119 protein-coding genes (2 of these 119 running past the window's edge) are annotated in these 108,786 nt (G+C 66.8%); 67 read left to right on the top strand and 52 right to left on the bottom strand.

The genetic code is table 11. From position 1 onward, the window contains the following. Positions 1-2,280, top strand: partial view of a TonB-dependent receptor gene (locus KAK88_RS06600; RefSeq protein WP_242078364.1) — the 3' portion only. 54 nt of this gene lie to the left of the window's left edge; 2,280 of the gene's 2,334 nt are visible here — the last part of the coding sequence; the start codon falls outside the window, past its left edge; the stop codon is at positions 2,278-2,280. Positions 2,281-2,443: 163 nt separating this feature from the next. Then, complete coding sequence (locus KAK88_RS06595; RefSeq protein ID WP_242078363.1) at positions 2,444-3,133, top strand: response regulator; 690 nt, start codon at positions 2,444-2,446, stop codon at positions 3,131-3,133. Positions 3,134-3,139: 6 nt separating this feature from the next. Here the strand turns inward: KAK88_RS06595 and KAK88_RS06590 are convergent, their stop codons facing one another. The 3 genes from KAK88_RS06590 to KAK88_RS06580 all read right to left on the bottom strand — a co-directional run bounded on the left by KAK88_RS06590 (position 3,140) and on the right by KAK88_RS06580 (position 5,078). Beyond that, positions 3,140-3,490 (bottom strand): VOC family protein, encoded by a 351-nt coding sequence (locus tag KAK88_RS06590; protein ID WP_242078362.1) that lies wholly within the window; start codon positions 3,488-3,490, stop codon positions 3,140-3,142. Positions 3,491-3,551: 61 nt separating this feature from the next. Then, on the bottom strand, positions 3,552-4,253 hold the full coding sequence (locus KAK88_RS06585) for a helix-turn-helix transcriptional regulator (protein ID WP_242078361.1): 702 nt from the start codon (positions 4,251-4,253) through the stop codon (positions 3,552-3,554). Positions 4,254-4,589: 336 nt separating this feature from the next. Next, positions 4,590-5,078: a winged helix-turn-helix transcriptional regulator gene (locus KAK88_RS06580; RefSeq protein WP_045810245.1), complete on the bottom strand. Its 489-nt coding sequence runs from the start codon at positions 5,076-5,078 to the stop codon at positions 4,590-4,592. A 180-nt stretch (positions 5,079-5,258) separates the two neighbouring features. Here KAK88_RS06580 and KAK88_RS06575 point away from each other — a divergent pair, with 180 nt between their 5' ends. Together KAK88_RS06575 and KAK88_RS06570 are read left to right on the top strand one after the other, a co-directional pair. After that, on the top strand, positions 5,259-6,107 hold the full coding sequence (locus tag KAK88_RS06575) for a thioesterase family protein (RefSeq protein WP_242078360.1): 849 nt from the start codon (positions 5,259-5,261) through the stop codon (positions 6,105-6,107). Positions 6,108-6,163: 56 nt separating this feature from the next. After that, positions 6,164-6,442, top strand: coding sequence for a hypothetical protein (locus KAK88_RS06570; protein WP_242078359.1), 279 nt, complete (start codon positions 6,164-6,166; stop codon positions 6,440-6,442). A 1-nt stretch (position 6,443) separates the two neighbouring features. Here KAK88_RS06570 and KAK88_RS06565 read toward each other — a convergent pair whose 3' ends face one another. The 3 genes from KAK88_RS06565 to queC are packed head-to-tail and all read right to left on the bottom strand — an operon-like array spanning position 6,444 to position 8,163. Next, positions 6,444-6,812, bottom strand: a complete 369-nt coding sequence (locus KAK88_RS06565) for a 6-pyruvoyl trahydropterin synthase family protein (protein WP_112861642.1) — start codon at positions 6,810-6,812, stop codon at positions 6,444-6,446. Then, on the bottom strand, positions 6,812-7,447 hold the full coding sequence (gene queE, locus KAK88_RS06560) for a 7-carboxy-7-deazaguanine synthase (protein WP_242078358.1): 636 nt from the start codon (positions 7,445-7,447) through the stop codon (positions 6,812-6,814). Before queE ends, KAK88_RS06565 begins: the two co-directional genes overlap by 1 nt. Continuing rightward, positions 7,444-8,163 (bottom strand): 7-cyano-7-deazaguanine synthase QueC, encoded by a 720-nt coding sequence (gene queC, locus KAK88_RS06555; protein ID WP_242078357.1) that lies wholly within the window; start codon positions 8,161-8,163, stop codon positions 7,444-7,446. Before queC ends, queE begins: the two co-directional genes overlap by 4 nt. A gap of 192 nt (positions 8,164-8,355) precedes the next feature. Here queC and KAK88_RS06550 point away from each other — a divergent pair, with 192 nt between their 5' ends. After that, positions 8,356-9,966, top strand: coding sequence for a response regulator (locus KAK88_RS06550; protein ID WP_242078356.1), 1,611 nt, complete (start codon positions 8,356-8,358; stop codon positions 9,964-9,966). A gap of 3 nt (positions 9,967-9,969) precedes the next feature. Here KAK88_RS06550 and KAK88_RS06545 read toward each other — a convergent pair whose 3' ends face one another. Further along, positions 9,970-11,001 carry a ligase-associated DNA damage response exonuclease gene (locus KAK88_RS06545; RefSeq protein WP_242078355.1) on the bottom strand — a complete coding sequence of 344 codons (1,032 nt, stop codon included), beginning with the start codon at positions 10,999-11,001 and terminating at the stop codon, positions 9,970-9,972. 46 nt (positions 11,002-11,047) lie between these two features. Between KAK88_RS06545 and KAK88_RS06540 the strand changes: the two genes are divergently transcribed. From KAK88_RS06540 to KAK88_RS06520, 5 genes are all read left to right on the top strand, one after another. Continuing rightward, on the top strand, positions 11,048-11,548 hold the full coding sequence (locus KAK88_RS06540; RefSeq protein ID WP_242078354.1) for a PaaI family thioesterase: 501 nt from the start codon (positions 11,048-11,050) through the stop codon (positions 11,546-11,548). Further along, a complete protein-coding gene (locus KAK88_RS06535; RefSeq protein WP_242078353.1) occupies positions 11,545-11,940 on the top strand; it encodes a PaaI family thioesterase in 396 nt (131 codons plus the stop codon). Before KAK88_RS06540 ends, KAK88_RS06535 begins: the two co-directional genes overlap by 4 nt. Positions 11,941-12,116: 176 nt before the next feature. Then, positions 12,117-12,467, top strand: coding sequence for a hypothetical protein (locus KAK88_RS06530; RefSeq protein WP_242078352.1), 351 nt, complete (start codon positions 12,117-12,119; stop codon positions 12,465-12,467). Between the two features lie 91 nt (positions 12,468-12,558). Next, the gene (locus KAK88_RS06525; RefSeq protein WP_242078351.1) at positions 12,559-12,999 is read left to right on the top strand and encodes a hypothetical protein; all 441 of its coding nucleotides are present in this window, start codon (positions 12,559-12,561) and stop codon (positions 12,997-12,999) included. Between the two features lie 42 nt (positions 13,000-13,041). Continuing rightward, positions 13,042-13,677 carry a S24 family peptidase gene (locus KAK88_RS06520; protein WP_242078350.1) on the top strand — a complete coding sequence of 212 codons (636 nt, stop codon included), beginning with the start codon at positions 13,042-13,044 and terminating at the stop codon, positions 13,675-13,677. A 63-nt stretch (positions 13,678-13,740) separates the two neighbouring features. Here KAK88_RS06520 and KAK88_RS06515 read toward each other — a convergent pair whose 3' ends face one another. The 6 genes from KAK88_RS06515 to KAK88_RS06490 form a co-directional block, all read right to left on the bottom strand. After that, on the bottom strand, positions 13,741-14,214 hold the full coding sequence (locus KAK88_RS06515) for an SH3 domain-containing protein (protein ID WP_039246408.1): 474 nt from the start codon (positions 14,212-14,214) through the stop codon (positions 13,741-13,743). A 77-nt stretch (positions 14,215-14,291) separates the two neighbouring features. Beyond that, complete coding sequence (locus tag KAK88_RS06510) at positions 14,292-14,681, bottom strand: hypothetical protein (protein WP_242078349.1); 390 nt, start codon at positions 14,679-14,681, stop codon at positions 14,292-14,294. Between the two features lie 60 nt (positions 14,682-14,741). Continuing rightward, entirely contained in the window at positions 14,742-16,424 is a 1,683-nt protein-coding gene (locus KAK88_RS06505) for a lysine--tRNA ligase (protein WP_242078348.1), read from the bottom strand. 41 nt (positions 16,425-16,465) lie between these two features. Further along, entirely contained in the window at positions 16,466-16,810 is a 345-nt protein-coding gene (locus KAK88_RS06500) for a RidA family protein (RefSeq protein ID WP_242078347.1), read from the bottom strand. A 61-nt stretch (positions 16,811-16,871) separates the two neighbouring features. Further along, the gene (locus KAK88_RS06495) at positions 16,872-17,348 is read right to left on the bottom strand and encodes a hypothetical protein (RefSeq protein WP_242078346.1); all 477 of its coding nucleotides are present in this window, start codon (positions 17,346-17,348) and stop codon (positions 16,872-16,874) included. 41 nt (positions 17,349-17,389) lie between these two features. Next, a complete protein-coding gene (locus KAK88_RS06490) occupies positions 17,390-17,839 on the bottom strand; it encodes an Lrp/AsnC family transcriptional regulator (RefSeq protein ID WP_242078345.1) in 450 nt (149 codons plus the stop codon). 135 nt (positions 17,840-17,974) lie between these two features. Here KAK88_RS06490 and KAK88_RS06485 point away from each other — a divergent pair, with 135 nt between their 5' ends. Together KAK88_RS06485 and queA are read left to right on the top strand one after the other, a co-directional pair. Further along, on the top strand, positions 17,975-19,261 hold the full coding sequence (locus KAK88_RS06485; protein WP_242078344.1) for a D-amino acid dehydrogenase: 1,287 nt from the start codon (positions 17,975-17,977) through the stop codon (positions 19,259-19,261). Between the two features lie 343 nt (positions 19,262-19,604). Further along, the gene (queA, locus tag KAK88_RS06480) at positions 19,605-20,690 is read left to right on the top strand and encodes a tRNA preQ1(34) S-adenosylmethionine ribosyltransferase-isomerase QueA (RefSeq protein WP_242078343.1); all 1,086 of its coding nucleotides are present in this window, start codon (positions 19,605-19,607) and stop codon (positions 20,688-20,690) included. 7 nt (positions 20,691-20,697) lie between these two features. Here queA and pdxH read toward each other — a convergent pair whose 3' ends face one another. Next, entirely contained in the window at positions 20,698-21,372 is a 675-nt protein-coding gene (gene pdxH / locus KAK88_RS06475) for a pyridoxamine 5'-phosphate oxidase (RefSeq protein WP_242078567.1), read from the bottom strand. 110 nt (positions 21,373-21,482) lie between these two features. Here pdxH and KAK88_RS06470 point away from each other — a divergent pair, with 110 nt between their 5' ends. The 3 genes from KAK88_RS06470 to KAK88_RS06460 all read left to right on the top strand — a co-directional run bounded on the left by KAK88_RS06470 (position 21,483) and on the right by KAK88_RS06460 (position 23,893). After that, complete coding sequence (locus tag KAK88_RS06470) at positions 21,483-22,229, top strand: J domain-containing protein (protein WP_242078342.1); 747 nt, start codon at positions 21,483-21,485, stop codon at positions 22,227-22,229. Positions 22,230-22,238: 9 nt separating this feature from the next. Continuing rightward, positions 22,239-23,324, top strand: coding sequence for a chorismate synthase (aroC, locus tag KAK88_RS06465; protein ID WP_242078341.1), 1,086 nt, complete (start codon positions 22,239-22,241; stop codon positions 23,322-23,324). 227 nt (positions 23,325-23,551) lie between these two features. After that, positions 23,552-23,893 carry a VOC family protein gene (locus KAK88_RS06460; RefSeq protein ID WP_242078340.1) on the top strand — a complete coding sequence of 114 codons (342 nt, stop codon included), beginning with the start codon at positions 23,552-23,554 and terminating at the stop codon, positions 23,891-23,893. Positions 23,894-23,896: 3 nt separating this feature from the next. Here KAK88_RS06460 and KAK88_RS06455 read toward each other — a convergent pair whose 3' ends face one another. The 3 genes from KAK88_RS06455 to thiE all read right to left on the bottom strand — a co-directional run bounded on the left by KAK88_RS06455 (position 23,897) and on the right by thiE (position 27,136). Next, positions 23,897-24,685 carry a hypothetical protein gene (locus tag KAK88_RS06455; RefSeq protein WP_242078339.1) on the bottom strand — a complete coding sequence of 263 codons (789 nt, stop codon included), beginning with the start codon at positions 24,683-24,685 and terminating at the stop codon, positions 23,897-23,899. Positions 24,686-24,728: 43 nt separating this feature from the next. Next, positions 24,729-26,420: a sensor histidine kinase gene (locus KAK88_RS06450; protein ID WP_242078338.1), complete on the bottom strand. Its 1,692-nt coding sequence runs from the start codon at positions 26,418-26,420 to the stop codon at positions 24,729-24,731. A 62-nt stretch (positions 26,421-26,482) separates the two neighbouring features. Further along, on the bottom strand, positions 26,483-27,136 hold the full coding sequence (gene thiE, locus KAK88_RS06445) for a thiamine phosphate synthase (RefSeq protein ID WP_242078337.1): 654 nt from the start codon (positions 27,134-27,136) through the stop codon (positions 26,483-26,485). A 130-nt stretch (positions 27,137-27,266) separates the two neighbouring features. Between thiE and KAK88_RS06440 the strand changes: the two genes are divergently transcribed. The 6 genes from KAK88_RS06440 (at position 27,267) to KAK88_RS06415 (ending at position 31,374) form a co-directional block, all read left to right on the top strand. Beyond that, complete coding sequence (locus tag KAK88_RS06440) at positions 27,267-27,452, top strand: (2Fe-2S)-binding protein (RefSeq protein WP_017504559.1); 186 nt, start codon at positions 27,267-27,269, stop codon at positions 27,450-27,452. Positions 27,453-27,593: 141 nt separating this feature from the next. Further along, a complete protein-coding gene (gene bfr / locus KAK88_RS06435; protein ID WP_026108332.1) occupies positions 27,594-28,094 on the top strand; it encodes a bacterioferritin in 501 nt (166 codons plus the stop codon). Positions 28,095-28,163: 69 nt separating this feature from the next. Next, positions 28,164-28,724 (top strand): tryptophan-rich sensory protein, encoded by a 561-nt coding sequence (locus KAK88_RS06430; RefSeq protein ID WP_242078336.1) that lies wholly within the window; start codon positions 28,164-28,166, stop codon positions 28,722-28,724. Between the two features lie 103 nt (positions 28,725-28,827). After that, positions 28,828-29,394, top strand: coding sequence for an elongation factor P (efp, locus tag KAK88_RS06425; protein WP_017504556.1), 567 nt, complete (start codon positions 28,828-28,830; stop codon positions 29,392-29,394). 104 nt (positions 29,395-29,498) lie between these two features. Then, positions 29,499-30,302, top strand: coding sequence for an inositol monophosphatase family protein (locus KAK88_RS06420; RefSeq protein WP_199060509.1), 804 nt, complete (start codon positions 29,499-29,501; stop codon positions 30,300-30,302). Between the two features lie 40 nt (positions 30,303-30,342). Next, a complete protein-coding gene (locus KAK88_RS06415) occupies positions 30,343-31,374 on the top strand; it encodes a glycerophosphodiester phosphodiesterase (RefSeq protein ID WP_242078335.1) in 1,032 nt (343 codons plus the stop codon). Here the strand turns inward: KAK88_RS06415 and KAK88_RS06410 are convergent. After that, complete coding sequence (locus KAK88_RS06410) at positions 31,371-33,239, bottom strand: ABC transporter transmembrane domain-containing protein (protein ID WP_242078334.1); 1,869 nt, start codon at positions 33,237-33,239, stop codon at positions 31,371-31,373. The genes KAK88_RS06415 and KAK88_RS06410 overlap by 4 nt on opposite strands. A gap of 134 nt (positions 33,240-33,373) precedes the next feature. On the opposite strand from KAK88_RS06410, the gene rpmE reads away from it, so the two are divergent. Continuing rightward, positions 33,374-33,598, top strand: a complete 225-nt coding sequence (gene rpmE, locus KAK88_RS06405) for a 50S ribosomal protein L31 (protein WP_017506001.1) — start codon at positions 33,374-33,376, stop codon at positions 33,596-33,598. Between the two features lie 159 nt (positions 33,599-33,757). After that, positions 33,758-35,320, top strand: coding sequence for a L,D-transpeptidase family protein (locus tag KAK88_RS06400; protein WP_242078333.1), 1,563 nt, complete (start codon positions 33,758-33,760; stop codon positions 35,318-35,320). Between the two features lie 9 nt (positions 35,321-35,329). Here KAK88_RS06400 and KAK88_RS06395 read toward each other — a convergent pair whose 3' ends face one another. Next, positions 35,330-35,830, bottom strand: a complete 501-nt coding sequence (locus tag KAK88_RS06395; protein WP_039245668.1) for a DUF1465 family protein — start codon at positions 35,828-35,830, stop codon at positions 35,330-35,332. Positions 35,831-35,939: 109 nt separating this feature from the next. Continuing rightward, entirely contained in the window at positions 35,940-36,143 is a 204-nt protein-coding gene (locus tag KAK88_RS06390) for a DUF1192 domain-containing protein (RefSeq protein ID WP_055754990.1), read from the bottom strand. Positions 36,144-36,231: 88 nt separating this feature from the next. On the opposite strand from KAK88_RS06390, the gene KAK88_RS06385 reads away from it, so the two are divergent. Next, the gene (locus KAK88_RS06385) at positions 36,232-37,203 is read left to right on the top strand and encodes an NAD(P)H-quinone oxidoreductase (protein ID WP_242078332.1); all 972 of its coding nucleotides are present in this window, start codon (positions 36,232-36,234) and stop codon (positions 37,201-37,203) included. Here the strand turns inward: KAK88_RS06385 and KAK88_RS06380 are convergent. Continuing rightward, complete coding sequence (locus KAK88_RS06380; RefSeq protein WP_161638845.1) at positions 37,200-37,805, bottom strand: beta/gamma crystallin-related protein; 606 nt, start codon at positions 37,803-37,805, stop codon at positions 37,200-37,202. The genes KAK88_RS06385 and KAK88_RS06380 overlap by 4 nt on opposite strands. A gap of 220 nt (positions 37,806-38,025) precedes the next feature. Between KAK88_RS06380 and KAK88_RS06375 the strand changes: the two genes are divergently transcribed. Continuing rightward, positions 38,026-38,691, top strand: coding sequence for a DUF1013 domain-containing protein (locus tag KAK88_RS06375; protein WP_039245300.1), 666 nt, complete (start codon positions 38,026-38,028; stop codon positions 38,689-38,691). A 73-nt stretch (positions 38,692-38,764) separates the two neighbouring features. Here KAK88_RS06375 and KAK88_RS06370 read toward each other — a convergent pair whose 3' ends face one another. Beyond that, on the bottom strand, positions 38,765-38,938 hold the full coding sequence (locus tag KAK88_RS06370) for a YdcH family protein (protein ID WP_017505994.1): 174 nt from the start codon (positions 38,936-38,938) through the stop codon (positions 38,765-38,767). A gap of 116 nt (positions 38,939-39,054) precedes the next feature. Between KAK88_RS06370 and KAK88_RS06365 the strand changes: the two genes are divergently transcribed. The 7 genes from KAK88_RS06365 to KAK88_RS06335 all read left to right on the top strand — a co-directional run bounded on the left by KAK88_RS06365 (position 39,055) and on the right by KAK88_RS06335 (position 45,534). After that, on the top strand, positions 39,055-39,657 hold the full coding sequence (locus tag KAK88_RS06365) for a UbiX family flavin prenyltransferase (protein WP_242078331.1): 603 nt from the start codon (positions 39,055-39,057) through the stop codon (positions 39,655-39,657). After that, a complete protein-coding gene (locus tag KAK88_RS06360; RefSeq protein ID WP_242078330.1) occupies positions 39,654-40,118 on the top strand; it encodes a TIGR02444 family protein in 465 nt (154 codons plus the stop codon). The genes KAK88_RS06365 and KAK88_RS06360 overlap by 4 nt, the downstream gene beginning before the upstream one ends. A 50-nt stretch (positions 40,119-40,168) precedes the next feature. Next, positions 40,169-40,393, top strand: coding sequence for a YdcH family protein (locus KAK88_RS06355; RefSeq protein ID WP_017505991.1), 225 nt, complete (start codon positions 40,169-40,171; stop codon positions 40,391-40,393). A gap of 168 nt (positions 40,394-40,561) precedes the next feature. Further along, positions 40,562-41,203 carry a M23 family metallopeptidase gene (locus KAK88_RS06350; RefSeq protein WP_277928837.1) on the top strand — a complete coding sequence of 214 codons (642 nt, stop codon included), beginning with the start codon at positions 40,562-40,564 and terminating at the stop codon, positions 41,201-41,203. 67 nt (positions 41,204-41,270) lie between these two features. Next, complete coding sequence (locus KAK88_RS06345; RefSeq protein ID WP_242078329.1) at positions 41,271-43,157, top strand: CocE/NonD family hydrolase; 1,887 nt, start codon at positions 41,271-41,273, stop codon at positions 43,155-43,157. A 74-nt stretch (positions 43,158-43,231) separates the two neighbouring features. After that, positions 43,232-44,179 (top strand): ABC transporter ATP-binding protein, encoded by a 948-nt coding sequence (locus tag KAK88_RS06340; protein ID WP_242078328.1) that lies wholly within the window; start codon positions 43,232-43,234, stop codon positions 44,177-44,179. Further along, positions 44,176-45,534, top strand: coding sequence for an ABC transporter permease (locus KAK88_RS06335; RefSeq protein WP_242078327.1), 1,359 nt, complete (start codon positions 44,176-44,178; stop codon positions 45,532-45,534). The genes KAK88_RS06340 and KAK88_RS06335 overlap by 4 nt, the downstream gene beginning before the upstream one ends. A 167-nt stretch (positions 45,535-45,701) precedes the next feature. Here KAK88_RS06335 and rpsU read toward each other — a convergent pair whose 3' ends face one another. Then, entirely contained in the window at positions 45,702-45,944 is a 243-nt protein-coding gene (gene rpsU / locus KAK88_RS06330) for a 30S ribosomal protein S21 (protein WP_026108547.1), read from the bottom strand. A 188-nt stretch (positions 45,945-46,132) separates the two neighbouring features. Between rpsU and KAK88_RS06325 the strand changes: the two genes are divergently transcribed. Further along, the gene (locus tag KAK88_RS06325; protein WP_242078326.1) at positions 46,133-46,780 is read left to right on the top strand and encodes a COQ9 family protein; all 648 of its coding nucleotides are present in this window, start codon (positions 46,133-46,135) and stop codon (positions 46,778-46,780) included. Between the two features lie 248 nt (positions 46,781-47,028). On the opposite strand, the gene KAK88_RS06320 is transcribed toward KAK88_RS06325, so the two are convergent. Further along, on the bottom strand, positions 47,029-48,111 hold the full coding sequence (locus KAK88_RS06320; protein WP_242078325.1) for a 5-(carboxyamino)imidazole ribonucleotide synthase: 1,083 nt from the start codon (positions 48,109-48,111) through the stop codon (positions 47,029-47,031). Beyond that, positions 48,112-48,603 (bottom strand): 5-(carboxyamino)imidazole ribonucleotide mutase, encoded by a 492-nt coding sequence (gene purE / locus KAK88_RS06315; protein WP_242078324.1) that lies wholly within the window; start codon positions 48,601-48,603, stop codon positions 48,112-48,114. It abuts the gene before it with no gap. Between the two features lie 183 nt (positions 48,604-48,786). On the opposite strand from purE, the gene KAK88_RS06310 reads away from it, so the two are divergent. After that, positions 48,787-49,350: a GGDEF domain-containing protein gene (locus KAK88_RS06310; protein WP_242078323.1), complete on the top strand. Its 564-nt coding sequence runs from the start codon at positions 48,787-48,789 to the stop codon at positions 49,348-49,350. A gap of 22 nt (positions 49,351-49,372) precedes the next feature. On the opposite strand, the gene KAK88_RS06305 is transcribed toward KAK88_RS06310, so the two are convergent. The 3 genes from KAK88_RS06305 to KAK88_RS06290 all read right to left on the bottom strand — a co-directional run bounded on the left by KAK88_RS06305 (position 49,373) and on the right by KAK88_RS06290 (position 53,873). Beyond that, positions 49,373-51,175, bottom strand: a complete 1,803-nt coding sequence (locus KAK88_RS06305; protein ID WP_242078322.1) for an autotransporter domain-containing protein — start codon at positions 51,173-51,175, stop codon at positions 49,373-49,375. 114 nt (positions 51,176-51,289) lie between these two features. Next, positions 51,290-53,182 (bottom strand): phosphoglycerate dehydrogenase, encoded by a 1,893-nt coding sequence (serA, locus tag KAK88_RS16135; RefSeq protein ID WP_277928836.1) that lies wholly within the window; start codon positions 53,180-53,182, stop codon positions 51,290-51,292. A gap of 121 nt (positions 53,183-53,303) precedes the next feature. Beyond that, positions 53,304-53,873 carry a hypothetical protein gene (locus KAK88_RS06290; protein WP_242078321.1) on the bottom strand — a complete coding sequence of 190 codons (570 nt, stop codon included), beginning with the start codon at positions 53,871-53,873 and terminating at the stop codon, positions 53,304-53,306. A 157-nt stretch (positions 53,874-54,030) separates the two neighbouring features. Here KAK88_RS06290 and KAK88_RS06285 point away from each other — a divergent pair, with 157 nt between their 5' ends. Then, complete coding sequence (locus KAK88_RS06285) at positions 54,031-54,954, top strand: Hsp33 family molecular chaperone (RefSeq protein WP_161638832.1); 924 nt, start codon at positions 54,031-54,033, stop codon at positions 54,952-54,954. Between the two features lie 40 nt (positions 54,955-54,994). Here the strand turns inward: KAK88_RS06285 and phoB are convergent, their stop codons facing one another. The 6 genes from phoB to KAK88_RS06255 all read right to left on the bottom strand — a co-directional run bounded on the left by phoB (position 54,995) and on the right by KAK88_RS06255 (position 61,655). After that, positions 54,995-55,687: a phosphate regulon transcriptional regulator PhoB gene (phoB, locus tag KAK88_RS06280; protein WP_017505977.1), complete on the bottom strand. Its 693-nt coding sequence runs from the start codon at positions 55,685-55,687 to the stop codon at positions 54,995-54,997. Between the two features lie 20 nt (positions 55,688-55,707). Next, a complete protein-coding gene (gene phoU, locus KAK88_RS06275) occupies positions 55,708-56,433 on the bottom strand; it encodes a phosphate signaling complex protein PhoU (RefSeq protein WP_017505976.1) in 726 nt (241 codons plus the stop codon). Positions 56,434-56,437: 4 nt separating this feature from the next. Next, positions 56,438-57,385, bottom strand: coding sequence for a phosphate ABC transporter ATP-binding protein PstB (gene pstB / locus KAK88_RS06270; RefSeq protein WP_185223868.1), 948 nt, complete (start codon positions 57,383-57,385; stop codon positions 56,438-56,440). Between the two features lie 4 nt (positions 57,386-57,389). Further along, a complete protein-coding gene (pstA, locus tag KAK88_RS06265; protein WP_242078320.1) occupies positions 57,390-58,694 on the bottom strand; it encodes a phosphate ABC transporter permease PstA in 1,305 nt (434 codons plus the stop codon). Beyond that, on the bottom strand, positions 58,687-60,117 hold the full coding sequence (pstC, locus tag KAK88_RS06260; RefSeq protein WP_242078319.1) for a phosphate ABC transporter permease subunit PstC: 1,431 nt from the start codon (positions 60,115-60,117) through the stop codon (positions 58,687-58,689). Before pstC ends, pstA begins: the two co-directional genes overlap by 8 nt. Positions 60,118-60,257: 140 nt before the next feature. Then, entirely contained in the window at positions 60,258-61,655 is a 1,398-nt protein-coding gene (locus tag KAK88_RS06255; RefSeq protein ID WP_242078318.1) for an ATP-binding protein, read from the bottom strand. 144 nt (positions 61,656-61,799) lie between these two features. On the opposite strand from KAK88_RS06255, the gene KAK88_RS06250 reads away from it, so the two are divergent. The 8 genes from KAK88_RS06250 (at position 61,800) to ychF (ending at position 71,162) form a co-directional block, all read left to right on the top strand. Further along, on the top strand, positions 61,800-64,088 hold the full coding sequence (locus KAK88_RS06250; RefSeq protein ID WP_242078317.1) for an ATP-binding protein: 2,289 nt from the start codon (positions 61,800-61,802) through the stop codon (positions 64,086-64,088). Between the two features lie 134 nt (positions 64,089-64,222). Beyond that, entirely contained in the window at positions 64,223-64,855 is a 633-nt protein-coding gene (locus KAK88_RS06245; RefSeq protein ID WP_242078316.1) for a 50S ribosomal protein L25/general stress protein Ctc, read from the top strand. 86 nt (positions 64,856-64,941) lie between these two features. Beyond that, entirely contained in the window at positions 64,942-65,550 is a 609-nt protein-coding gene (pth, locus tag KAK88_RS06240; protein WP_066552078.1) for an aminoacyl-tRNA hydrolase, read from the top strand. Positions 65,551-65,599: 49 nt separating this feature from the next. Then, positions 65,600-65,986 carry a hypothetical protein gene (locus KAK88_RS06235; RefSeq protein ID WP_055804207.1) on the top strand — a complete coding sequence of 129 codons (387 nt, stop codon included), beginning with the start codon at positions 65,600-65,602 and terminating at the stop codon, positions 65,984-65,986. Positions 65,987-66,055: 69 nt separating this feature from the next. Next, positions 66,056-68,137 (top strand): TonB-dependent receptor family protein, encoded by a 2,082-nt coding sequence (locus tag KAK88_RS06230; RefSeq protein WP_242078315.1) that lies wholly within the window; start codon positions 66,056-66,058, stop codon positions 68,135-68,137. After that, positions 68,137-69,492, top strand: coding sequence for a PepSY-associated TM helix domain-containing protein (locus KAK88_RS06225; protein WP_242078314.1), 1,356 nt, complete (start codon positions 68,137-68,139; stop codon positions 69,490-69,492). Before KAK88_RS06230 ends, KAK88_RS06225 begins: the two co-directional genes overlap by 1 nt. 13 nt (positions 69,493-69,505) lie before the next feature. After that, a complete protein-coding gene (locus tag KAK88_RS06220) occupies positions 69,506-69,997 on the top strand; it encodes a copper chaperone PCu(A)C (RefSeq protein WP_242078313.1) in 492 nt (163 codons plus the stop codon). A gap of 70 nt (positions 69,998-70,067) precedes the next feature. Continuing rightward, positions 70,068-71,162, top strand: coding sequence for a redox-regulated ATPase YchF (ychF, locus tag KAK88_RS06215; protein WP_242078312.1), 1,095 nt, complete (start codon positions 70,068-70,070; stop codon positions 71,160-71,162). On the opposite strand, the gene KAK88_RS06210 is transcribed toward ychF, so the two are convergent. The 3 genes from KAK88_RS06210 to KAK88_RS06200 all read right to left on the bottom strand — a co-directional run bounded on the left by KAK88_RS06210 (position 71,155) and on the right by KAK88_RS06200 (position 74,252). Further along, positions 71,155-71,688 (bottom strand): hypothetical protein, encoded by a 534-nt coding sequence (locus tag KAK88_RS06210; protein WP_242078311.1) that lies wholly within the window; start codon positions 71,686-71,688, stop codon positions 71,155-71,157. The genes ychF and KAK88_RS06210 overlap by 8 nt on opposite strands. 68 nt (positions 71,689-71,756) lie before the next feature. Further along, positions 71,757-73,190 (bottom strand): hypothetical protein, encoded by a 1,434-nt coding sequence (locus tag KAK88_RS06205; protein WP_242078310.1) that lies wholly within the window; start codon positions 73,188-73,190, stop codon positions 71,757-71,759. 72 nt (positions 73,191-73,262) lie between these two features. After that, the gene (locus tag KAK88_RS06200) at positions 73,263-74,252 is read right to left on the bottom strand and encodes a helix-turn-helix transcriptional regulator (RefSeq protein WP_242078309.1); all 990 of its coding nucleotides are present in this window, start codon (positions 74,250-74,252) and stop codon (positions 73,263-73,265) included. 91 nt (positions 74,253-74,343) lie between these two features. Here KAK88_RS06200 and KAK88_RS06195 point away from each other — a divergent pair, with 91 nt between their 5' ends. After that, positions 74,344-74,568, top strand: coding sequence for a hypothetical protein (locus KAK88_RS06195; RefSeq protein WP_242078308.1), 225 nt, complete (start codon positions 74,344-74,346; stop codon positions 74,566-74,568). A 2-nt stretch (positions 74,569-74,570) separates the two neighbouring features. Here the strand turns inward: KAK88_RS06195 and KAK88_RS06190 are convergent, their stop codons facing one another. The 10 genes from KAK88_RS06190 to KAK88_RS06145 form a co-directional block, all read right to left on the bottom strand. Beyond that, the gene (locus tag KAK88_RS06190; RefSeq protein WP_242078307.1) at positions 74,571-75,578 is read right to left on the bottom strand and encodes an acyltransferase family protein; all 1,008 of its coding nucleotides are present in this window, start codon (positions 75,576-75,578) and stop codon (positions 74,571-74,573) included. A gap of 150 nt (positions 75,579-75,728) precedes the next feature. Further along, positions 75,729-76,133, bottom strand: a complete 405-nt coding sequence (locus tag KAK88_RS06185) for a DUF1801 domain-containing protein (RefSeq protein WP_242078306.1) — start codon at positions 76,131-76,133, stop codon at positions 75,729-75,731. 3 nt (positions 76,134-76,136) lie between these two features. Continuing rightward, positions 76,137-77,558, bottom strand: a complete 1,422-nt coding sequence (locus KAK88_RS06180; protein ID WP_242078305.1) for an NAD(P)(+) transhydrogenase (Re/Si-specific) subunit beta — start codon at positions 77,556-77,558, stop codon at positions 76,137-76,139. Between the two features lie 13 nt (positions 77,559-77,571). Continuing rightward, positions 77,572-77,838, bottom strand: a complete 267-nt coding sequence (locus KAK88_RS06175; RefSeq protein WP_185223854.1) for a hypothetical protein — start codon at positions 77,836-77,838, stop codon at positions 77,572-77,574. Next, positions 77,835-78,143 (bottom strand): hypothetical protein, encoded by a 309-nt coding sequence (locus KAK88_RS06170; RefSeq protein ID WP_184278742.1) that lies wholly within the window; start codon positions 78,141-78,143, stop codon positions 77,835-77,837. The genes KAK88_RS06175 and KAK88_RS06170 overlap by 4 nt, the downstream gene beginning before the upstream one ends. Continuing rightward, entirely contained in the window at positions 78,140-78,478 is a 339-nt protein-coding gene (locus tag KAK88_RS06165) for an NAD(P) transhydrogenase subunit alpha (RefSeq protein WP_242078304.1), read from the bottom strand. The genes KAK88_RS06170 and KAK88_RS06165 overlap by 4 nt, the downstream gene beginning before the upstream one ends. Position 78,479: 1 nt before the next feature. Continuing rightward, complete coding sequence (locus KAK88_RS06160) at positions 78,480-78,671, bottom strand: hypothetical protein (RefSeq protein ID WP_242078303.1); 192 nt, start codon at positions 78,669-78,671, stop codon at positions 78,480-78,482. A 38-nt stretch (positions 78,672-78,709) separates the two neighbouring features. Then, entirely contained in the window at positions 78,710-79,843 is a 1,134-nt protein-coding gene (locus KAK88_RS06155; protein WP_242078302.1) for a Re/Si-specific NAD(P)(+) transhydrogenase subunit alpha, read from the bottom strand. A gap of 130 nt (positions 79,844-79,973) precedes the next feature. Further along, positions 79,974-80,246 (bottom strand): aa3-type cytochrome c oxidase subunit IV, encoded by a 273-nt coding sequence (locus tag KAK88_RS06150; protein ID WP_017505952.1) that lies wholly within the window; start codon positions 80,244-80,246, stop codon positions 79,974-79,976. Positions 80,247-80,322: 76 nt separating this feature from the next. Next, positions 80,323-82,116: a M3 family oligoendopeptidase gene (locus tag KAK88_RS06145; protein WP_242078301.1), complete on the bottom strand. Its 1,794-nt coding sequence runs from the start codon at positions 82,114-82,116 to the stop codon at positions 80,323-80,325. A gap of 97 nt (positions 82,117-82,213) precedes the next feature. Here KAK88_RS06145 and KAK88_RS06140 point away from each other — a divergent pair, with 97 nt between their 5' ends. After that, a complete protein-coding gene (locus KAK88_RS06140) occupies positions 82,214-83,983 on the top strand; it encodes a DUF4153 domain-containing protein (protein ID WP_242078300.1) in 1,770 nt (589 codons plus the stop codon). A 106-nt stretch (positions 83,984-84,089) separates the two neighbouring features. After that, entirely contained in the window at positions 84,090-85,541 is a 1,452-nt protein-coding gene (locus KAK88_RS06135; protein WP_242078299.1) for a sigma-54-dependent transcriptional regulator, read from the top strand. Between the two features lie 29 nt (positions 85,542-85,570). Here the strand turns inward: KAK88_RS06135 and KAK88_RS06130 are convergent, their stop codons facing one another. From KAK88_RS06130 to ykgO, 3 genes are all read right to left on the bottom strand, one after another. Next, a complete protein-coding gene (locus KAK88_RS06130) occupies positions 85,571-85,948 on the bottom strand; it encodes a hypothetical protein (RefSeq protein ID WP_242078298.1) in 378 nt (125 codons plus the stop codon). A gap of 12 nt (positions 85,949-85,960) precedes the next feature. After that, entirely contained in the window at positions 85,961-86,236 is a 276-nt protein-coding gene (locus tag KAK88_RS06125) for a DUF2312 domain-containing protein (protein ID WP_017505946.1), read from the bottom strand. Between the two features lie 196 nt (positions 86,237-86,432). Further along, a complete protein-coding gene (gene ykgO, locus KAK88_RS06120) occupies positions 86,433-86,558 on the bottom strand; it encodes a type B 50S ribosomal protein L36 (protein WP_008263184.1) in 126 nt (41 codons plus the stop codon). A gap of 472 nt (positions 86,559-87,030) precedes the next feature. Between ykgO and KAK88_RS06115 the strand changes: the two genes are divergently transcribed. Further along, complete coding sequence (locus tag KAK88_RS06115) at positions 87,031-88,314, top strand: lytic murein transglycosylase (RefSeq protein ID WP_242078297.1); 1,284 nt, start codon at positions 87,031-87,033, stop codon at positions 88,312-88,314. A 50-nt stretch (positions 88,315-88,364) separates the two neighbouring features. On the opposite strand, the gene cysS is transcribed toward KAK88_RS06115, so the two are convergent. Further along, positions 88,365-89,816: a cysteine--tRNA ligase gene (gene cysS / locus KAK88_RS06110; RefSeq protein WP_242078296.1), complete on the bottom strand. Its 1,452-nt coding sequence runs from the start codon at positions 89,814-89,816 to the stop codon at positions 88,365-88,367. A gap of 128 nt (positions 89,817-89,944) precedes the next feature. Between cysS and folE the strand changes: the two genes are divergently transcribed. The 15 genes from folE to KAK88_RS06035 all read left to right on the top strand — a co-directional run bounded on the left by folE (position 89,945) and on the right by KAK88_RS06035 (position 103,332). Beyond that, the gene (gene folE / locus KAK88_RS06105; RefSeq protein ID WP_161638808.1) at positions 89,945-90,559 is read left to right on the top strand and encodes a GTP cyclohydrolase I FolE; all 615 of its coding nucleotides are present in this window, start codon (positions 89,945-89,947) and stop codon (positions 90,557-90,559) included. A gap of 169 nt (positions 90,560-90,728) precedes the next feature. Next, a complete protein-coding gene (locus tag KAK88_RS06100; RefSeq protein WP_017505348.1) occupies positions 90,729-91,163 on the top strand; it encodes a biopolymer transporter ExbD in 435 nt (144 codons plus the stop codon). A gap of 128 nt (positions 91,164-91,291) precedes the next feature. Then, a complete protein-coding gene (locus tag KAK88_RS06095) occupies positions 91,292-93,121 on the top strand; it encodes a gamma-glutamyltransferase family protein (RefSeq protein ID WP_242078295.1) in 1,830 nt (609 codons plus the stop codon). 240 nt (positions 93,122-93,361) lie between these two features. Beyond that, positions 93,362-94,090: an SPFH domain-containing protein gene (locus KAK88_RS06090; RefSeq protein ID WP_242078294.1), complete on the top strand. Its 729-nt coding sequence runs from the start codon at positions 93,362-93,364 to the stop codon at positions 94,088-94,090. After that, the gene (locus KAK88_RS06085; protein ID WP_242078293.1) at positions 94,087-94,449 is read left to right on the top strand and encodes an MmcQ/YjbR family DNA-binding protein; all 363 of its coding nucleotides are present in this window, start codon (positions 94,087-94,089) and stop codon (positions 94,447-94,449) included. The genes KAK88_RS06090 and KAK88_RS06085 overlap by 4 nt, the downstream gene beginning before the upstream one ends. Before the next feature lie 38 nt (positions 94,450-94,487). Continuing rightward, entirely contained in the window at positions 94,488-95,330 is an 843-nt protein-coding gene (locus KAK88_RS06080) for an aldo/keto reductase (RefSeq protein ID WP_242078292.1), read from the top strand. An 18-nt stretch (positions 95,331-95,348) separates the two neighbouring features. Further along, a complete protein-coding gene (locus tag KAK88_RS06075; protein WP_242078291.1) occupies positions 95,349-96,011 on the top strand; it encodes a Pr6Pr family membrane protein in 663 nt (220 codons plus the stop codon). Between the two features lie 10 nt (positions 96,012-96,021). After that, positions 96,022-97,551, top strand: coding sequence for a UbiD family decarboxylase (locus KAK88_RS06070; RefSeq protein WP_091748060.1), 1,530 nt, complete (start codon positions 96,022-96,024; stop codon positions 97,549-97,551). A gap of 30 nt (positions 97,552-97,581) precedes the next feature. Next, positions 97,582-98,214 (top strand): hypothetical protein, encoded by a 633-nt coding sequence (locus KAK88_RS06065; protein ID WP_242078290.1) that lies wholly within the window; start codon positions 97,582-97,584, stop codon positions 98,212-98,214. 101 nt (positions 98,215-98,315) lie between these two features. After that, positions 98,316-100,085 carry a M14 family metallopeptidase gene (locus KAK88_RS06060; RefSeq protein WP_242078289.1) on the top strand — a complete coding sequence of 590 codons (1,770 nt, stop codon included), beginning with the start codon at positions 98,316-98,318 and terminating at the stop codon, positions 100,083-100,085. Positions 100,086-100,088: 3 nt separating this feature from the next. After that, entirely contained in the window at positions 100,089-100,496 is a 408-nt protein-coding gene (locus KAK88_RS06055) for an MAPEG family protein (RefSeq protein ID WP_055753303.1), read from the top strand. Positions 100,497-100,535: 39 nt separating this feature from the next. Beyond that, positions 100,536-101,891 carry a TldD/PmbA family protein gene (locus tag KAK88_RS06050; RefSeq protein WP_242078288.1) on the top strand — a complete coding sequence of 452 codons (1,356 nt, stop codon included), beginning with the start codon at positions 100,536-100,538 and terminating at the stop codon, positions 101,889-101,891. Beyond that, positions 101,888-102,685, top strand: a complete 798-nt coding sequence (locus KAK88_RS06045) for a 3'(2'),5'-bisphosphate nucleotidase CysQ (RefSeq protein ID WP_242078287.1) — start codon at positions 101,888-101,890, stop codon at positions 102,683-102,685. The genes KAK88_RS06050 and KAK88_RS06045 overlap by 4 nt, the downstream gene beginning before the upstream one ends. 111 nt (positions 102,686-102,796) lie before the next feature. Then, complete coding sequence (locus KAK88_RS06040) at positions 102,797-103,042, top strand: DUF4170 domain-containing protein (protein WP_017505336.1); 246 nt, start codon at positions 102,797-102,799, stop codon at positions 103,040-103,042. Between the two features lie 77 nt (positions 103,043-103,119). Next, complete coding sequence (locus KAK88_RS06035) at positions 103,120-103,332, top strand: hypothetical protein (protein ID WP_242078286.1); 213 nt, start codon at positions 103,120-103,122, stop codon at positions 103,330-103,332. 6 nt (positions 103,333-103,338) lie between these two features. On the opposite strand, the gene KAK88_RS06030 is transcribed toward KAK88_RS06035, so the two are convergent. Further along, entirely contained in the window at positions 103,339-104,004 is a 666-nt protein-coding gene (locus KAK88_RS06030; protein ID WP_242078285.1) for a fused DSP-PTPase phosphatase/NAD kinase-like protein, read from the bottom strand. An 88-nt stretch (positions 104,005-104,092) separates the two neighbouring features. Here KAK88_RS06030 and KAK88_RS06025 point away from each other — a divergent pair, with 88 nt between their 5' ends. The 5 genes in view from KAK88_RS06025 to lpxK are tightly spaced (at most 31 nt apart) and all read left to right on the top strand, a layout consistent with a single transcriptional unit that may run on beyond the window. Further along, positions 104,093-104,614, top strand: a complete 522-nt coding sequence (locus KAK88_RS06025) for a hypothetical protein (protein ID WP_242078284.1) — start codon at positions 104,093-104,095, stop codon at positions 104,612-104,614. Positions 104,615-104,645: 31 nt separating this feature from the next. Further along, positions 104,646-106,475, top strand: a complete 1,830-nt coding sequence (locus KAK88_RS06020) for an ABC transporter ATP-binding protein (RefSeq protein ID WP_242078283.1) — start codon at positions 104,646-104,648, stop codon at positions 106,473-106,475. Further along, positions 106,472-107,155 (top strand): lysophospholipid acyltransferase family protein, encoded by a 684-nt coding sequence (locus tag KAK88_RS06015; RefSeq protein WP_242078282.1) that lies wholly within the window; start codon positions 106,472-106,474, stop codon positions 107,153-107,155. The genes KAK88_RS06020 and KAK88_RS06015 overlap by 4 nt, the downstream gene beginning before the upstream one ends. A gap of 10 nt (positions 107,156-107,165) precedes the next feature. Continuing rightward, entirely contained in the window at positions 107,166-108,458 is a 1,293-nt protein-coding gene (locus KAK88_RS06010; protein WP_242078281.1) for a 3-deoxy-D-manno-octulosonic acid transferase, read from the top strand. Beyond that, positions 108,455-108,786 carry the 5' end (the start) of a tetraacyldisaccharide 4'-kinase gene (gene lpxK, locus KAK88_RS06005; protein ID WP_242078565.1) on the top strand. 685 nt of this gene lie beyond the right edge of the window, so only the first 332 of its 1,017 coding nucleotides appear in the window; it begins with the start codon at positions 108,455-108,457; the stop codon falls past the right edge of the window. The genes KAK88_RS06010 and lpxK overlap by 4 nt, the downstream gene beginning before the upstream one ends.

The following is a 108,786-nucleotide window of genomic DNA, read 5'->3' as shown; positions in this document are numbered from 1 at the left end:
GCCGCGCCCGTTTCCGCCTTCGCCCAAACCGCGCCGGTCCAGACCGCGCCGACGGCCGCCAGCGCCGAGCCGGCCGGTCTGGACGACATCGTCGTGACGGCCACCAAGCGCGAAACCAACCTGCAAGACACGCCGATCTCGATCTCGGTCGTCAACGCCGAAGCCCTGGCCGATCGCCACGTGCAGAGTCTGATGGATCTGGCCGACGGCAGCGTCCCCAGCCTGCGCATCGCCACCTTCGAGGCCCGTCAGTCCGCCATGACCATCGGCATCCGCGGCATCGTGCCGAACGACGCCAACCAGCCCGCCCGCGAGCAAGGCGTCGGCGTCTATGTCGACGGCGTCTATCTGGCCCGCCAGCACGGCCTCGCCGCCGCCCTGCTCGACATCGAGCGCGTCGAAGTCCTGAAGGGTCCGCAAGGCACCCTGTTCGGCCGAAACACCGAAGGCGGCGCCCTGTCGCTGGTGACCAAGAAGCCCACGGGCGTGTTCGGCATGCGCGCCATCGCCGGCGTCGGCAATCTGGAGTCCTACAACTCCGAACTGCACGTCGACTTCCCCGCCCTCGGCGACTTCGCCTTCAAGGTCGACGGCATCATTTCAGTTCAGGGTCCGGTGACCGAGAACATCCTGCCGGGACAGACCGGCTTTGGCGAATATGACCGCCGGGGCCTTCGCTTCCAGACGCGCTGGACGCCGGCCGAAAACTTCACCGCCACCCTGGCGGCGGACATCAGCAAGGACAAGAACACCCCGTTCTACAGCCAGCTGCTGAACTTCAACCCGAACGGCCTGACCGTCGTGCCGTTCACCTCGGCGACAGTTCCGTCGGGCAGCATTCGCGGCCTGTCGCCCCTGGTCCAGGTCGAAGGCTCCAACCGCATGACGCAAGCCGACATCGGCGTGCCTCAGCAGTTCAGCGTCGACGACACGCGCGGCATGGATCTGCACCTGTCGTATCGCCCGACCGACTCGCTGGAAATTCGTTCGATCACGGCCTACCGCGATCTGGACGTCGAGCAGTATGACAACATCGCCGGCGCCCACCGTCCGCCGGTCGTCGGCCCGAACGGCCGCTTCAGCCGCTATTCGCTGGCCGGCTTCTGGCAGCATCAGTTCAGCCAGGAACTGCAGGCCGTCGGTTCGCTGGGCGACAGCATCGACTATGTCGGCGGCGTCTTCTACTTCAAGGAAACGGTGTCCGACGACGCCGCCACGCCCTCAACCAACCAATGGAACGCCGACGGTACGGGCTACACCATCCTGGACCCCACCCCTACGATCCGCGGCTTCCGCTCGCTGGACCGCAAGTCCACCGCACACTCGGAATCCAAGGCCATCTACGGCCAGGCCACTTGGACCCCGGCCAGCCTGGACGCCCTGCACCTGACGGTCGGCGGTCGCTACACCTGGGACGACAAGGACGGCAAGTTGGAGGTCGTCAACAACGCCCCCACCAACCTGACCTTCAGCTCCAAGGTCGATCGCTTCGACCCCTTGGTCACCCTGGCCTATGACGTCAGCAACAACATCAACGTCTACGGCAAGTATTCGACCGGCTACCGCGCCGGCGGCGCCTCCTCGCGCTCGCTGACCTACCGCTCGTTCGATCCCGAAGAGGTCAAGGCCTACGAAATCGGCCTGAAGAGCGACCTGTTCGATCGTCGCGTCCGCTTCAATGCGGCCGTCTACGCCATGGACCGCACCGACAGCCAGATCGACTTCAGCCTGGTCACCGTCCAAGGCGCCTCAACCCGCAACACGCTGGAAACGATCAACGCCCCGGGCACCACGAAAATCCGCGGCGTGGAGCTGGAAGGTCAGTTCCGGGCGACCGACAACCTGACCCTGTCGGCTTCTTACGCCTATACGGACGCCAAGGTGCCGGACACGGTCAACCCGTTCAACGGCCAGGTGCAGCAGGTCTTCATCGCCTATACGCCTGAGAACGCCGGTAGCGTCGCCGCCGACTGGAACTCGCCCTTCATGGGCGCGACCCTGAAAGCGCACATCGACGCCAACTACGCCGATGCGGCCCACAGCTTCGAGCAGTTCGCGATCAAGGCCGACTCGTCCTTCGTCGTGAACGCCCGCGTCGCCATCGCCGACATCACGACCCGCGACGGCGGTCCGCTGCTGGAAGTGGCCCTGTGGTCGCGCAACCTGCTGGACGAGACCTACGTCTATCGTCGCGACCCCTCGAACCGGGCCACCCTGGGCGACTACGGCAACTTCAACAACCCGCGCACCTTCGGCATCGAGCTGCGCGCCTCCTACTAAGCGTTCCTCCCGGACGATCGACTACCCCCTTCCGCCCGCGCGGAAGGGGGTTTTTGGTCGTCTGCGTGAAGGCTTTGCGACGGCGATATGAAACTTCACCGCAGCCGTCCGGTTTTGCTGGACGACGCGGCGATCTGGCGCGATGGCGGCTTTCGGAGACGCCATGAGCCCCCTGATCCTGATCGCCGATGACGCCGCCGAGGGCGTCGAAGTCCTGGACGCGGCCCTGCGCCGGGACGGCTTTCGCACCGTCGTCGCCGCCGACGGCCAGCAGGCGGCCGATCTGCACGCGTCTTTGAAACCCGATCTCGCCCTGCTCAGCGTCCGCCTGCCCGTGCGCGACGGTTGGGACGTGCTGGGCGAACTGCGTCGGCGCGGCGAGACGCCCGTCATCATGGTCGGCGACCGGGACGAGGCCGCCGACAAGCTGCAGGCGCTGCGGATCGGCGCGGACGACTACATCCCCAAGCCGTTCAAGCCGGCCGAGGTCACGGCCTCGATCCAGACTATCCTGCGACGCAGCGGGGGCGGCCGGGCCGCCAAGACCCTGCGCGTCGGTCCGCTGGAAGTTCAGTTGGAGAACTACCTGGCGGCGATCCTGACGCCGTCGGGCAAGCGCCGTCTGGACCTGACCCTGACCGAGTTCCGCATCCTGGCCCACATGGCCCGCACGCCCCTGCGCGTCTTCAGCCGCAGCGAGATCATGCAGGCCTGCTTTCCCAATCAGGCGGTTCTGGAACGCACCATCGACAGCCATGTCAGCCACCTGCGCCGCAAGCTGGACGCCGCCGACGCCGCCGGCCTGCTGACCAATGTGCGCGGCGTCGGATACCGGCTCGAAGCCGAGGTCTGATCACCCTCACGCCGCGACGGCGTAGACTCTCAGCCGATGGCCGTCCGGGTCGCCCGCCACGAAGCTGCGGACCGGCGCGGCGTCCGTCGGCGGCGTCAGAATGCGCGCCCCGCGATCCCACCAATCGATATGCGCCTGATCCACCGCCTCGGCGCCCTCCAGCGGAAAGTTGACCTCGCATACCTCGCGCCGATCGTCGGCACGCCGCAGCAGCCCCAGCGCCCGGCCCGACGTCAGCTTGAACAAGGCCCGGTCCGGTCCCGCCACCACAGGCCGACAACCCAGCAGACTGGCATAGAAGCGCGCGCTAACCTCCGGGTCCGCAACGGCCAGAAGAATATCCTCGATCTCGCTCATCAGCCCGGCTCCTGGTTTTTCCGACACGCCGAACCCTAGCCTTTGCTGCTGCCAGTTTCCGTCAGCAGCCGTCGCCTGACCGCGATCTTTCATGCGCCTCGCGCCAGGTCTTCATCAGCGCCTGGCGACGCATCGGATAGCGCGCCTCCATCACCTGCGCCTCGACGATGCGATCGGTGCGGAAACTGCGGAAATCACTGCGCAGTTCGCACCAGGCGATCAGCAATCTCACCCGGTCGAAGAAGGCCAGGGCGAACGGCCAGACCACACGCTCGGACGCCGACCCCGCCTCGTCGCGGTAACACAGCTTCAGCCGCCGCTCGGTGCGGATCGCCTTCCTGAGCAAGGCAGGATCGACCCGATCCGCCGGGAACGGCTCTCCCGGCACGACCAGCAGGGCCGATGTGTCCATCTCGTCGCGCAGGTCGGGCGGCAGCACCGCCGAGATCCGTCCCAGCGCCGCCAGCGCCGCATCGCGCATGCGCGGGTCGGCCCGGTCCGCCACCCAGCGCGACCCCAGCACCAGGGCCTCGATCTCTTCCGGCGTGAACATCAGCGGCGGCAGCATGAAGCCCGGCTTCAGAATATAGCCGACCCCCGCCTCCCCCTCGATCGTCGCCCCTTGCGCCTGCAGGCTGGCGATGTCGCGGTAAAGCGTCCGCAGGCTGACGCCCATCTCCTCGGCCAACACCTGCCCGCTCACCGGCCGACGATGCCTCCGCATGACGTTCAGCAGATCGAGAAGGCGTTCGGAGCGTGACACCCCGCGATCCTAGCAGGCCTGCTGTCAGAAAGCGTCAGTAGGGCGGCGACATGGGCATAGCTAGCGGCTCGCCGTATCAGGACGCGCGATAGGCGCGATCGCCGCCCTCGCACGCGCGATAACTGATATCGTACAAGGGCCGTCTGAGCGACAAGGATAGCAGATGCCCGCGCTCGTGCGGCGCACCTCGACATCGCTTTGGGAACTGGTTGCGAGCAACCGCCTGCAGTCGCCTTCCATCTTGGAGACCCAAGCTCCAGCGATGACCGCTGAGACGACTGCGGTTGCGATCAGTGATCTCAACATCAGACGATTCATGGTCGGACGCAGCGCCCTCTAAGCCGCTTCCTTGGGCATCACGTCGCCGACTGTCGGCCTGTTCTCGGCACGGGTCAGAACCATGTCTCTGGGTTTGACGATCTCGCCGCAGCAGCCGCAGGCGATGCGTGGGGTCAGGGAATGGCCGCAGGTCTTGTGGACCATGTCGATGCCGCTGTCGGCGTCGCCATAAACGTGCTTGTTGCCCCAGCCGTGTAGTGTGACCAGAACGCCGTACAGATCCTTGCCCTTGGCGGTCAGGACATATTCGTTGCGCGGCGGGCGTTCGGAATACAAGCGCGGCTCCAGCACGCCGTGCTGAACCAGGCTTTTCAACCGGGCAGCCAGGACGTTGCGCGCCACACCCAGATTGTCCTGCCACTGTTCGAACCGGCTGACGCCGTTGAAGGCGTCGCGAATGACCAGCAGGGTCCAGGGATCGCCGATCACCTCAAGCGTGGCGGCGATGGAGCAGCTCTGGCGGCTGTAGTCGGCGGTGCGTCCCATAGGCGCGAAAGTGACGCCGCGTCAGGCATTTGGCAAGGGTTGCAAATCCGAACGCTCCAAGTCAGTCTTGTTTCGCAACGGACGTGCGAGCCTCCCGGTCCGCCGCCTTGTTCCTTGGACTTCGGCGGGAGATCGTCATCAGGTCTTCCGCCGCTTCTTCGCCTGACGCAGGATTGCGCAATGACGCCGCCCATTTCCCTCGACGCCGCCCTTACGTTCCAGATCCTCGACGACGGCGGTCTGTCCGCGCCCGTGCCGGGTCATTTCTCGAATGGCCCATCGAGCATGGCGCCGGAGAAGGGCTTTCCGTTCGGCGGTCTTCTGGCGGCCCTGTGCGCCCAATCGATGCGACAGGGACTGGCGCTGACGGCGCCCCTTCGGACCCTGTCGGTCCAATATCTGTCAGCGGCAAGGTTCGGTGAACAGGTCGCCTTTCGCCCTCGCCTGCTGCGCGGCGGCCGCAATGTTCTGTATGCTGCGGTGGAGGCCGAGCAGGACGGGCGCATGACCCACCATGCCACCGGCACCTATGGACTGGACGCCGCGCCGCCTCCGCTGACGCCGTTGCACGGGCCGCCCCCGCAGCTGGATAGGCTGGACCCGAAGGCCACCATACGCGGGCCGATGTCGCCGCATTTCGCCCAGCACGTCGAATACCGCTTCGACGGCGGCCCCAACATCCTGGGCGGCAACGAGGGCAAGCCGGTGATCGAGCGCACCTGGATGCGGATGGCCGACGGCCGGCCCTTGGATGAGGTCGGCCTGTGCTACCTGCTGGACGCGCTGTATCCGCCCGCCTGGACCGCATCCAAAACGCCAGCCGCCATGACCACCGTCGATCTGCGTATCGACATCCTGACCGACCCGACGCCGCAGATCGCGCCCGACGGTTGGGCCTTCTTCGAGTTCAGAATGCTGGACCTCGGCTTGGGCTGGACGGTGGACGAGGCGATCGCCTGGGGCGCTGACGGAACGCCGCTGGCCCTGTCGCGCCAACGCCGCAAGCTGCTGCCGCAACGTCCCGCCTGAAGTCAGCCCTCATTCATCATTATCGACGACTATTCCAAATCTCTGGAGTGTCGCCCATGCGTCGTCGAAATCGCCTCGTTTCCGTATCCCAAGTCGTCGTCGTGCTGGGCGGTTGCCTGATGCTGCAGGGCTGCCTTGTCGGCGCCGTCGTCGGCGGGACCGCTGCGGTCGTCGGCGGGACGGCGAAAGCCACCGGCGCGGTCGTCGGGGCCGGCTTCGACGCCGTCACCACCTCCGACGAGGAAACCAAACTGCGTCGCGAGCGTGAACAGCGCGACTATGAACGCGAACAACGCCGCTGCGAACAGCGCCAGCGTCAGGACAAACGCTGCTAGGTCAGAGACTTAGAACGCAGCGCTCGTTGATGGTCGGCCGCGCCACCTGAATCCGACAAAGGCCCGGCCATTCAGGCTTCAGTGTCTTGGCGAACCACAGGCACAGGTTCTCCAGACTGGGCAGCTCCAGTCCCTCGTGCTCGTTCAGCATGCCGTGATCCAGCGTCTCGGCCGCCGCCTTCAGCGCCCGGTCCAGCGCGCCCAGGTCCGCGACCCAGCCGTGTTCGACATCCAGCACCTCGGACCGCACCGTCGCCTCGACCGTGAAGGAATGGCCGTGGACGCGGCGATAGATGCTGCCCTCGGGCTCGTTCGGGAAGTGGTGGGCGGCGTCGAAGGTCGCCTGTTTGGTGATCTCGAAGACGGGCATTAGCGGACGCCGATGTATTTGTGGGTCTGGACGCTCAGGCGCCATTGTGGGTGGGTCAGGCAGTATTCGATGGCGGCGGCGGTGTTCTCGACCTGATCCGGCCCGTCCATCGGCTGAAGCCAGAACCGTTCGAAATCCAGATGTTCGAACCGATCCGGCATGGCCTTGGGCTGGGGGAAGACCAGTTTCAGCTCGGCGCCGTGGGTCTGCACCACATCCGCATCGGCCTTGGGACTGATGCAGATCCAGTCGACGCCGTCGGGGGCCAACAACGTGCCGTTCGACTCGATGGCGATCTCGAAACCGCGCGCATGCAGCGCGTCGATCAACGGCGCATCCAACTGCAGCAAGGGTTCACCGCCCGTGCAAACCACCAGTTTCGGATCGCCGTCACGCCCGCGCCACATCGCCGCGACGTGATCTGCCAGCAAATCCGGCGAGGCGAACTTGCCGCCCCCCTCGCCGTCGACGCCCACAAAGTCGGTGTCGCAAAAGGTGCAGACGGCGCTGGCCCGATCCTGCTCGCGACCGCTCCACAGATTGCAGCCGGCGAACCGCAGGAAGACCGCCGGTCGCCCCGCCTGTCCGCCCTCGCCCTGAACCGTCAGGAACACTTCCTTGGCCGAATAGGTCATCGCCCCGACGCCCATTCTTCATAGCCGGCCGCACGCAGTTCGCAGGCCGGGCAAGACCCGCAGCCATAACCCCAGGCGTGTCGATACGTCCGGTCGCCCTGATAGCAGGTGTGGCTATCCTCGATGATCAGCTCGATCAGCCTGTCGCCGCCGATCCTGTCCGCCAGGTCCCAGGTCTGGGCCTTGGTCAGCCACATCAGGGGCGTGTCGATGACGACCGGCTTGTCCAGCCCCAGCGACAGCGCCCGCGCCATCGCCTCCATCGTCTCGTGGCGGCAATCCGGATAACCCGAATAATCCGTCTCGCACATGCCGCCGACCAGGACTTCCAGCCCTCGCCGATCCGCCAGCGCCGCGGCTGCGACCAGAAAGATCAGATTGCGACCTGGCACGAAGGTCGTCGGCAGGCCGCGCGCGTCCATTTCGATCTTGCGGTCGGCGGTCAGGGCGCTCTCGGCGATCCGGCCGTATCCGGTCAGGTCCACCACATGGTCGTCGCCCAGGCGATCGGCCCACTGGGGCAGAGCCGTCTTCATTCCGTCGCGCACGGACTGACGCGCCTGCATCTCCACCAGATGGCGCTGGCCATAGTCGAATCCGACCGTCTCCACCCGCCCGAACCGCTCCAGCGCCCAGGCCAGGCAGGTCGCGCTGTCCTGCCCTCCAGAGAACAGAACCAAGGCCGATGTGGGCTTCTCTTCCAGGATGGCGCTCATGACGAATCTGCGGTCGGCCGGTCGGCCGCGCGCATGCACAAAAGGATGGGGACCCAGATGGGTCGGGCAGGCCTCATACACCAGACCCAACCCTTGAGCAAAAAAGGCGGATTTGCGTCTTGGATGACGCCGCTTAACTAATCCGCAAGCGATTTGGGCTTTTACTCACAGTGAGTAGGAGTTCCAGGCAGTATGCCGACCATCGAGACCCTTTCCGAGCGTCCAAAGCCGGTTGCGCCGACGATTCTCGGCTGCGAGGTTCTGGCGCGTTTCGAACGCGAGCCGGATACGCTGGTCATTCCCGTGGTCGATGGCGACCGCCCCGTCGGCTTGGTCGAACGCACCGCTTTCCTTCAGAAAATCGCCGCCCGCTTCGGCCACGCCCTCTACGACCTTCGCCCCATCACCTTCGCCATGGATGCCGAGCCGGCCGTGGTGGAGGCCGGCGTCCGCATCGACGCCTTTTGCGACATCATGCTGAAGGGCGGTCCGGCCGCCCTGCTGCGCGGCTTCATCGTCACCAAGAACGGCGCCTATTGGGGCGTGGGCACGGCTGCCACCCTGTTGCAGGCCGTCAACACGCGGCAGCGCGAGCAGAACGCCGAACTGGCCGAGCAGGCCGCGATCCTCAGCGACACCCGCGCCCAAGCCATCGCCGCCGCTCGCGCCAAGAGCCAGTTCCTGGCCATCATGAGCCACGAACTGCGCACGCCGATGAACGGCGTTCTGGCCGTCGCCGAACTGCTTCGCCGCCAGCCCTTGAATACGGCGGCTCGGGCGCACGTCCAGACCATCGTCGACTCGTCCGAGACCCTGCTGCGCATCCTTCAGGACGCGGTGGACTTGTCCAAGGCCGAGGCCGGCGAACTGGAGCTGAAGACCGAACCGACCGCCCTTCGCGCCGTCATGGACGACATTCAGTCGATGTGGGAGCCGCGCGCCTCTCAGGACGGCGTGCCCCTGCTCGTCGGCTACGAAGGCGACACCGAACTGGCGGCCGTCATCGACGGCGTGCGCCTGAAGCAGGTGTTCAACAACCTGATCGGCAATGCGCTGAAGTTCGCCCGCAACGGCGTGGTCGAGGCCGGCCTCAAGGCCTGGGTCGAAGGCGACCGCATTCGGATGGAAGCCCGCATTCGCGATGACGGCCCCGGCGTCGAGCCAGATCGCGTCGATTCCATCTTCGAGCCCTTCGTTCACGGCTCCGGTCCCGACGGTGCCGGCCTGGGCCTGTCGATCTGTCGCCAGGTCATCGACCGGATGGACGGCCGGATCTGGGCCGAGAACAACAAGGGACGCGGCGCCACCTTCGCCTTCGACCTGACCGCGCCCCGCGCGGTCGTCGAGGTGGAAGCGCAGTCGAACGTGTCGGATCTGTCGGGTCTCGACCTGAAATCCGCCCCGCACATCCTGATCGTCGACGACAACGCCACCAACCGCGTCGTCGCCCAGGCGCTGTGCGAGATGTTCGGCTGCAGTTCCGAACTGGCCGAGGACGGCCTCGAGGCGCTGCAGGCCGTTCAGGAGAGCCGCTACGACCTGGTCCTCATGGACATCAAGATGCCCCGAATGGACGGGGTTCAGGCGACACAGGCCATTCGCGCCCTGCCCGGCGCCGTCGGCCGCGTGCCGATCGTGGCCCTGACTGCGAATGCGGACCCCGAAGACGCCAAACACTATCTGTCGATCGGCATGGCCGCCGTGGTCGAAAAGCCCATCAAGCCCGAACGCCTGCGAATGGCGATGAACGCCGCCATCTCCGCCGCGGACGAACAGGACCAGTCCGATCGCGCCGTCGCCTGATCGTCAGTCCGGACGAACGTCCAGCGCCTCTTCATCCTCTTCGTCATAGCCGACCAAACGCAGCGCTCTCGCCTTCTGGCCGTTGATCTCGGCCCAGCGCAGCAGACCCTCTTCGCGGCCGTGGGTGATCCAGATTTCCTCCGGCTTGATCTCGGTGAACGTCGCGGTCAGTTCGTTCCAGTCGGCATGATCCGACACGACCAACGGCAGTTCCACGCCGCGCTGCCGCGCCCGCGCCTTCACGCCCATCCAGCCTGAAGCGAAGGCCGTAACCGGATCGGCGAACCGACGCGCCCACCGATCCTGGATGGCGGACGGCGGTGCGATAGCGACCTCGCCGCCCAGCGCATTCTTGGGCAGATCGCGGGTCGGCGCCAGCGGGCCCAGATCGACCCCTTCTTTTTCGTACAGGGCGTTCAGCCGCTCCAGCGCGCCGTGAACATAGATGGTGCGGTCCCATCCGGCCTCGCGCAGCAGACGGATGATCCGCTGCGCCTTGCCCAGCGCATAGGCGCCGACCAGATGCGCGCGCTCGGGGAACTGTCCCAGCGAACGCACCAGCCGCCCGACCTCCTCCTCCTCCGGCGGATGGCTGAAGACCGGCAGGCCGAACGTCGCCTCCGAAATGAAGACGTGACATGGCACAGGCTCGAACGGCGCACAGGTCGGATCGCGGCGGCGCTTGTAGTCGCCGGACACGACCATGATCAGCCCCTTCCAGCGCACCTCGACCTGGGCCGAACCCAGCACATGGCCGGCAGGCGCCAATCTAAGATCGACACCGTTGATCGTCGTCGCCTCGCCGTATTCCACCGATTGGGGCTGCGCGGTGAAGTCCGCGCCATAACGCTCTGCCATGATCGCCAGCGTCTGGCGCGTCGCGAGCACCGCCCCGTGACCGGCGCGAGCGTGGTCCGCATGGCCGTGCGTGATGACGGCGCGATCCACCGGCCGAACCGGGTCGATGTAGAAATCTCCCGGCGGACAGTAGAGGCCGGCAGGCGTGGGATGCAGCAGGTCTTCTGGGCGGATCATCTTGCGGTAACGCTCTCGACGCCGTCCGGTCGCCACCCCATAGAGGATGACCCCGAAAATCGGCGCAACAGGTTCAGTCCGCACGATGCACGAGAGTTTCCTGACCACCATCCTGCCGCAACTGGCCGCCGGCGCCGCCCACACCGGCGCCTTGGGCTTCACCTTCGACGGCCTGCACGATGGCCAGCCCCGCATTCGGGTGCCGTGGCGCGAAGATTTGGTCGGCGATCCTGACAGCGGCGTCTTCGCGGGCGGGCTGGTGACGACCTTGCTTGATCATATCGGCGGATTGGCCGTGTGGACCGCGATGGACGCTTTCCAGCCCATCGCCACCCTGGATTTGCGCGTCGACTACATGCGCGCGGCAAGGCCGCGTCAGGACCTGCTGGCGCAGGGCCTATGTTTCCGACTGACGCCCAGCATCGCCTTCGTGCGCGCCTGGGCCTTCGAAGACGATCCCGCCGATCCGGTCGCTGCGGCCCAGGCCGCCTATATCCTCAACCAGACCCGCGAACGGTCGGCCCAAGCAACAGGAGCGGCGGCATGACCGACATACTGAACCGCATGCCCTACGCCCGCTTTCTCGGCCTTCAGACCCTGGTTAGCGGCGACGAAGTCACCGTCATCATGCCGTTCGACGACAAGCTGATCGGCAATCCGATGCTGCCCGCCTTGCATGGCGGATCGACGGCTGCCCTTCTGGAGATGACGGCCATGGCTCAGGTGTCGCTGAGCTTTCCGGGTCCGCGATTGCCCCGCCCTATCAATGTGACGGTCGCCTATCTGCGCACCGGCAGGCCGATTGACGTCTTCGCTCGCGCCCGCATCAGCCGGGCCGGTCGTCGCGTTGCCCACGTGCATGCGGAGGCCTGGCAGGAAGAACGTCAACAGCCGATCGCGTCCCTTACCGCACACTTCCTTCTGGACAACCAGGACTGATCACCGCGCCCTAGCGCGCTGATTCGCGCCGACTTCCTGCTCTCATTGGGTTTCAACGCCGTGCTTACGGCGGCGCTTCAACGCGCGATTGCCGATATGGTAAAGATTGCTCTACCAAACAGGGTTAAGACGTGATAACCATACGGTTCTTGTAAACCTGTCTTTGAGGGGCTTTCATGGACCGCACTGAAGTCGTCTCCAGCGTTGCTGGCGATCTGCATGCTACCGAACTCGCAATCGACGCCGCGATCACCCAGGCGACCACGCTGGTTCAATCCTTCATCGGCGCTCGCGCCGCTCTGTCGCTGTCGCCGGTCTCCGGCACGATGTCGCAAGCCAAGGCCATGGAAACGATCGCCGCCCTCTCGGCCGCGCGTGAATCCATCGTGGCCTGCCACGCCGAACTGCAAAAAGATCACCGCCGCCTTGGCTTCGGCACCTACGCCGCCGGCCCGGTCGCCAAGCCCGACGATTGGCTGGACCCGAAATCGGCCCTGACGCCGACGCACCTCCATCGCGTCGCGTGAATTCTTGGTAAGCTTGGCTTACCGAGATTTCAGTTTGAACTGACTTCGGTCATTATCGCCCCCGTGCATTTCTGCGCGGGGGCGATTTGTCATGCTCAACATCGCTTATGCCATCGTCGGCGCCGTATTCATGGTCGGCATGGCGTTGTTCGCCTTCTTGAAGGGCAACTCCCCCGAGCGGATCGGCGCGGGCGCCTACCTGTTCGCGTGGTTTGCAACCATTGTGATGCAGGAGAACAGCGGATTTCGCGGCGTGCCTCTGGGCATGTTCCTGATCGATCTCGTCCTTTTGATCGTCTTCGTAGGCATTAGCTGGCGTTATCGACAATCGTGGCCCGTGTGGGCTAGCGGCCTGCAACTGATCGCAGTGATGTCCCATGTCATGAGCCTGACCGGACAACGCGTGATGGTCGGATCACTTTATACAGTCGTGAACATGATTGGTTATCTGATCATCGGCTGCATCATCATCGGCACATTTTATGCTTGGCAAGAGCGCCGCGCGGCGGCGTTGATAGGTAGAAATTCCTAGAATCCAATCATATGCTGGCGACGAATCGGTCGCTGGAACACGATGCCGCTATCCCACGCCAAGCTTTGGAAGGCTGTCGACGCGCTGGCGCGGCGTGAGGGTCTGACACCGTCCGGGTTGGCGCGGCGCGCCGGTCTGGATGCGACGAGTTTCAATCCCTCGAAACGCTTCGGCCCCGGCGATCCGCCGCGTCCGCGCTGGCCCTCGACCGAGAGCATGACGCTGGTGCTTCAGGCGACGGGCCTGTCGCTATCGGAGTTTGCGGTGCTGGCCGAGGACGCGCCGGAGGCGCCGACGAGCGTGCCCTTGCTGGGTCTGGCCAAGGCGGGTCAGGATGGGTTCTTCGACGACGCTGGCCTGCCGGTCGGCGAAGGCTGGGATCAGACCGACCTGCCGCGCGCCAAGGACACCCTGTTCAGCCTTCAGATCACTGGCGATTCGATGTCGCCCCTCTATCGCGAAGGCGACCGCGTCATCGTCGATCAGGAAGCGACGCAGGTGCGGCGGGGCGACCGCGTCGTCGCCCGCCTGACCGGCGGAGAAACCGTGGCCAAGGAGGTCACCAGCCTGACCAGCCGCGCCGTCACCCTGGCCTCGATCAATCCCGACTATCCGCCAAGGGTTGTGCCCCGACGCGAGATCGAATGGATGGCCCGCATCCTCTGGGTCAGCCAGTAACGCGCACAGCAAAAACCCCGCCCGGCGAGCCGGACGGGGCTTTCGATGGACGGCGAACTGAACTTAGTTGGCCGTGACGTAGTGGGCGTTCACCCAACCACCGCCTGCGATCTGCACCCACTCGCCTTGCGAACCGATGGCGGTGAAAGGCTGGCCGGCCGACAGCGTGCCGGCTTGGCGGTAGTTGGTGCCGGGGCCGCTGCGGATGCGCAGGTTCGACGAAGCGCGATATTGGGCGCCGCTGGAGGCCGAAGCCGCGCGGGCGCGCTGCTGGTTGCAGCCGATGTAAGAACCGGCGGCGGCGCCGGCGCCCGCGCCGACGATGGTGCCGGCCGTACGCTCGTTGCGGGCGAGGTTCGAGCCCACCACGCCGCCGACGACGGCGCCGATCAGGGCGCCCGCACGTTGGCGACCGCCAGGGGCGTCACAGTTGGTCACGCCGTTGGCCTGGGCCTGGGCGGACATCGGGGCGGCGGTCACCATGGCGGCCAGGGCGGCAGCGGTGGCCAGACCGGTCTTGAAAATCTTGTTCGACATAACTCTTCTCCTGTCAGCGCGTTTGCCGATGAGGGGAGAATGCACGGACGAACCTGAAGGCTCCCGGAGCTTCGCCGTTATTTTCCGTTCATCTTGGCTATGCGCGCAGACTGGCGGCGGGCGACAAATCGTCTTGCGATATCGATGTCTCGTTCGATGAAGTGTTTCCGGCGCACGAACTGGAAGTCCAGCACGCGCGCCCACAGATGAAGCATGCGGTCGTTTGTCACGAAAACCGTCACCGCCTCGACGGATGGTGGCGGCCCCCAAGCCTCAGCCAGCTTCGCCAAATGCTGGACGGTGGCGTCGTCCGTCATGGGTTCGCATTCGACGATCCAGTCCCAGCTGCAGAGCTCGGGCCTTTGCGTGATCAGATCGACCGTCGCTTTCAGCACGCGGTCGGCTGACCCGGCCGAGACCAGGTCGAGCATCAGGACCCTGTTCGCCTCGTCGATCTCGTAACGCAACCTCGCCTCCCCCGGCTACGTCCCCTCAGGCTGGCATCACGCAACAACCCTGACGCAAGGTCAAGGTTGCGCCAGTTCTCCGTTTGCGCCCGCTTCGATCAGGGCGATCGTCTGCGGCAGGCCGTAGATGGCGGCGAACGAACCAAAGCGCGGCCCTTGGCTGGCGCCCAGCAGCACCTCATAGAGCGCGCCGAACCAGGCTCGCAGCGGCTCGAATGCGTGGGCCTTGCCGACGGCATAGACCTCGTTCTGGATCAGTTCGCCGTCGGTGGTGTCGGCCGGCAGGGCCTTCAGCCGTTCGGCCAGGTCCAGCAGGGCCGCCTTTTCCTTGTCGTCCGGCAGGCGATAGGACTTCGAGGGCTTCACGAAGTCCTCGTAGTAGTTCAGCGCGTGGTCCATCAGCCGGTCCAGCAGCGGCTCGTTCTGCGGCGTCGCGTCAGGCAGGTATTTGGCGAAATAGGCCCACAGCTGGTCCTTGGTCGAGGCGTTGGCCACGCCGACCAGGTTCAGCAGCAGGGCGAAGGACACCGGCGACGTGTGGGTCGGCGGATCGCCCGCATGGATCGACCAGACGGCGTTGTCGATCCGCTTGGCCGGCTCCTGGGTCTTGTAGCTTTCGATGAAGGCCAGATAGTCGTCGATGGCGCGCGGAATGACGTTGAAGTGCAGGCTCTTGGCCGACTTCGGCGACTGGAACATGTACCACGACAGGCTCTCGGGCGTGCCGTAGCGCAGCCACTCGTCCATCGTCAGGCCGTTGCCCTTGGACTTGGAGATCTTCTTGCCCTCGATGTCGAGGAAGAGCTCGTAGTTGAAACCTTCGGGCGGGGTGCCGCCCATGGCGCGGCAGACCTTGGAGCTTTCGCGCACGCTCTCGATCAGGTCCTTGCCCGACATCTCGTAGTCGATGTCCAGCGCGACCCAGCGCATGGCCCAGTCGGGCTTCCATTGCAGCTTCACATGGCCGCCCGTGACCGGCACCTCGGTGCGGTTGCCCGGCTCGCCGGCGGGGTCTTCGAAGGTGATCGTGCCCTTTTCGACGTTACGCGCCAGGGTCGGGACCTGCAGCACATGGCCGGTGATCGGGCTGACGGGCAGGAAGGGCGAATAGGTGGCGCGGCGCTCCTCGCCCAGGGTCGGCAGCATGATGGCCTGGACCGCGTCGAACCGTTCCAGAAGCGTCAGCAGCGTCGCGTCGAACCGGCCCGACCTGTAGGTCTCGGTCGAGGACATGAACTCGTAGTCGAAGCCGAAGCTGTCGAGGAAGGCGCGCAGGCGGGCGTTGTTGTGCGCGCCGAAGCTGTCGTGGGTGCCGAAGGGATCGCGCACCCGCGTCAGGGACAGATGCAGGTCCTCGCGCAGCATCTCCGGGTTCGGCACGCCTTCCGGCACCTTGCGTAGGCCGTCCATGTCGTCGGAGAAGGCGATCAGGCGCGTGGGCCAGTGGTCGCCGGTCAGCGCGCTAAAGGCGTTGCGCACCATGGTCGTGCGGGCGACCTCGCCGAAGGTGCCCATGTGTGGCAGGCCCGATGGGCCATAGCCGGTCTCAAGGATCACCGGGCGCTGCAAGGCGGGAAAGGCTGCCAAGGCTTCATCCGCCTTGCCGGCGTCGATCAGGGCGCGCGCTTCGGCTCGTTCGGTCTCGCCCAGCCGTTTCTTCAGAACGTGGGCCAGCAGGTTGCGGGCTTGTTCGAAGGGCCAGGACTTGGCCTCGCGGGCGAGGGTTTCGAGGTTCTGAAGCATGGCGGCGGTTTGCAGTCTGCATCCCGCCCGGTCAACCGTGATCAGGCTTTGGCGGCGATTACGATGATCTCGACCTTATAGTCGGGCGACGCCAGCCGGCTTTCGCCGGTGGCGCGGGCCGGCGGGTTGGAGGTGTCGACCCAGGCGTCCCAGACGCTGTTCATCGCCTCGAAGTCGGCGATATCCGCCAGCCAGATCTGGGCCATCAGGATCTTGGACTTGTCGCTGCCGGCCTCGGCCAGCAGCGCCTCGATCTCGGCCAGCGCCGTTCGGGTCTGCGTCGCCACGTCGTCGCCGGGTTCGCCGACCTGGCCCGACAGATAGATGGTGTCGCCGTGGACGACGGCCTCGCTCATGCGGGCGCCGGGCTGGATGCGGGTGATCATGGGCGGGGGTCCTTCGAAAACGTCCCTCACCTATCGCCGCCGGGGCCCGGCTGTCGAGCGGCTAGCGGCGGTTGAACCGCGAGACGGTCAGACCGACGACCAAGGCGCCGGCGCCGACGATCAGGGCGTCCTCGATCAGGCCGCTCTTGGTCTGGCCGATGCGGGCCATCGCCTTCTTGCGCCCCGAGAGGGTCAGATAGGCCAGCGGCACGGCCGTGCCGACCGCCAGGCCGGCGCCCAGGTTCTCCTTGCCACGCGTGGCCAGGGCGGCGCCGGCGATGCCCGCGCTCATAACCCGCGCCAACAGGCCCAGGAAGACGGTGCGATCGGGGGCGGTCTTCATCTTATCGCCCAGCAGTTCGCCGACGCCCATGGCCAGGGCGCCGAACTTGAACAGCGGCCGGTTCAGAAGGAAGACGCGGCCGGGCAAGGGCTTGTGCGCCAGTTCGGCGGCGGCGAGGGCCGCCATCGGTGTCATGGAACGGGCGCTGGCGACGGCGCCGATCAGGGCGGACGGAAGGAGGTCGAGGGCTTTCATGCCGCCACAACACCCGACCGGGGCGGAAGGTTCAGCCCGTTTCAGCCGCGCGCCGCCAGGACGTTGCGGATCGCCAGGCTGGAGTGGATGCGCGACACCCCCGGCAGGCGCGACAGGACGTCCTTGTGGATCACCTCATAGGCGGCGATGTCGGGCGCCACGGCGCGGACAATGTAGTCGGCCTCGCCCGCCATCAGATAGCAGTCGCGGATTTCCGGGTGGTTGCGGACGGCCGCCTCGAACCGGCGCATGTGGTCGTCGGTCTGCTTCTCCAGCGTGATCTCGACATAGGCGACGACGCCGTCGTCGCTGTCGTTGGCCAGGACGGCGGCATAGCCCCGGATCACCCCGCGTTCTTCCAGCCGCCGCACCCGCCGCAGGCAGGCGGAAGGCGACAGACCGACGGCGGAGGCCAGGCCTGCATTGCTGATGCGCCCGTCGGCGCGGAGGCGTTGAAGGAGGCGTTGGTCGAGAGGATCGAGCAGGGACACAAGTTTCCGCCGTTCAGCCGCAGATTATTGCGTCAGACTTCTATCAGCGACCGATCATTGCGCAAACAGGCAGGATCGTCGATCCATGCGGCGCTAGCTTGCGGCGAATAACAACATTGAGCTTGGAAACGTCACATGCGGGTTCTGGTGCTTGGATCGGGCGTCATCGGCGTCACCACCGCCTGGTATCTCAGCCAGGCGGGGCACGAGGTCACGGTCGTGGATCGGCAGGCCGGTCCGGCGCTGGAGACCAGCTTCGCCAACGCCGCGCAGATCTCGCCGGGCTATTCCGCGCCGTGGGCTGCTCCGTCGATCCCGGTCAAGGCGATGAAGTGGCTGCTGATGCGCCACGCGCCCCTGATCGTGCGGCCGCGTCTGGACATGGCCATGGTGCGCTGGACCGTCGCCATGCTGCGCAACTGCACCCACGACCGCTATGCGCTGAACAAGAGCCGGATGGTGCGTCTGGCCGAATACAGCCGCGACCAGATCGACCTGCTGCGCCGCGAGACCGGCATCACCTACGACGGTCGCCAGCAGGGCACGCTGCAACTGTTCCGCACGGAAAAGCAGCTGGCCGACGTGCACAAGGACGTCGATGTGCTGAAGGCCGCCGGCGTGCCGTGCGAGGTTCTGGACCGCGCGGGCTGTATCGGGGCCGAGCCGGGCCTGGCCGCCTCCGATGTCGATTTCGTCGGGGGTCTGCGTCTGCCGCATGACGAGACCGGCGACTGCTTCCTTTTCACCAACGCCCTGGCCAAGCTGGCGGCGGAGCGCGGCGTGGTCTTCCACACCGGAACCGACATCCAGTCGATCACGATGACGGACGGTCGCGCGACCGGCGCCCTGACCAGCAAGGGCGCCCTGACGGCCGATCTGGTCATCCTGGCACTCGGCTCCTATTCGCCGATGATGGCCAAGCCGCTGGGGCTGGATCTGCCGGTCTATCCGGTAAAGGGCTATTCGATCACGGCCAAGATCGTGAACGAAGACCGGGCGCCCGTCTCCACCGTCATGGACGAGAGCTACAAGGTGGCGATCACGCGCCTGGGCGATCGCATCCGCGTGGGCGGCATGGCCGAGCTGTCAGGATACAACAACACCCTGCCCGCCGTCCGTCGCGAGACCTTGGCCCATTCGGTCGGCAGCCTGTTCCCGGGCGGCGGCGATCTGGCGGGCGCCAGCTACTGGTCGGGCCTGCGCCCCATGACGCCGGACGGCACGCCGGTGATCGGCGCGACCAAGGTTCCGGGGCTTTATCTTAACACCGGCCACGGCACCCTGGGCTGGACCATGGCGTGCGGCTCGGCGCGGGTTCTGGCCGACATGGTCGACGGCAAGGCGCCCGAGATCGAGACCCGCGACCTGTCGCTGAACCGCTATGGCGCCTGGGCCGGGGCGTTCGCGCCGGGCTACAGCTGAGATCAGACGTCGGCGGGAATTTACCGTCTAAAGAGTCTAATTCGTCTAATCTCGCGACGGTGGAGCCTTGGGCCACGGACGGGAATTCACCGTCTAAAGTGTCTAATTCGTCTAATCCGGCGCCATCATCCGGGTGAGGCGCAGACGGGATTTCGCCATCCCTTCCGCCTGAACTTTCGCTGTCAAAGATCGCCGGCCAGTCTAACACACGACCGGGGCGCGGTCGGTTAGACGCCGTTCGGGCGCGAAAAGCTGTTGGAAATCAGACAGCGGCGCGCCGACGATGCGCTGGCAGCACGCCGCGGCGTGGCGCGGCGCGTCGGAGCGCCCTATAGAGCGCGCGATGAAGACCGCCGATTTCGATTTCGACCTGCCCGAAGACCGGATTGCGTTGCGCCCGGCCGATCCGCGGGATTCCGCACGGCTGCTGGTGGTGAAAGGCGGCGCGCTGGAAGACCGGATCATTCGTGATCTGCCAGACTTCCTGCAGCCCGGCGACGCCCTGGTGTTCAACGATACGCGGGTCATTCCCGCCCGTCTGTCGGGCGTGCGTCAGCGGATCGGGGCCGAGGGCGAAACCCTGACGGTCGAGGTGGAGGCGACGCTGCATCACCGCGACGCGCCCGACGTCTGGTCCGCCTTCATGAAACCGGGCAAGCGGATCAAGCCGGGGGATCGTATCCGGTTCGGAAACGCGAGCGACGCCGCCTGCGACCTGGGGCGGCTGGACGCCACGGTGACGGCCAAGGGGGAAGATGGCCTGATCACCCTGACCTTCGACCTGGCGGGACCGGCGTTGGACGATGCGATCCGCGATGTCGGGGTCATGCCCCTGCCGCCCTATATCGCCGCCAAACGGCCCGAGGACGACCGCGACCGGTCGGACTATCAGACCGTGTTCGCCGAGCATGACGGGTCGGTTGCGGCGCCGACGGCGGGGCTGCATTTCACCCCTGCCTTGCTGGACGCCATCCGCGCCAAGGGCGTCTCGACCCATGCGGTGACGCTGCATGTCGGGGCCGGCACCTTCCTGCCGGTCAAGGCCGACGACCTGGCCGACCACAAGATGCACAGCGAGTGGGGCGAGGTGTCGCCTGAAACCGCCGCCACCCTGAACGCCGTCCATGCAAAGGGCGGGCGCATCGTCTGCGTCGGCACCACCTCCCTGCGGCTGCTGGAAAGCGCGACGGCCGAGGACGGCGAGATCAAACCCTTCCACGGCGACACGGCCATCTTCATCACGCCGGGCTATCGGTTCCGGGCGGTCGATGTGCTGATGACCAACTTCCACCTGCCGAAATCGACGCTGTTCATGCTGGTCAGCGCCTTTGCGGGCACGGCGACGATGAAGGCGGCCTATGCCCATGCGGTCGCCGACGGCTATCGCTTCTATTCCTACGGCGACGGATCGCTGCTGTTCCGCGACTGATCGCGGGTCAGGGCCAGAGACGGCCCGAGCGCCAGGCCTCGCCGTCGCGGTCGAAACGCAGTCGGTCATGCAGGCGGAACGGGCGATCGCGCCAGAACTCGACCGAGCGCGGCACGACGCGCCAGCCGGTCCAGTGGGACGGGCGCGGCACCTCCTGACCATCGAAACGCGCGGTTTCGCGGCCCACGGCCTCTTCCAGCACGGTGCGATCCGACAGGGGGCGGGACTGGTCCGAGGCCCAGGCGCCGATGCGGCTTTCGCGCGCGCGGCTGGCGAAATAGGCGTCGGCCTCGGCCGGCGTGACCGGCTCGACCGCGCCGCGCACCCGCACCTGGCGACGCAGGGATTTCCAGTGGAAGGTTAGCGCGGCCGCCGCGCAACCAGCCAGTTCGACGCCCTTGGCGCTCTCGCTGTTCGAATAGAAGGTGAAGCCCCGCGCATCGACATCCTTCAGCAGGACGATCCGCGCATCAGGCAGGCCGTCGGCGTCGACGGTCGACAGGGTCATGGCGTTGGGATCGTTCGGCTCGTGCGCCCTCGCGTCCGCCAGCCATTCGACGAACAGGCCGATGGGTTCGAGCCGGTCGAAGATGGTCTCGTCGCCATTGGCGGCCAGGGCGGCGGCATAGTCGCGGGCGTATTCCTCACGCGACGGGCTGGGCGGGATCACGGATGCGGTCATGAGAGTGATGTAGTCGGTGCAGGCGCGGCTGGAAATGATCGCGGTCAAAAACGGGCGTGTCGCCGTCAAGGTTAACCGCCCATTGACCCTGATGGGCGAACGGTGACGGCATGAGCGCGCCTGTTTCGATTTCAGATGTGTCCGGCGTCCGCGAGGCCCTGTCGATCCTGGGCCTGGAAACGGATGTGCGCGGCGATGTCGATGCCTCGACGCTGAAGGCCGCCTTCCGCACGGCGGTGAAGGCGGCGCGGCCGGATCAGACCGGCGGGGACGCCGAGCGGTTCCGGCGCGTGATCGCGGCCTATCGGCTGATCCAGGCGCACCAGCCCCCTCGCCCCGCCCTGTCGGCGCCAGCCGCGCGGCCTGCGCCGTCGCCGGTTCTGGTCCTGTCGCCGATGCAGGCCCTGGCCGGGGGTCAGGTCGAGGTCCGGCTGGGTGCGCGCACGGTGCGGGTCACGGCGCCCAAGGGCCTGCGCAGCGGCGATCATCTGCGGCTGAGACGCGGGGCGGCGGACGGGAGCGACCTCTATCTGTCGGTGCTGATCCGGCCCGAGGACGGGCTGTCGGTCGTCGGCGACGACCTGTTCATGACGTGGGCCGTCGAGCGTCGCCTGATGGCCGACGGCGGGCGGGTGGAGATCGAGACCCCTGTCGGCACGCGCTCGGCCTGGATCACCGCCGACATGGCCGCGCCGGTGCGGGTGCGGTTGAAGGACCTGGGCCTGCCCGCGCGCGGATCACGGCCGGCGGGCCATCTGTTCGTGACGCTGGAGCCGTCGTCCGATGTTCCCTCGGCGGCCGAGGACCTGCTGGTGCGCTTCACGCGGGTCTGGACGCAGGAGCGTCTGGCGGCCTAAGTCGGGGCCATGTCGCACAACACCTTCGGCCATCTGTTTCGCGTGACCACCTGGGGCGAGAGCCACGGGCCGGCGATCGGCTGCGTCGTGGACGGATGCCCGCCGATGATCCCGCTGACCGAGGCGGACCTTCAGCCGTGGTTGGACCAGAGGAAGCCGGGCGGCAGCCGTTTCGTGACCCAGCGTAAGGAAAGCGACACGGCGCGCATTCTGTCGGGCGTGTTCGACGACGGCGACGGGCCGGTGACGACGGGCACGCCGATCTCGATCCTGATCGAGAACGAGGACCAGCGGTCCAAGGACTATGGCGAGATCGCCCGCGCCTATCGGCCGGGGCACGCCGACTATGCCTATCAGGCCAAATACGGGGTGCGGGACCACCGCGGCGGCGGTCGATCCTCGGCGCGCGAGACGGCCAGCCGCGTGGCGGCCGGGGCCGTGGCGCGCAAGGTGCTGGGCGACGGCGTGAAGATCAGGGCCGGCGTGGTGCAGATCGGCCCGCACCGGATAGCACCGGACCAGATCGACTTCGACGCCGTGTACGGCAATCCGCTGTTTGCCGCCTCGACCGAGGTGGTGGGCGACTGGGAGGCCTATCTGGACGGCATCCGCAAGGCGGGATCGTCGGTCGGGGCGGTCGTCGCGCTGGAGGTCACGGGCGTTCCGGCCGGCTGGGGCGCGCCCCTGTACGGCAAGCTGGACGGCGAGCTGGCCGCCGCCCTGATGTCGATCAATGCGGCCAAGGGGGTCGAGATCGGGGCGGGGTTCGAGGCCGCCGAACTGACCGGCGAAGAGAACGCCGACGAGATGCGGCTGGACCTGAACAAACAGCCGGTCTTCCTGTCGAACAAGGCGGGCGGCGTGCTGGGCGGAATTTCGACGGGCCAGCCGGTGACGGCGCGGGTGGCGTTCAAGCCGACTTCCTCCATCCTGACCCTGCGCCAGACGATCACCCGCGACGGCGAAGAGACGGACCTGCGCACCAAGGGGCGTCACGATCCGTGCGTCGCCCTGCGCGCCGTGCCGGTGGTCGAGGCCATGGCCGCCTGTGTCCTGGCCGACGCCTATCTGAGGCATCGCGCCCAGGTCGGCTGATCAGGGCCTGGGTCGGTTCGGTCGCGGGCTCGTGCGATCGGTGTCGAGCCTGCGCGGCGGCTCGACCGGACGCGCCTCGCACCGCATCAAGGCCATCAGGGCCGACAGGCCTGTCGTCATCACGATCATCGCTCGATTCCTGCAACTGCGAACCGTTTGCAGGTTTGCGCATGTCGAGGGCGCGTGCAAGACAAGGGACCGGTGGCGCCCAACTCAGGAGATCAACCGTGCGTGAAGACGGAAAGCTGGACTACCTCGAACTGCCCGCCGCCAACCTGCCCGCGATCAAGGAATTCTACAGCCAAGCGTTCGGCTGGACGTTCGTGGATTACGGCCCGACCTATGCGGCCTTCGATCAGGGACTGGACGGCGGGTTCGACGCCGATCAGGCCGATCAGACCAAGACCCCCCTGCCCATCCTGTACGCCCACGACCTGGAAGCCATGCAGGCCAAGGTCGAGGCGGCCGGCGGCCGGATCGTGAAACCGATCTACAGCTTCCCCGGCGGTCGCCGCTTCCACTTCGCCGATCCGGCCGGCACCGAAATGGCGGTGTGGTCCGAGGGCTGAGCCCTATTTGACGTCGATGGACTGGCCGATGCGTTCGGCCAGATCCCGGTCCGCGCCCTCGACGCTGGCGATCCAGACGTGGATTTCCTTGGGATCCGCAGCGCGCTGGAACAGGTGCTCCATCGCCAGACGGCGGCTGCCTTCGGTGACGACGACCGAGGCGCGGCCGCCGGCGCGGACCGTCTCGCCGTCGTAGATCGGAAACTGCGACGACGGGCCGGCGTAGATCATCAGCAGGGTCTGGTCGCCACGCTGGACGCGATAGATGCTGGCGTTCGCGCCCGCGCGCGCCGGGGTGATCGTCAGGCCGGCGGGCAGCTGGATGCTGAACGGCAGGGCGGCGATGGCGGCGGCGTTCAAGGCCGCCGGCGCGGGCGCGGCGGCCGGCGGGGTTGCGGCAGGCGCGGTCGTTGTGGGTCGAGGCGCGGTCGCCTGAGGTGCCGTGGTGGTCGGAGCTGGCGTTTGCGGGCGTGTCGTCGCCGCCGGGCTTTGGCCAATCGGCGGCAGGGTCTGGGTCGTGCGAGGCGCGGATGACGTGGCGGGCGCCGGGCGCGGCGATGCTGCGGGCTTCTGGCCGATCGGAGGCAGGGCCTGGGTCGCGCCGGCGGTCGGCGCCGGAGTCGGTGTCGGTGTCGGCGTCGAAACTGCGGTGGATGCGGCCGGAGACGTGGCCAAGCCGGAAGGCGGCGCGCTGTTCAGATCGCGGGTCAGGTTGGAACCGGGACGTTGCGCCGGGGGCGTGGTCGTCTGTCCGGAAATCACGAGGGCGGCGGCAAGGGCGATCATGGGCATGGCCGGACCATCGCGCGGGCGGCGTGCGACCGCAAGCGCGACCTCACGCCTTGGGCAGCGCGACCCAGAAGGTGGCGCCCTCGCCCGGCGCGGAGATCACGCCGATCGAGCCGCCCTGCAACTCGACCAACCGCTTGGCCAGGGCCAGGCCGACGCCGTGCCCCTCGACCGTCGAACGCTCGAGGCCCAGGCGGTTGAAGGGCTCGAACAGCTGCGCCTGCTTCTGAAGCGAAAGGCCGGGGCCGAAATCGCTGACCTCAATGCGGACGCAGTCATCCTGACGAAGCGCGCGCAGGATGACGCGGCCGCCGGAGCCGCCGTATTTCAGCGCATTGCTGGTCAGATTGGTGATGATTTGGGCCAGACGCTGGGAGTCCGCGACCGCGATCAAGCCATCGCCCTCGCACACCACCTCGACGGCGACGCGGTCGGCGTCGGGCCACAGCAGGCACGTGCGACGCACGTCTTCCAGCAGGCCCGGAATGTCGGTCGGGCGCAGATCGACCCGGACCGCCCCGGATTCGGCGCGCGCCACGTCCAGCAGATCGTGGGCCAGGGTTTCGACCTGCCGCGCGGTCTTGACCAGCATGTCGGACATCTCGGCCTGCTGGGCCGAGACCGGCCCGAGATGGCCCTGCCGCCACAGATCGCCGATGCCGATGATGCCGGCGACGGGGCTCTTGATCTCGTGCGCGACATTGGCGAGCAGGCGGGACTTGGCCTCCGAAGCCTTTTCGGCGCGTTCGCGACCAACGCGGGCGCGCTCCGCAAGAAGGTCACGCTCTTCCAGCAACGAGGCCACCAGCAGGACGGGCATGTAGCCGATCAGCACCAGCATCTGGGCCATCAGAACCTGGTGGGTCAGGTCGCCCTGGGCATAGGGGCCATGACCGATCATGGCGCTGCCGACCAACAGGATGCTCATCACGACCAGGGTGAATGCCGCGCCGGCGACGCCGAGCCGGACCGCGATGCCGAGCAACAGCGGGAGCAGGACGAACCCCATCGGCACGTCGCCCGTGAAAGCGACATAATAGAAGACGGGCACCAGGCCGATCAGAATGACGGCTTCCAACAGCTTCCTGGGCTTCAGCAGGCGGGCGAACATCGCAGGCGTCAGCGACATGCCCAGCGACCCTAGGACGGCGATGCCCAGGGTGTGGCCGAGCCACCAGGTTTGGAAACCCTGCCAGACGATGTCGCCCTGGCCCATCAGCGACAGGATCAGAACGCTGCACAGGGCGGCGGGGATCGGTGCCAGGACCGCCGCGAAGAACAGGAAGCTGACCGCGCCATTCAGGCTGGACAGATTGAGCGTGGACGAGAAGCGACGTGCCAGCATAACGGCCGCCACGATCTCGATCATGTTGGCGACGGTGAAGGCCAGGGCCAGCGGCGGCTTGTTGCCGGCGATGATCTCTCCGATCAGGATACTGACGGTCAGGACGCCGGCGAAGGTGAGGTCGCTGGCGCGGCCACGGCTGGTGCGCAGCCAGACGGCGACGGCGACGCCGCTGGCGCCCCACAGGCCGGCGACCAGCCCGGCCGAGCGGCCATACGCCACAGCCACGGCGACCAGGATGGCGACCGCCACGCCCGTCAGCACCGGGACTAGCGGGCTGGAACCGTCCGGACCGTCGGCGCCGCCGGGGCTCGGCCGATGGCCAGCCGCCAGTACGCCCTTCACGGACGCGCTGTGGGGATCATCGACATTGAGCGCGCGGCTCAGGATCATGGACAGGTTCCGACCAATCAGAGGTCGGCATAGGATCAGCCGGTTCCTAATATCCCCTGAAGTCAGGGCCTCAATTTTTCATTGAAGCGCCTGACGGCCTCGGCCGGGCCGTCGGGATGGTTCCAGACCCCGCCGCTAACCGCTACGAAGTCGGCGCCGGCCTGCGCCAACTCGGCGGCGTTGTCGACCGTGATCCCGCCGATGGCCACGCAAGGCGTCTCGACCGTCTCTTGCCACACCGTCAGGATGTCCAGAGGCGGGCGATGCACCGTTTCCTTTGTAGCGGTGGGATAAAAGGCGCCGAAAGCGACGTAGTCGGCGCCGCCCTCTGCGGCATCCCAGGCCAGATCGCGGTCGTCGTGGCAGGTGACGCCGATCATGGCGTCCGGCCCCATGATACGCCGTGCCTCGGCCAGCGAGCCGTCGTCTTGGCCAATGTGAACGCCGTCGCAGGCTGTGGCCCGCGCCAGATCGGGCCGGTCGTTCAGCAGAACCGCGACATCATGACGCCGCGCAATGGGAGCCAGCACCTCGACCGCCGTGCGGATGGCGGCGTCGTCGGCGGGCTTCAGCCGGATCTGCAAGGCCGCGACATCGCCGGCGGCCAGGGCCTGATCGAGGGTCCGCGCAAAGGCGTTCAGGTCGGCGATCGCGGGCGGCGTGATCAGATACAGCCGGCAGGGCGGACGCTGGGGGACGGTGGGTGTTCGGGCCATGCCCGTCATTGCCCGCCCCCGCGACGATCCGTCAACGGCCCACCGCCAGCTAAGCCATGCGAACGACTTGCAATCGCCTTAAGGACTGCTATAGCGAACCATTCTCAGTCAGTGAAACGTGTAGCGCCTCGTGTACGTCTGCAACTGTAACGGTCTTCGCCAGCGTGATGTCGCCCAGGCCATTGAGGCCGGCGCCTGCCGTCCGCGCGATATCTTTGCGCGAAACCAGTGCCAGGCCCAGTGCGCCAAATGCGTCTGTGAGATGCGTCAGATGATTCAGGAAAGCCGCGAAGCGTTCGCACTCGCAGCCGAATAGTTTGCTTCGCGTGCGGGCGACAGTCACTCGCACTCTCAATGCAGTGATAAAAACTCGCAAATAAACACGGTGCGTTTTACTGTGTTATGGCTGCGCTCGACAGACGGCGACAGCGCCGTGGCGAGACCAAGGACCATGGCCATGAAGGGCGACCCCGCAATCCTGCGCACGCTGAACGCAGTGCTGACCAACGAGCTGACGGCCGTAAATCAGTACTTCTTGCATGCCCGCATGTTCGAAAGCTGGGGCCTCGCGCACCTGGGCAATGTGATCTACGAAGAATCGATCGGCGAGATGAAGCACGCCGACATGCTGATCAAACGCATCCTGTTCCTGGACGGCCTGCCCAACCTGCAAGACCTGCACAAGCTGAAGGTCGGCGAAGACCCGATCGAATGCCTTGGCGCCGATCTGCAATTGGAACTGGACAGCCGCGCCACGACCGCCGCCGCCGTGACCCAGTGCGAGGAAACCCGCGACTACGTCAGCCGTGACCTGCTGATGAAGATCCTGGCCGACACCGAAGAGCACATCGACTTCCTGGAAAACCAGCACAAGCTGATCGAGCTGATGGGCGCGCAGAACTATCTGCAATCGGCGATGAAGGAGATCGTCACCGACGGCGCGGCGACCGGCAACTAAGCTCTGCCTTCCGACGGAACTCCAATCCGCTCCGGCCATTAGCCTGTCAGGGCCAAGCTGGAGCGGACCATGACCGATATCGACGACGCCATCGACGACGTGCGCGACGCCGCCATGGACTTGCTGAACAGCGAGGGCCGCAGCGCCAGCCATGTGGTCGCCGGGATCGCCCTGACCGTCGGCTTCGCTCTGCTGGCGCATGGGATCGCCTCGGGCGCCCTGACGCCCAAGCGCAATTTGAAACAGGTCCGCAAGAAGGATTTGCCGATCACCGAGAAGCCGCGGGGCGCCTTCAGCCTGATCCTGCCCGCCGTGTTTTCCGCCACCACCCTGTCCGCGGTTCGGGTCTGGAATGCGCCGTCGCGCCCCGAACGAACCCGCGCCATGGGCCTTTGGCTGGCGGCCCAGACGGTGAACGCCGTCTGGCTGGGCCTGCGTCCGTCGTCGATGGCGCGTCAGGTGGTCGCCGCCATGTCGTCGGCCGGGTTGGCCGCCGCCTTCGCCCACGAAGCGCGCAAGCTGGACGAAGGGGCCGGCAAGATGGCGGCGCCGCTGGGGTCGGGCGTGCGGTTCGGAAACTTCCTGCATCGCAAGGCCGATGACGCCTCGAGCGGGCGCACTCTGCATTAGGTTGCGTCGCCTTGCCCTTTATCGGGGCTTCCTCTAGGGATCGCGCCCTATTCGCCTCGCCCCGAACGGTGCCAGGGCGCAACTCCATTTCCGATGTGACCCCATGAAGATCAACGGCAACACCATCAAGCCCGGCATGGTCCTGCAGCACAATGGCGGCCTGTGGGTCGTCACCAAGGCCAGCCACGTCAAGCCCGGCAAGGGCGGCGCCTTCGCCAACGTCGAGGCCAAGAACCTGGAAACCGGCAACAAGCTGAACGAGCGCTTCCGGTCGGAAGACAAGGTCGAGCGCGTGACGCTGGAACAGAAGGACTTCTCCTATCTGTTCGACAACGGCGACAGCCTGGTCTTCATGGACGACGCCACCTACGAGCAGATCGAACTGCAGAAGGACTGGGTCGGCGAAGAGCGCATCCCCTATCTGCAAGAAGGCATGAAGGTCGTCATCGAGATGCACGAAGAGCGTCCCATCGGCCTGGAACTGCCTGATCAGGTCGTGCTGGAAGTCGCAGAGACCGAGCCGACCGTGAAGGGCCAGACCGCCTCTTCGTCCTACAAGCCCGCGCTGGCGTCGAACGGCGTGCGCATCATGATCCCGCCCTATATGTCGGCCGGCGAGCGTATCGTCGTCGATACGACCAGCGGCGAATACGTCCGCCGCGCGGACTGACAGACCAACACGCTAAAGCGGCCCCTGTTGGGGCCGTTCCTTTCTGAACTTCTCCGACTGTCCGGCTACGGCTTTGAAGGACTTTCGGACCAGGAGATTCCCCGATGGCCCTCGCCTCCGCCCTGCTCCAAGTCATGACCGATGCGGTGCGCAAGACCGCCCGCCCGATGCTGCGCGACTTCGGCGAAGTCTCCCAGCTTCAGGTGTCGAGAAAGGGCCCCGGCGATTTCGTCACGGCCGCCGACCTGAAGGCCGAAGACACGCTCTACGAACTGCTGATGAAGGCCCGCCCCGGCTACGGCTTCCTGGGCGAGGAACGCGGCATGATCGAGGGGACGGACAAGTCCCACACCTGGATCGTCGATCCGATCGACGGCACCACCAACTTCATGCACGCCATGCCTCACTTCGCCATCACGGTGGGGCTGGAGCGCCGCGCGCCCGACGGGTCGAGCGAGATCGTCGCCGGCGTGACCTACAACCCCGTCATGAACGAGCTGTTCTGGGCCGAGAAGGGCAAGGGTTGCTATCTGAACGACCAGCGCATCCGCGTCGCCGGCCGTCGTGATCTGTCCGAAAGCCTGATCGCCACCGGCCTGCCCTTCATCGGCAAGTCGGGTCACGCCCAGTCGATCAAGGACCTGCACGCCGTGGGCCAGCGCGTTGCGGGCATCCGTCGCCTGGGTTCGGCCGCCCTGGACTTCGCCTGGGTCGCGGCCGGTCGCTACGACGCGTATTATGAGCGCAATCTGAAGCCCTGGGACGTGGCGGCGGGCATCCTGTTCGTCACCGAGGCCGGCGGCCGGGTCACAACCATCGAGAACGACGGCGATCCCAAGACGGGCAAGTCCATCCTGGCGTCGAACACCGAACTGCATCCGCACCTGCGCAAGGTTCTGCAGGGCTGATCGTCATAGGGGCGACGCGCCCCTGCCCTATCCAAGGCGGATGATCCGTTTCATCCTGTGCGGCCTCGTCCTTCTGACCGGAACGCCAGCCTTGGCCCAGCCCCTGATCATCGCCCATCGTGGCGCGTCCGGTGAACGGCCCGAGCACACGCGTGCGGCCTATGAGCTGGCGATCGAACAGGGCGCGGACGTGATCGAGCCGGATCTGGTGCTGACCAGGGACGGCGTCTTCGTCGATCGGCATGAGAACGAGATCGGCGGCACGACGGACGTGGGCGACCGGCCCGAGTTCGCTGGCCGTCGGACGACCAAGACCATCGACGGGGTCGAGATCACCGGCTGGTTCACCGAAGACTTTACCCTGGCCGAGTTGAAGACGCTGAGGGCCAGGGAGCGGCTGCCCGCATTTCGACGGGACAGCGCCGCCCATGACGGTCAGGAGCCGATACTGACCTTCGACGAGGTCGTCGCCATCGCGCGCGAGGCCTCGACGCGCACCGGGCGGACGATCGCCGTGGCGCCGGAGTTGAAGCACCCGACCTATTTCGCCGCGATCGGTTTGCCAATGGAGGACGGCTTCGTCGCGGAACTGGAGCGGCTGGGTCTGACGGGCGCCGAGGCCCCGATCATCATCCAGTGTTTCGAGGTCGGGCCGCTGGAACGATTGGCGACGCGGATCGATGCGACGCTGGCTCAACTCGTGGCCGCCAAGGGCGGACCGGCGGACCGGGCGGACGTGACCTATGCGCAGATGATCACGCCCGAGGGGCTAAGGGCCATCGCCGCCTACGCCGACTGGGTCGCGCCGGAGATGACCCTGGTTCTGCCGCGCAACGCCGAAGGTCGCACGACCGCGCCGAGCCCCCTGGTCGCCGACGCCCATGCGGCGGGCCTCAAGGTCGTGGTCTGGACGCTACGGGCCGAGAACGCCTTCCTGCCGGTCGAGCGACGCAGAGGCGACGACCCGGCCGGGCACGGCGACATGGCCAGCTATGCCGCAGCCTTCGTCGCAGCAGGGGTCGATGCGCTGTTCAGCGACTTCCCGGCCCTGGCGCGAACCACGGCGCCCTAGTTGCGGAACTGAAGCTCGGCGAGGCGGGCGTAAAGGCCGCCCTGGGCGACGAGTTGCTCGTGGGTGCCCTCTTCGACCACGCGGCCGTCGTCCATGACGACGATGCGGTCCGCGCGCAGGACGGTGGCGAGGCGGTGGGCGATGACCAGTGTGGTGCGCTCCTCCATCGCCTGATCGAGGGCGACCTGGACCAGGCGTTCGCTTTCGGCGTCCAGCGCGCTGGTGGCCTCGTCGAGCAGCAGGATGGGGGCGTCGCGGACCAGGGCGCGGGCGATGGCGAGGCGCTGGCGCTGGCCGCCCGACAGGCTCTTGCCGCGCTCGCCGAGCGGGGTGTCGAACCCTTCGGGCAGGGCGTCGATGAAGCCGAGCGCCTGGGCCTTTTCGGCGACGGCGCGGGCCTCTTCCAAGGTGGTGTTCTCGCGGCCGAAGCGGATGTTTTCCAAGGCCGAACCCGAGAACAGCGGCGTTTCCTGCGACACCCAGGCGAAGCGGTCGCGCACGGCGACGGGATCGGCCTGGCGCACATCGACGCCGTCGACCGAGACCATGCCGGTCTGCGGATCATAGAAGCGCAGCAGCAGGCGGAAGACCGTGGACTTGCCAGCGCCGGACGGGCCGACCAGGGCGACCGTCTCGCCGGGGCGCACGGTCAGGCTGAAGCCCTTCAAAGCCGGAAGGTCGGGGCGGCCCGGATAGGCGAAACCGACGGCCGACATCGACACCTCGCCGCGCGGGGGCGTCGGCAGGGCCGTGGGCTGCGGCGGCGGGGCGATGCCGGCGACGGCGCGCATCAGCTCCTCGATCCGCTCCATGGCGCCGGCGGCCTTTTGCACGTCGCCCCAGCTTTCCCCGAGCGCGCCCACGGCGCCCGCGGCGAAGACCGATAGAAGGACGAACTGAAGCAGGGCGCCGGGTGTCATGGCGCCCCTCACCACGTCCTGGGCGCCCAGCCACAGCACCAGGGTCACGCCGCCGAACATGACGACGATGATCAGGGCGGTCATCCAGGCGCGCGCCTGCATCCGGGTTAGGGAGGCGTTGAAGGCGTCCTCGACCGCCGCGCCGAAGCGGGTGATGGCGCTCTGTTCGCGGCCGAAGGCCTGGACCGTCTCGATGGCGTCCACGCTTTCACCGGCGAAGCCGACGGCGTTGGCGAAGCGGTCCTGAGACGCCACGGTCAGTTTGCGCACCTTGCGGCCGAAGATGAAGATCGGCCCCAGGAGGAAGGGCACGACCAGCAGGACGAAGCCGGTCAGCTTTGGGCTGACGAAGAACAGCAGGGCCACGCCGCCGATCAGGGTCAGGAAGTTTCTGAGCGCGTAGGAGATCGAGGTCGTCATCAACGTCTCGACCAGGGCGATGTCCGTGGTCAGGCGCGACAGCACCTCGCCGGTGCGCATATGGGCGTAAAAGGACGGGTCCAGCGTCAGGATGCGGCCGAACAGACCCTTGCGCACATCGGCGATGACGCGCTCGCCCGTGCGGGTGACGAAATAGTAGCGGGCGGCGGTCGCCAGCCCCAGGAACAGGGCGTTGGCGCCCAGCAGCAGGAACCAGATGTTCAGATTGGCGCCGCCGGCTTCGAACCCATGGTCGATGGCGCCGCGGGCCAGGGCGGTCAGGCCCAGCGAGGCGGCAGTGGACAACAGCAGCCAGAAGACCGCCATCAGGGCATGACCCTTGTGGCGCATGGCGAAGGGAATCAGTCGCGCCAGCGGGCGGATGTCCCGACGTTTGGCGCGCTTGGCGCCCGCTTCGGACATCTGTTCGGCCAGAAGGGCGCCCGCGCTGGGCCGCCCCTCCAGCGACGCCATGCCCGAGGCGCGGTTGGCGGAAGAGGCGGAGGCGGCGGCTTGATCGGTCATTTCGCCCGCCTCTTGCCCCGGAACGCCCCCCGGTGTAAACGCCGCCCCTCATTCCCGCCGGCTTTCTGGCGGGTTTCTCATTTCACGCGCACGGACGGTCGGCATCGTCACCGCGCAGAGACCGGACGACGACCATGAAGGCGGATACCCATCCCGACTACCACTTCATCACCGTGGTGATGACCGACGGCAGCACCTACCAGACCCGTTCGACCTACGGGAAGGAAGGCGACAAGCTGGCCCTCGACATCGATCCGTCGACCCACCCGGCCTGGACGGGCGGCAACGCCCAGCTGATGGACCGCGGCGGCCGCGTCTCGCGCTTCAACAACAAGTTCGCCGGCTTCATCAAGAAGTAAGCGCGTCCTGGCTGCGACATCTCGCAGCAATCGGAACACCAAGAGCGTCGGTCGCAAGGCCGGCGCTTTTTGTTTGGTCGGAACACCGATAATGTGGGGGCGTTCGGGTACCAGGGGCGTCGGCCACGCTGGCCGAAGCGATCGAAGAAGCGGAAGACGATGAATAGACGGCAACTGGGTCTGGGCGTCGCGACGGCGGCCATGACCCTTGGCTCGGCGGCGCGCGCGCAGCAGGTCTTTGTGCAGCGCGGACCGGAGGCGACCGCCTTCTACAACAGCTTCAACGACCAGATTTCGCGTCTGCCCGAGACGCAGCAGGCGGATGTGCGCGCCTTCTATGAAATGAACGGCTGGCGGTCGGTGTGGAACGCCGACCGGGTGCGCGCCTTGAACACCGTCGCGGCCGGCGCCAATCGCCATGGTCTGGCGGGCTCTGACTATTTCGACTTCGTGGGGCTGGCCGCCGATCCGGCGAGTGCGGACCTGCGGACCACGGCGGCGGCGCTGGCCTACGCGCGCGTCCTGGCCGAGGGCAAGGTGCGGCCCGAAACGGTCGAGGACCTGTGGGAAATGCAGAAGAACCGCGTGGACTTGCCGCGCGGTCTCAGCGACGCCTTGACCCGCAATGTGCTGGGCCAATGGTACGACGGCCTGGCGCCAACCGACATCGGCTATCAGAACCTGTCGGCCGGCTATGTCCGCTATCGTCGTCTGGCGGCGCAGGGCGGCTGGCCCCGCTTCAACCAGGGCGCGACCATCGAGCCGGGCAACAGCGATCGCCGCATCCCCGCCCTGATCGACCGCCTGACGGCCGAGGGCGACCTGTCGGCCGCAGACGGCGCACGGCTGAAGTCGCAGGGCCTAGTTTACAACGCCGAACTGCAACGTGCGGTGCAGAGCTTCCAAAACCGCCATGGCCTGGGCGCCGACGGGCGGATCGGCGCGGGCACCCAGCGCTCGCTGGGCGCCTCGGCCGAGGACCGTGCGCGTCAGATCGCGCTGAACCTGGAGCGTCGTCGCTGGCTGAAGCGCGAGGTCGCGCCCGAGCGGATCGAGGTCAACACCGCCGCCGCCATCATGGTGTATTGGAAAGACGGCAAGCCGGTTCACTCCAACCGCGTCGTCGTCGGCTCGGCCGAGAACCAGACGCCCAGCCTGGAGAAGCCGTTCGCCTCGGTCGTGGCCAATCCGCCCTGGTATGTGCCGGCCGGCATCGCGCGCCGCGAAATCCTGCCTAAGGGGCCGGGGTATCTGGCCGCCAACGATATGTATGTGAAGGACGGCACGGTCATCCAGCGCGCCGGTCCGCGCTCGGCCTTGGGCTATGTGAAGTTCGAACTGCGCGACAGTTACGCCATCTTCCTGCACGACACGCCGTCGAAGGCCGCCTTCAACCTGTCCACGCGTCAGCGCAGCCACGGCTGCGTGCGGGTGCAGAATGCCGTGGAATTCGCCCGCCTGCTGCTGTCGCCCGATCCGACCAAACTGGCCCAGTTCGACACGGCGCAGGACACGCGCGAGACGACGCGCGTGACCACCGGACGCGAGATCTCGGTGCGGCTGCTGTACTGGACCGCCTTCGTGGATGGTCAGGGCCGGGTGGCGTTCCGCGAGGACGTCTATGGCCGCGACGACAAGCTGGCGCAGGCGCTGGGCATCGGCGTCAATCTGCCCAAGCCCATCGACGACGGCCGGGCCGACGCCAACGACGTCGGGCCGTAAAGGGGGCGATCAGCCCCTGAAGGCCGCCTCAAGCATGCCCATCTGGCTGAGCACCGGGTTTTCCGGGGCTTGTTCCTGATCGTCTGAATACATACGGCGATCCAGATACAGGGTGCGGTCGAACAGCTTTTCCGACCGCACGAGGTATTCGATCAGGGCGATCGGCAGTTCGGCGTGGCTCGGCTCCGCGTCGATGCGGCGCTCGTTCAGGCGATAGCGCGGCTCGCAGGCGGTTTCCGGCGACATGTCGTCTTCGCGCACGGCGCGCTGGACCAAGAGCCAGGAGGCGATCTGCATCAGGCGGGTGGTCAGCTTCATGCTCTCGGCCGCATAGGCCAAGGCGGCGGCGCGCGACAGCATCTTGGAATCGCGACGGCCCTCGCCGTCCAGATAGGCGGCGGTTTCCTCGACGAGCTCCATGCCTTCGCGGAAGGTGCGATCGAACAGCTCGGACCGGGCGAAATCGCGAACGGTGCGGCTGCGGTCAGCGGGGGACGGAGCGGAGGTCATTTGAGCATTGATCATCAGAGAAGGTCGGGTCCGTCCTGCAATCGGCGCCTGGCGGGGCCGTTCGCACGAAAGATGCAACGCTCATGCCATGCCAGCGGATCATTCGCGATCACGAACCGAAGTTGAACAGGGCGTCGGCGGCGTTTTTCTTGGAGCGTTTCGTCTCGATCGCGGCGCGCGAGCGCGCGATCTCGGCCTCCAGCGCGGCGATCCGCTCCTGCAAATCCTCGACGGCGTAAACATCCAGGTCTTCGCGTGACAGGGCCCGCAGCGGTTCGCCGCGTTGCGGGCGGGGTTCAAGATCTTCGAACATCGTCGCCTTCCTTTCGCGCTGTCATGGCCAAGACGGTCCACGGTCCCTATCTGAACGCCCGGATACGGACGAATGCAAGGCGAGTGCGATGCGCGTGATCGAAATCGAAGGCGGTTCCGGACCCGCCGAGGCCCTGAAGATCGCCGAACGGCCCGATCCCGTGGCCGGGCCGGGTCAGGTGCTGATCCGGGTTCGGGCGGCGGGTGTGAACCGGCCGGACCTGCTGCAACGCGCCGGCGCCTACCCCCCTCCCCCCGGTGCGTCGGATATTCTGGGGCTTGAGATCGCCGGCGAAGTCGAGGCCATCGGAGAGGGCGTGACGCGCTGGGCGGTCGGCGACCGGGTGTGCGCCCTGCTGGGCGGCGGCGGCTATGCGGAGTTGGCCGTGGTGGATGCGCGTCACATCCTGCCGATCCCCGGGGGTCTGGATTTCGTACAGGCGGCCGTGCTGCCGGAAACCGTCTTCACCGTCTTCGCCAATGTGTTCGAGGGCGGCGCTTTAAAGGCCGGCGAGACCTTGCTGATCCATGGCGCGACCAGCGGCATCGGCGTGACGGCCATCCAGATGGCCAAGGCGGCCGGCGCCCGGGTGATCGCCACCTCACGCGGGGCGGACAAGGCCGCAGCCGCCAAGGCGCTGGGCGCGGACATCAGCCTGGACGCCAAGAGCGATGATCTGGAGGCGCAGATCCGCGAGGCGGGCGGCGCGGACGTGGTTCTGGACATGGTGGGGCGCGATTACGCCGCCCTGAACCTGAACAGTCTGAATGTGGGCGGGCGCTGGGTCGTCATCGCCTCTCTGACCGGCCCCAAGGTCGAGATGGATTTGCAGCGGATCATGCTGAAGCGGTTGACACTGACCGGATCGACGCTGCGCAGCCGCCCGGCGGACGAAAAGGCGCGTCTGACCGCGGCTGTCGAGGCGACCGCCTGGCCGTGGGTCGCATCCGGCAAGGTGAAGCCGCCGGTTCAGGCGGTGTTCGCGTTGGAGCAAGCGGCCGATGCGCACGCCGAACTGGAAGACGGCGGGCACATCGGCAAGATTGTGCTCAGCGTTTAGTAGCGCCCGCCGCGAACGGGGCGCAGTGACGAGATGCTGTCATTGAAGCCGCCGCTCAGGAAACGGACGTCGCCCTCCACGATGCGGCAGCGGCCCCGGAACTCGGCGTCGGTGCAGACTTCCCAGCGGCCTTCGACGCGCATCGAACTGATGCGGTCATTGAAAGGCGTGCGGCCCAGGTTGCGGTCCTCGCTGGTGAACTCACGTGAAGCGCCGCGGAAGTTGGCGTTCTCATAGACGGTGATTGAAGACCGCCCCCAACCGCCGCCATTGCCGCCGCCCCAGCCGGGGCCGCCGTTGCCGGGGCCCCAGCCGCCGCCCGGACGGCCGGGCTGGCTGTCTTCATAGTCGCCACGGAAACGCCCGCAGACCAGCAGGCCGTTGTCGTTGTTGATCTCCTCGCCGCCGCAGCGGTTCAGCTCGATCGACGTGCCGCGCATCCGGCCGCGGGTATCGCGGCAATCGGCATAGAGACGACCGCGATTCACATAGGCTTCCGAACATGACTGGGTGTAGCCGCCGCGCGGGGCGACGCGTTGCTGTGCATAGTCCTGGCCCGAGGCCATCGCTGCGGCCAGAGCCGCGCCAAGCAGAATGGACATGGTGGTTCTCCTCTCCCGAAGCTGAAAAGCTTCATTACCGCGAAGGTTGCGTCAGGGCGGATGAACCGTTGCTGTATGGGATTGTCGCTCAGCGTTTTCTTTTGTGTCGAATAGGCCTATATCGGCATCATACGCGCCCGGTCGAAAGGCCGGGCGCCGTCGTATCCAACGCCAGCCGAAGCCCCTTTCGGCGGCTCAACAACACCGGGACGAACGCCCCATGAGCGACATTCTGATGCCCAAGGCCACTGCGGTCTGGCTGGTCGACAACACCTCTCTCAGCTTCGAGCAGATCGCCGACTTCTGCGGCCTGCACCCGCTGGAAGTCCGCGGCATCGCCGACGGCGACGTGGCGCGCGATATCCGTGGCGTGGATCCCGTCACCGGCGGCCAGCTGACCCGCGAAGAACTGGACAAGGCCCAGGGTGACGAAAACTACCGGATGAAGGCGATCGTCAGCCGCCACGCCGAACTGCTGAAGTCGGCAAAGCCGGCGCCGAAATATACGCCCGTGTCGCGTCGCCAGGACCGCCCCGACGCGATCGCCTGGTTCGTGCGCAACCACCCCGAGGTGACCGACGCCCAGATCGCCAAGATGCTGGGCACGACCAAGTCCACCATCGAGAGCGTGCGCAACCGCACCCACTGGAACAGCGCCAACATCAAGCCGGTCGATCCGGTGACCCTAGGCCTGGTCGGACAGCTGGCGCTGGACGAGATCGTCAAGAAGGCCGCCGACAAGAAGGCCAAGGACGACCTGAAGAACGGCGGCGGCACGATCCAGCCCGTCGAACAGGTCGAGGCAGAGCCCGAGTTCGTGCCGGAAGCCCGCCAACGTCCCGGCGCCGAGCCGACGGCGGAATCGGTGTTCGGCACCAAGGACTGATCTGCCTTCGCGCAACGAAAACGGCCCCGGAGAGCGATCTCCGGGGCCGTCGTCGTTTTCAGGGAGATCGGCGCTAGGTCGCGCGCGCCTCCAGACTGGTGATTTCTTCCTTCAGCCGAAGCTTCTTCTGCTTCAGCGCCCTGACCTGCAACGGATCCGTGGACGGGCGGGTAAGCTCCTTCTGGATGGTCTCATCCAGGGTGCGATGACGATTACCCAGTTCGCGAATACGAGCCTCGATGGTCATGGCTTGCGCCTCCTTTGGTTAGGGACCAGTAGAGTGAGCGCCCGGTTTGGCGCGCTGTGTAATCACTTTCCAGTGACAGCCCGTCGCCCCGGACCCGAAGGAGGCTGACCCCCAAAATGGACGATGATGTGAACGGAGCCATACGGAACCCGCCCCACAGACTGGTGGTCGGAATTTCAGGGGCTTCCGGCGCCGTCTATGGCGCCCGGGTGCTGGATGCGCTGAACGATCTGGGCGTCGAAAGCCATCTGGTCGTGACCAAGGCCGCCCTGCTCACATTGTCGCAGGAGACCGATCTGTCGCCCGACGCACTGACGGCCAAGGCGTCGGTGGTCCACAAGCTGGGCGACGTGGGAGCGACGATCGCCTCCGGCTCGTTCCGCACCCTGGGCATGATCGTGGCGCCCTGCTCGATCAAGACGATGAGCGAGATCGCGACGGGCGTGACCTCGACCCTGCTGACACGCGCGGCGGACGTGACGTTGAAGGAGCGGCGACCGCTGGTGCTGATGGTGCGCGAAACGCCGTTCCACCTGGGCCACCTGCGCACCATGACGGCCTTAGCCGAAATGGGCGCGACCATCGCCCCACCCCTGCCCGCGCTTTACGCTCGGCCGAACTCGATCATGGAGATGGTCGATCAGTCGGTAGGGCGGACGCTGGACCTGTTCGGCCTGGATTGGGGCGCGGTGCGGCGCTGGGAAGGCCTGAAGTCATGAGGCTGTGGGACTGGGCGGTCGCCGCCTATGGAGCGCCGGGCGTTGGAGAGGCGTGTCTGGCGCTGCAGGACAGCCACGACCAGAACGTGCCCTTGCTGCTGTGGTCCGCCTGGGGCGCGGCGACGGGCCGAAAGCCCGACGAAGAGACGATTGAGGCGGCTTGCGACACCGCCCGGGCCTGGGACAGCGTCGTGGTCGCCCCGCTGCGTTCGGTGCGGCGGATACTGAAGGCGCCGGTGCCCGACATCGACGACGGCTCGCGCGAAAGCGTGCGCAACCGCATCAAGGCGCTGGAGCTGGAGGCGGAGCGGCATTTGCTGGACGCGCTGGAGGCGCTGGCGCCCGAACCCGGCGGGCCGGCCCGCCCGATCATCGACGGCCTGGCGGCCACCGCCCGGATGTGGGCGGACGTGACACCGCGCCCGGCCCTGATCCGGCTCGCAGACGCCCTTCCGGCCTGAGATCAGCGTGGCTATAAGCGGCCTGAGACGAGCGGCGTGGAGATGACACGATGAACGACGACACGCCTGCGATCACCGAGGAAATGGCCGAGCTTCAGGCGCGGGTGAACCATCTGCGTCAGGAACACGCCGACCTGGACGCCTCGATCGAGGCCCTGGGTCAGGCCGCCATTCCCGATCAGCTGATGATCGCCCGGCTGAAGCGCAAGAAGCTGGCGCTGAAGGACGAAATCGTGAAGCTGGAAGACCGTATCCTACCCGACATCATCGCCTGATCTGGCCGGGCGGGCGGCCGGTTCCGCCGTGCGACCATCCGCCGCCCTGTCCTAGCCCCAAAGTCGCCAAAGCCAGCTGGCATAAGCCGCCCTCCCACGGAACGCCGTGCGCTGTCGGGGCGCCGCTTCCTTCATTCCAGAGCGTAGAGACGCTGGAGAGGCCGCCGAATGCGACGCCTGCTATCCAACGCGCCGATGGCGCGGTGCAAGACCCTGTTGATCCACTCCGGCCAGACGGCCGCCTTCGCCGCCGTGGCCGTTTTCGCCGCCGCCGCCGCGCCAAACGCCGCGCGTGAGGCCGCCTTGTCGCCGCCGACCCAGATCGCCGCGCCGGTGTCGCCGCCCCTGAAGGCCGAGGTCGAGAAGGCAGGTCCGATCACGCGCCAGATCGCCTTCACCGCCCCGGTGCGGGGCTATGCGATCAACTCGCCGTTCGGCCTTCGCAAACTGGCCATCGAAGCCAAGGCGCGCGCGCACAAGGGCGTGGATATCGCCGCGCCGAAGGGCACGACTGTTTTCACCGCCGCCGAGGGCGAAGTCATTCGCACGGGGTACGACCCCGAGGGCTATGGCAACTTCATCGAGGTGCGCCACCCCAACGGCATGAGCACCCTTTATGGCCACCTCAGCCGGATCGATGTGGCGAACGGCGATGCGGTCGCGCCCGGTCAGCGCATCGGCCTGGTCGGCTCCACGGGCTATTCCACCGGCCCGCACCTGCATTTCGAGGTCCGTCGCGGCGGCGCCCAGGTCAATCCGATCAAGGTGGTCGATCGGCATTTCGAAGTGACGGTCAAGGCCAAGGGCTGACGCCCCTTGCGTTGCGACGGACGTCGCAAACATCCTAGTGTCCCCTCTCGTTCTGGGAGGGATGAATATGAACAAGATCGTCGCCGCCGTCGTCGCGGGGCTGTTGGCCGCCACGCCCATCGCCGCCTCGGCGCAGGACTACGGGCGCTACAGCGAAACCGCCGCACAGACCGAGCTGTCGCGCCTGGCGGATGTGCAGATGGCGGTCATGGTGCCGATGCGCGACGGCGTGGGACTGGCCACCAATGTCTATCGCCCCAAGAACGCGTCCGGCCCCTTGCCGACCGTGTTCGTGCGCACGCCCTATAACGAGTTGGCCTACAACGCCCGCACCACACGCTCGGCCCTGAGCTGGGTCAGCAAGGGCTATGCCTTCGTCATCCAGAACGAGCGGGGACGGTATTTCTCGGGCGGCGACTATCAGATCCTGGGCTATCCCCAGACCGACGGCTATGACGCCCTGACGTGGATTGCGGCCCAGCCCTGGTCGAACGGCAAGGTCGGCACCCTGGGCTGTTCGTCGTCCGCCGAATGGCAGCTGGCCCTGGCGGCACAGAACCACCCCGCCCACGCCGCCATGGTGCCCCAGGCCTCGGGCGCAGGCATCGGCAAGGTTGGACGGTTCCAGGAACAGGGCAACTGGTACACCGGGGGCGTGCCGCGCAACCTGTTCTTCGTGTGGCTGTACGGCGTGGATAACCCGCAGCGTGCCCAGATCCCGATGGATCTCGACCAGGAAACCCGCGCCCGCATCGTTCGCTACAACGACCTGGACGCCAAGAAGCCGGATGTGAACTGGCCCAGCCAGATCCGGCATCTGCCGGTCAACGAGATGCTGAAGGACCTGGGCGAGCCGGCCGGCACGTTCGAGGAACTGATCGCGCGCACCCCGTCCGATCCGGACTGGCGTCAGGGCGGCCTGTATCACGACGACATGGGCTGGGGCGTGCCGTCCCTGTGGTTCAACAGCTGGTATGACGTCTCGATCGGGCCGAACATGGAGCTGTTCAACCACGCCCGGTCCACGACCCAGGATCGCGAGGCGGCCGAGCACCAGTACGTCGTGGTCGGCCCCAACAACCACTGCGCCTTCGGCGGCCTGGGGCCGAACTACAAGTCGGGCGACCGGCCGCTGGGCGACGCCACTTTCGACAGCGACGCCCTGGTGCACGCCTGGTTCGACCGCTGGCTGAAGGGCGAGCGCCGCGCCTTCCCCGAGAGCACGCCGCACGTGCAGTATTTCAACATGGGCGAAAACGCCTGGCGCACGGCCGCGCAGTGGCCGCCGGCCGGGGTCAAGACGGTGCGGATGTATCTGCGCTCGGGCGGCGGGGCCAACAGCCTGAACGGCGATGGCCTGCTGAGCCTTCAGGCGCCGCCCGCCGGCGAGCCGGCAGACCGCTATCGCTATGATCCGATGAACCCGGTCCAGACCATCGGCGGCGGCGATTGCTGCAACGGCGGGCTGGTCACGGCCGGGGCCTTCGATCAGCGGCCGATCGAGGCGCGCAACGACGTGCTGGTCTATACGTCGGAGGCGCTGACCGAGCCGATGCAGGTCACCGGCTTCATTGATGCGGTGCTGAAGGTGTCGTCCTCTGCCCCCGACACCGATTTCGCGGTCAAGCTGGTGGATGTGGCGCCGGACGGCACGGCCTATATCCTGGGCGACACCATCATGCGGGCGCGCTATCGCAACGGCTATGACCGCCCCGCGCCCCTGACGCCGGGACAAGTGGCGACCGTGCAGCCCACGCCGCTGACCATCAGCAACACCTTCCAGCCCGGTCACCGCATCCGGGTCGAAGTCACCAGCTCCAACTTCCCCAAGTTCGTGCGCAACCTGAACACGGGCGGGGCGAACGAGACCGAGAGCCAGGGCGTGGTCGCCGACAACGCCGTCCATCACGCGGGCGACGACGCCTCCTACATCGACCTGCCTGTGGTGAAATAGGCGCCCCCGCGCCGAAGTCGCTGGCGTCCCCTGTCGTCGGATTCTAGTCTGACGACAGGGATTTGGGAGGCGACATGGCGGCGTTGACGCTGGATAGGGTGAACAAGCGATACGGCGATTTCCACGCCGTGCGCGATCTGAGTTTTCAGGTCGAGAAGGGGGCGATCTGCGGCTTTCTGGGACCGAACGGGGCGGGCAAGACCTCGACCCTACGGATGATCCTGGGGTTGCAGCCGGCGACGTCGGGGCGGATCGAGATCCTGGGCGCCGACGACGGGCGCAAGGTGCGCGACCGGATCGGTTTCCTGCCCGAGGAGCGCGGCCTCTACAAGAAGATGACGCCGGTCGAGGCCATCGCCTTCTTTGGCGCGCTGAAAGGCCTGCCGGTCGCCGAGGGCCGCAAGCGCGCCAAGACCCTGCTGGAGCAGCAGGGGCTGGGCGAGGCGCAGAAAAAGAAGATGAAGGAGCTGTCCAAGGGGATGGCGCAGAAGGTGCAGCTGATCGCCTCGGTCGTGCATCAGCCGGAGTTCGTCATCCTGGACGAACCCTTCTCCGGTCTGGACCCGATGAACCAGCAGGGCTTGGAGGCGATGATTCGCGGGCTGGCCGCGAACGGCGCCACGGTGCTGTTCTCCACCCACGTGATGCAGCATGCCGAGCGGCTGTGCGACAAGGTCGTGTTGCTGGCCCGCGGCAAGAAGGCATTCGAAGGGACGGTGGATCAGGCCAAGGCCACCTCGCCGCGCTTCCTGTATCTGGACGGCGCGATCAGCGCAGACGACGCCGCCGCCCTGCCCGGCGTCGCGGGCGTCGAGACCCTGTCCAACGTCGATGGCGTGCGTCGGCTGAAGATCGCCCTGGCGCCCGGCGCCGGGGGTCAGGACACGTTGAAGACGGCCTTCCTGAACGGGCTGGACGTGCGCGGCTTCGCGCTGAAGGAGCCGACGCTGCACGACGCCTTCATCGGCCTGACCGGCGACCATCCCGACCAACCCGTCGCATCCGTGGAGGCTGCCCGATGAACCGCACCCTGCTGATCGCGCGACGCGAATATGTCGCCTACGCCAAGACCGTCGGCTTCTGGCTGTCGCTTCTTGCCTTTCCGCTGTTCGCCGTGCTGGGCGGCGGCATTCCGGCGCTGATCAAGGCCTCCGAGCCGATCAAGTCGGTGGCGGTGATCGAGGAAGGCCCCAATGCGACGGGGCTGGCCGCCGCCGTGCGCGCCTCTCTGCAAGCCGATGTGGATCGTCAGAACGAGCGCCTGCGCGAAGCCGCCGAAAAGGGACAGGCGGGCGCCGGGCGCGCCGTCGCCTCCATCACCGGCCCCAAGATCCGTCTGGTCGACGCACCGCCCGCCATCGCCGACGCCGTCGGCCCGGCGCGTGACGAGGCGATCCGCAAGGCGCTGGACAAACAGACCTCCAAGGCCAGGCGCCTCGACGCCGTGGTGTTCTTGAGCCGCACGGATGGGAAGCCCGCCGCCCAGGTCTGGACCGCGCGCGCCACCGACAACGACGTCTCAGGCTTCGTCCGCAACGCCCTGCGCGATGCCCGGCGCACCGAACTTCTGACCGCCGCCGGGGTCGCCCCCGCCGTGGCGCAGGAGGTTCAGACCTTCCGGCCTGAGGTGAAGTCCTTCTCGCCCAGCGCGGCCAGCGGGGGCGAGGTGTCGATGCGTGACCGGATCCCGTCCTTCATCGGCCTGGGCGTCGGCTTCCTCTTGTGGTCGCTGGTTATCACAGGGGCCTCGATCCTGCTGAACAGCGTGATGGAGGAGAAGTCGAACAAGATCCTGGAGGTGCTGCTGTCCTCGGCCTCGGCGACCGAAATCCTGACGGGCAAGGTGCTGGGCGTGGCGCTGCTGACCCTGACGGTCATGGGCGTCTGGGGCGGGATCGGGGCCTTCACCCTGATCTCGGCCTCGCCCGAGACGGCGGCAACGGTCGGACAGGTGCTGCTGCACGACGGCCTGATCTTCTATTTCATCGCCTATATGGTCGGCGGCTACCTGATGTATGCGGTGCTGTTCGCCGCCATCGGCGCTTTCTGCGAGACGCCGCGCGACGCCCAGACCTTGATGGGGCCGATCATGATGATCCTGGTCGTGCCGATTCTGGTGATGCAGATGGCCCTGACGAGCCCGGATGCGCCGGTGGTGAAGGTGTTGTCCTGGATTCCCTTCTTCACCCCGTTCCTGATGAGCGCGCGCGCGCCCAGCGATCCGCCGCTGGTGGAGGTGATTCTGACGCTGATCGGCATGTTCGCGACCGCCGCCTTCATGGTGTGGATCGCCGGGCGGGCCTTCCGCGCCGGCGCCCTGTCAGACGTGAAGCTGAGCTGGAAGAGCTTTGGCCGGGCCATCACCGGGCGGGCGTAGGCGGCACGGTTGTCTCCTCCCCGTCGCGTCGCGATGGGGAGGTGGCGCGGCGCTTCTTCCGTCAAAACTTGAAGAGCCCTGCCCCACGCTCCGCAGAAACGAAAAGCAAAGAAAAAGGCCGCTTCCCGAAGGAGGCGGCCTTAAATCTTTCGGCTTTCGCCGGGGTCTTAACGACCGCCGGGGACGCGCGGCTTCGGCGCGGGCAGCAGGCCCTCGCGCTGCATGCGCTTGCGCGCCAGCTTGCGGGCGCGACGGATGGCTTCAGCCTTCTGACGGGCGCGCTTTTCCGAGGGCTTCTCGAAGTGCACGTGGCGCTTCATTTCACGGAAGCTGCCCTCGCGCTGCATCTTCTTCTTCAGGGCTTTCAGCGCTTGGTCGACGTTGTTGTCGCGAACGAAAATCTGAACCAGGTTAAACTCTCCTTTGGCCGCCCGCCGCGTCCTGTGAGGGAGACGGGCGAACAAAATAAAATCGTCTTCCGACAGCCGGGCTCTCGGATGAAGGCGCGCTGATACACGAGCCGCCCCCTTCTGTCCAGATCGTCGCGACCATTCTTCAAGGCTCGAAACGCCATGACGACCGGCGTATGATCGCCCTTATGACCGAGACGACAGACTGGGCCGACCGGACCGAACAGACCGTGCTGGACGCCGCCATCGCCCGCGCGCCCGCCCTGGGCTGGAACGCGCGTCTGTTGCGCGAAGCCTGTGAGGCGTGCGGCCTGTCGCAGGGGGACGAGGAACTGCTGCTGCCCAACGGCGCGCGCGATCTGGCGGCCCTGCTGTCGCGCCGCCACGATGCGCGAGCGCTGGCGGCTCTGGGTGAGATCGACGCCAAATCGCTGAAGATTCGCGAGCGAATCGCCCGCGCCGTGTCCGAGCGGATGGAGGCGGGCGCCGCCGATCTGGAGGCCACGCGTCGCTGCGCCGCCTTCCTCGCCCTGCCCGTCAACGCCGACCTGGGGCTGAAACTGGCCTGGGAGAGCGCGGATCATCTGTGGCGCTGGGCCGGGGACGAGGCGACCGACTGGAATCACTATTCGAAGCGGACGATCCTGTCGGGCATCCTGATTCCCGCCCTGACCATGCGCTGGTTCGACGGCCGCGAAACGGCCGAGGCTTTCGTCGCCCGCCGGATCGAAAACGTCATGGCCTTCGAGAAGTGGAAGGCGGGCAAGGACTTCGACGCGCCGTTCCGAAAGGTCAGCGACGCGCTGAGCCGCATGCGGTTTGGGGCGAGGGCGTAAAGCGAACGCGTCTAGGTTGCGGAAGAACGCAACCCATGCGACCCCTTCGCTCTAACGGAGAGTGTAGGATGCAAAAGACTATCGTCTTGAGTGGCGTGGGCGTTTTGGCCGGGTCAGCGCTTTTGGGCGCACTCTCTTACCAAGAGCCGCCGTCACAAGTGAAACCGAAGGTCTGCTGGGTTGAGAGCAAACCGATTCCCAACGGCCTGCTCAATCTCGTGCGGTGTGACGCGACTAAGGTCGACTGATCAGACCACGCCCAACACCCGGTTCACATGCGCCATTTTGCGGCCGGGGCGGGCCTCGGCCTTGCCGTAGAGGTGAAGGCGTTCGTCGGACTTGGCCGACAGCTTGCGCCAGTCCTCGACCTCGTCGCCCAGCAGATTGGTCATTTCGATGCGGGCGTGGGCCTTCGTGGGGCCGAGCGGCCAGCCGGCGACGGCGCGGATATGCTGTTCGAACTGATCGCAGACGCAGCCGTCCTGGGTCCAGTGACCGGTGTTGTGAACGCGCGGTGCGATCTCGTTGACCAGAAGCACGTCGTCGCCGAGGTCGAAGAGCTCGACGCCCAGAACGCCGACGTAGTCCAGCCCGTCCAGGATCGCCTCGGCGATGGCGCGGGCGCGAACTTGCGTCTTCTCGTCCACGGCGGCGGGGGCCAGGGTGGTGCGCAGGACGCCGCCTTCGTGCCGGTTCTCGCCCAGCGGATAGACCGCCATATGGCCGTCCCAGTCGCGGGCGGCGATGACCGACAGTTCGCGCACGAAGGTCGCCTTGGCCTCCAGGATGGCCGGACGCCCCCCCAAGCTTTCCAGGGCGGCGGGCGCGTCCTCGATGGCGTGGATCCAGACCTGACCCTTGCCGTCATAGCCTTCGCGGCGGGTCTTAAGGAGGGCGGGCAAGCCCAGTTCGGTTAGGCCGACGACCAGGTCGTCCAGCGTGTCGATGACGGCGAAGGCGACCGTCGGGGCGCCGACGGCGTTCAGGAAGGTCTTTTCGTCCACCCGGTCCTGCGACACGCGCAGCGCCGTCGGTCCCGGCGCGACGAGGGCGCCGGCCTCGGCCAGACGCTCGATGGATTCGGCCGGCACGTTCTCGAACTCGAAGGTGACGACATCGGCGGCGCGGCCCAGCGCCGACAGGGCCTTGGGGTCGTCATAGGCGGCGACGATCTGGCGCGCCGAGACCCGGCCGGCCGGGCTGTCGGCCTCGGGGTCCAGGATCACGACGTTGAAGCCCAGGCGCGAGGCGGCCTGGCTCAGCATCCGGCCCAGCTGGCCTCCGCCGATGATGCCGAGGGTCGAACCGGGGGGAAGCGGAAGATCAGGCACTCAGTCCTCGACGGTTTCTGCGACGGATTCGGTCTGGGCGGCGCGGAAGGCGGCCAAGCGTCCAGCCAACTCTTCGTCCGACAGGGCCAGGATCTGGGCGGCCAGGATGCCGGCGTTGGCGGCCCCCGCCTCGCCGATGGCTAGGGTGGCGACCGGAACGCCCGCCGGCATCTGCACGATCGACAGCAGACTATCCATGCCCTTCAGCGCCTTGGACTGGACCGGCACGCCCAACACCGGCAGTTCGGTCATGGAGGCGGCCATGCCCGGCAGATGGGCGGCGCCCCCTGCTCCGGCGATGATGACCTTGTATCCGGCGGCCTTGGCGCCCGTGGCGAAATCGACCAGGCGCTGCGGCGTGCGGTGGGCGCTGACGACCTTGGCGTCCCAGGCGACGCCCAGTTGATCCAGGCGATCGGCGGCCAGCTTCATGGTCGGCCAGTCGGACCGGCTGCCCATGATGATCGCCACCGGGGTTTCGGAAGTCGCCATGTCTGCAAGGCCCCTCGCGGAAAGGCGCCGGTTACAGCACGCGGGTGACGCCCGCAACCGCAACACCGTGATTTCAGCCGCGTCGCCCCGTAATGTCGGCCTTCAATGTCGGCGGATCACGCTCTACCATCGTTCGACCGCGCGACGCAGACTGAGTCGCGCCTTCGGAGCCATCCCTGCGCCGTGACCGACGTGGCTGAACACGACCTGACCGCCGAGATCGCGCGCCTGCGCGTCGAGCTGGAAGCGTGGAAGACGCGCGCCGCGGCCGCCGAGGCCGCCGCCGACCACGATGTGCTGACGCCCGCCCTGAACCGGCGCGGCTTCATCACGGCGATGCAGCGGACCATGGCCTATTGCCAGCGGCACGGGGTGCCGGCGGTGCTGCTGTATCTGGACATGGACGGGTTCAAGAGCGTCAACGACAACCTGGGCCATGCCGCCGGCGATGCGGCCCTGGTCGCGGTGGCCGAGCTGCTCCTGGCCAATCTGCGCGAGTCGGATGCGGTGGGTCGGCTGGGCGGGGACGAGTTCGCCCTGCTGATGTTGCACGCGGGATATGAAGAGGGCCGGGCCAAGGCGCGTCAGCTGGCCGAGGCGCTTAAGACCGAGGGCTTCGTCTGGGACGGCCAGAAGACCGAACTGGGCGGCTCGTTCGGCGTGCGCGCCTGGGACGGCCATACCGACGCCGAGGTCTGGCTGACCGAGGCCGACGCCGCCATGTGGGTGAGGAAGAAGGGGCGCTGAGGCCCCTTCCCGCCCCTGCCGCTTAAAGCGGCAGTTTCAGCTGAATGCCGCCCATGTGGCTGTCGGCGTGGTCGCCGAAGCGGCCGCGATAGCCGACCGTCACCTTGACCGGGCCGACCGAACCCTCAACGCCGGCCGAGGCCAGGAACTGTCCGCCGAACGGATCGTCGATCTCGCGCGACAGCACCTGGGCCGGGTTGTTGTAGAGACCGACGCGCACCGGATCGGAGCTGTCGTCCAGAGCGTCGCGGTAGCCGCCCTCGGCGAACAGGCCGAAGCCGCCCATTTCCGCCTCGGCGCGCAGGGCGACCTCGCCGGTCAGGGCCTTCACGGTGCGGTCGCCGTATTGATACTGGGCGCCGACGCCCTGTTCGTAATAGCCGTCCACGTCGCTGGAGACGTAGGCCAGGGCGGCGCGGGGCGACAGGGCGACGCCGCCCATGTCGAACCACATGCCGCCTTGCAGACGCGCGCCGCTGCTGAGCGCGCGGGTTTCGGCGGTGTGGACGATCGGCGCCAGGCTGGTGGTGCGTTCGATGTCGTCGATGTTGTCGCGCGCCACGCCGACGGCGGCGTTGACGAAGACATCGCCCGAGCGCCAGCCGCCATAGACGTCCAGGCCGAAGCTTTCGACGTTGAACTGCAGCGCCTGGCTTTCGACGTCGGTGTTGCGCGCCGTGCCGGCCAGACCGAAGCGCCAGTTGGCCGAGGGGCCGGCCTCAAGCGCGATGCGGGCGCCCCAGCCGTCGCTGGACGAACTGGTGACCGAGCCGCGCGCGTCGGTGTCGACGCTGTCGATCAGGGCCGAGGTGGTGACGGACACGCCGGCCTCCCACGGCTGACGACCCGACAGGGCCTCGCCGGCGGCGTCCAGGGCGTCCTCGCGGTGACGATAGGTCGTCTCACCCTGCAAGGTCGATTGGGCGCCGATGTCGCCATAGTAGAGATAGTCGGTCGCCAGCTGGGCGATGATCCGGTGGCCCGCTGCGGTCGGGTGGACGCCGTCGAAGTAGAAGTAGCTGTCGGGGTTGGAGCAGACCGTCGCCCCGTTGAAGCAGGGCTGGGTGATGTTGGTGATGCCGAACAGGCCCGGATTGCCAGCCAGGGTGTCGCCGATCTTGTACAGGTCCATCATGATGATGTTGCTGCCTGGGCGGGCGGCGGCCGTGGCGGTCAGATTGGTCTGGAGCGCGGTGTTGAAGGTGGTGACGGCGAAGTCGGCCAGAGGCGCGGCGGTCGTGCCGCGGAACTGAGGCGTCAGGCTGAGTTTGGGCAGGTTGGTGACCAGGATGGTCCCGGCCCCCGCGCCCGCCACGGTGTTGACCAGGCTGTTGATGTTGCCGGCGGCGGTCGTGGCGACCGGGGTGATGGCGGCGACCGGACTGGCGGAAGCGCCGGCGGCGGGCAAGCCTTGGAAGATGTCGTTGGCGCCGCCCAGGACGCTGACCAGATCCGTCGAGCTGAAACGGCCGCCCGCAGCGGTGTAACGAGACAGCTGGTTCAGCATGCCGAACGGCACGCCGGCCGAGGCGTCGGTGCGCGAGCCGCCGAAGGCGTAGTTGATGCTGCCCGTGACCGAGCCGTTGAAGTTGGCGGCGTTGAAGCCCAGCAGTTCAACGAAGGTCGGACCGTTCGAGAAGCGGCGCGCATAGGGCGGCGACGGCGGCTGGGTCCCTCCCGAGATCAGAAACAGGTTGCCGTTGTCGCTGAGGCTGTCGCCGAAGACGACAAGACGGTTGTAGGTCTGGGCCGAGGCCGAGCCGGCAAAGGCGCAGGCGGCGAGCGCCAAGGCAGCGACGGCGCCGCCGGTGATGAAGCGTGACATGAATATCCTCCCGCAGCCGTCGTTGCGCGGCCGTTCGACGTGAGGATGCGCCAGTTCGCGCAGAGCGCAAGATGCCGCGAGGTCAGCTTTGAGAAGATATTTGCGAGCGACGTATCACTGCAACGTGCGGAACTTCAGCGTGCCCGGCACGGTCTTGAGTTCACGCAGCGCCTCCGGGTCGTAGTCGCGGTCCACATCGGTGATGACATAGCCCGTGCGCTCGTCCGTTTTCAGATGCTGGCCCAGGATGTTCAGGCCTGCCGACGCCAGGGCGCGGTTCAGTTCGGCCAGCACGCCCGGCTGGTTCCGGTGGATGTGCAGGATGCGGTGGGCGCCCGAAACCTCGGAGAGTTGGACGTTGGGCAGGTTGACGCTGAAGGTCGTGTCGCCCCGGTTCAGATAGCCCAGCAGACGTTCGGCCGCGAACTCGGCGATGGCCTCCTGCGCCTCTTCGGTCGAGCCGCCGATGTGCGGCGTCAGGATCATGTTGGGCAGGCCCTGAAGCGGGCTCTCGAAGGGGTCGGCGTTGGTGCGCGGCTCCTCGGGGAAGACATCGACGGCGGCGCCGGCGACCCGGCCCGAGCCGATCGCCTGGGACAGGGCGCCGACATCGACCACATGGCCGCGCGCCAGGTTCAGGAACAGCGCGCCTTCCTTCATCCGGCCGAACTGGGCCGCGCCGAAGATGTTGGCGTTCTCCTTGCGGCCATCGACATGCAGGGTGACCACGTCGCTTTCGGCCAGCAGCGCATCCAGCGAGCGCATGCGGCGCGCATTGCCCAGGGCCAAGCGCTCGGACAGGTCGTAGAACAGCACCCGCATGCCCAGGTTTTCAGCCAATACCGACAACTGGCTGCCGATCGCGCCGTAGCCGACGATGCCCAAGGTCTTGCCACGCAGCTCCTTGGAGCCGGTGGCGGACTTGTTCCACTTGCCGACGTGCATGGCCGCCGACTTGTCCGGAACGTCGCGCATCAGGACGATCATCAGGCCGATGGCCAGTTCGACTACCGAACGAGTGTTCGAATAGGGGGCGTTGAACACCGCCACCCCGTGATCCGACGCCGCATCCAGATCGATCTGGTTGGTGCCGATGCAGAAGGCCGCGACAGCCATCAGCCGATCAGCCTGTTCCAGAACGCGGCGGCTGACCGTGGTCTTGGAGCGGATGCCCAGGACATGGACGCCCTTGATGGCCGCGATCAGGTCGTCCTCGTCCAGCGCGCCCTTCTGGGTTTCAACCGAATAGCCCGCCTCCTCAAGCCGCTCGACGGCGGCGGGGTGGATGTTTTCCAGGAGCAGCATCTTCATGCGGCTGCGCGGGAAGGACCAGCGACCGACCAGGCCTTCGGCATGTAGCACCTCGTCGAGCGACGCGGCCTCGGCGTCGGCGACCTGGACCACCGGCGCGCGGCGCACGACCTCGGTGAAGGCGTAGAAGGCGTCGGCGGCGCCCGCGATCTTGACCTCGGCGTCGTTCCAGCCATCGCCCACCATGACGACGCGGCCCGACAGGTTCAGGCCGTGAATGGCGGTCGGCTTACCATTGACGTGCGACAGCGGGTTGGCGTCGTCCACGCCGACCACGCGGTCGTCGGCGTCATAGATCAGATCGTTGCACAGCAAGCGATCGGCAGCGACGCCCAGCTCTTCCGCGACGGGCGCGATCACCTCGCGAAAGCCCCCGGAGAGGATGACGACCTTGCCCTTATTCTGCTGGAAGAAATTTAGGTTGCGCCGCACCGACGCCGTCAGGTGGTCCGACGCGCTCTGGGCCAAGGCGGTGACATGGGCGCGGGTCAGCGGCAGAAGAGCCAACCGGCGACGCAAAGCCTCGCCGAACTCGATATCTCCGGTCATGGCCTGATCCGTCAGGGCGGCGATCTGGGCTCGGGTTTCGGCAGCGCCGGGCGCATCCGCCAGGGCGATGTCGGCCAAGGCTTCCAGGGTTTCGAAATCGACCAGGGTCGAATCGAAGTCGAAGATCAGGGTGGGGCGTGCGCTCATGGGCGGCGTCTTAGCGGCCTTCGCGCCTGCGGCAAAGCCGAGCGATACTGCTCACTGTGGGCAGATGCGCTAAAAGTATGCCGCCCGCCAGGATTTTCACCGGGCGGGCGGCACGAAAATGTCAGAAGCGCGCGATGCGGCGCACGTGGCTGTCGGGACGACGGCTTTCGAGCACCGCTGCGCCGACGGCTGCGGCGATGGTCGCCACCGCCAGCAGCGCGCCGCCTTCGCGGGCGTGATCACGCGCATATTGACCGGCGTCGTCAGCATAGCGGCGCGCCGTCTTGCCATGCTTCTTCAGCGCCTTCTTGCCGTCTTTGCGGGCCGAACGGAACCAGTCGTCGGCGCGGTCGCGTACATCATAGGCGGCGTCTGCCGCACGATGGCGGGCGTCGCGCGACAGCGCGCCAGCGCGTTCACCGACATCCTCGGCGCGGTGGCGGAAGGCGTCGACGGCATCGTGGAAACGGTCTCGCAGTTCGGACGTATCGACCCAGCCGCGCGGGTCGATACGCGACTTGATGCGCTGGTAACGGGTGGGGCCGCTGCGTTGCGTCAAATAGACGACGGCGACGGCGCCGAGCGCGACCGCGAGGAGGCTGCCGGCGGTGATGCCGGGGTGTTTGCGAATCTCTTCGATCGGATCGATGTCGCGGATCATCGGCGGAACCTCTTCAGTTATTGGCGTCATGAACGGAGCGACGGCTCCGCTTGAGCCAAAAGAGCGATCCGCGCCGAAATCGGTTCCGTCGCCCTCCCCCAGACCCAGCGGATTAGCCCCCTTATCAAGTCGCCTGCGGGCGCCTACATAGCCGCGATCCCCAAATGACGCCCCAAAGGACCTCGCCGTGACCGATCACGCGCCCAATATTCCCGTTTCCGACGATCTGGCCGCCGCCTTCCAGATCGAAGGCTGGCCCGTGCGCGGTCGTCTGGTTCGCCTAGGCGCGACCATCGACAAGATCCTGGCCGCCCACGCCTATCCCGAGCCGGTCGCCGCACTGTTGGGCGAGGCCTGCGCGCTGGCGGCCCTGATCGGCTCCAGCCTGAAGTTCGAGGGTCGGCTTTTGGTCCAGGCGCAGGGCGACGGCCCCGTCCGCTATGTCGTCGCCGATTACGGCACCGACGGATCGCTGCGCGGCTATTGCCGCTATGACGAGGCTGAGGTCGCCGAGGCGTCGCAGGGGTTTGCCCGTCCCGGCGCCCGCTCGCTGCTGGGCCAGGGCGTCTTCATCATGACGCTGGATCGCGGCCCGGACTTCGAGCGCACCCAAGGCATCACGCCGATCGAGGGCGAAAGCCTGTCGCTGGCGGCCGAACACTATTTCCAGCAGTCAGAACAGGTGCCGACCAAGGTGCGTCTGGCCGTCGGCCAGGTTCAGACCGAGGCCGGATCGCAATGGCGCGCCGGCGGCGCGATGATCCAGATCATCGCCGGCGACGAGGCCCGCGGCTCGACCGAAGAAGTCTGGGACCGCACGCGAGCCCTGTTCGGCACGCTGGGCGATGACGAACTGGTCGATCCGACGATCTCGCCCGAGACGCTGCTGTTCCGCCTGTTCCACGAGGACGGCGTGCGGCTGGAGGGCGCGCGAGAACTGACGGCCGTCTGCCGTTGCTCGCGCGAACGGATCACCTCGGTCCTCGCGTCCTTCGATCCGGCCGAGCGCGCCGAAATGCTGGAAGACGACGGCAAGATCCGCGTCACCTGCGAATACTGCGCCACGGTCTATGCGCTGGACCCCGAAGAAGTGGTCGCAGAGCAAATCTGAACGAGAAAGGTCGGCTCCGGGGAGCCGCCCTTTTTTGATCTCAGCCTTCCAAATCCAGCGAATAGCCCGCCGAGCGGACCGTGCGGATGGGATTGGCGCTTTCGTCGGCGATGGCCAAGGCCTTGCGCAGGCGACCGACGTGGACGTCCACCGTGCGAGCCTCGACATAGACGTCCGAGCCCCAGACCGCGTCAAGCAGCTGCTCGCGGCTGAACACCCGTCCGGGGTGCTGCATGAAGTGGTCCAGCAAGCGGAACTCGGTCGGGCCCAGATGGACCTCCTTGCCGTTGCGCTTCACCCGGTGCGAGACGCGATCCACGACGATGTCGCCGTGGTTCAAACGGTCGTCGGCCAGACCGGGACGGATGCGGCGCAGGACGGCGCGGATGCGCGCGATCAGTTCGACCATCGAGAAGGGCTTGGTCAGATAGTCGTCCGCGCCGGTGTCCAGGCCGCGAACCCGGTCGCTCTCCTCGCCGCGCGCCGTCAGCATGATGATCGGCAGGTTGCGGGTCTCGGCCTTGCCGCGAATGCGACGGCAGACCTCGATGCCCGACAGCTTGGGCAGCATCCAGTCCAGCAGAACAAGATCGGGCAGACGCTCGTCGATCTGCAGCATGCCCTCCTCGCCGTCGGCGGCGACGGCGACGTCGTAGCCTTCCTTTTCGAGATTGTACTGAAGAAGGGTCGCCAGCGCGTCCTCGTCTTCCATCACAAGGATATAGGGCTGCACGTCGGGTCTCCGGTCTCGGGTCAGTGCGTCGAAAGGTTCGGCGTCGGATCGGAATCCTCAGCCGTGGGCTGGGCGCGCGGGCGTTCGCCCACGATGTCCTCGCCCGTGATCTCGTAGTGAACGGTCTCGGCGATGTTGGTCGCGTGATCGCCGATCCGCTCCAGGTTCTTGGCCATGAAGAGCAGATGGGTGCAGGCGCCGATCGTGCGCGGATCGCCCATCATGTAGGTCAGCAGTTCGCGGAACAGGGCGTTGTAGTGCTCGTCGACCTCGTCGTCGGTCTGCCAGACGGCGACGGCGCGATCGAGTTCCGAGGCCGTATAGGCGTCCAGCACATCACGCAGGCGGGTCGAGACCAGCCGTCCCATCCGCTCGATCGAACGGGTCAGGGGCTGCATCGGCTGGGCTTCGGCCAGGATCAGCGCGCGCTTGGCGATGTTCTTGGCGAGGTCGCCGGTGCGCTCCAGATCGGTGGCGATCTTCATGGCGCCCAGGGTGCGGCGTAGGTCGCTGGCGACCGGCTGGCGCAGGGCGATCAGGCGGATCGCCTTCTTCTCGATATCGCGGTGCAGGGCGTCCAGCTTCAGATCGCGTTCCACCACGGCGCGGGCCAGGGCGATGTCGCGCCGGGCGACGGAATCGATGGCGTCCGCGACCTGGGCCTCGGCAAGGCCGCCCATGCGGGCGATCTCGGCCGTGATCTGGTTCAGTTCGTCGCCATAGGCTTTGACGGTGTGCTGGTTCATCGGATTAGCCGAAGCGTCCCGTGATGTAGTCGAGCGTGCGCCGTTCGCGCGGATTCTGGAAGATGTCTTCCGTGTCCCCGGTCTCGACCAGACGGCCCATGTGGAAGAAGGCGGTGCGTTGCGACACGCGCGCGGCCTGGGCCATCGAGTGGGTGACGATGACGATGCAGAACCGCTCGCGCAGTTCGTCGATCAGCTCCTCGATCCGCGCCGTGGCGATGGGGTCCAGCGCCGAGCAGGGTTCGTCCATCAGGATGACCTCGGGGTTCACGGCGATGGCGCGGGCGATGACCAGACGCTGCTGCTGGCCACCCGACAGACCCATGGCCGACGATTGCAGGCGGTCGGCGACCTCGTCCCACAGGCCGGCGCGCTTCAGCGCCTTTTCGACGACCTCATCCATCTCAGCCTTCGAGGACACCAGGCCGTGAATCTTGGGCCCATAGGCGACGTTTTCGTAGATGGATTTGGGGAAGGGGTTCGGACGCTGGAACACCATGCCGACGCGGGCGCGCAGCAGCACCGGGTCAATGGAGCGGTCGTTGATGTCCTCGCCGTCCATAGCGATGCGGCCCGTGACCTTGGCCCCGGCGATGGTGTCGTTCATGCGGTTCATGGTCCGCAAGAAGGTGGACTTGCCGCAGCCCGACGGGCCGATCAGGGCCGTGACGGTCTTGTCCGGGATGTCCAGCGAGACGTCGTAGAGCGCCTGTTTGCCCTCATAGAAGACCGAGACATCGCGCGCGGCGATTTTGATCGGACCGACGGGCGGGCTGTCGACCACGGCGGGGCCCGACCGGGGCGTAGCGTCCTCGACGCGCGGTTCGGCGGCTGCGCCCTTGGACGGAGCGATTTCGGGCAGGACCTGGCCGCCCATGCGCGGCGCTTCGGTCGGATCGACCGAGCCGGCACCGGTCTGGTCCTCGGCGGAGCGGAAAATACGGAATTTCATTCTCTTACCACCGACGCTCGAAGCGCCGCCTCAGGATGATGGCCGCCGCGTTCATGATGATCATGAAGACCAGAAGGACGATGATCGCCGCAGCGGTGCGTTCGTGGAAGGCCCGCTCCGAGGCGTTCTCCCAGATGTAGATCAGCGAGGGCAACGCGCCGACCGGCTGGTCGATGGCGTGCGGCACGCCCGGCACGAAGCTGACCATGCCGATCAGCAGCAGCGGCGCGGTCTCGCCCAGGGCGTGGGCCATCGAGATGATGGCGCCGGTCATGACGCCGGGCATGGCCAGCGGCAGGACATGGCTGAACACGGTCTGGGTCTTGGATGCGCCCATGGCCAGAGCGGCCTCGCGGATTGAAGGGGGCACGGCCTTCAGCGCCGAACGGGTGGCGATGACCAGGGTCGGCAGGGCCATCAGCGCCAGGACCAGACCGCCGACGATGGGACTGGCGCGCGGCAGATGCATCCAGTTGATGAACAGGGCCAGACCCAAGAGGCCGTAGACGATCGACGGCACGGCCGCGAGGTTGTTGATGTTGACCTCGATGATGTCGGTCAGCTTGTTCTTGGGCGCGAACTCTTCCAGCCAGATGGCCGCGCCGACGCCCAGCGGAATGGCGATCAGGGCCGTGACCATCAGCATCAGGGCCGAACCGACCACGGCGCCCAAGACGCCCGCCAGCTCGGGCTGGGTCGAATCGCCGTTGGTGAACAGGGCGGTGTTGAAGTGCGAGCCGATCACGCCATTGGACTTCATCCGATCCAGCCAGGCGATCTGCTGATCGGTAAGGCGGCGTTGATCCTCAGGCGTGGCCTTGGAGATTTCGCCCTTCAGATACAGATCGGCGTCGTCGGACAGCGGCACGGCCAGGGGCACGGTCTCGCCGATCACCTCGCTGCGCTTGGCGACAAGGTCGGCGGCGACGAACTTCAGCTCAGACGAGAACAGCCGCTTCATCTGCGCGGCCTTCGTGCCGGCCGCGTCGTCCTGAATGCCCATGCGGGCCAGCTGCTGCTCGGCGGCCAGTTGCTCGAAGTTTGAGCCCTGCGGATAGGCGCGGTCGACGCGCGACGGGTCCATGAAGACCGGCACGGTGACGGTGTGGGTGTAGAAGGCGGTGTGGCCCTGCTCGACGATGCGGACCAGCAGCACGGCCAGGAACAGCATGGCGGCGGCGATGGCCAGGCGGCCATACCATTTGAAGCGCGTTTCCCTCGCGTGACGACGCTTCAGGCCCGCACGCAGGCGGTCCAGACGTCCGTTAGCGGCCGCGCCGGCGATCTGATCGGGGGTCGCGTCAGTCATATTGTTCCCGATAGGTCTGCACGATCCGGTGGGCGATGATGTTCAGCATCAGGGTCACCAGGAACAGGGTCAGGCCCAGGCCGAAGGCGGACAGGGTCTTGGCGCTGTTGAACTCCTGGTCGCCGGTCAGCAGGGTCACGATCTGCACGGTGACGGTGGTGACGGTGTCCAGCGGATTGAAGGTCAGATTGGCGGCCAGGCCCGCGGCCATGGTCACGATCATGGTCTCGCCGATGGCGCGCGACACGGCCAGCAGCAGGGCGCCGGCGATACCCGGCAGCGCGGCGGGCAGAAGAACCCGCTTCACCGTCTCGGACTTGGTCGCGCCCATGGCGAACGAGCCGTCACGCAGCGACTGGGGCACGGCGTTCAGAATGTCGTCGGACAGGGACGAAACGAACGGGATCAGCATGATGCCCATCACTGCGCCGGCCGTCAGGGCCATCTGGTTCTGAACCAAGGCCAGGTATTGGCCCAGCCCGTCCAGCGGTCCGCCGATCAGGAAGAGGCCTACCTCGTTGAACAGGACCCGCAGCAAGGGTCCGACGGTCAGGGCGGCGAAGAAGCCGTAAACGACGGTCGGCACGCCGGCGAGAACCTCTAGCAGCGGCTTGATCACGGCGCGGGTCGTGCGGCTGGCGTATTCCGACAGATAGATGGCCGACAGCAGGCCGATCGGCGCGGCGACGCACATGGCGATGACCATGATCAACAGGGTGCCGGCGAACAGCGGCACGGCTCCGAAGGCGCCCGACGATCCGACCTGATCGGCGCGGATGGCGATTTGCGGGCTCCATTGGGTGCCGAACAGGAAGTCGAGAACCGGCACCTTCTGAAAGAAGCGGAAGCTGTCGAAGGCCAGGGAGGCGATGATGCCCAGGGTCGTCAGGACGGCGATGGCCGAGCAGACGAACAGGGCGCCGTAGATCCAGCCCTCGACCCGGTTGCGGGCGCGCGTCTGGGGCTTGATCTGCGTCAGGGCGAACAGTCCGCCCAGGATGGCGGCCAGGATGGCGGCGACGCCGCCGCCCCACGACAGGGTGCGTTCGATGCGAACCATGCGGCGCGCCTCGACCGGCAGCTCTTCGGCCAGCGGACGCTCCCAGATCTGCAGGGCGGGCTCGCCACGACCCACGCGGTGGGCGTCGGCGAAGAAGGCGTCACGACGGAAGCGCTCCAGCGCCGCGACTGCATCAGGCGTGCCGGCGGCCGTCAGCTGACGCTGCAGCGGGGCGGCGAAGACCGAGGCCAGGATCAAGACCAGCAGAGCCGGCGCGGCGACCCAGATCAGCGCATAGGCGCCGTGCTGGCCGGGGCGGGAATGGGGCTTTGCGCCGATCGCACGACGACGCGCCAACGCGCGCCCGCCCAGGAAGGCGGCCGCACTCAAGGCGACGAGGATCAGCAGATAAATCCAGATCATTCAGAAGTCCGAAGCGCCGTGCGCGAATCGACGACGGTCCTGAACATCGGGACCAACGCGGCGCGACTACTGCCTGCGAATGGTCAGCGGATTACGACGGGTCGATGACAGTTGGGTGACAGCGACCGTCCGTCGCGCCCTCAGCGTCGCTCGATCGGTTGAGGGAACCAGGCGGTGAAGGCCGCGCCCATACCCGGCGCGCTTTCGACCACCAGACCGCCCTGATGGCGATTGATGATGTGTTTGACGATGGCCAGTCCAAGCCCCGTCCCCTGCCGCTCGCCGCTCTTTTGACCCTCGACCCGATAGAAGCGCTCGGTCAGGCGGGGCAGATGTTCGCGCGCCATGCCGGGACCATGATCGCGCACCGTGACGGCGGCATAGGAGACGCCCGCCGTGCGGTCCGGCGTGACCAGCGGCAGTCGTGTGGCGCCGGGCATGCGCGAGGCCCAGGCCTCGTCGAACGACAGGTCCGAACGGACCGAGATTTCGACCGTGCCATTGCGTGACGAATATTTGACGGCGTTGTCGAGAAGGTTCTGCACCACCTGCAATATCTCGTCGCGATCGCCGCTGATCGACGCCCTCGCCTCGCCCTGATCCAGGGCGATGGAAATCTCCTTTTCGCGCGTCAGAACGCTGATGGCGTCAACCACGTCAGAGGCGGCGCGGTCCAGATCGACGCGGCCAGAGGGCGGAATATGCTCGTTCAGCTCGATCCGGCTGAGCGACAGCAGATCCGCGACCAGCCGCCCCATCCGGTCCGCCTGGGCCGACATGATGTCCAGGAACCGGTCGCGCGCAACCACGTCCTCACGGGCATGGCCCTTCAGGGTCTCGATGAAGCCGCTGAGCGAGGCCAGGGGCGTACGCAGTTCATGGCTGGCGTTGGCCAGGAAGTCCACGCGCATCATCTCGATACGGCGCGAGTCCGTTTCGTCGCGCAGGATCAGCAGGGCCAGCTCGGACCCGGCCTTGCTTGACGCTTCGAGTGACAGCGGACGGGTCCAGGCACGCCAGCGTCGGTCACGCTGGCCGCCCGTCGCATAATCCGTGGTTCGCGCCGTTCCGCCGAACAGGGCCTCGTCCACCGCTTCCAGCACGCCCGGTTCGCGGATCACCTGAACCAGCAAGGCGCCCTGACGCTGGATGCGCAGCAGCTCGCGCGCAGCCGCGTTCGCCATGACGATGCGTCGCCCGGCGATGTCGTCCGGCTCGCCGCCGCTGACCACCAGCACCGGATCGTCCAGCGCCTCGAACACCCGGTCGAGAAGATCGCCCGTCATCATGTCGATAGCGGGCTCGGTCGCGGTGCCTTGGCTGGTCGCCGGCTCAGCCCTGCTCGCCTCGCTCATGTTCAAAAGCCAGGCCGAGGCCGCCACGATCACCGCCCCGCCGACCAGCCAGTTGGCCAGTTCGGGATGCAGGATCGCCAGCACCAGCAGGGTCACGATGGCGATGCCGATGCTGGCGCCGACCGTCCACAGCCGCGAGGTGGAGACCGGCGCGACGGGCGATGGCGAGACTTCGTAAGGCATGGGTCCGGGCGACCTCGAACTGAAGAACGATTCCGATCCTTGCACGGATTCTGTGACGGCGTGCCGACAGCCTGCGGCGCCCATAAGCTTCGCCGCACGGTTTCTTTAGAATTGTTGTCTATCGTACGCTCAAGGGGAGGCCTCGTGGACCGCATAATCCATTGTATTGCGCACGATCACGACTGGCGGATCACGCTGTTCGCTGCGCTGATCTGCATGGCCGGTCTGGGCGTCTCCACCCACGTCATGCAGCGGATGGGCCGGCGCGATCCCGGTCGACGCCGCCGTTCGGTCCTGCTGGCCGTCATGATCGGCGCCCTGTCCATCTGGGCGACCCATTTCGTGGCCATGCAAGGGTTCGTGGCCGGCGTGCCGGTGCGTTACAATCCGTTCCTGACAGTCGCCTCTCTTGGGATCGCGCTGGCCATGATCGGCCTGACGATCGGCTCGACGTTGATGGGCAAGGGCCGCATGTGGTGCGTGCTTGCTGCGGTGATCGCGGTCGCCGGCGTCGGCGCCATGCATTATCTGGGCATGGCCGCCATAAGAGCGCCGGCGCACATCAGTTGGGATCCCGGCCTTGTCGCCCTGTCCATCGTCGCAGCCCTGGCGATCGGCGGCGCGACGGCCTTCTTCTATCGTCGGGGCGGCCTGCTGCGCCTGCTGGCGACCACGACGGGACTTTCCGCGACCGTTATCGTTCTTCACTTCATCGGCATGTCCGCCATCACGGTGACGCCGGACCCGACGGTCGCCGCCGACCAAGGGCTGTCCAGCGAGGCGATGCGACTGCTGCTGGCCGCCATTCTGCTGATGATCTGCACGGCTGCCGCCGTCCTGGGCATGATGGCCTATATTTCGCGCGCCACCGCGTTGCGCCGTATTCGCGAGGCGGTGGACGCCATGCCCGATGGCCTGGGCTTCTATGATTCCAAGGATCGGCTGGTGCTTTGGAATGCGCGCTATGCCGAGGTGAACCCCGAGCTCGAGCCGCATCTGGTCGTCGGCCTGACCTTCCGCGAAGCTCTTCGCATCGGCATCGACGAGGGCCGTTATCAGGAGGCGGCGGGCCGCGAAGAAGAATGGCTGAACGAGCGCATGCAGGCACGTCGTCAGCTGTCATCAAACAGCGAGCAACAGGTCGCCGGCGGACGCTGGCTGCGTATCCAGGATCGCCGTACGTCCGAGGGCGGGACGGTCACGGTCTGCAACGACATCACCGATCTGAAACGCGACGCCGAAGCCCTGTCCGAAGCGCGTGACGCGGCCGAGGCCGCCAATGTGGCCAAGAGCCAGTTTCTGGCCAATATGAGCCATGAGATCCGCACGCCGTTGAACGGCGTGATCGGCCTATCCCAGGCCCTGGCCAAGACCGATCTGACGGCTGAACAGCGTGAGATGCTGGATCTGATGCAGGCGTCGGGAAAGACGCTGCAGACCCTTCTGAGCGACATTCTGGATCTGGCCCGCGTCGAATCGGGCAAGCTGGAGCTGACGGAAGACGCCTTCGAGCTGGCGACGGTCGTGCGCGAGGCGGCTCAGCTCTATGCCGAGAACGCGCGTGAGAAGCATCTCGACTTCCACGTCGATATCGATCTGGAAGACGACGTCTGGATTCTGGGCGATGCGGTTCGCCTGAAGCAGATTCTGACCAATCTGATTTCCAACGCCGTCAAATTCACCAGCAAGGGGTTCGTCGGTCTGATCGTGCAGCGGGGGGCGGATCGCGAGGGCTTGCCCGTGCTGCGCTTCACCGTCGAGGACAGCGGCATCGGCTTCGACGCCGCGACGCGGGCGCGCCTGTTCAGTCGCTTCGAACAGGCCGATGGCGGCATCACGCGCAAGTTCGGCGGCTCGGGACTGGGCCTGTCCATCTGTCGCCAGCTGGCCGAGATGATGGGCGGCGACCTGGGCTGTGAAAGCGAACCCGGCGGCGGCGCGGCCTTCATCCTGACGTTGCCGCTGAGACAGACTGAGGCCCCGTCGCGCAAGGAGCCTGCGCCGACCCAACCCGTTGTCGCGGAACAGGCGCGGACGATCCGCGTGCTGGTCGCCGACGACCATCCGACCAACCGCCGCGTGATCGAACTGATTCTGGCGCAGACGCCGACGCAGATCGTGATCGCCGAGAACGGCGCCCAGGCGGTGGAAAGCTTCCGGGCCGATACTTTTGACCTGGTGCTGATGGACATGCAGATGCCCGTCATGGACGGGCTGACCGCGACCCAGGAGATTCGGCTGCACGAGGCGACGATGGGTCTGGATCGCACGCCGATTGTCATGCTGACCGCCAACGCCATGCCGGAGCACGTCGCCGCCGGACGCGCAGCCGGGGCCGACCACCACCTGGCCAAGCCGTTCAACGCCGCAGAACTGCTTGGCATCGTCGCAGCGCCGACGTCGCTGCTGAAGGATCGCGCGCGGGCGGCGTGAAGCGGAACCTTTGACGGTTGCGCCTTGGACCTGATGCGTGTAATAGCCCGCGCTCTTGAATTCGAGGGTTCATCACCCCCGCCGCGAGAGCCCCGGGTTGGCGCGGCGTTTCCGTTGTTGTTGAGGCGAGCCACATGGCCGAGATCATTCTGAACGTGGACGTCCGCGATGGCGTCGGCACCGGCGGCGCTCGCGCTGCGCGTCGCGCCGGTTTCGTGCCGGGCGTCCTTTACGGCGGCGAGCAAGCCCCCGTCGCCATTTCGGTGAACGAGAAGGACTTCCGCAAGTCGCTCTACACCGGCAAGCTGCTGGGCCACCTGGTGACCCTGAAGTACGGCGACGAAACCCAGCCGGTCATCGCCAAGGACGTGCAGTTCGACCCCGTTTCGGACCGCCCCCTGCACTTCGACCTGATGCGCGTCGACGAGAAGGCTCCGGTCAAGATCGAAGTGCCGGTGCACTTCCTGAACGCCGATGAAGCGCCCTACTCGCGTCAGGGCGGCTCGCTGGAGATCGTCCGTCACGCCGTTGAGATCCTGGTCCGCGCCGACCAGATCCCGGAAGAGCTGGTTGTCGATCTGGCCAAGGCCGAAATCGGCGACACCATCCGCATCTCGGACATCAAGCTGCCCAAGGGCGCGGAAGCCACGATCACCGACCGCGACTTCGTGATCGCCACGGTCAAGATCTCGTCGGCCGCCCTGTCGGAAGCCGCTGACGAAGCCGCCGAAGCCGAGGCCGCTCCGGTCGAGAAGACCGAAGACTGATCCTTCGTCGCTTCGACAAGATCAGGCCCCGCCCGGTTCGCCGTGCGGGGCTTTTCTTTGCCTGACGCAAACGGCAAGAGGACGCCATGATCATCATCGCGGGGCTCGGCAATCCGGGCGGGAAATACGAGAAGAATCGGCACAACATCGGCTTCATGGCCGCCGACGAGATCGCGCGCCGGTGGCGGTTCGGGCCTGAGCGCGCCAAGTTCCAGTCGATCGTCAGCGAGGGTCTGGTCGACGGGACCAAGGTCCTGCTGATGAAGCCCCAGACCTATATGAACGAAAGCGGTCGGGCGGTCGGCGAGGCGGCGCGGTTCTACAAGATCAAGCCGAGTGAAATCATCGTTTTCCACGACGAGATCGATCTTGCCCCAGGGCGGTTCCGCATGAAGACCGGCGGCGGCGCGGCCGGCCAGAACGGCATCCGCTCCCTGATCAGTCATCTTGGCGCCGACTTCCGACGTGCACGCATGGGCATCGGCCATCCGGGCGAAAAGGAACTGGTCATGCCCCACGTCCTGGGGGACTTTCACAAGGCCGAACAGCCCTGGCTGGACGCCATGCTTCAGGCCTGCGCCGACGCCCTGCCCTTCGCAATCGCCGGCGACGACGAACGCTATCAGGGCGAGGTCATGCGCCTGGCCCCCGCGCCGAAGTTCAGCCCCCGCCAGGCCGCGCGCGGCGAGCTTTAGGACAAACCGCCGCCTATCGCGCCGTCGCAAAACGCCGTAGAGGCCAGACGTGACCCGCGCTCAGGCCGACAATTGGTCGATCTCGCAATCGCTCGCCTTCCTGGCGGCGGTGTTTGCGCTCGTGCTCGGAACCCTGCTGCCGTTCGCGGCCTTGGCGGCGGTTCAGCCGGGCCATCCGCTGGTCATCTGTTCGGCGGAAGGCCCCCAGACCATCCAGTCCGGCGGCATGGACGGCCCGGTCAACAAGCACGTCGGGGCCAAATGCGCGGCCTGCGTCATGCCGTTGGCCGCCGCCCTGCCCTGCCCGCCTGCGCCCGAGCCGGCGCCGGTGGTCCGCACCGTCGAGCGCGTCGTCTATGTCGCCGCCAGCGTCAGCCCGCCGCCGCCCGCTCGCGCGCCGCCGCGTCCGCCGTCCACCGCCCCACCCCAAGCCTGAACCAGACCCCAAGCTCGCGCCGGCCCCAGCGCCCGCGCGCCGTCTCGTTCTGATTTCAGGTTCAATCCCATGTCCTTCAAGACCCCCGCAGCGCCCTGCGCGCTGCTGCTCGCCGCCCTATCCAACGCCGGTTGGACAAGCCCCGCCTTGGCCCAGCAAACTCCCGAACCGGCTTTGCTGGACAGCGTCATCGTCACCGGCCGCCGCAACGCCGAGGATCCGCCCGTCGTCGCAGACGCGCGACAGCGGCTGTCGCGCACGCCGGGCGCCGTTGCTGTCATTTCAGCCGAATCTTACGCCGACCGCTATGCGGCCAACCTCGCTGACGTGCTGCGCGATGCGCCCGGCGTCTATGCCCAGAAGAAGTGGGGCGGCGACATTCGCCTGTCGATTCGCGGATCGGGCATAGGCAATGCGGTTCACAATCGCGGCGTTCTGCTGGCTCAGGATGGCGTGCCGTTCAACGAGGCCGACGGGTTCGGTGACTTCCAGCTGATCGACCCGCTGATCGCCCGCTACACCGAGGTCTACAAGGGCGGGAATGCGCTGCGGTTCGGCGGAGCCGTGCTGGGCGGGGCGGTCAATCTGGTGACGCCGACGGGGCGCACGGCCTCGTCCAACCTGAACCTGCGCCTGGACGGCGGCTCTTACGGAACCGTGCGCGCCCATGCCGAGGTCGCGGGCGTTCGCGGCGATTGGGACGGTTTCGCCGCCGTCACGGGCCAGAGCGTCGATGGGTGGCGTCAACAGAGCGAAGGCAAGGCGCTGAACCTGTCGGGCAACATCGGGCGCAGCTTTGGACAGGACCGCGAAGTTCGCCTGTTGGCCTCGTGGGGCGACATCCATCAGGAGATCCCGGGCAGCGTCAGTCTGTCCGACGCCCTGACAAATCCCGAGGCGGCCAATCCCGCCAATATCGCCCTCAACTATCAGCGCAATATGCGCTCGCTTCGCACCACTTTGCAGACGCGCTGGAGGCTGGACGACGCAACGGTGTTCGAGGGCGCCCTCTATGGAACCTGGAAAGATCTGGACCATCCCATCTTCCAGGTCATCGACCAGCAGAGCCGCAACTACGGCGCCCTCGGCCGGTTCGACTGGCAGGGCCGGATCGGCGGCCTGCGCGCCGACGCCTTCTATGGCGCCTGGTATCGACAGGGTGATCTGGACGCCAAACAGTGGGTCAATGTCGGCGGACAGCAGAACGGTTTACGCGCCCGCAGCTTCCAGAACGGCAAGGGGCTGGATGTCTTCGGCGAGGGGCGGCTGTTCGTGACCGATCGACTGGCGCTGGTCGCGGGAGGAACCTGGGGGCGCGCCGAGCGCGACTATCAGAGCTATGTCGTTCCCGGCGTCGTCGGCACGATCGACCTGACCACCGACAAGACCTTCGACTGGTTCACGCCTCGCGCCGGCCTGTTGTGGGAGAGCGAGGACGGTGCCCAAGTCTTCGCCAACGTGACCCGCTCGATCGAGCCGCCCAACTTCTCGGCCTTGTCGCCGACTGCCGGCGGCTATCAGCCCCTCGTGCCGCAAGAGGCCGTGACCTGGGAAGTCGGCACGCGGGGTCGGCGGGGACCGCTGACCTGGGACGTGACCGCCTATCGCGCCGATCTGAAACACGAACTGCTGAACTTTGCTGTAAACGCCGCCCTGGGCATCCCGGCCGCCACCTTCAACGCGGGCCCGACGATCCACCATGGGATCGAGGCGGGGCTGGATTGGAGGATCGCGCCGGGATGGCGGCTGCGCCAGACCTACGCCTTCTCCGACTTCTATTTCGACGGGGACAAGGTCTATGGCGACGGCCATCTGCCAGTCGTGCCGCCGCATCTGTACCGCGCAGAGCTTCGCTATGACGATCCGGCAGGCTGGTTCATCGCGCCTAGCGTGGAATGGTCGATCAAGGATGCCTGGGTCGATTATGCCAACACTCTGAGGTCGCCGTCCTACGCCGTCGCGAACCTGAACATGGGCTGGACCGTCAATCGCCGACTGACGGTGTTCGCCGATGTCCGCAACCTGTTCGACGAATCTTATGTGTCGAACTTCGGCGCGGTCACGGACGCCCGCGTGGCCACCGTGTCCAAGGCCGTCTTCTTCCCCGGCGAAGGCCGTTCGGCCTATGTCGGCGTCAGGATGAGCTACTGATGGCGCGCAATCTCGACAAGACGACGCCGGACGACCTGTCCGGCGCCTATCGGGCGGTCTGGCGCTGGCACTTCTATGCTGGCGTCTTCGTCATGCCGGTGCTGATGCTGCTGGCCCTGACGGGGGGTCTCTATCTGTTCAAGGACGAGATCGACGGCTTTCTGTATCGCGACATGATCCGCGTGCCGGCCGTTCAAACTCAGGCGGCGCCGGAAACCTGGGTGGCTTCGGCCGCCCAGGCCGCAGGCGGCGGGCGGGTCGCCAATCTGGTCATGCCTGCCCGCGACGATGAGGCGATCCGGCTGCGGGTCGATCGACCCGATGGGGTGCAGAAGACGGTCTTCGTCGATCCGCACACCAGCCGGGCCACAGGCGTCATTCCGGCCGGCGGGTTCATGGAGCTGGTCAAGAAGACGCACAGCCTGACCCTGCTGGGGCGGCCGTTCAACATTCTGGTCGAGATCGTCGCCGGCTGGACGATCATCCTGTTCGCCACGGGGCTCTATCTGTGGTGGCCGCGCGGGCGGGGCGTCGCGACCTTTGCACCGCAGACGACCGACAGCCGCCGCCGGCCGTTCTGGCGTGACCTACATGCGCTGACGGGGTTCTATGTCGGCGGGGTCGTGCTGTTTCTGGCCGTGACCGGCATGCCGTGGTCGGCGGTCTGGGGCGACAAGGTCATGGGGGCGGTCAAGGAGACGGGGCTGGGGCGGCCGCCCGCGCCCGTCGCCGGCGCCTGGCAGAGGGTGCAGCACCACGATGCGCCGGTCGGGGCCGGCTGGACCATGGAGGGCATGGTGATGACCCACGACCACGCCGGCCATGGCGGCCTGGCGCAGGTTCTGCGGGTCGCGGATCAGGCCAGCCTGGCGCGCCCCTATACGGTGAACATCCCCAAGGCCGACGACACCGCCTATACGCTGACGACCCAGGCGACGCGAGTTCAGGACAGCCGATCGCTCTATGTCGATGCGGCCTCCGGGCGGCTGCTGGGCGACATCGGCTATCACCAGTTCGGCGCCGGCGCCAAGGCCATCGAGTTCGGCATCTATACGCACCAGGGCACGCAGTTCGGACAGGCGAACCGCATCGTCATGCTGATGGGCTGCATCGGCGTGTGGCTGCTGGCGATCAGCGGCCTGGTCATGTGGTGGAAGCGCCGCCCGCCCAATCTGTCGCGCCGACGCCTGGGCGCGCCGCCCGCCCCGCCGGGACCGCGCGCGCGCGCCGCTGTCCTCGGCATCGTCCTGCCCCTCGCCATCCTCTATCCCCTGACGGGACTGAGCCTGATCGCGGCCGTATTGCTCGACCGAGCCCTGCGTCCGATGATCCGGCGCCGTTCCGCCGCCTCGTGAAAGACCTGACGCCATGAAGATCAAACTCGCCCTTGCCGCCGCCGCCCTGTCGCTGGCGGCCTGCAATTCGCCCGAGCCGGCCAAGGCGCCCGCCGCTGAGACGCCGACGGCGACCGCCGCCGTGAGCGCGACCGACGCCTGGTGCCGCCCGTCGCCGAACGGGGCCAAGGCCGGCGGCTGCTACGTCACCCTGACTGCTGCGACCGACGACCGGCTGACGGGTGGTTCGACGCCGCGCGCCGGATCGCTTCAGGTCCACGAGATGAAGACCGAGAACGGCATGATGAAGATGGCAGAGATGACGGCGGGCCTGCCCCTGCCTTCCGGTCAGGCCGTGGCCCTGGCGCCGGGCGGCAACCACCTGATGCTGATCGAGCTGACCGCGCCTCTCGTCGCCGGCGAAACCGTGCCCCTGACCTTCCAGTTCGCGTCGGCGCCGGCGATCACGGTTCAGGCGCAGGTTCGCCAACCGGCCATGGACGGCATGGATCACGGCGCCCACTGACCTCAGTTGAAGCGCGAGCCTGACAAACCGGTTCGAACCGGGTAAAGGCTCGCGCCTCACGAGGAATACCATGGCTCTTAAAGTCGCGATCGTCGGCCTGCCCAACGTCGGCAAGTCCACCCTGTTCAACGCCCTGACCAAGACGGCGGCGGCCCAGGCGGCCAACTATCCGTTCTGCACCATCGAGCCGAACACCGGCGATGTGGCGGTGCCCGAGGCGCGTCTGAACGCCTTGGCCGAGATCGCCGGATCGAAAGAGATCATCCCGGCCCGCATCACCTTCGTCGATGTCGCCGGTCTGGTGCGCGGCGCGTCCAAGGGCGAGGGCCTGGGCAACCAGTTCCTGGCCAACATCCGCGACTGCGACGCCGTGGCCTTCGTGGCGCGCTGCTTCGTGGATGACGACATCACCCACGTCGAGGACCGCATCGATCCGATCGCCGATCTGGAGATCATCGAGACCGAGCTGATGCTGGCCGACATGGAAAGCCTGGAGCGCCGCCGGCCCCAGCTGGAGAAGCGCGCCAAGGGCGGCGACAAGGAATCCGGCCTGACGCTGAAACTGGTCGACCTAGCCCTGGCCCAGCTGAACGCCGGCAAGCCCGCCCGCACCGCCGAGGTGTCCAAGGAGGACATCAAGGCCTGGCACATGCTGCAACTGCTGACGGCGCTTCCCGCCCTCTATGTCTCGAACGTCGAGGAAGGCTCGGCCGACAAGGGCAACGACCTGTCCGACAAGGTCGCCGCGCGCGCCGCCCAGGACAACGCCAACTCGGTCGTCATCTCGGCCCAGATCGAGTCCGAGATCGCCGTGCTGGACGACGAGGAGCAGAAGGAGTTCCTGGAGACCCTGGGTCTGGAAGAGCCCGGCCTGAACCGTCTGATCCGCGAGGCCTACAAGCTGCTGGGCCTGCAGACCTATTTCACGGTCGGCCCCAAGGAAGCGCGCGCCTGGACCATCAATGTCGGCGACACCGCGCCCCAGGCGGCCGGCGTGATCCACACCGATTTCGAAAAAGGCTTCATCCGCGCCGAGACGATCGCCTTCGACGACTTCGTCGCCTTGCGCGGCGAAGCCAAGGCGCGCGAGGCCGGCAAGCTGCGCGCCGAAGGCAAGTCCTATGTCGTCAAGGACGGCGACGTGATGAACTTCCTGTTCAACTAGGCGGCGCGGCAGGCGGGGTTTCGGCCCCGTCCTTCTTCATCATCTTTTCCAGCGGATTGGCGGGATCGGGCGCGCGCGGCGAACCGGGGCAGCGCGCCAGTTTCGTCGTCTTCATGTCCTGATCGACATAGGTCAGGTTCATCACGTCGCCGCTCGTGCTCATATGCACCCGCTCGGTCTGAGCCCGCCCCGCGCATCGCAGAACAGAAACGTAGCCGGAACCCGTCTCGTCGATGCTGGCGATGTCGCAGTTGCGGCCATAGGCGTCGAAGCGCAGCGGCGTCAGAGTGATCGGACTGCGTTCGCCCTGGGGTCGGGTGCACCATTGCGGGTTCGCCGCCCAGACCCCCACGAAGCTGCGCGGCCCGCGTCCGGCCAGAGAAGACGGTCCAGGCGGTTCGACCGGCTGCATGGCCTCGGGCGTGCGCAGGGGCGCCGCCGGTTCGTTCGGCGGATTGACCTCGTGATCGCCGCAGGCGGCCAGAAGTACGATCGCACCCGCCATCGGGATCAAGGCTGATTTCATCCCGCCACAACGCCACGGCCAAGGTTCGGGTTCAATCCGATGACCAGCGCCAGCGGCTGAGATCGGATTCAGCTCAAGACCACGCGGCCGTCGATCATGCGGAAGGCCACGCCGGTGCGCTGGAACAGGCGGGCGATGACGGCGGACGGATCGGACGCGCCCTGGTCCAGCAGCCGCTCGACATCGCCGCGCAGCGACGGGTCGCGCGATGTCCGGGTCAGGGCCGTCAGCCATTCCTCGCGGCTGAGCACGCCGTCCGGTTGGCGCAACAGAGGTCTGAGGAAGTCGAACCAGTCGCCGCCGGTCCGCTGGTGTTGCGCGCCTTCCGCCGCCAGGGAGAAGACAGCCCCGCAGGCGTAGTAGGCGCGGTGTTCGCCCCGGGCGCCGGCCTGGGCGACCGGCTGGCGGGCCAGGTTGACGCAGTCGTCCACCTCGGACTGAAGCTCGGCCCGGTCGTCATAGTTTGCGTCTAGGGCCTTCAGGGCGCGCACAGCCATCAGGTCGGCCCCGCCCTCGGTGATCCAGGCCTCGTCGGCGAAGGCGTAGCGCACCGTCTGCCCCAGCCAGAAATGCGCGCCCTCATGGCCGATGAACCAGCGCGAACGCTCCACGATTTCCGGCTGGGGCGAGGTCACGCCCCTGCCCTCGAACGACATGACGATCAGGCCCGGCAGGACGCTGCCGCCCATGCTGGTCATGCTTTCGGTCGGTCCGTTCCAGGCCACCATGACGATGGGCGTATCGCCGCCGGAGCCCGGCGCGCCGAGGCGATCGCGGTAATAGTGACCGACACGCGGCGCAAAGCCGCGAATCTCTTCGCCGATCCACGGCGGCAGATTGGGGTCCATAACGGTCGACAGGCCATCGCCCGGCGTCACCGTCGCCTCGCCCAGCAGGACGTAGCTGCGCTCGTCCATCGTGGTCAGTTCGTCGCGGCGGCGCCCGTTGAATAAAACGGGTCCGTTCTCGTCCCGCCACGTCACGCGCGAGGGACCGCCATCCAGCCGGATCCGGTTCAGGTCGTCCGGCACCTGTTCGGCCGCCTGGGCCGACGGCAGGGCGAAGACGTCGAGTTGCCGGGTCGGCAGGGCCACCGCGCCATTGGAGAACAGCAGGGTCGGATACTCGGCCTCTAGATCCACTGCCTGCGGCCGGACGCGGAAGCGGACCTCGCGGGGAACAGGCCCGCCGTCCGTGCTGCGGATGATGTCGTAATGGCCGCGTCGTTCCATGACGACCCCGGGCGTCTCGACCGCCCACTGGCGCGGCCGCCACGGCTGGCGCGAATCCTGTTCCAGCGCCGAATCCTGGAAGGCCCAGACCGGCGCGTCACGCGCGAAGCGATAGTCGATGTTCAGGTGATCGCCGTCGTGGGTGACCGTCACCTGGGGTCCGCCTTCCTCCTGAAAGGTCGTCGGCGCCGACATGGGCCCGGCGGCGCAGGCGCCGCTCATCAGGGCGAGAGCCAGGACGGCGGACAAGGCGAAAGCGTGGACGCGCAAGGGCGATCTCCTGAAGGGCGGTCGGCGCGAAGCCTAGCGGTCGTCAACGCGTCGCGTCAGCTTACGGTTTCGTCAGGCTGAGGCCCGTTCCAAGGCGCGGCCCGCCGCCGCCAGTTCGCCGGCCATCACGGCCTTCAGCCGCTGCGGCGACAGGATCTGCACCTGCTCGCCCCAGGTAAACAGGTGCCAGGCCAGCTCGCGCATGCCTGAGGCGCGGAACCGCACGATCACGCCGCCGTCCGGCTGATCCTCGAACGACTGGGTGGGGTGCCAGCGCCAGCCCCTGGCCTCGGCCGCGCCCTCGGGCGCGATGCGCAACACGACGTCCTCGATCTCGTCCTGATAGATGCCGAAGGACTGGCTGGCGAAGACACCGAGGTCGAAATCGGCGGGCGGCACGGCCAACCCCTCCTGCGGGGCGACATGGCTCATTCGGTCCAGGCGGAAGGTCTGTATGCGGCCGGTCTCGCGGTCGGCGGCGACCAGATAATTGGCCCGGCCGAACATCACGCCGCAGGGCGCCACGCTGCGCCGACGCGGCTCGGCGCCCGGACGGGAATAGGTGAAGCCCAGCGTCTGTTGCGCCAGCACCGCCGCGCGAATGGCGGTCAGCATGGCCTCGTCGGCGGAGGGTCGAGGGCCGGCCTGGACCGCAATGGTTTCAGCCCGGACCAGGGCCTCCAGATCCGGCGCCATGCGGTTCAGGGTGGTTGACCGCATCGCCGCCTTCAGCTTGCGCTCCAGCCCTTCCAGCGCCGTGGCGCGCGCCGGTTCGCCGGCGGTGCGCAGGGCGGTCGCGGCCTTGGACAGTTCCAGCATTTCGGTCGCCGTCGGAGCTTGTTCGAAGGCCGATAGACCGCCCCGGATGCGCCAGCGTTTGGACGGCGGGTCCGAAACCTCGTCCACCTGGGGAAACAGCATCAGAACCGCGTCGCGCATCCGTTCGGCGGTGCGTCGGCCGACGCGCATGTCGCGCGCGATCTCGTCCAGGCTCAGCCCTTCGGCGCTGGCGGCCATGCGGCGCGCCAGATCGATCACCATCGCCGCCTTGTCGTGTCTCAATGCCTTCGCCGATCCCTACGTCCGTTTCTGACGCAACACTGCTTCATAACGACATCATCGACAAGAGGCCCCCGCTTCAGGAGATCATCAGATGGCGCATTTCCAACCCACTCAGACCGTCAACGCCAGCCGCTACATCATCGTCCCGTGCGAGGCCGATGGGTCGTCCGACCTCGCCGTGATCTGGGACCGGCTGGAGGAACAGGTGGTCGACGTCATTTCGGCCGCCGCCAGCAGCCGCTATTCGGACGAGGACATGCTGTGGGACGAAGGCCGCGCCGGCGACACGGCCCCCGAGTGGCGGATGGCTGCCTGAAATCAGGCCGCCTTCGGCTTGGTCCAGCGGTCGATCATACGCTGGGCCGGCTGCTCGACCAGTCGGTGCGCCACAACGGCGACCGCGACGATGAAGCCGAACATGGCGACGGCGAACAGGTCGTTCAGCCAGACAGAGCCGAAGTTGATGCGACGAACCGGGACCAGGTCCAGCTTCCTGGCCACGATCATCATCACGGTCAGGATGAACATGTGGACCATGTAAATGGCGAACGACCACCGCCCCAAGGTGACCAGAGCCGGATGGTCCAGCACGCGTGACAGCGCCCCCTCCTCGCCCGCGAAGACCCAGATCAGCGCCACGAAGATCAAGGTGACGGCCACGGTGATCGGCCCCTGAGCATAGCCGATGAACACGCAGGCCGCGACGATGGCCGCAATCTCCAACAGAGTCGCGGCGCCGCCCTTGAGCCGCGGAATTCGGATCCAGAGCCCTTGCAGTAGGCAGCCCAGGAAGAAGCCATAGACTGCGCGCGGCACGGCGAAGTCATAGGTCGTATTCATCCAGCGCCGGGCGTAGCTGAGCACCAGAGCGCCGCCGATGATCGCCAGCACCAGCCCGATCCAGCGGAACCTTCTGGGCGCGATCAGCACCAACCCTGCGAAGATCAGATAGCAGGCCCATTCGGCGCTGAGCGTCCAGGCCGGCCCGTTCCAGGTCAGATAGGGATGCACATGCCAAGCCTGGATCAGCGCCAGATTGGAGAAGATCGCCTCGATCGACCGATCCCGCGTGAACGGCGGCGCGCTGTCGAAATGGAAGATCAGACGCGCCAGCTCCAGCCCGATAAAGGCCGCCAGCATCAGCAGATGCAGCGGCCAGATCCGCCCAAAGCGCCGCACCATGAACCGTCCGGCGTCACGTCCCGACTTCAGTCGGTTCGCATAGGCGTGGGCGATCACAAAGCCCGACAAGACGAAGAAGTAATCGACGAACAGATAGGAATGCTGAATGAAACCCCAGTCGCGCCAATGACTTGCGACCGGCATGTGAAACATCACGACAAGGATGGCGCACACACCCCGCAGGGAATCCAAAGCCTCGAAACGGCGATGGGCGGCAGGCATAGGTCCGGACAGGGTGTTCACGGACGCGTGATAGCGCCGGTCAAGGTTGCGCGATAGGGGTCTGAAGAGACTTCAGTCCGAGCTGGCTTCGACCGCGTGAACAGCGCGACCGCAAAGGTCGCGCAGAACCGCCTGATCGACATCCTCGAGGCGCGAAATATAGACGCACCCGACGCCGGTCTTCACCTTGCCCAGGCGGGCGATCAGCTGGGCTCGTTCAGGGAAATCGCCAGCGACATAAAGCACCAGATTGGCTTTTCGCGGCGACAAGCTGATCAGCGGCCAGCCGCCCTTGGGGCCGCCGTCATTGCCGAACCCGATGATAGACGGTCCCCAGAGCACGGCCGGTTCACCGGTGATCTCCGACATCAGCGCGGCGACGGCATGAGCGTCAGACCGTCGGCGTGGATCGTCGATCGCAGACAAGAAGTCATCGACAGAGGCGTCTGTGGGGCCGGTCTTGGGCGTACTGGCCATGGCTCAAAGCCCCTTCACGATCCCTTCGACCATCTTCTTGGCGTCGGCGAACAGCATCATGGTGTTGTCGCGGAAGAAGAGTTCGTTCTCGACCCCGGCATAGCCCGAACCCATGCCGCGCTTGATGAAGAGGACGGTGCCGGCCTTTTCCACGTCCAGGATCGGCATGCCGTAGATGGCGCTGGTCGGGTCGGTCTTGGCCGCCGGATTGGTCACGTCATTGGCGCCGATGACGAAGGCGACGTCGGCGGTGGCGAACTCGGCGTTGATATCCTCCAGTTCGAACACTTCGTCATAGGGGACGTTGGCCTCGGCCAGCAGGACGTTCATATGGCCCGGCATCCGGCCCGCGACGGGGTGGATGGCGTATTTCACCTCGACGCCTTCCTCCTTCAGCTTGTCGGCCATTTCACGCAGGGCGTGCTGGGCCTGGGCCACCGCCATGCCATAGCCGGGCACGATGATGACCTTGGACGCGTTCTTCATGATGAAGGCCGCGTCCTCGGCCGAGCCCTGTTTGACCGGGCGCGTCTCCTTGGCGCCGCCGGGACCGGCCGCCGCATCGCCGCCGCCGAACCCGCCCAGGATCACCGAGATGAAGCTGCGGTTCATGCCCTTGCACATGATGTAGCTGAGGATCGCGCCCGACGATCCGACCAAGGCGCCGGTGATGATCAGGGCGATGTTCTCCAGCGTGAAGCCCAGCGCCGCCGCGGCCCAACCGGAATAAGAGTTCAGCATCGACACCACCACCGGCATATCGGCGCCGCCGATGGGGATGATCAGGGTCGCGCCCAGGATCAGGGCGATCAGGAAGACGCCCCAGAAGGCCCAGGTCGCCGCGCCGTTCGTGCCGATCAGAATGCCGATCAGGAAGACCAGCGCCAGGGCCAGGCCGACGTTGATCAGGTGACGCGCGGGCAGGATGATCGGCGCGCCGCTCATGTTGCCGTTCAGCTTGGCGAAGGCGATGACCGAGCCGGTGAAGGTGATGGCCCCGATGGCGACGCCGAGGCTAAGTTCGATGATCGACAGCGTCTTGATGCCGTTCCCGTCGTCGGACAGGATTCCAAAGGCCTCGGGCGCATAGATCGCCCCGATGGCGACCAGACAGGCGGCCATGCCGACCAGGCTGTGGAAGGCAGCGACCAGCTGCGGCATGTCGGTCATGGCGACCCGCTTGGCGATCAGGGCGCCGGCACCGCCGCCGACGATGACGCCGCCCGCGATCAGGGCCAGGGTCACGGTATCCAGCACCCCCGTCGCGACCAGCGTCAGCAGGGTCACGCCGATGGCCAGGGCCATGCCGACCATGCCGAAGGTGTTGCCCTGACGGCTGGTCTCGGGGCTGGACAGCCCCCGCAGCGACAGGATGAACAGGACGCCGGAAACCAGATAGGCCAGTGCGGCCAGCGATGCGTTCATCACGCCCCTCCCCTCAAGACGTTCGGGCCAGCCGCCACAGGGCGGCGGCGATGAACAGCGGGCCGATGAAGAACAGGGCCCATTCGAAGACGCCCAGCGGCCGGTCCTGCGTCACCACCCGAACCAGAATGGCCGAAAAGACCAGGGCGATGCCGCAGTCGTGCAGCCGCTGGCGCTTGATCGGGGTCTTGGTCCCGAACCAGCCATACAGCCACAGGCCGAAGCCGATGCCGGTCGCAACCCAGGAGCCGGTGATGGCGATCTGCGCAGCGTCGGTCATTTCGAACGCTTGTCAAAAGGCGCCAAGGTGCGGCGTCGAATGGCGTAGAAGCCAGTTACAGCAAATACCGCAGCAGCGACGGCCATCAGACCTGCGTAGAGCCAATCGCGATCTCTCACACCTTCGATCGCCCGCCAGGCCCAAAGCCCGGTTACGGTCGGAAACAAGAGAATGCCGACGACAATCTCCACGGTGGATCGCACGGCTTTGGACAAGCGACCGCTAAAAATCACTAACACGATCACTAAAGCTATGACGACGGCCCCGATCGCCGTCACGACCGCGTCCATCGGCAAAGCGTTCACTTCGCCCCCTTCGGAGCGACGGGCCGCTCCTTCTTCTTGTACATCGCCAGCATCCGCCGCGTGACCATGAAGCCGCCGAAGATATTGACGCTGGCCAGGGTGACGGCGATGACGCCCGCGCCCTTGGCGATCCATGCGCTGGGGCCGGTCGCGTCACCGGACACGGCCGCCGCCGCGATCAGGCCGCCGACGATGATGACGCTGGAAATGGCGTTGGTCACAGCCATCAGCGGCGTATGCAGGGCCGGCGTCACGCTCCAGACGACGTAATAGCCGACGAAGATCGCCAGCACGAAGATGGCCAGGCGGAAGACGGTGGGATCGACGTGTTCCATGTCAGGCTTTCTGTTCCAATCGAGCATCGATGCTGATGAGAAGTCGCAGGGCTCCCCCGTTGATGACGCTGCCGAAAAAGATCGGCCCGACCTTGGTAAGCGCCCTGCCGAATGCTGCGCCAGACTGGTCCTGCACGAATGCAAATATCAGCAGAAACAGGCAGAAGACAGCTCCGCCGAAAATCACGATCAAGGAAAAAACCGAGAGAGCACTACGAAAGCGAGGCCCGATCATCCCCTCACCCCTTCGTGCACCACGTCGCCGGCATGGGTGACCACCGCCGCCTTCAGGATCTCGTCTTCGAGATCGACCGCCAGACCGCCGTCCTTGATCAACAGGCCGACGAAGGCGGTGAGGTTGCGAGCGTAGAGGGCGCTGGCGTCTGCGGCGATGCGGCCGGGCAGGTTCGACCAGCCGACGATGGTGACGCCGTTCGCGGTGGTCACGACCTCGTTCAGCTTGGAGCCCTCGACATTGCCGCCCGCCTCGACCGCTAGATCGATGATGACCGAGCCGGGTTTCATCGAGGCGACGTGCGCTGCGGTCAGCAGCACCGGGGCGGCACGGCCGGGGATCAGGGCCGTGGTGATGACCACGTCCTGCTTGACCACATGGCTGGCGGTCAGTTCGGCCTGTTTGGTCTGATACTCGGGCGACATGGGCTTGGCGTAACCGCCGGCGGTCTGGGCGTTCTTGAACTCCTCGTCCTCGACGGCCAGAAATTTGGCGCCCAGGCTTTCGACCTGTTCCTTGGTCGCGGGGCGGACGTCGGTGGCGGTGACGACGGCGCCCAGGCGCCGCGCGGTGGCGATGGCTTGCAAGCCCGCGACGCCCACCCCCATGATGAAGACCTTTGCGGCGGCGACCGTGCCGGCCGCCGTCATCATCATCGGAAAGCCCCTGCCATAGGCGTAAGCCGCCTCAATCACTGCGCGGTATCCGGCCAGGTTCGCCTGAGAGGACAGGACGTCCATGACCTGGGCGCGGGTGATGCGGGGCACGAACTCCATCGCAAAGGCGGTGGCGTTGGCCCCGGCCAGGGCCTCGACCGTCGCCTTGTCGCGATAGGCGTCCAGCATGGCGATGACGATGGCGCCGGGCTTCAGCGCGCTGGTTTCCTGGGCCGTGGGCCCGCGCACCTTCAGCACGATGTCGGCGTCGTCAAGCACGGCGCGGGTGTCCGGCTTCACCACAGCGCCTGCGGCGGCATAGTCGGCGTCGGGAATGGAGGAGCCCAGGCCTGTCCCGGCCTCGACCGTGACGGTCGCCCCCAGGGCGATCAGCTTCTTGACTGTTTCGGGCGTGACGGCGCAGCGCGTCTCGCCTTCGCGACGCTCACGGGTGACGGCGATAGCGACGGCCAAGCGAATCCCCTCGTTCTTTTCGTTGAACGAAGGTTAGGCCGTTCCGGCGCAAGCCGTCAAAGCACGGTTATGCCAAAGCTTGGCGAGGGCGCGTGATTTCAGACCGCCCCAAGGCGATCCGACGCAAGGCTCAGTGCGCGGCGCCCGGCTTGGACTTCAGCGCCACGAAGCCGACGCCGCCCAGAACGACTGCGCCGATGACGGCGGCCATGAAGCTGCCACCCGGGTGGAACCACAGGGTCAGGAACAGCAGCAAGACGGCTATGGCCAGGCTGCCCCACTTGGCCAGGTTCAGGAACAGGCGGTAGGTCGAGACCTGTTCGCGCACTTCCATATGGCCGTGCAGATAGGCTTGCGCATCGGCGTCGGCAGGTGCGTTGGCGGTGTCGTGCAGGTCGGCCATTCGTGGAATCCCCTCGTCGTTATCGCGGACTTACACCGAGGCGACCGCCCCGCTCAAGCCCGCAGTCTTGCCGTGGTCAGCCCAGCGCCTCGAACTGATCGACCAGCCGCTCCAGCCTCTGACAGCCGACGCTCCAGAAGGCCGGATCGCGCGGGTCCAGACCGAACGGCTTCAACGCCTCGACATAGGTTCGCGATCCGCCGCCGGCCAGAAGCTCGCGATACAGGGGCGTGAAGCCGGGAGGATCGTTGCGACGCGCCTCCATCAGCGCCGCCACCAGCAGGTCGCCGAAGGCGTAGGCGTAAACATAGAAGGGCGAATGGACGAAGTGGCTGACATAGGCCCACCAGTGTTCATAGCCCGGGTTCAGCTTGACCGACGGCCCCAGCGAGGCGCCCATTTCCTCAAGCCACAGCTGGTTGATCCGCTGTTGCGAGACCTCGCCCTGCAGGCGCTCGTCGTGGAAGCGGGTTTCGAAGCGGTGGAAGGCGATCTGGCGCACGACGGTGTTCAGACCATCCTCGATCCGGCCGGCCAGCAGGCCGCGCTGCTCGGACTTTGGCGCCGTGGCCAAAAGACGATCAAACGTCAGCCCTTCGGCGAAGATCGACGCCGTCTCGGCCAGGGTCAAGGGCGTATCGGCCAGAAGCGTGCCCTGATCGGCCGCCAGGGTCTGGTGGACGCCATGACCCAGCTCGTGCGCCAGGGTCAGGACATCGCGCCGCTCGCCCATCCAATTCAGGAAGACATAGGGGTGGCGGTCGGCGGTGACGGGGTGGGCGTAGGCGCCCGACTGCTTGCCCGGCCGCGCCCGGCCGTCGATCCACGGCTTGTCGAAGAAGCCGCCGGCCCGATCGGCGAAGTCGCCGCCCAGGTCCGAAAAACTGTCCAACACGATCTCGCGCCCCTGGGTCCAGGTGAAGGCGCGCGGGGCGGTCGTTTCGATAGGCGCGTTGCGGTCCCAGTGGTCCAGGCGCGCCTTGCCCATCGCCTTGGCCTTCAGCGCATAATAGCGGTGCGACAGGCGCGGATAGGCGGCGGCGACCGCCTCGGCCATCGCATCCACGGCCTCGCCATCCACCTCGTTTCCCAGGTGACGGCTATCTGCGGGACGTTTGAAACCGCGCCAGCGATCCTCCATCGCCTTGTCGGCGGAGACGGTGTTCAGCACCAGGGCCAGCGTCGGGGCGCGGGCGGCCAGCGCCTCTGACAAACCCTCGGCGGCGGCCTTGCGGCGCGAGGGCTTGGCGTCCGAAAGGCGGTTCAGCGCCTCGGCCAGCGTCAGTTCCTCATGGCCCGCCTTCGCACGCAGGGCGGCCAGCTGCTCATCGAACAGGCGTGGCCATTGAGCCGTGATCGGTCCGCGCTCGGCGATGAAGGTTTCCAGTTCGGCCGACAGTTCGTGCGGCTTCATCGCCCGCACCCGGCGCAGCCACGGCCGCCAGCGCGCCGCGCCCGCATGGGCGGTGAGCGCCGCTTCCAGCGCCGCATCGTCGATCTGGTTGATTTCCAGCGTCAGCCAGACGGTCGGGGTGGCGATGGCGGTGATCTTCTCGCGCACATCGGCCTCGAACCCTTGCGCCGTCGCATCATCACGCGCAGTCGAGGCCGACAGGAAGGCGTAGGCGCCCAGCGCGCCCAGGACGTCGGACGCCTGCTCATAAAGCTGGATTGCGCGGTCCAGCGTCTGACCCAGCTCTTGGGCGTTCTGATCGACCGCCAGCCGCCCCTTCAGCCCGTTTAACGCCTCGACCAGACCGCGCGCCTTGTCCAAGTCGGCGGCCACCTTGGCGTCGTCGCGCGACGCATAGAGGTCGGTCAGGTCCCATAGCGGGGCTTCGGTGTTGGGCGTCTTGAAGGGAGCGTTCATGCCCCTGTTCTGGGGATGCGCGGCGACGGCCGCAACCGCCCCTTGCGCTTTCTCGGCGTCACGGCCCGTGCAATCCTGCCTTTTCGGAGACGCGTGAATGACCGAAACCCTGCAGCATGACACCGGCCGGACGGGCCTTGGCGGGGCTTCGGGCCTGTTTGCGATTCGGCTGGCGACGGGTCTGGTTCAGGGCCTGGCGCTCTATCTGCTGTATCTTGCGGCTGACAGCCGCGTCTGGCCCGAAACCCAGCCGGTTGTGTTCGGCGCCCTGGCCCTGGCGGCCGGCTATGTGCCGGTGGTGGTTCTCGCCGGTGCGGGCCGGGTCAAGCCGCTGGCCCTGATCCTGTGGGCGGCCGCCGCAGCCGGCGTGCTGGCTCTGCTGGGCGCCCACGACGTCGCCCGCCAGGTTCTGAAGCCGCATGAGGAGCCGCCCTTCCTGAGTTTCCCCGTGCTGGCCTTCGGCGCGGCGGCCCTGTTCATCGCCCATCACCTGATCGTGCCCGCGATCCGCGAACGACGCTGGATCGTCGATTATCCCGATTATTTCGACATCGCGTGGAAGGCGGGGGTGCAACTGGCCCTGTCGCTGGGCTTCACCGGCGCCTTCTGGATCCTGCTGCATCTGGGCGCGGCCCTGTTCAAGATGATCGGCCTCGGCTTTCTGCAGCATTTGCTGAGCGAGGCGTGGTTCGCCATTCCGGTCATCGCCCTGGTCTTCGCGACCGCGGTCCAGCTGACCGATGTGCGCGACGGCCTGATCCGGGGCGTGCGGACCGTGGCGTTGATGCTGCTGTCCTGGCTGTTGCTGGTAATCGCGGTCCTGGTCGGCGGCTTTCTTCTCGCCCTGCCCTTCACCGGCTTGGACGGCCTGTGGGCGACACGCAGCGCGACCGCCCTGGTGTTGTCGGCCGCCGCCGCCCTGATCGTGCTGATCAATACGGCCTATCAGGACGGGCGCGCCGACAATCTGCCGCCGGTCGTTCTGCGATATGGCGTGCGGGTCGCGTCCGTCCAGATCGCGCCGCTGATCGTTTTGGCCGCCTGGGGGCTGGCCTTGCGGATCGGCCAGCACGGCCTGACGCCCGATCGGATCATCGCCGCCGCCTGCACCCTGGTCGGCGCGGTTTATGGCGCAGGCTATCTGCTGGCGGCTGTGAAACCGGGCGGTTGGATGAAGCCGCTGGAGCGGACCAATGTCGCTGCGGCGGTCCTGTCGGTTTTGGTCATCCTGGCCCTGTTCAGCCCATTGGCCGATCCCGCCCGCCTCTCGGTGCAGGATCAGGTCGCACGCTTGCAGCGTGGGGCGGTATCAGCTGACATATTCGACTATGACTTCCTGCGGTTCGAGAGCGGCAAGGCCGGCGAGGCGGCGCTGCGACGTCTGGCCGCCTCAACTGATCCTCGCATCGCGCGGAACGCCCGCGCCGCCCAGGCTCGCCCGTGGCCATCAGGCGATACCGCGCAAGGGCGGCAAGAGCGCAAGGCCGCCATCCGCCTGAAGGCCGCGGATGGCCAGTCCGTGCCCGCCAGCTTCGTCGAACAGTTGGACGCGCAGGTGGACGTGCTGTTCAGCTGCAATGCGGAAGCCCCCTGCGTCGTGCGATCAATGGACCTGAACGACGATGGACGAACCGATCTGCTGGTCGCCACGGCTCGTGAAATCGTCGCCTTCGATCAGGACGCCCAGGGCCAATGGCGCGTGACGGGCCGATATGGCTTCACCTGCGGGCGAAATGCCGAGCGGATGAATGAGGGGTTGTCGAAGGGCGTCGCGACGGCGCCGGCGACCCTGCCGGATCTGGTCGTCGACGGCCAGAAATTGCGCGCCAGCCCCGAGGTGCGATGCGACGCAACCGAGCCGCGTTAACGGGACGCTCACCACGCCGTGTCACCCGATTTTCACCTCGCCATCCTAGGAATCGTCCCGAAACGATCCATCCGTGACGGGTTGGGCGACAGTACAAGGGATTTTCATGGCCAAGACCATCCTGGTCGTTGACGACGATCCGACCCAGCGCCGGCTGATTCAGGCCGTGCTGGAGCGGGACGGCAACGCCGTGGTCCATGCCGCCAGCGGCGGCGAGGCCATCGACCGGATGACGCAAGGCGGCGGCGCCGACCTGATCCTGCTGGACATGGTCATGCCCGAGATGTCGGGGCTGGAATGTTTGGCCGAACTCCGTAGCGCCGGGATCAACGAGCCGGTCATTGTCCTGACGGCCAACGGCGGCATCGACATGGTGGTCAAGGCCATGCAGGCCGGGGCCCAGGACTTCTTCGTCAAGCCGGTCGGGCCCGAGCGCCTGCTGGTCGGCGTGCGCAACGCCATGCAGATGAAGCGCCTGACCGCCGAGGTTGGGCGCCTGACCAAGCGCGTTCAGGGCCGCACCAGCTTCGACGATATCGTGGGCGACAGCCCGCCTATGCGCATGGTCAAGGCGCTGGGCGCTCGGGCCGCCAAATCCTCGATCCCCGTCCTGATCACCGGCGAGAGCGGCGTCGGCAAGGAGGTCATAGCCCGCGCCCTGCACGGCGCCAGCGACCGGGCCGGCAAACCCTTCGTCGCCGTCAACTGCGGCGCCCTGCCCGCCAATCTGATCGAGTCCATTCTGTTCGGGCATGAGAAGGGCGCCTTTACCGGCGCCGTGGATAAGACGCTGGGCAAGTTCCGAGAAGCGGACGGCGGCACCCTGTTCCTGGACGAGATCGGCGAACTGCCCCTGGACATGCAGGTCAAGCTGCTGCGCGCCCTGCAGGAAGGCGAGATCGATCCTGTCGGCGGCAAACGCCCGGTCAAGATCGACGTGCGCATCGTCTCGGCGACCAATCGCGACCCGGCCCAGCAGGTCAAGGACGGCGCCTTCCGCGAGGACCTGTTCTATCGCCTGAACGTGTTCCCGATTGAGGCCCCATCCCTGCGCGACCGGCGCGAGGACATCGCGCCTCTGGTCGATCACTTCATCGCCCGCTTCAATGCTGAGGAAGGCAAGCGGATCGCCGGATGCGCGCCCGAGACCCTGGCTCTGCTGCAAGGGTTCGACTGGCCCGGAAACGTGCGGCAGCTGGAAAATGCGGTGTTTCGCGCCATCGTCCTGGCCGATGCGCCCTTCCTTCAGCCGCACGATTTCCCCGCGATTTCAGGCGTCGCCGCGCCCATGCCCGACGTCCACCCCCTGCAGGCCGCAACGGCCGCTGGCGCCCAGACCGACGCCGCCGCGCAGGTCGATCAGCCGATCCGCATCCTGGACGAGCGCGGCCATCTGCGCACGCTGGAAGACATCGAACGCGACCTGATCCAGCACGCCATCGAGGTCTATGCCGGCCATATGAGTGAGATCGCGCGCCGTCTCGGCATCGGCCGTTCGACCCTATATCGCAAGGTCCGGGAACAAGGCCTGGAAGGTCAGCTGAAAGAAGCGGGCTGAGGCTCTCTCAATTTATGGTGTGAGCCCGATCACTCCGGCTTCTTTCGACCCCACCGCCGTTTCGGCTCTTCGCCATTGGCCTTGGCGGTGATCTCTTTCAGCTTGCGGCCCTGCATGGCCGACAAGGCTTGCCCCGGTGCGCCCTTTTCGGGGTCGGCAAAGGCGCGGCCGTGGGTCTTCACGCGCTCGCTGACCGAATCGATAAACTCGCCCTCCCATTCGGACAGGGAAACGCCCGCCCTATCCGCCGCACGGCGAGCGCGCTTCAAGGCATTCAACGCAGCGCGTTTAGCCGCCTCGCGCTGCATCTCGAAGGGGCTGGGCATCGGCTTCTTGTTGGCGCCAACGCCTTTCAGGCCGCCTGATCGCGACAGCCCGCCTCCTGGCTTGAAGGGGGTGCGCTTCAAGCCGGGTCAGCCTCAGATCTCGCCGAGCGCCGACAGATAAAGGTCCAGGATGGCGTCCTCTTCCTGACGCTTGGCCTTGTCCTGCTTTCTGATGCGGATGACCTTGCGCAGGATCTTGACGTCGTAGCCCTCGCCCTTGGCCTCGGCGAAGACCTCCTTCATGTCGGTCATGACGGCCTGCTTGTCCTCTTCGAGACGCTCAAGGCGTTCGATGATGGTGCGAAGGCGGCCCTGCGCCGTGGCGGTGAGAACGTCGGAACCACCGTCGAACGAGGCGTCGTCAGCCATGGGGAATACTCCAGAAATCAGGCGCGGACGCTAACCCTGCGGACAGGCGCGCGACAACCGCGAACACGAAAAAGGCCGCGGACAGAAATCCGCAGCCTGTGGATCGTCATCTTTCAAGCGCGCGATCGCCCTTCGGGCGGCTTGAGCGCGACCCAGCGTGCGCACGCCGCCCGAAGCGGCGCGCAGCGAACGCTGCTTAGCCCTGCTTCGCCTTGAAGCGCGGGTCGGTCTTGTTGATGACGAAGACGACGCCCTTGCGACGCACGACCTTGCAGTCGCGGTGGCGGGTCTTCAGCGACTTGAGCGAGCTACGGACCTTCATGGTCGGACGTCCTGAAAGAAACCAATAAGAAAGCCGCTGACCCGGTCGGATCGCGGCGGAGGCGGTCGTATAGAGAGAGGGGTTCGGAAGGTCAAGCCGCCAAAGGCCGAAACCGCAGAAAACCCAGTCCCCGTCTGCTCTGCGAGCTGTTTCCCCTAACGTGCTCAAGCAGCCCGAAGGGCGATAGCACGCTCAGAAAACTATGGAGGCCTGACCTCCGAGTCGAACGGAGGGTTTACGGGGTTGCACGCCCGCCGCGTCGCCGCTCCGCCATCAGGCCGTCAGAGCTGGTGCGTCATTACGACACACACGCATAAGGCGTCCAATACAAAGGTGGTTAACGGCGCGCCTTACACCCCAGTGGGGAATGGTCAGGCAACGCATTCGCGCGGCGCGCGCTTTAGGGCGTCGAAATGGCCGTTCGCGCGGATGTCATTTCGTGTCTGACCCCGGGGGCTCTAGTTTGAATCTCATGCGCTTTTCCTACCGCCTTCTCCTGATCGGCTGCGTCTCGGCCTGCGCGCCCATGCTGCCCGAGCCGCAGGTGAACCTGCCGACGCCCCAGCCTCAGCCCCAGGCGGGCGCGCCGGTCACGACGCCGGCCCCCGCCGCCCAGACCCCGCCGTTGGCCGCCTATGATCAGCAAGGTTTCGAGGGCTGGAAACAGGGCTTCCTGGCGCGCAAGGGCGGCGCCCGCCGCGCGGACTACGCCCGCGAACTGGAGGGACTGACGCCCGATCCGACGGTGATCCGCCTGGATCGCAACCAGCCTGAATTCTCCAAACCTGCCGGCGCCTATGTTCAGAATGCGGTGACCCCCGTGCGAATCGCCCAGGCCAAACAGCGCATCGACCGGGTGCCGTGGTCGGTAGTCCAACGATTCGGCGTGCCCAGCGAGATCCTGGTCGGCGTCTGGGCCCAGGAGAGCGCCTTCGGGCAGGTGCAGGGCGACTATGACGTGATCCGCTCGCTGGCGACCCTGGCCTATGACGGTCGCAGGCGCGATTGGGCCGAGGGGCAGCTGAAGGACGCGCTGGACATCGTCGTGGACGGCCGGCGCGAGCGCGCGGGCCTGAAGGGCAGTTGGGCCGGGGCGATGGGCCAGACCCAGTTCATGCCCGACAACTATCTGCGCCTGGGCGTAGATCAGGACGGCGACGGCAAGGTCGACATCTGGCGCGACGACGCCGACGCCCTGGCGTCCGCCGCCAATCTGCTGGCCCAGGCCGGTTGGAAGCGCGGTCAGGGCTGGGGCTATGAAGTCACCCTACCCTCCGGCTTCGACTATGCCGAGGCGGAAGGCCCGAAACACAACTGGGCCTATTGGGCGACCAAGGGCGTGCGCCTGGCGCAAGGAGGCACCCCGAACGGCGCCGAAGCGCTGGAAGAAGCGACCATCCTCCTGCCCCAGGGCGCGAACGGTCCGGCCTTCCTGGCCCTGCCGAACCACTATGTGATCCGCCGCTACAACAACTCGGTTTCCTACGCCTTGGCCATCGGCCTGACGGCGGACGGGATCATGGGCAAGCCGGGGCTGACCAAGGCCTGGCCCAACGATCCGTCGATGACGCGAGATCAGCGTATCGGGGCGCAGCGCGCCCTGACCCAACTGGGTTACGATACCCAGGGCGTCGATGGGGTGATCGGCTCCAACACCCGCGCGGCCCTGCGCCGCTGGCAGATCGCCAACAACAGGATCGCCGACGGCTATCTGACGCCGGCGCTGGCGGACGAACTGATCCGCCGGACAAACTGAACCGCGTCTCCCGCCCCTCGCACCGCGATGGGCGGGAGTGAGTTCAGACCCTACCCCTTCACGCGCCAGGTGGCGCCGTCGGGGCCGTCCATGACGACGACGTTCAGGGCGTTCAGGCGGTCGCGGATGCGGTCGGCCTCGGGCCAGTCCTTTGCTGCGCGGGCCTTGGCGCGTTGGTCCAGCAGGGCCTCGACCTCCACCTTCAGGGCGGGATCGCCGCCCTCGAACCAGGCGTTCGGCGTCAGCGACAGGACGCCGAGCAGCCCCGCCGCTTCCTTCAGGCTCCAGCGCGCCATAGCGACATCGTTGATGTCGGCCTCGGCGTCGTTGAGCAGCTCGCGCAGGGCGTTCCCCAGACCGAACAGCTGGGCGATCGCGCCTGGCGTATTGAGATCGTCCTCAAGCGCGTCCAGCACCGGGTCCAGGGCGTTCTCGGCCAGTTCCATCTCGGCCTCGTCCAGCGTGGCCTCATCGAAGTCGGCCAGGGCCGCATCGGCGTCGCGCAGGACGCCATACAGCCGGTCCAGGTTCTTGCGGCTTTGGTCGAACAGCCCCTGGTTCCAGTCCAGCGGCTGGCGGTAGTGGGCCGACAGAAGCGCCCAGCGGACGACCTCGCCCGGCATGGCCTGCACCAGATCGTGCAGCAGCAGGACGTTGCCGACCGACTTGGACATCTTCTCGGCGTCCACGGTCAGAAAGCCGTTGTGCATCCAGTAGCGGGCGTATTCTTCATGGGCCTGATCGCCATGGGCATGGCCGTGGGCGCAGACGCCCTGCGCGATCTCGTTTTCATGGTGGGGGAAGACCAGGTCGATGCCGCCGCCGTGAATGTCGATGGGCAGGCCCAGGGTCTTTTCGATCATGGCCGAGCATTCGATGTGCCAGCCAGGACGCCCCTCGCCCCACGGCGACCGCCAGGAGGGCTCATCCGCCTTGGACGGCTTCCACAGGACGAAGTCGTGCGGGTTCTTCTTGTAGGGCGCGACCTCGACACGGGCGCCGGCGATCATGTCGTCCAGGTTCCGGCCCGACAGGGCGCCGTAGGCCTTGTAGGACGAGACGTCGAACAGGACGTGCCCCTCAGCCGCATAGGCGCAGCCGGCGTCGACGATGGCCTGAATCTGATCGACGATGGCCGGGATGTAGTCGGTGACGTGGGGCGCGATATCGGGCGGCGTGACGTTCAGCAGGCCCATGTCGGCCAGATAGGCGGCTTCGTAGCGGGCCGTGACCTCGCCGATCGGGACGCCTTCGCGCGCGGCCTTCTGATTGATCTTGTCGTCCACGTCGGTGACGTTGCGGGCGTAGAGGACCTTGTCTGCGCCGTAGGTCCGGCGCAGCAGCCGCACCAGGACGTCGAACACCACCGGCGGGCGCGCATTGCCGATGTGGGCGTAGTCATAGACCGTGGGGCCGCAGACATAGAGGGTCACACGATCCTTGTTCCGGGGCTCGAACAGGCGCTTTTCACGGCGCAGGGTGTCGTGGATGTGCAGCGGCATGGATCAGTCTTCAGCGGGTTTTCTTGCGGGACGCACGGTCTGTCCCATATAGCGGCCTGATATACAGTCCCGACGGATTGTAGAAGGTAAACCGGGCGACCCGCCCGCCCCGGCCGGAAATCGAGTTCATGAGCGTCACCCCCGCCAAGCCCGTCCTCGTCAGCGATGCTGCCGTGCAACGCCCGTCGCGCGAACAGGCGCTGGAGGCCGTGCGCACCCTGATCGCCTGGGCCGGCGACAATCCCGACCGTCCCGGGCTGATCGACACACCCAAGCGGGTGGTGGACGCTTACGGCGAATGGTTCGACGGCTATGACGCCGATGCGGGCAAGGAACTGAGCCGCACCTTCGAGGACGTGACCGGCTATGACGACATGGTCATCCTGCGCGACATCGAGGTCGAGAGCCACTGTGAGCACCACCTAGCCCCGTTCCTGGGCAAGGCCTATGTCGCCTATCTGCCTGGCGAGAAGGTGGTCGGCATCTCCAAGCTGGCGCGGGTCGTCGAGATCTATGCGCGGCGCCTGCAGAACCAGGAAACCCTGACCAACGACATCATCGACGCCATCGAATCGCACCTGCAGCCGCGCGGAGTGGCGGTGCTGGTGGACGCCGAGCATCAGTGCATGACCACGCGCGGCGTGCATCATCGGCACGTTTCGACCATCACGACCCGCTTCACCGGCGCGTTCAAGGACGATCCTGCCCTGGCGGACCGTTTTTTGAAGCTGGCCAAGGCCTGAACGCCGAACTGACGTCCCTCTGTCGTGTATAATTGACGTTCGGGAACGGCAGATCGTTTAGAACCGCTTTACAAGCCCGCATCGGGACGCCAAGAACCGATCAAGCCTTCGGGCGATCCATAGGGAAATGTCGGCGCGGAACGCAGCCGGCGAGTAACGGAGACGATGCATGGCTGCCAAGCTCGGTGGTTCCGGCGGGGACAAGCACACGATCGAACAGACGGCGGATATCAACATCACGCCGTTCATCGACATTCTGCTGGTGCTCATGATCATCTTCATGGTCGCCGCGCCGATGGCGACCGTGTCGATCCGTCTGGACCTGCCGCCCGCGCAGCCGCCCACCAATCCGACCGAAGAGAAGGAACCGGTGTACATCACCATCCAGGAAAACGGTCAGCTGTTCCTGTCGGACAAGCAAACCTCGATCGACAACCTGGCCACTGACGTCTGCACCGCCCTGGGCGGCGGCGCCTGCCAGGAAGAGCGCGTCTTCGTCCGCGCCCAGCCGGAAGTGAAATATTCGCAGTTCATGGAAGTCATGAACAAAATGCAGGAGAACGGCTTCTTCAAGGTCGGCCTGCTGAACGAAGACATCGAATAGGACCTTCGTCCTTTTCCAGGATTTGGGCCGCGTTCCGAAGGGGACGCGGCCTTTTTCTTTGCCGCAAGGCTTGCCGGATCGATCGACTGCACCCTTGATGCCGCATCGGTTGTTCGAGGAGTCCGCCCATGCGTCGTCGCACCTTCCTGTCCGCCCTGCCCGCCGGCGCGCTGGCGGCGACCGCAGCCCAGGCCAGGCAGGCTTCCCCCGCCGCCAGGCCGACCGAGGCGGCCCCAGCGCCGGCCCGCCCGGCCGACCCCTATGCCGGCGTCGGCATCGGCGACCGGATTTCGGGACCGAAGTTCATGGGGCGCTCGACGGTCTGGGGCGTGAACGGGGCGGCGGCGACGGCGCACCCGGCGGCCAGTCTGATCGGCATCGACACCCTGCGGCGCGGCGGATCGGCCATCGATGCGGCCATCGCCATCAATGCGGCCTTGGGCTTTCTGGAGCCGGTGGCCAACGGCATCGGCGGCGACGCCTATTGCATGCTGTGGGACCCCAAACAGAAGAAGGTTGTCGGGCTGAATGGATCGGGCGCCAGTCCGCGGGGCCTCAGCCTCGAGATCGCGCGGTCCAAGGCCATCGACGGCCATCTGCCGCGCTATGGCGCGGTGACGGTCAATGTGCCGGGCACGGTGGACGCCTGGTGGAGCGCACATCAGCGTTATGGGAAACTGCCGTGGAAAGAGGTGCTGCTGCCCGTCGCCGAACTGTGCGAACAGGGCGTGCCCGTGCCCCAGGTCATCGCCTACTATCTGGAACGCAACATGGCGTCGTTTGATCGGGGCCAGATCCCGATCGAGGAAAACGAGAACCGAAAGCGCATCTGGGCCGCGAGCGGCGCGACGCCGAAGGTAGGCGAGGTCTTCGCCAACCCCTATCTGGGCAAGACCCTGCGGATGATCGCAGAGGGCGGGCGCGACGCCTTCTACAACGGTCCCATCGCCGATCAGATCGAGGCCTATTTCAAGCGAATCGGCGGCTGGATGACGCGCGCCGACCTGGCCGCCCACCACACCGAATGGGTGGAGCCTATCCAGACCAACTATCGCGGCGTGGACGTGTTCGGCCTGGGTCCGAACACCCAGGGGCTGAGCACCAACCAGATCCTGAACATCTGCGAACAGTTCGACCTGAAGTCGATGGGCTTCCAGTCCGCCGCCTCGCTGCACGTCCAGGCCGAGGCCAAGCGGCTGGCGTTCGAGGACCGGGCGCGCTGGTTCGCCGACGACCGATTCTCCAAGACGCCCGTCGAATGGCTGAACTCCAAGGCCTATGCGGCCGAGCGCGCCAAGCTGATCCGACCCGATCGGGTCATGGACCGCGTCATGCCGGGCGACGCCCCGCACCACGGCGACACCACCTATTTCAGCGTCGCCGACGCCGACGGGATGATGGTCAGCTGGATTCAGTCCAACTATCGCGGCATGGGTTCGGGCCTGGCGCCCGACAACGGCTCCGAACCGCTGGGCTTCATGTTCCAGGACCGGGGCGAGCTGTTCGCCCTGAGCGACGGCCATCCCAACATCTATGCGCCGGGCAAGCGCCCGTTCCAGACGATCATCCCCGGTTTCGCGGTCAAGGACGGCGAGCCCTGGATGGCGTTCGGCGTCATGGGCGGCGCCATGCAGCCGCAGGGCCAGGCCCAGATCATCATCAACATGGTCGATTACGGGCTGGAGCCCCAGGCGGCGGGCGACGCCCCGCGCTGGCAACACTATGGCTCGTCCGAACCGACCGGTCAGCCGCAGGAAGGAACCGGCGTGTTGCATCTGGAAAGCGGCGTGCCCGAGGCGACCAAGGCCCAGCTGCGCGCCATGGGCTGGACCCTGGGCGAACCGGACGGCGGCTTCGGCGGCTATCAGAACGTCATGAAACAGATGAACCCCGGCGGGCGCTGGACCTATGGCGCGGCGACCGAGATGCGCAAGGACGGGATCGCCCTGGCCTACTGAAGGCTGGACGCCGGGTCGCCCGGCGCTAAGGTGAGGCGGGGCTCTTGCCCCGTCAGAGGCATCTCGGCGCGACGTCCGGTCACGGGCGCGGTCAGCCGCAAAGGGGTGGCCTCTCGTGTTTGGTCACAACACAAAGGACGCCCGGCGCCGGCCGCAAGGCAAGCCGTGGACCGGCCATGCGGACTTCGCGCCCCCGCCCGTCCGTCGCGGCGCCGGGCGTTTGTGTCGCGGGAGACGATGATGAGCGAGATTCCGAGCTACGCCCTGGTCCTGACGGCTGTCGTGATCCTGATCGGCGCAATCAGCCTGCTGAACGGCTTCCGACGCGTGCGGGTCAACGGTTGGGAACGGACGGCCGTCTATGTCGACGGCGTGTTCGACCGTCTGTTGGAACCCGGCGTACACCGGCTCTGGAAAGGTCACGGCCGTCTGACGATCACGCCCATCAGCCTGGATCAGCAGGTTCGCTGGGTCAGAGCCGACGTCCTGTCGTCGGAGCGGATGCCGCTGCGGCTGACGGCCTCAGTCCTGTTCCGCATCGACGACGCCGAACTATCGGTGCGTGAACCCATCGAGCCGCGCATCGAACTGGCCGTCCAATCCGCCCTGACCCGCCTGGCGAGCGAAACCCCTCTGGACGCCCTGTTGGCCCACGCGCCCGAGACGGCGGACATCCTCACCGCGAACGTGGGCCAGATCGTCGGCGCCGCGCGGATCGAACGGATCGAGATCAGCGCCGTCACCCTGCCGCCCGAAATCCGCCGCCTGTTGAGCGATGTCGAGCGGGCGCGACTGGACGGGCTGGCGGCGCTGGAGCGCGCCCGCAGCGAACAGGCCGCTCTGCGCTCGCTGGCCAATGCGGCGCGCCTGCTGAAGGACAATCCGGAACTGGCGCAACTTCGTGTGCTCCAGACCGCCGAAAACGCCAAGGCTGCGACCATAGTCATCGGGGACGACCGACGCCGATGACACTCGACGAGGTCCGCACCCTGTTGCTGTCGTTTCCCGGAGTCGAGGACGGCGTGTCCTATGGCGAGCCGTCGTTCAAGGTGGCGGGCAAGTTCTTCACCTGGATGCGCCCGGCGCTGGACGACAGCATCGTGGTGCATCTGGACAATCTGGATGAGCGCGAACTGCTGATCGAGATGGACCCGGCGACCTTTCATTTCACCGACCACTATCGCGACCATCCCATCGTCCTGGCGCGCATCGCCAGCGTCGATCCCGTCTGGCTGAGGGCGGCGCTTGAGAAGCGCTGGCGTCGGATCGCCCCGAAAAAACTGTCCAAGTCGCATCCGGTCCTTACCGCAGAGGGGTCGGGCGCCTAACTACGGCCTTCAAGCGGACCCAGCCCAAGGAGCGCCCCATGGCCTATGGCGACCAACCCACGATCACCGTCGACGGTATTGAGATCCCCCTGCTCGGCTTTGGCACCTGGCAGCTGGAGCCCGACGATGCCCGGCGCATGGTCGCCGAGGCCCTGCGGATCGGATATCGCCACATCGACACGGCCTGGATCTACAAGAACGAGAAGGCGGTCGGCGAAGGCATTCGCGACTCCGGCGTGGCGCGCGAGGACATCTTCTTGACCACCAAGATCTGGGTCGAGCATTTCACCCACGACGCCCTGCTGAAACAGGCCAAGGAATCGGCCGACAGCCTGGGCACGACGCCCGACCTGCTGCTGCTGCATTGGCCCAAGACGACGCCGACGTTCGAAGAGACGCTGGGCGCCCTGAACGAGGCCAAGGACCAGGGTCTGACCAAGTCGATCGGCCTGTCCAACTTCCCCTCCAAGGAATTCCGTCAGGCGCAGAGCCTGTCCAAGGCGCGGCTGCTGACCGATCAGGTCGAGCATCACCCCTACCTGGGGGTCGATCAGCTGGTCGCCACCGCGGCCGAGCTGGGATCGTCGATCACCGCCTGGTCGCCGCTGGCGCAGGGCAAGATCGCCGACGACGCCACGATCAGCGAGATCGCCAGCGCGCACGGCAAGACCAACGGCCAGATCACCCTGCGCTGGCTGATCCAGCACGGGATCATCGCCATCCCGCGCACCACCAAGGAAAGCCGCGCGCGCGAGAACTTCGACATCTTCAACTTCGCCCTGACGGACGAGGAGATGCAGCGGATGGACGCGCTGGATCGCGGCGAACGCCTGGGCGACTGGCTGGACCCGGCCTTCGAATGGGACAAGACTGCCGCCTGACCGACAAGGGAGGCGCCAGTGTTTCGCAAGCGGGACCAGCCTAGGCTGTGGCGTGCGACGTTCGCCGTCGTGGGCTGGACCGCGTTGGCGCTTCAGTATCTGCTGATGATCGCTCCGGCCCAGGGCTGGACCGTGCTGGAACGGACGATCAACTACTTCAGCTTCTTCACCATCCTGACCAACATCCTGGTCGCCCTGGCCTTCACCGGGCCGCTGTTGGGCGAAGGATCGTGGCTGGCCCGCTGGTCCGCCAGCGAAGGTGTCAGGGCGGCCGTCGCCATGTACATCGTGGTGGTCGGGGTGGTGTACCACTTCCTGCTGCACCCCTATTGGAACCCGACCGGCTGGTCGCTGGTGGTCAATCTGGTGCTGCACTACGTCATGCCGGCCGCCTTCGTGCTGGACTGGCTGTGGTTCAGCCCCAAAGGGCGGCTGCGCTGGATCGATCCAGCGAAATGGCTGGCGTTTCCGCTCGTCTACGGCGGCTGGACCCTGGTTCATGGACTGGCGACGCGCTGGTGGCCCTATGGGTTCGTCAATGTGGATCAGTTGGGGCTGGCCCGGGTGGTGCTGATTTTCGGCGTGCTGCTGGTGTTTTTCCTGATCGTCGGGCTCGGCCTCGTCGGACTGGATCGACTGTTCGGTCGCGCGACGCGTGACAGAGGGGCCACTCCCGCCTAAGCGTCGCGGCATGGCCTACAAATCCCTGCGTGACTTCATCGACCAGCTGGAAGCCAAGGGCGAGCTGGTGCGGGTGTCCGAACCCGTTTCCACCGTGCTGGAGATGACCGAGATCCAGACCCGCCTGCTAAGGAATGGCGGACCGGCGGTGCTGTTCGAAAAGCCGGTCATGCCGGACGGCACGATCAGTCCCATCCCCTGCCTGGCCAATCTGTTCGGCACGGTGAAGCGGGTGGCCATGGGGGTGACGCTGGAGGGCAAGGACCGGACGACGGCGGGCGAACTGCGCGAGGTCGGGGAACTGCTGGCCTTCCTGAGAAACCCAACGCCGCCGCGCGGTCTGGGCGACGCGATGGAGATGCTGCCGCTGATGCAGACCGTCCTGTCGATGCGGCCCAAGACGGTGAAGAAGGCGCCGGTGCAGGAGGTGGTGCTGAAGGGCGACCAGATCGACCTGACCGCCCTGCCCGTCCAATCATGCTGGCCCGGCGAGCCGGCGCCCCTGATCACCTGGGGCCTGGTCGTGACAAAGGGGCCGTCGGACGACCGCGAGGACGACTTCAACCTGGGCATCTATCGGATGCAGGTGCTGGGCAAGGACAAGGCGATCATGCGCTGGCTGGCGCATCGGGGCGGGGCGCAACACTATGCCCGGCACAAGAAGGCCCGGCCCAAGGAGCCGCTGCCCTGCGCCGTTGTGCTGGGCGCCGATCCGGGCACCATCCTGGCGGCGGTGACGCCGGTGCCGGACACCCTGTCGGAATATCAGTTCGCCGGCCTGATGCGAGGCGCCAAGGCCGAGCTTGTGCCCTGCAAGACCGTGCCGCTGATGGTCCCGGCCCAGGCCGAGATCGTGCTGGAGGGCCATGTTCTGCTGGACGAGTTCGAGGACGAGGGTCCGTATGGCGACCACACCGGCTATTACAACTCGGTCGAGAAGTTTCCGGTCTTCAAGGTCAGCGCGATCACCATGCGCCGCGACCCCATCTATCTGACCACCTTCACCGGCCGGCCGCCGGACGAGCCGAGCGTGCTGGGCGAGGCGCTGAACGAGGTCTTCATTCCCCTGCTGCGCCAGCAATTTCCGGAGATCACGGACTTCTGGCTGCCGCCCGAGGGCTGCAGCTACCGGATCGCCGTGGTGTCGATGAAGAAGGCCTATCCGGGCCACGCCAAGCGGGTGATGCTGGGCGTCTGGAGCTATCTGCGCCAGTTCATGTACACCAAATGGGTCATCGTCGTGGACGACGACATCGACGCCCGCGACTGGAAGGACGTCATGTGGGCCATCTCGACCAAGATGGACCCGGCGCGCGACATCACCGTGATCGAGTCGACGCCCATCGACTATCTGGACTTCGCCAGCCCCGAGAGCGGACTGGGCTCCAAGATCGGCCTGGACGCCACCGACAAGTGGCCGCCCGAGACTAAGCGCGAATGGGGCGAGGAGATTCGCATGGACGAAGCGGTCGTCGAACGGGTCAACGACCTGTGGGGCCGTCTCGGCCTGCCGGGTGACGGGACGCCGATCTGGAAGTAAGCTTGGCTTTTGGTGACGCCGGGGGGCGATGTGAGCGCGTTCGAGTTCTTTTTCAGCTTTTACGGCCTGTTGCTGGGCCTGTCCGTGGCCGAATTGGTCGGCGGGTTCGCGCGGGTGCTGCATGAGAAGCAGCGGATCCGGTTCGGCTGGCTGACGCCGATGCTAGCCCTGTTCGTGGCCATCGACATCGCCACCTTCTGGAACCAGGCCTGGGTCATCTTCCGCGGGGCGCCGTTCAACACCTTCGTGCTGCTGATCTCACTGGCCATCGCCGCAACCTTCTATGTCGCCGCCAGCGTGACCTTCCCGCGCGTTTCGGCCGAGGGCAGCGACCAAAAGATCGATCTGGACGCGCATTTCTGGTCGCATCGGCGACTGGTGTTCGGCTGCATCCTGGCGGCCAATCTGATCGTGGCGGTGATTGTGATCATCCTGGCCCAGCTCAATCCCGGCTTCGCCAAGATCGCCGACTCGGTGCGGTTGTGGGTCGGGGTCGCCATCTTCGTGATCGGCACGGCGACGGCGGCGTTCGCGCCGTGGCGCCGGGTTGCGGTCGGCGCCCTGGTCGTCGTTCTGCTCTACAGTCTCTGGCAGATGGGGAACGCGGCGGCCCTGCTGCTCAAGGCCGGCGGCTGGGCGCCCGCGCTGGGCGGCGGCGGTTGAAACCTTGTCAGGGCCGCGCAATCGGCTCACGAAAGGCCATGCAGTCCCCTCTTCTGGTTTCGGCGCTGGTCGCCGCCCTTGCCTGTAGCGTGAGCCCCGCCATGTCCCAGACGCTTCCCAACACCGCACCTTGGGATCAAGCCTTCCTGCCGCCCGCCCCCGCCTGGGACGGCGCGTCCAAGGCCTTGCTGCGCGATGCGTCTGATCCTTGGGTCACGGCGTTCGAGGCCGATCCGGGCCATGACTTCAGCCCCAACTATGTCGACACCCGCGCCTGGTTCGATCGACTGGACGCCGCCAGCGACCTGATCCGCATCGAACAGTTCGGCGTGTCGCCAGAGGGACGGCCCATCTATGCGGTGATCGCCTCCAAGGACGGCGCCGCCTTCGATCCCGCAAAGCCGGTGCTGATGATCCAGGCCGGCATCCACCCCGGCGAGATCGACGGCAAGGACGCGGGCATGATGCTGCTGCGCGACATCGCCTTCTATGGGAAGGACGCCCTGCTGGACCGGGTCAACCTGATCCTGATCCCGATCCTGAGCGTGGACGGCCATGAGCGTTCGGGCCCCTATTCCCGGCCGAACCAGCGCGGACCGCGCATCCAGGGCTGGCGCAATACGGCGACCAACCAGAACCTGAACCGCGACTATCTGAAGCTGGACCAGCCCGAGATGCGGGCCGTGCGCGGCCTGATCCTGAAATACCGGCCGGACCTCTATGTCGACGTCCACGTCACCGACGGCATGGATTACCAGTACGACGTCACCTACGGCTTCAACGGCGAGGACGGGACCTTCAGCCGCTCGCCGAACGGCTCGGCCTGGCTGGATTCCGTCTTCAAGCCGGCGATGAACGCTGCGCTGGAGCGCGAGGGTCATATTCCCGGCGAACTGGTGTTCGGCATCGACGTCGACGAACCCAAGAAGGGCCTGTCGGACGGCGGCCTGGGCGAGCGGTTCTCCAACGGTTGGGGCGCGGCCGCCCATGTGCCGACGATCCTGATCGAAAACCACAGCTTGAAACCGCATGAGCAGCGGGTACTGGGCACCTATGTCTTCATCGAGGAGGCGATGCGTCTGCTGGCCGATCAGGGCGCCGGTCTTCGCGCCGCCACGGATCAGGACAAGGCTCTGCGTCCGGCGCAGATCCCCGCCAATTTCGAGGCCGACGAAACGCCGTCATCCACCCGACCCTTCAAAGGCATGCTGTACGAGATGTATGACAGTCCCGCCTCGGGTCGGAAGGAGATCCGCTGGCTGGGCCGTCCCGATCCCGAACTGTGGCAGATGCCCTTCTATGGCTCCAAGCCGACGCTGACCCTGACGCGGCCGACGGCCTATTGGGTGCCGGGCTATCGCACCGACATCATCGAGCGGCTGAAGACGCACGGAATCGAAATGGAGACGGTCGAGACTGCGCGCACCGTCAACCTGTCCATGCTGCGCCTGGTCGAGCCCAAGCTGGCGACCCGCGCCAATGAAGGTCACGTGCAGGCGTCGGTGAAGACCGTCGAGGTCGAGAAGCGTGACTGGACGTATCCGACCGGCTCGGTGCGGGTGCCGACGGATCAGCCGCTGGGCGACATCGTCGTGCTGCTGCTGGAGCCGCAATCCAGCGAGAGCTTCTTCGGCTGGGGCATGTTCCCCGAGGTGATGAGCCGCGTCGAATACATCGAGGCCTACGCCATCGCCCCGCTTGCGGACAAGATGATGGCGGCGGACCCGGCGTTGAAGGCCGAGTTCGAGGCCAAGGTCGCAGGCGACGCCGCCTTCGCCGCCGATCCGCAGGCGCGCCTGGCCTGGTTCTACGAACGCACGCCCTTCTATGACGACCACTATCTGCTCTACCCCGTCGGGCGTGAGGACTGATCGATGACCACGCCGCTGATGTACGCCGTTCAGGCCGCCGCCCTGTGGAGCGGCCTGCTGATCCTGATGATGCTGGTGCTGTCGGGCATCGTGGTCAGCGGGCGGCGAAAACACATGGTGTCGTTCGGCGACGGCGGGAACGCGGATCTGATGGCCGCCAGCCGCGCCTTCGGCAATCTGGTGGAATATGCGACGCCGGGCATGATCGCCATGCTGCTGCTGGCCGCCGTCGGCGCGCCGGCCTGGATGATCCACGGGGTCGGCGCGACGCTGTTCGTCGGTCGGGTCGCCCACGCCCTGGGACTGCTCCTGCAGACCGGGCCGTCGCTGGGACGCGTCGTCGGCATGCTGCTGACCTGGGTGGCGCTGTTGACGGCCGCTGTGGGCCTGATCGCGTTCGCCGTCGTCTGACGCGGTTGCGGTGCAGCGGGGCGTCCGCCATATCGGGGCATGACTGAAACCCTGGCTGCGCCCGTTTCCACCGATCTTCTCAACGACATCGTCAAGGCCGCGCTGAAGGCCGGCGCCGACGCCGCAGAGGCGGTCAGCGCCGATCGCCGATCCCTGTCGGTCGGGGTGCGCAACGGCGAGCTGGAAGACGTCGAACGTGAGGAATCGCGCGACCTGGGCCTGCGCGTGTTCGTGGGCCAACGGCAGGCGTCCGTATCCGCCTCGGACCTTTCGCCGACGACCCAGGCGCGCTTGGTCGAGCGGGCCGTGGCCATGGCGCGGCTGGCGCCGGAAGATCCCCACGCGGGTTTCGCACCCGAAGATCGGCTGGCGCGGCGGCCGTTCATCGATCTTGACCTGTTCGATCCGAGCGAACGCAGCGCAGAAACTCTGGAACAGGTCTCGGCCGAGGCCGAGGCGGCGGCCCTGGCGGTCCCCGGCGTGGCGCGGTCGGAAGGCGGCCACGCCGGCTGGTCGTCCACCCGCTGGCGGCTGGTGACCTCTCATGGGTTCGACGGCGCCTATGAAGGTTCGGCCTTTTCGCTGGGCGTCGGCGTCATCGCCGAAAAGGACGGCGCGATGGAGCGCGGCGGCGAGAGCCGTTCGACCCGCCATCTGTCCGACCTGCCGGGCGCCGACCTGATCGGCCGCACCGCCGGCGAGCGCGCCGTGGCGCGCGTCGGCCCGCGCAAGATCGCCTCGACCACCGCGCCCGTGATCTTCGACAACCGGATGGCGGGCCAGATCGTGTCGCCGGCCATCGGCGCAATTTCCGGCCCTTCGATCGCGCGCGGCACCTCGTTCCTGAAGGACCGCATGGGTCAGCGCGTCTTCGCCGAGGGCGTCACCCTGATCGACGATCCGTTCCGCCCGCGCGGCATGGGATCGACCCCGTTCGACGACGAAGGCGTAGCGGTCGAAAAGCGCGCCCTGTTCGACGACGGCGTCCTGACCACCTGGCTGTTGAACAGCGCCTCGGCTAGGCAACTGGGCCTGGCAACCACCGGCCATGCGTCGCGGGGGCTGGCAGGACCTTCCGGCGTCTCCACCCACAATCTTCATATGGAGCCGGGCGAGCGCGATCTGGCGGGCCTGATGGCCGACGCCGGGACCGGCCTTCTGGTGACGTCGATGTTCGGCCCGTCGCTGAACGGCAACACCGGCGACTGGTCCGCCGGAGTGTCAGGCTTCTGGTTCGTGAACGGCGTGATCGCCTATCCGGTCAGCGAGGTCACGGTCGCGGGCAAGCTGACCGACCTCTATCAGCGCCTCGAGCGCGGCTCGGACCTGGAGTTCCGGGGCGGGTTCAACGTGCCCAGCCTGATGTTCGACGCGGTGGCCATCGCGGGCAAATGATCGACTTGCACGCCGACCTCGACCTGATCCGCCAGGCGGCCATCGACGCCGGGGCGCTGGCCATCGCCGAGCGTGAGGCGGGCTTGACGATCGAGTCCAAGGTCGGCGGCTCGCCCGTCACCAGCGGCGACCTGAAGGTCGATGCCATGCTGCGGGACAGGCTGCTGTCGGCGCGGCCCGACTATGGTTGGTTGTCGGAAGAGACGGCGGATACGGCCGAGCGCCTGTCAAAACGACGCATCTTCGTGGTCGATCCCATCGACGGCACCGTCGCCTACATGAAGCGGACGCCGTGGTGGTGCGTGCCCATCGCCGTGATCGAGGACGGCGAGGTCGTCGCCGCCGTCATCCATGCACCCGAGGTGGACGAGACCTATGTGGCGACGCGTGGCGGCGGGGCCCGACGTAACGGCAAACCCATCCACGCCTCGGATATCGATACGCTGGAAGACGCCTCGATCCTGGGCGATGCGCGACTGATCGAAGCGCCCTATTTCGACGACGAACCGTGGCCTTCTATGCGGTTCGAAAAGCGCAACGCCCTGGCCTATCGGATGGCGCTGGTCGCCGCCGGCGCCTTTGACGCCGCCCTGGCCTTGACGCCGAAATGGGACTGGGACGTCGCTGCGGGTTGGCTGATCGCGACCGAAGCCGGCGCCAAGGTCAGCGATCACCACGGGCGGCCATGGGCGTTCAACCGACCTGATCCGCGTCAGGCCAGCCTAGTCTGCGCGGCCCCGATCATCCAGCCGATGATCGTGCGGCGCTGTAAAAACGTGCCGCTTTCGACCTAAGGCGGGGACGGAAAAACCCCGGCCCAGATTGATCCGAGGGCGTTCTCGGCCTATGCCGCGCGCAAACCTCCCTCCCCCCAACGCCCTCCGGCCCAGCCTTCAGGATTTCCGATGACCGATCAGAACGCCGTCCCGCCGCAACTTCTGCACATCGTGATCGGCGGCGAGCTTCGTCACCTAGGCGAGCCGACCTTCCGCGACCTGTCGCAGGTCGAGTTCGTCGGCGCTTTCGGTAGCTATGACGAAGCCAAGAAGGCCTGGAAGGCGCGCGCCCAGGCGACCGTGGACAACGCCCACATGCGCTATTTCATCCTGCACGCCCACAAGCTGATCGATCCGCGCGGCGACGCGGCCTGATCTGAGGATTGAGTGCGACATCGAGGAGCCGAACCGGCTCCTCGATCCGACGTTTCGATCTGTAGGCGAGCACGACGATGAACCTTGAACCGCAACAGATCTTCCAACTAGTCAGCCTGCTGGCCGTGCTGGCGCTGTTCAGCTTTTCGCTGCGCGGCCACATCTACTACGATCGCTGGTTCAAACGGTGGGAGGCCGACCGCAAGGCGCGTCGCGACGCCGAACTCGCCGCCGAGGCCCGCGCGAACGGCGAAGGCGGCGACGAGCCGAAAACCGGTCCCTGGGGCTGAAGCCCCCTACTCGCGCCGCAGCAGCTTGTCGGTCAGCAGCGTGCCCCACCAGCCGGCCTTGAACTCGGCGCGGATGGCCTTGGGGTCGTAGTCGGGGCTGTCGACCCAATCGATGAAGCTGATGCCCTTCGGCTCGATCTCGTTGACGTATTTCTCCAGCGTATAGTCCAGCACCCCGGTCAGCCCCTCGCGGGAGTGCAGATATTTCTTAGAGAGCTGCTTCATGGCGACCGAGATCGGCTCGCCCAGGTGGAAGTGGCGATAGAAGACCGCCATCATCCCCGCCCGATCCGCGCCGGACTTGCAGTGGATCAGCACCGGGTACTGGATCGTCCTGAACAGCTCGCGCGCGCGGTGGATGCGCACCGTCTCGGGCGGATCGCGCGAATCCAGCGGCGCGTCGATTAGGGTCAGGCCCAGCCGCTCGCAAGCGTCCTTCTCCAGCCAGTAATAGCCCTCATCCCGCTGACCACGCAGATTGATGACCGTCTTGACGCCCTTCTTTTTCCAATAGGCCAGCTGGCGCGGCGACGGCTGATTGGTGCGTACCAGATCCGGGCCCAGCCAGTGTGCGTTGGAAAAGGCCACGCGCAAAAACGCGTGGTCGGCCCAGAAATAATGCCAATGCGCCCGAAAACGGCCCATCGCGGTCGAGAGGTCGAAGCGCGCCATGCCCGCCAGATAGCGATTGGGCGCCGCCGCGTCATCCGATCTCGATCCTGATGCGTTGGAATGTTCGTCGAGACCGGAGAACAGCCCGATGAGAACCCTCGCCGCAACCGCCGTCGTAGTCGCCAGCCTGTGGGCCGGCGCGGCCGCCGCCCAAACGCCGCCGCCCGAAGACCCTGCCCTGATCGCCTATCTGCGTGACCGGGCCAAGGAGGCGCTGGACACCACCCGCTATACGGCCGCGATCACGCCGGATGGGGCCATGACCCTGGTCTATCTGACCGGCCCCAACTGGTGCGGCTCGGGCGGATGCCGGCTGCTGGTGCTCGACCGCACCGGCGCGACCTATCGCTCGGTCGGCGAGATCAGCGTCGCGCGCGCGCCGATCCGGCTGCTGGAGCGACAGACCCATGGCCGACGGGATCTGGGCGTCTATGTCGCGGGCGGCGGAATCACCGAAGGCTATGAGGCCGCCGTGCCTTTCGACGGCCGTCGATACGCGTCCAATCCCACGGTTCCGCCCGCCGTCAGGATCCAGGAAGCGCCTGGCGAAACCCTGATCCGCGCCGACGAGCCGGGCCGTGCCCTGGAACCGTCGCCGGACAAGCCTTGACTTGAAGGGCGGCTCGGACGACCGAGAGCCGATGACCGTCGCCGCCTCCGAAACCATGCCGCTGCGCGCCCTGCTGGCGCGGATTTGGCGCGACTATCTGTCCAAGCACAAGGGATCGCTGATCCTGTCGGTCCTGTGTGCCGCGACGACCGGCCTGCTGACGGCGGCGCTGCTGAAGCTGCTGGAGCCGGCGGTCAATGGTCTGTTCCTGGGCGGGACCAAGCCGATCAGTCTGTTCGGCCTGGTGACCTTTCCGGCGAACAAGGCCGTCGTCTGGATCCCGGTCGCCATCCTGACTGTCGCCATTGCGCGGACCCTGGCCGCGCTGGGTCAGGCGGCTCTGGTCAACCGGCTGGGTCACACCATCGTCGGCGACATCCAGATCCGTTTGTTCGGCGCCATGATCCGCGCGGATCTGGCGCGTTTACGCAGTCAGCACTCGGGCGGCTTCGTCTCCTCGGTGCTGTTCGACGCCAATATGGTGCGCGAGGCCTTCACCTCGGGCGTGGTCAACTACACCCAGAACCTGCTGACCCTGATCGCGGTGCTGATCTACATGGGCTTCATCGACTGGCAGCTGACAATCGTCGTGTTGCTGGGCGTGCCGCTGGTGGCGCTGGTGCTGCGCCGGTTCGGGCGCAAGACGCGCAAGGCCGCCGTCGGCGCCATGGCCGAGACCGAAAACCTGTCCACCGCCCTGATGGAGAACCTGGACGGGGTTCGCCTGATCAAGATCGAAAACCGCGAGGCCGCCGAACAGGACCGCGTCGCCGAGGTGGTCGCCCGTCGCCAGCGCCACGTCATCAAGGGCGCCAACGCCCGCGCCTTCGCCGGTCCGTCCAGCGATCTGGTCGCCTATATCGTCGTCGCCGCCGTCATGGCCTACGCCGGATGGCGGGCGCAGTCAGGCGACATGACCGTGGGCGGGTTCGCCGCCTTCATCGGCATGCTGCTGGCCGCCGGGCAGGCCCTGCGTCAGGTGACCAATCTGGCGACGGTCATGAGCGAGGGTTTCACCGCCGCCCGCCGCCTGTTCGGCGCCCTGGACATCCAGCCGGAAATCCGCGAGGCGGCCGACGCCGCGCCGCTGGCCGCCGGGCCGGTGGAGATTGTGCTGAACAAGGTGTCCTTCGCCTACGCCGGGACCGATGCGCCGACGCTGGACGCGGTCTCCCTGCGGGTCGCGCCGGGCGAGACTGTGGCTCTGGTCGGGCCTTCGGGCGGCGGCAAGAGCACGATCCTGAGCCTGCTGCCGCGCTTCTACGATGTGACCGGCGGGGCGGTGACGATCAACGGCGCCGACGTGCGGGCGCTTCGCATCCATGATCTGCGCGACCATATCGCCCTGGTGACACAGGAGCCCTTCCTGTTCGACGACACCATCGCCGCGAACATCGCCTATGGCCGGCCGGGCGCGACGCAGGCGCAGATCGAGGACGCGGCGCGGTCCGCCGCCGCCCACGACTTCATCACGGCCCTGCCTGAAGGGTATGCGACCCGCGCGGGCGAGGCGGGCCTGCGCCTGTCCGGCGGTCAGCGCCAGCGGATCGCCATCGCCCGTGCCTTCGTCAAGGATGCGCCGATCCTGCTGTTGGACGAGGCCACCAGCGCCCTGGACACTGAGAGCGAGGCCCTGGTCCAGGCGGCGTTGGAACGGCTGATGCAGGGACGCGCCACCCTGATGATCGCCCACCGCCTGTCCACTGTCCGGAACGCCGACCGCATCTATGTGATCGAGGCCGGCCGGGTGGTCGAGGAAGGCTCGCACGACGCCTTGGTCGCCAAGGGCGGCCTGTATTCCCGCCTGGCGCGCCAGCAGTCGCTGGACGGCGCCGCGCCCAGCGTCGAGACGGTCGCATGAGGCCGCTTCGCAATCCGGCGGTCCAGTCGGCCCTGGCCTGGACCCTGGCGAAGTGGATGCAGTTCTGCTTTTCCACCATCCGCTGGACGCACGAAAACCAGCAGGCCGCTGAGGCCGTCTGGACGCAGGGCGGCGGCGTGCTGTGCGTGTTCTGGCATTCACGGATCGGCCTGTCGCCGTCATGCTGGCCGCTGGACCGGGCGCAGCCGGCCAAGGCGCTGATCTCCCTTTCGGCCGACGGCGAGTTCATCGCCAAGGCGGTGGCGCGTCAGGGCTTTCCCGCCGTGCGCGGATCCTCGGCCAACAAGGACAAAGCCGAGAAGGCCAAGGGCGGCACCCAGGCGCTGCGTGACGGATTGAAACAGTTGAAGGTCGGCGCCTTGGCCATCACGCCGGACGGGCCGCGCGGCCCGGCCAATGTCATGGCCGAGGGCCTGCCCCTGATGGCGAAGTTGTCCAAGGCGCCGGTGCTGTTCATCGGCATGTCGTGCAATCCCGCGATCCGCCTGGACAGTTGGGACCGGGCCGTGCTGCCCCTGCCCTTCGGCAAGGGCGCCATCGTGTGGGACCGCGCCGACTATCCCGCTGACGCGGACATGGGCGATGTTGTCGTCGACTGGACCGCGCGGCTGAACGCCGTCGAAGCACGGGCCGATGCGATCACGGGCCTGAAGCCGTGAGGACGCAGCCGTGACGCCCTTGCCGCTGATCGCCTATCGGCTGGCGACGCGCGCGCTGGAGCCGCTGGCCCCGCGCCTGCTGGATGCGCGCGCCAGGCGGGGTAAGGAAGACCCCGTACGGGTGGACGAGCGGATGGGCTTCACCCGCACCCCGCGCCCTGCCGGCGATCTGGTCTGGCTGCACGGCGTCAGCGTGGGCGAGAGCCTGTCGCTGCTGCCTGTGGTCGAGCGGCTCACGAAGGCGCGTCCAGACCTGACCGTTCTGGTCACCTCCAGCACCGTGACCTCGGCGCAGATTCTGACCGAACGGCTGCCGGCGGGCGTGATCCACCAGTATGCGCCGGTCGATGCGCCGGGCGTGGTCGAGCGGTTCCTGGACCATTGGCGGCCCAATCTGGCGGTCTTCGTCGAGAGCGAACTGTGGCCCAATCTGTTGCTGGAGGCGCGTCGGCGGGGCGTAAAACTGGCCCTGGTCAGCGCCCGGATCACGGAAAAGACGGTCGAGGGCTGGGCGCGATTTCCGGCCTCGGCACAGGCGCTGACCGGCGCCTTTGATCTGATCCTGCCGCAGGATGCGGTCTCGGCCCAGCGGCTGGAGGGCATGGGCGCGCGGATCGACGGGCTTGTGAACCTGAAACTGTCCGGCGAGGCCCTGCCCCACGACCCCGCCGCCTTCAGCCGTTTGAGCGCCGCCATCGGCGACCGGCCGGTGATCGTCGCCGCCAGCACCCATGAGGGCGAAGAGATCGCCATCGTGCGGGCGCTGGACCATCTGAGCGAGCGTGTCTGCCTGATCCTGACGCCACGCCATCCCGAGCGAGGGGCGCACATCGCCCAAGCCCTGCAATGCGACGGCTACGCCTTCGCCATGCGTTCGCGCGGCGAGACGATCGGGCCGGACACCGACATCTATCTGGCCGACACCCTGAACGAGATGGGCCTGTTTCTGCGCCTCGCCGACGTGGTGGTGATGGGCGGCTCGTTCGCGCCCGCCATCGGCCTGCCGCCCGTCGGCGGGCATAATCCGCTGGAGCCCGCGCGGCTGGGCAAGCCGACGATCACGGGGCCGGATGCATCCAACTGGGCGCCGGTGACGGCGGCGCTGGTCGAGGCGGGGGGCCTGGCCCTGGTTCAGGCGCCGTCCGACCTGCCCGGCGTGATCGAGCCGCTGCTGGAAGACCTGAACGCGGCCAGGGCCATGGGCGAGCGGGGACGACGCGCGGCGGTCGAGGCCGGAGGCGGGCTGGAGCGACTGTGGGCGCTGCTGTCGCCGCTGATGCCGCAGAGGCAGGGCCGGCGATGAAGCTGAACACGCCGCGCTGGTGGTATGTGCGCGACAGCAACCACGCCCGGATGACACGCACGGCGCTGAAACCGCTGGGCTGGATCTGGGCCGCCGTGACGGCGCGTCGGATCGCCAAGACGGCGCCCGCCGACCCCGGCTGCGCGGTCATCTCGGTCGGCAATCTGACGGTCGGCGGATCAGGCAAGACGCCAGTCGCGCGCGAAACCTTGCGGCTGCTGCGCGCGGCGGGTGTCGAGGCGCATGGCCTGTCGCGCGGCTATGGCGGGCGGTTGGAAGGACCGGTTCGGGTCGATCCTCAAATCCATACGGCCGACGATGTCGGGGA

It is taken from the genome of Brevundimonas diminuta, assembly GCF_022654015.1.
Taxonomy (GTDB): domain Bacteria; phylum Pseudomonadota; class Alphaproteobacteria; order Caulobacterales; family Caulobacteraceae; genus Brevundimonas; species Brevundimonas diminuta_C.
This window is presented reverse-complemented; position numbering and strand designations above follow the sequence as displayed.

What these genes read in the sequence shown, in the direction of transcription:
- pth (WP_066552078.1), top strand. Translation starts at nt 64,942, where the DNA reads ATGATCATCATCGCGGGGCTCGGCAATCCGGGCGGGAAATACGAGAAG.
- KAK88_RS06140 (WP_242078300.1), top strand. Translation starts at nt 82,214, where the DNA reads ATGACCGAAACCCTGCAGCATGACACCGGCCGGACGGGCCTTGGCGGG.
- KAK88_RS06430 (WP_242078336.1), top strand. Translation starts at nt 28,164, where the DNA reads ATGACCGATATCGACGACGCCATCGACGACGTGCGCGACGCCGCCATG.
- pstC (WP_242078319.1), bottom strand. Translation starts at nt 60,117, where the DNA reads ATGATCTGGATTTATCTGCTGATCCTCGTCGCCTTGAGTGCGGCCGCC.
- KAK88_RS06505 (WP_242078348.1), bottom strand. Translation starts at nt 16,424, where the DNA reads ATGCTTCAGAACCTCGAAACCCTCGCCCGCGAGGCCAAGTCCTGGCCC.
- KAK88_RS06340 (WP_242078328.1), top strand. Translation starts at nt 43,232, where the DNA reads ATGGCGGCGTTGACGCTGGATAGGGTGAACAAGCGATACGGCGATTTC.
- KAK88_RS06535 (WP_242078353.1), top strand. Translation starts at nt 11,545, where the DNA reads ATGACCGACATACTGAACCGCATGCCCTACGCCCGCTTTCTCGGCCTT.
- ychF (WP_242078312.1), top strand. Translation starts at nt 70,068, where the DNA reads ATGGCTCTTAAAGTCGCGATCGTCGGCCTGCCCAACGTCGGCAAGTCC.
- KAK88_RS06060 (WP_242078289.1), top strand. Translation starts at nt 98,316, where the DNA reads ATGTCCCAGACGCTTCCCAACACCGCACCTTGGGATCAAGCCTTCCTG.
- KAK88_RS06500 (WP_242078347.1), bottom strand. Translation starts at nt 16,810, where the DNA reads ATGATCACCCGCATCCAGCCCGGCGCCCGCATGAGCGAGGCCGTCGTC.
- queA (WP_242078343.1), top strand. Translation starts at nt 19,605, where the DNA reads ATGAAGACCGCCGATTTCGATTTCGACCTGCCCGAAGACCGGATTGCG.
- KAK88_RS06470 (WP_242078342.1), top strand. Translation starts at nt 21,483, where the DNA reads ATGAGCGCGCCTGTTTCGATTTCAGATGTGTCCGGCGTCCGCGAGGCC.
- KAK88_RS06095 (WP_242078295.1), top strand. Translation starts at nt 91,292, where the DNA reads ATGCGTCGTCGCACCTTCCTGTCCGCCCTGCCCGCCGGCGCGCTGGCG.
- KAK88_RS06400 (WP_242078333.1), top strand. Translation starts at nt 33,758, where the DNA reads ATGAATAGACGGCAACTGGGTCTGGGCGTCGCGACGGCGGCCATGACC.
- KAK88_RS06495 (WP_242078346.1), bottom strand. Translation starts at nt 17,348, where the DNA reads ATGAAAGCCCTCGACCTCCTTCCGTCCGCCCTGATCGGCGCCGTCGCC.
- KAK88_RS06385 (WP_242078332.1), top strand. Translation starts at nt 36,232, where the DNA reads ATGCGCGTGATCGAAATCGAAGGCGGTTCCGGACCCGCCGAGGCCCTG.
- KAK88_RS06325 (WP_242078326.1), top strand. Translation starts at nt 46,133, where the DNA reads ATGACCGAGACGACAGACTGGGCCGACCGGACCGAACAGACCGTGCTG.
- KAK88_RS06100 (WP_017505348.1), top strand. Translation starts at nt 90,729, where the DNA reads ATGGCTGCCAAGCTCGGTGGTTCCGGCGGGGACAAGCACACGATCGAA.
- cysS (WP_242078296.1), bottom strand. Translation starts at nt 89,816, where the DNA reads ATGCCGCTGCACATCCACGACACCCTGCGCCGTGAAAAGCGCCTGTTC.
- KAK88_RS06175 (WP_185223854.1), bottom strand. Translation starts at nt 77,838, where the DNA reads ATGACCGACGCTGCGCAGATCGCCATCACCGGCTCCTGGGTTGCGACC.
- pstA (WP_242078320.1), bottom strand. Translation starts at nt 58,694, where the DNA reads ATGACTGACGCGACCCCCGATCAGATCGCCGGCGCGGCCGCTAACGGA.
- thiE (WP_242078337.1), bottom strand. Translation starts at nt 27,136, where the DNA reads ATGGCCCGAACACCCACCGTCCCCCAGCGTCCGCCCTGCCGGCTGTAT.
- queE (WP_242078358.1), bottom strand. Translation starts at nt 7,447, where the DNA reads ATGACCTATTCGGCCAAGGAAGTGTTCCTGACGGTTCAGGGCGAGGGC.
- KAK88_RS06055 (WP_055753303.1), top strand. Translation starts at nt 100,089, where the DNA reads ATGACCACGCCGCTGATGTACGCCGTTCAGGCCGCCGCCCTGTGGAGC.
- KAK88_RS06575 (WP_242078360.1), top strand. Translation starts at nt 5,259, where the DNA reads ATGACGCCGCCCATTTCCCTCGACGCCGCCCTTACGTTCCAGATCCTC.
- KAK88_RS06590 (WP_242078362.1), bottom strand. Translation starts at nt 3,490, where the DNA reads ATGAGCGAGATCGAGGATATTCTTCTGGCCGTTGCGGACCCGGAGGTT.
- KAK88_RS06380 (WP_161638845.1), bottom strand. Translation starts at nt 37,805, where the DNA reads ATGTCCATTCTGCTTGGCGCGGCTCTGGCCGCAGCGATGGCCTCGGGC.
- KAK88_RS06485 (WP_242078344.1), top strand. Translation starts at nt 17,975, where the DNA reads ATGCGGGTTCTGGTGCTTGGATCGGGCGTCATCGGCGTCACCACCGCC.
- KAK88_RS06030 (WP_242078285.1), bottom strand. Translation starts at nt 104,004, where the DNA reads ATGGCGCGCTTCGACCTCTCGACCGCGATGGGCCGTTTTCGGGCGCAT.
- KAK88_RS06135 (WP_242078299.1), top strand. Translation starts at nt 84,090, where the DNA reads ATGGCCAAGACCATCCTGGTCGTTGACGACGATCCGACCCAGCGCCGG.
- KAK88_RS06360 (WP_242078330.1), top strand. Translation starts at nt 39,654, where the DNA reads ATGAGGCTGTGGGACTGGGCGGTCGCCGCCTATGGAGCGCCGGGCGTT.
- KAK88_RS06410 (WP_242078334.1), bottom strand. Translation starts at nt 33,239, where the DNA reads ATGACCGATCAAGCCGCCGCCTCCGCCTCTTCCGCCAACCGCGCCTCG.
- KAK88_RS06455 (WP_242078339.1), bottom strand. Translation starts at nt 24,685, where the DNA reads ATGCCCATGATCGCCCTTGCCGCCGCCCTCGTGATTTCCGGACAGACG.
- KAK88_RS06115 (WP_242078297.1), top strand. Translation starts at nt 87,031, where the DNA reads ATGCGCTTTTCCTACCGCCTTCTCCTGATCGGCTGCGTCTCGGCCTGC.
- KAK88_RS06165 (WP_242078304.1), bottom strand. Translation starts at nt 78,478, where the DNA reads ATGGAACACGTCGATCCCACCGTCTTCCGCCTGGCCATCTTCGTGCTG.
- KAK88_RS06595 (WP_242078363.1), top strand. Translation starts at nt 2,444, where the DNA reads ATGAGCCCCCTGATCCTGATCGCCGATGACGCCGCCGAGGGCGTCGAA.
- KAK88_RS06245 (WP_242078316.1), top strand. Translation starts at nt 64,223, where the DNA reads ATGGCCGAGATCATTCTGAACGTGGACGTCCGCGATGGCGTCGGCACC.
- pdxH (WP_242078567.1), bottom strand. Translation starts at nt 21,372, where the DNA reads ATGACCGCATCCGTGATCCCGCCCAGCCCGTCGCGTGAGGAATACGCC.
- KAK88_RS06025 (WP_242078284.1), top strand. Translation starts at nt 104,093, where the DNA reads ATGAGAACCCTCGCCGCAACCGCCGTCGTAGTCGCCAGCCTGTGGGCC.
- aroC (WP_242078341.1), top strand. Translation starts at nt 22,239, where the DNA reads ATGTCGCACAACACCTTCGGCCATCTGTTTCGCGTGACCACCTGGGGC.
- KAK88_RS06540 (WP_242078354.1), top strand. Translation starts at nt 11,048, where the DNA reads ATGACCCCGAAAATCGGCGCAACAGGTTCAGTCCGCACGATGCACGAG.
- queC (WP_242078357.1), bottom strand. Translation starts at nt 8,163, where the DNA reads ATGAGCGCCATCCTGGAAGAGAAGCCCACATCGGCCTTGGTTCTGTTC.
- rpmE (WP_017506001.1), top strand. Translation starts at nt 33,374, where the DNA reads ATGAAGGCGGATACCCATCCCGACTACCACTTCATCACCGTGGTGATG.
- ykgO (WP_008263184.1), bottom strand. Translation starts at nt 86,558, where the DNA reads ATGAAGGTCCGTAGCTCGCTCAAGTCGCTGAAGACCCGCCACCGCGAC.
- KAK88_RS06180 (WP_242078305.1), bottom strand. Translation starts at nt 77,558, where the DNA reads ATGAACGCATCGCTGGCCGCACTGGCCTATCTGGTTTCCGGCGTCCTG.
- KAK88_RS06080 (WP_242078292.1), top strand. Translation starts at nt 94,488, where the DNA reads ATGGCCTATGGCGACCAACCCACGATCACCGTCGACGGTATTGAGATC.
- serA (WP_277928836.1), bottom strand. Translation starts at nt 53,182, where the DNA reads ATGAGCGCACGCCCCACCCTGATCTTCGACTTCGATTCGACCCTGGTC.
- KAK88_RS06525 (WP_242078351.1), top strand. Translation starts at nt 12,559, where the DNA reads ATGCTCAACATCGCTTATGCCATCGTCGGCGCCGTATTCATGGTCGGC.
- KAK88_RS06565 (WP_112861642.1), bottom strand. Translation starts at nt 6,812, where the DNA reads ATGCCCGTCTTCGAGATCACCAAACAGGCGACCTTCGACGCCGCCCAC.
- KAK88_RS06040 (WP_017505336.1), top strand. Translation starts at nt 102,797, where the DNA reads ATGACCGATCAGAACGCCGTCCCGCCGCAACTTCTGCACATCGTGATC.
- KAK88_RS06450 (WP_242078338.1), bottom strand. Translation starts at nt 26,420, where the DNA reads ATGATCCTGAGCCGCGCGCTCAATGTCGATGATCCCCACAGCGCGTCC.
- KAK88_RS06420 (WP_199060509.1), top strand. Translation starts at nt 29,499, where the DNA reads ATGGCCCTCGCCTCCGCCCTGCTCCAAGTCATGACCGATGCGGTGCGC.
- KAK88_RS06545 (WP_242078355.1), bottom strand. Translation starts at nt 11,001, where the DNA reads ATGATCCGCCCAGAAGACCTGCTGCATCCCACGCCTGCCGGCCTCTAC.
- KAK88_RS06150 (WP_017505952.1), bottom strand. Translation starts at nt 80,246, where the DNA reads ATGGCCGACCTGCACGACACCGCCAACGCACCTGCCGACGCCGATGCG.
- KAK88_RS06345 (WP_242078329.1), top strand. Translation starts at nt 41,271, where the DNA reads ATGAACAAGATCGTCGCCGCCGTCGTCGCGGGGCTGTTGGCCGCCACG.
- KAK88_RS06045 (WP_242078287.1), top strand. Translation starts at nt 101,888, where the DNA reads ATGATCGACTTGCACGCCGACCTCGACCTGATCCGCCAGGCGGCCATC.
- KAK88_RS06220 (WP_242078313.1), top strand. Translation starts at nt 69,506, where the DNA reads ATGAAGATCAAACTCGCCCTTGCCGCCGCCGCCCTGTCGCTGGCGGCC.
- KAK88_RS06290 (WP_242078321.1), bottom strand. Translation starts at nt 53,873, where the DNA reads ATGACGCCAATAACTGAAGAGGTTCCGCCGATGATCCGCGACATCGAT.
- KAK88_RS06190 (WP_242078307.1), bottom strand. Translation starts at nt 75,578, where the DNA reads ATGCCGGTCGCAAGTCATTGGCGCGACTGGGGTTTCATTCAGCATTCC.
- KAK88_RS06395 (WP_039245668.1), bottom strand. Translation starts at nt 35,830, where the DNA reads ATGACCTCCGCTCCGTCCCCCGCTGACCGCAGCCGCACCGTTCGCGAT.
- KAK88_RS06365 (WP_242078331.1), top strand. Translation starts at nt 39,055, where the DNA reads ATGGACGATGATGTGAACGGAGCCATACGGAACCCGCCCCACAGACTG.
- KAK88_RS06375 (WP_039245300.1), top strand. Translation starts at nt 38,026, where the DNA reads ATGAGCGACATTCTGATGCCCAAGGCCACTGCGGTCTGGCTGGTCGAC.
- KAK88_RS06550 (WP_242078356.1), top strand. Translation starts at nt 8,356, where the DNA reads ATGCCGACCATCGAGACCCTTTCCGAGCGTCCAAAGCCGGTTGCGCCG.
- KAK88_RS06515 (WP_039246408.1), bottom strand. Translation starts at nt 14,214, where the DNA reads ATGTCGAACAAGATTTTCAAGACCGGTCTGGCCACCGCTGCCGCCCTG.
- KAK88_RS06350 (WP_277928837.1), top strand. Translation starts at nt 40,562, where the DNA reads ATGCGACGCCTGCTATCCAACGCGCCGATGGCGCGGTGCAAGACCCTG.
- efp (WP_017504556.1), top strand. Translation starts at nt 28,828, where the DNA reads ATGAAGATCAACGGCAACACCATCAAGCCCGGCATGGTCCTGCAGCAC.
- KAK88_RS06580 (WP_045810245.1), bottom strand. Translation starts at nt 5,078, where the DNA reads ATGGGACGCACCGCCGACTACAGCCGCCAGAGCTGCTCCATCGCCGCC.
- KAK88_RS06230 (WP_242078315.1), top strand. Translation starts at nt 66,056, where the DNA reads ATGTCCTTCAAGACCCCCGCAGCGCCCTGCGCGCTGCTGCTCGCCGCC.
- KAK88_RS06355 (WP_017505991.1), top strand. Translation starts at nt 40,169, where the DNA reads ATGAACGACGACACGCCTGCGATCACCGAGGAAATGGCCGAGCTTCAG.
- KAK88_RS06015 (WP_242078282.1), top strand. Translation starts at nt 106,472, where the DNA reads ATGAGGCCGCTTCGCAATCCGGCGGTCCAGTCGGCCCTGGCCTGGACC.
- KAK88_RS06185 (WP_242078306.1), bottom strand. Translation starts at nt 76,133, where the DNA reads ATGGCCAGTACGCCCAAGACCGGCCCCACAGACGCCTCTGTCGATGAC.
- KAK88_RS06390 (WP_055754990.1), bottom strand. Translation starts at nt 36,143, where the DNA reads ATGTTCGAAGATCTTGAACCCCGCCCGCAACGCGGCGAACCGCTGCGG.
- KAK88_RS06335 (WP_242078327.1), top strand. Translation starts at nt 44,176, where the DNA reads ATGAACCGCACCCTGCTGATCGCGCGACGCGAATATGTCGCCTACGCC.
- folE (WP_161638808.1), top strand. Translation starts at nt 89,945, where the DNA reads ATGAGCGTCACCCCCGCCAAGCCCGTCCTCGTCAGCGATGCTGCCGTG.
- KAK88_RS06050 (WP_242078288.1), top strand. Translation starts at nt 100,536, where the DNA reads ATGACTGAAACCCTGGCTGCGCCCGTTTCCACCGATCTTCTCAACGAC.
- KAK88_RS06520 (WP_242078350.1), top strand. Translation starts at nt 13,042, where the DNA reads ATGCCGCTATCCCACGCCAAGCTTTGGAAGGCTGTCGACGCGCTGGCG.
- KAK88_RS06370 (WP_017505994.1), bottom strand. Translation starts at nt 38,938, where the DNA reads ATGACCATCGAGGCTCGTATTCGCGAACTGGGTAATCGTCATCGCACC.
- KAK88_RS06195 (WP_242078308.1), top strand. Translation starts at nt 74,344, where the DNA reads ATGGCGCATTTCCAACCCACTCAGACCGTCAACGCCAGCCGCTACATC.
- KAK88_RS06305 (WP_242078322.1), bottom strand. Translation starts at nt 51,175, where the DNA reads ATGTCACGCTTCATCACCGGCGGCGCCGTCGCTGCCTTGGCGCTCGCC.
- bfr (WP_026108332.1), top strand. Translation starts at nt 27,594, where the DNA reads ATGAAGGGCGACCCCGCAATCCTGCGCACGCTGAACGCAGTGCTGACC.
- KAK88_RS06530 (WP_242078352.1), top strand. Translation starts at nt 12,117, where the DNA reads ATGGACCGCACTGAAGTCGTCTCCAGCGTTGCTGGCGATCTGCATGCT.
- purE (WP_242078324.1), bottom strand. Translation starts at nt 48,603, where the DNA reads ATGGCGACTTCCGAAACCCCGGTGGCGATCATCATGGGCAGCCGGTCC.
- KAK88_RS06570 (WP_242078359.1), top strand. Translation starts at nt 6,164, where the DNA reads ATGCGTCGTCGAAATCGCCTCGTTTCCGTATCCCAAGTCGTCGTCGTG.
- phoU (WP_017505976.1), bottom strand. Translation starts at nt 56,433, where the DNA reads ATGAACCAGCACACCGTCAAAGCCTATGGCGACGAACTGAACCAGATC.
- KAK88_RS06020 (WP_242078283.1), top strand. Translation starts at nt 104,646, where the DNA reads ATGACCGTCGCCGCCTCCGAAACCATGCCGCTGCGCGCCCTGCTGGCG.
- KAK88_RS06225 (WP_242078314.1), top strand. Translation starts at nt 68,137, where the DNA reads ATGGCGCGCAATCTCGACAAGACGACGCCGGACGACCTGTCCGGCGCC.
- KAK88_RS06035 (WP_242078286.1), top strand. Translation starts at nt 103,120, where the DNA reads ATGAACCTTGAACCGCAACAGATCTTCCAACTAGTCAGCCTGCTGGCC.
- KAK88_RS06070 (WP_091748060.1), top strand. Translation starts at nt 96,022, where the DNA reads ATGGCCTACAAATCCCTGCGTGACTTCATCGACCAGCTGGAAGCCAAG.
- KAK88_RS06090 (WP_242078294.1), top strand. Translation starts at nt 93,362, where the DNA reads ATGAGCGAGATTCCGAGCTACGCCCTGGTCCTGACGGCTGTCGTGATC.
- pstB (WP_185223868.1), bottom strand. Translation starts at nt 57,385, where the DNA reads ATGAAATTCCGTATTTTCCGCTCCGCCGAGGACCAGACCGGTGCCGGC.
- KAK88_RS06255 (WP_242078318.1), bottom strand. Translation starts at nt 61,655, where the DNA reads ATGCCTTACGAAGTCTCGCCATCGCCCGTCGCGCCGGTCTCCACCTCG.
- KAK88_RS06085 (WP_242078293.1), top strand. Translation starts at nt 94,087, where the DNA reads ATGACACTCGACGAGGTCCGCACCCTGTTGCTGTCGTTTCCCGGAGTC.
- KAK88_RS06415 (WP_242078335.1), top strand. Translation starts at nt 30,343, where the DNA reads ATGATCCGTTTCATCCTGTGCGGCCTCGTCCTTCTGACCGGAACGCCA.
- KAK88_RS06145 (WP_242078301.1), bottom strand. Translation starts at nt 82,116, where the DNA reads ATGAACGCTCCCTTCAAGACGCCCAACACCGAAGCCCCGCTATGGGAC.
- KAK88_RS06125 (WP_017505946.1), bottom strand. Translation starts at nt 86,236, where the DNA reads ATGGCTGACGACGCCTCGTTCGACGGTGGTTCCGACGTTCTCACCGCC.
- KAK88_RS06210 (WP_242078311.1), bottom strand. Translation starts at nt 71,688, where the DNA reads ATGAAATCAGCCTTGATCCCGATGGCGGGTGCGATCGTACTTCTGGCC.